112 protein-coding genes and 1 tRNA gene (2 of these 113 cut by a window edge) are annotated in these 111,694 nt (G+C 66.4%); 42 read left to right on the top strand and 71 right to left on the bottom strand.

Annotated elements, in window-relative coordinates:
- From GGQ89_RS01035 to GGQ89_RS01005, 7 genes are all read right to left on the bottom strand, one after another.
- On the bottom strand, positions 1-982 hold the 5' portion of the coding sequence (locus GGQ89_RS01035) for a methyl-accepting chemotaxis protein (protein WP_184103373.1). Its footprint begins 926 nt before the window's first position; the window shows 982 of its 1,908 coding nt (coding positions 1-982); the start codon lies at positions 980-982; its stop codon lies off the left edge, out of view.
- Positions 983-1,111: 129 nt separating this feature from the next.
- On the bottom strand, positions 1,112-2,914 hold the full coding sequence (locus tag GGQ89_RS01030; protein WP_184103370.1) for a methyl-accepting chemotaxis protein: 1,803 nt from the start codon (positions 2,912-2,914) through the stop codon (positions 1,112-1,114).
- 358 nt (positions 2,915-3,272) lie between these two features.
- The gene (locus GGQ89_RS01025; RefSeq protein ID WP_056431945.1) at positions 3,273-3,770 is read right to left on the bottom strand and encodes a chemotaxis protein CheW; all 498 of its coding nucleotides are present in this window, start codon (positions 3,768-3,770) and stop codon (positions 3,273-3,275) included.
- A 4-nt stretch (positions 3,771-3,774) separates the two neighbouring features.
- Positions 3,775-5,745, bottom strand: a complete 1,971-nt coding sequence (locus GGQ89_RS01020) for a chemotaxis protein CheA (protein WP_184103367.1) — start codon at positions 5,743-5,745, stop codon at positions 3,775-3,777.
- Positions 5,742-6,110 carry a response regulator gene (locus tag GGQ89_RS01015; protein WP_056431950.1) on the bottom strand — a complete coding sequence of 123 codons (369 nt, stop codon included), beginning with the start codon at positions 6,108-6,110 and terminating at the stop codon, positions 5,742-5,744. The genes GGQ89_RS01020 and GGQ89_RS01015 overlap by 4 nt, the downstream gene beginning before the upstream one ends.
- The gene (locus tag GGQ89_RS01010; protein WP_056431953.1) at positions 6,107-6,418 is read right to left on the bottom strand and encodes an STAS domain-containing protein; all 312 of its coding nucleotides are present in this window, start codon (positions 6,416-6,418) and stop codon (positions 6,107-6,109) included. Before GGQ89_RS01010 ends, GGQ89_RS01015 begins: the two co-directional genes overlap by 4 nt.
- A gap of 454 nt (positions 6,419-6,872) precedes the next feature.
- Positions 6,873-7,691, bottom strand: coding sequence for an arylamine N-acetyltransferase family protein (locus GGQ89_RS01005; RefSeq protein WP_184103363.1), 819 nt, complete (start codon positions 7,689-7,691; stop codon positions 6,873-6,875).
- Between the two features lie 68 nt (positions 7,692-7,759).
- Between GGQ89_RS01005 and GGQ89_RS01000 the strand changes: the two genes are divergently transcribed.
- Positions 7,760-8,695, top strand: a complete 936-nt coding sequence (locus GGQ89_RS01000) for an L-threonylcarbamoyladenylate synthase (protein ID WP_184103360.1) — start codon at positions 7,760-7,762, stop codon at positions 8,693-8,695.
- 259 nt (positions 8,696-8,954) lie between these two features.
- Here the strand turns inward: GGQ89_RS01000 and msrA are convergent, their stop codons facing one another.
- Entirely contained in the window at positions 8,955-9,494 is a 540-nt protein-coding gene (msrA, locus tag GGQ89_RS00995) for a peptide-methionine (S)-S-oxide reductase MsrA (RefSeq protein WP_056431961.1), read from the bottom strand.
- 79 nt (positions 9,495-9,573) lie between these two features.
- On the opposite strand from msrA, the gene galE reads away from it, so the two are divergent.
- Both galE and GGQ89_RS00985 read left to right on the top strand, forming a co-directional pair.
- A complete protein-coding gene (gene galE / locus GGQ89_RS00990) occupies positions 9,574-10,578 on the top strand; it encodes a UDP-glucose 4-epimerase GalE (protein WP_184103357.1) in 1,005 nt (334 codons plus the stop codon).
- A 4-nt stretch (positions 10,579-10,582) separates the two neighbouring features.
- Positions 10,583-11,422: an aldolase/citrate lyase family protein gene (locus GGQ89_RS00985; RefSeq protein ID WP_184103354.1), complete on the top strand. Its 840-nt coding sequence runs from the start codon at positions 10,583-10,585 to the stop codon at positions 11,420-11,422.
- On the opposite strand, the gene GGQ89_RS00980 is transcribed toward GGQ89_RS00985, so the two are convergent.
- From GGQ89_RS00980 to GGQ89_RS20315, 4 genes are all read right to left on the bottom strand, one after another.
- Positions 11,399-12,130, bottom strand: coding sequence for a phosphatase PAP2 family protein (locus GGQ89_RS00980; RefSeq protein WP_240456557.1), 732 nt, complete (start codon positions 12,128-12,130; stop codon positions 11,399-11,401). The genes GGQ89_RS00985 and GGQ89_RS00980 overlap by 24 nt on opposite strands.
- A gap of 449 nt (positions 12,131-12,579) precedes the next feature.
- Positions 12,580-13,659, bottom strand: coding sequence for a glycosyltransferase family 2 protein (locus GGQ89_RS00975; protein WP_184103351.1), 1,080 nt, complete (start codon positions 13,657-13,659; stop codon positions 12,580-12,582).
- Positions 13,656-15,419 carry a DegT/DnrJ/EryC1/StrS family aminotransferase gene (locus GGQ89_RS00970; protein ID WP_338112406.1) on the bottom strand — a complete coding sequence of 588 codons (1,764 nt, stop codon included), beginning with the start codon at positions 15,417-15,419 and terminating at the stop codon, positions 13,656-13,658. The genes GGQ89_RS00975 and GGQ89_RS00970 overlap by 4 nt, the downstream gene beginning before the upstream one ends.
- On the bottom strand, positions 15,388-16,149 hold the full coding sequence (locus GGQ89_RS20315; RefSeq protein ID WP_338112372.1) for a DegT/DnrJ/EryC1/StrS family aminotransferase: 762 nt from the start codon (positions 16,147-16,149) through the stop codon (positions 15,388-15,390). The genes GGQ89_RS00970 and GGQ89_RS20315 overlap by 32 nt, the downstream gene beginning before the upstream one ends.
- A 219-nt stretch (positions 16,150-16,368) precedes the next feature.
- On the opposite strand from GGQ89_RS20315, the gene GGQ89_RS00965 reads away from it, so the two are divergent.
- Positions 16,369-16,788, top strand: coding sequence for a DUF2721 domain-containing protein (locus GGQ89_RS00965; protein WP_237243510.1), 420 nt, complete (start codon positions 16,369-16,371; stop codon positions 16,786-16,788).
- Between the two features lie 17 nt (positions 16,789-16,805).
- Here GGQ89_RS00965 and GGQ89_RS00960 read toward each other — a convergent pair.
- Together GGQ89_RS00960 and folK are read right to left on the bottom strand one after the other, a co-directional pair.
- Positions 16,806-16,881, bottom strand: a tRNA-Lys gene (locus GGQ89_RS00960).
- 20 nt (positions 16,882-16,901) lie between these two features.
- Complete coding sequence (folK, locus tag GGQ89_RS00955) at positions 16,902-17,378, bottom strand: 2-amino-4-hydroxy-6-hydroxymethyldihydropteridine diphosphokinase (RefSeq protein WP_184103348.1); 477 nt, start codon at positions 17,376-17,378, stop codon at positions 16,902-16,904.
- A gap of 22 nt (positions 17,379-17,400) precedes the next feature.
- On the opposite strand from folK, the gene GGQ89_RS00950 reads away from it, so the two are divergent.
- On the top strand, positions 17,401-18,075 hold the full coding sequence (locus tag GGQ89_RS00950) for a uracil-DNA glycosylase (RefSeq protein ID WP_184103345.1): 675 nt from the start codon (positions 17,401-17,403) through the stop codon (positions 18,073-18,075).
- 131 nt (positions 18,076-18,206) lie between these two features.
- Here the strand turns inward: GGQ89_RS00950 and aguB are convergent, their stop codons facing one another.
- The 8 genes from aguB to GGQ89_RS00910 form a co-directional block, all read right to left on the bottom strand.
- Complete coding sequence (aguB, locus tag GGQ89_RS00945; protein ID WP_184103342.1) at positions 18,207-19,055, bottom strand: N-carbamoylputrescine amidase; 849 nt, start codon at positions 19,053-19,055, stop codon at positions 18,207-18,209.
- 62 nt (positions 19,056-19,117) lie between these two features.
- Positions 19,118-19,570, bottom strand: a complete 453-nt coding sequence (locus tag GGQ89_RS00940; RefSeq protein WP_076714733.1) for a hypothetical protein — start codon at positions 19,568-19,570, stop codon at positions 19,118-19,120.
- A gap of 110 nt (positions 19,571-19,680) precedes the next feature.
- Entirely contained in the window at positions 19,681-20,655 is a 975-nt protein-coding gene (locus GGQ89_RS00935; RefSeq protein ID WP_184103994.1) for an agmatine deiminase family protein, read from the bottom strand.
- 11 nt (positions 20,656-20,666) lie between these two features.
- Complete coding sequence (locus GGQ89_RS00930; protein ID WP_184103339.1) at positions 20,667-22,298, bottom strand: M28 family metallopeptidase; 1,632 nt, start codon at positions 22,296-22,298, stop codon at positions 20,667-20,669.
- Between the two features lie 12 nt (positions 22,299-22,310).
- Positions 22,311-23,171, bottom strand: a complete 861-nt coding sequence (locus GGQ89_RS00925) for a Brp/Blh family beta-carotene 15,15'-dioxygenase (RefSeq protein ID WP_184103336.1) — start codon at positions 23,169-23,171, stop codon at positions 22,311-22,313.
- Positions 23,171-23,857 carry a bacteriorhodopsin gene (locus tag GGQ89_RS00920; RefSeq protein WP_206362793.1) on the bottom strand — a complete coding sequence of 229 codons (687 nt, stop codon included), beginning with the start codon at positions 23,855-23,857 and terminating at the stop codon, positions 23,171-23,173. The genes GGQ89_RS00925 and GGQ89_RS00920 overlap by 1 nt, the downstream gene beginning before the upstream one ends.
- 166 nt (positions 23,858-24,023) lie before the next feature.
- Positions 24,024-24,638, bottom strand: a complete 615-nt coding sequence (rpsD, locus tag GGQ89_RS00915) for a 30S ribosomal protein S4 (protein ID WP_042490485.1) — start codon at positions 24,636-24,638, stop codon at positions 24,024-24,026.
- A gap of 160 nt (positions 24,639-24,798) precedes the next feature.
- Positions 24,799-25,023 (bottom strand): hypothetical protein, encoded by a 225-nt coding sequence (locus GGQ89_RS00910; protein ID WP_184103330.1) that lies wholly within the window; start codon positions 25,021-25,023, stop codon positions 24,799-24,801.
- Between the two features lie 104 nt (positions 25,024-25,127).
- On the opposite strand from GGQ89_RS00910, the gene GGQ89_RS00905 reads away from it, so the two are divergent.
- Positions 25,128-25,436 carry a chorismate mutase gene (locus GGQ89_RS00905; protein ID WP_184103328.1) on the top strand — a complete coding sequence of 103 codons (309 nt, stop codon included), beginning with the start codon at positions 25,128-25,130 and terminating at the stop codon, positions 25,434-25,436.
- 147 nt (positions 25,437-25,583) lie between these two features.
- Here the strand turns inward: GGQ89_RS00905 and GGQ89_RS00900 are convergent, their stop codons facing one another.
- The 6 genes from GGQ89_RS00900 to rpiB form a co-directional block, all read right to left on the bottom strand.
- A complete protein-coding gene (locus GGQ89_RS00900; RefSeq protein WP_184103326.1) occupies positions 25,584-26,315 on the bottom strand; it encodes an RNA methyltransferase in 732 nt (243 codons plus the stop codon).
- A gap of 3 nt (positions 26,316-26,318) precedes the next feature.
- Complete coding sequence (locus GGQ89_RS00895) at positions 26,319-26,639, bottom strand: GIY-YIG nuclease family protein (protein WP_184103324.1); 321 nt, start codon at positions 26,637-26,639, stop codon at positions 26,319-26,321.
- 174 nt (positions 26,640-26,813) lie between these two features.
- A complete protein-coding gene (gene nrdR / locus GGQ89_RS00890) occupies positions 26,814-27,281 on the bottom strand; it encodes a transcriptional regulator NrdR (protein ID WP_056432010.1) in 468 nt (155 codons plus the stop codon).
- Positions 27,282-27,473, bottom strand: coding sequence for a hypothetical protein (locus GGQ89_RS00885; RefSeq protein WP_056432013.1), 192 nt, complete (start codon positions 27,471-27,473; stop codon positions 27,282-27,284). It abuts the gene before it with no gap.
- A 12-nt stretch (positions 27,474-27,485) separates the two neighbouring features.
- Positions 27,486-28,784, bottom strand: coding sequence for a serine hydroxymethyltransferase (gene glyA / locus GGQ89_RS00880; RefSeq protein ID WP_076717846.1), 1,299 nt, complete (start codon positions 28,782-28,784; stop codon positions 27,486-27,488).
- 17 nt (positions 28,785-28,801) lie between these two features.
- On the bottom strand, positions 28,802-29,245 hold the full coding sequence (rpiB, locus tag GGQ89_RS00875; RefSeq protein ID WP_061780478.1) for a ribose 5-phosphate isomerase B: 444 nt from the start codon (positions 29,243-29,245) through the stop codon (positions 28,802-28,804).
- A 118-nt stretch (positions 29,246-29,363) separates the two neighbouring features.
- Between rpiB and GGQ89_RS00870 the strand changes: the two genes are divergently transcribed.
- Together GGQ89_RS00870 and GGQ89_RS00865 are read left to right on the top strand one after the other, a co-directional pair.
- Positions 29,364-29,819, top strand: coding sequence for a hypothetical protein (locus tag GGQ89_RS00870; RefSeq protein ID WP_206362781.1), 456 nt, complete (start codon positions 29,364-29,366; stop codon positions 29,817-29,819).
- Between the two features lie 44 nt (positions 29,820-29,863).
- Positions 29,864-30,412, top strand: a complete 549-nt coding sequence (locus tag GGQ89_RS00865; protein WP_184103321.1) for a Uma2 family endonuclease — start codon at positions 29,864-29,866, stop codon at positions 30,410-30,412.
- A gap of 80 nt (positions 30,413-30,492) precedes the next feature.
- Here the strand turns inward: GGQ89_RS00865 and hemA are convergent, their stop codons facing one another.
- The 5 genes from hemA to GGQ89_RS00840 all read right to left on the bottom strand — a co-directional run bounded on the left by hemA (position 30,493) and on the right by GGQ89_RS00840 (position 34,216).
- On the bottom strand, positions 30,493-31,734 hold the full coding sequence (gene hemA / locus GGQ89_RS00860) for a 5-aminolevulinate synthase (RefSeq protein ID WP_076714713.1): 1,242 nt from the start codon (positions 31,732-31,734) through the stop codon (positions 30,493-30,495).
- A gap of 150 nt (positions 31,735-31,884) precedes the next feature.
- A complete protein-coding gene (locus GGQ89_RS00855; protein WP_056432034.1) occupies positions 31,885-32,784 on the bottom strand; it encodes a pirin family protein in 900 nt (299 codons plus the stop codon).
- Positions 32,777-33,238: an NUDIX hydrolase gene (locus GGQ89_RS00850; RefSeq protein WP_184103319.1), complete on the bottom strand. Its 462-nt coding sequence runs from the start codon at positions 33,236-33,238 to the stop codon at positions 32,777-32,779. The genes GGQ89_RS00855 and GGQ89_RS00850 overlap by 8 nt, the downstream gene beginning before the upstream one ends.
- Positions 33,235-33,927, bottom strand: coding sequence for a glutathione S-transferase (locus GGQ89_RS00845; protein WP_184103317.1), 693 nt, complete (start codon positions 33,925-33,927; stop codon positions 33,235-33,237). Before GGQ89_RS00845 ends, GGQ89_RS00850 begins: the two co-directional genes overlap by 4 nt.
- A 4-nt stretch (positions 33,928-33,931) precedes the next feature.
- Positions 33,932-34,216: a BolA family protein gene (locus GGQ89_RS00840; RefSeq protein ID WP_184103315.1), complete on the bottom strand. Its 285-nt coding sequence runs from the start codon at positions 34,214-34,216 to the stop codon at positions 33,932-33,934.
- 136 nt (positions 34,217-34,352) lie between these two features.
- Here GGQ89_RS00840 and GGQ89_RS00835 point away from each other — a divergent pair, with 136 nt between their 5' ends.
- A complete protein-coding gene (locus tag GGQ89_RS00835; protein ID WP_338112405.1) occupies positions 34,353-34,886 on the top strand; it encodes a J domain-containing protein in 534 nt (177 codons plus the stop codon).
- 32 nt (positions 34,887-34,918) lie between these two features.
- Here the strand turns inward: GGQ89_RS00835 and GGQ89_RS00830 are convergent, their stop codons facing one another.
- Positions 34,919-35,683, bottom strand: coding sequence for a VOC family protein (locus GGQ89_RS00830; protein ID WP_184103311.1), 765 nt, complete (start codon positions 35,681-35,683; stop codon positions 34,919-34,921).
- A gap of 187 nt (positions 35,684-35,870) precedes the next feature.
- On the opposite strand from GGQ89_RS00830, the gene cobS reads away from it, so the two are divergent.
- The 4 genes from cobS (at position 35,871) to GGQ89_RS00810 (ending at position 40,192) form a co-directional block, all read left to right on the top strand.
- On the top strand, positions 35,871-36,875 hold the full coding sequence (gene cobS, locus GGQ89_RS00825) for a cobaltochelatase subunit CobS (RefSeq protein ID WP_056432053.1): 1,005 nt from the start codon (positions 35,871-35,873) through the stop codon (positions 36,873-36,875).
- 5 nt (positions 36,876-36,880) lie between these two features.
- Positions 36,881-38,704, top strand: coding sequence for a cobaltochelatase subunit CobT (gene cobT / locus GGQ89_RS00820; protein WP_184103309.1), 1,824 nt, complete (start codon positions 36,881-36,883; stop codon positions 38,702-38,704).
- Complete coding sequence (locus tag GGQ89_RS00815; RefSeq protein ID WP_056432059.1) at positions 38,701-38,946, top strand: ribbon-helix-helix domain-containing protein; 246 nt, start codon at positions 38,701-38,703, stop codon at positions 38,944-38,946. The genes cobT and GGQ89_RS00815 overlap by 4 nt, the downstream gene beginning before the upstream one ends.
- A 217-nt stretch (positions 38,947-39,163) precedes the next feature.
- Complete coding sequence (locus GGQ89_RS00810; protein WP_184103307.1) at positions 39,164-40,192, top strand: PepSY domain-containing protein; 1,029 nt, start codon at positions 39,164-39,166, stop codon at positions 40,190-40,192.
- On the opposite strand, the gene GGQ89_RS00805 is transcribed toward GGQ89_RS00810, so the two are convergent.
- Together GGQ89_RS00805 and GGQ89_RS00800 are read right to left on the bottom strand one after the other, a co-directional pair.
- Positions 40,173-40,529 carry a GntR family transcriptional regulator gene (locus tag GGQ89_RS00805; protein ID WP_042487130.1) on the bottom strand — a complete coding sequence of 119 codons (357 nt, stop codon included), beginning with the start codon at positions 40,527-40,529 and terminating at the stop codon, positions 40,173-40,175. The two genes, GGQ89_RS00810 and GGQ89_RS00805, sit on opposite strands and share 20 nt — an antisense overlap.
- A gap of 83 nt (positions 40,530-40,612) precedes the next feature.
- The gene (locus GGQ89_RS00800; RefSeq protein WP_184103305.1) at positions 40,613-41,203 is read right to left on the bottom strand and encodes a nitroreductase family protein; all 591 of its coding nucleotides are present in this window, start codon (positions 41,201-41,203) and stop codon (positions 40,613-40,615) included.
- A gap of 129 nt (positions 41,204-41,332) precedes the next feature.
- On the opposite strand from GGQ89_RS00800, the gene GGQ89_RS00795 reads away from it, so the two are divergent.
- On the top strand, positions 41,333-42,919 hold the full coding sequence (locus GGQ89_RS00795; RefSeq protein WP_184103303.1) for a peptide MFS transporter: 1,587 nt from the start codon (positions 41,333-41,335) through the stop codon (positions 42,917-42,919).
- A 387-nt stretch (positions 42,920-43,306) separates the two neighbouring features.
- On the opposite strand, the gene GGQ89_RS00790 is transcribed toward GGQ89_RS00795, so the two are convergent.
- Complete coding sequence (locus GGQ89_RS00790) at positions 43,307-44,299, bottom strand: aldo/keto reductase (RefSeq protein ID WP_184103301.1); 993 nt, start codon at positions 44,297-44,299, stop codon at positions 43,307-43,309.
- The gene (locus GGQ89_RS00785) at positions 44,296-45,540 is read right to left on the bottom strand and encodes a dicarboxylate/amino acid:cation symporter (protein WP_056432075.1); all 1,245 of its coding nucleotides are present in this window, start codon (positions 45,538-45,540) and stop codon (positions 44,296-44,298) included. The genes GGQ89_RS00790 and GGQ89_RS00785 overlap by 4 nt, the downstream gene beginning before the upstream one ends.
- Before the next feature lie 101 nt (positions 45,541-45,641).
- Here GGQ89_RS00785 and glmM point away from each other — a divergent pair, with 101 nt between their 5' ends.
- The 5 genes from glmM (at position 45,642) to GGQ89_RS00760 (ending at position 49,935) form a co-directional block, all read left to right on the top strand.
- Positions 45,642-46,982, top strand: coding sequence for a phosphoglucosamine mutase (gene glmM / locus GGQ89_RS00780; RefSeq protein ID WP_076714689.1), 1,341 nt, complete (start codon positions 45,642-45,644; stop codon positions 46,980-46,982).
- Positions 46,982-47,206, top strand: coding sequence for a DUF1272 domain-containing protein (locus GGQ89_RS00775; RefSeq protein WP_056432079.1), 225 nt, complete (start codon positions 46,982-46,984; stop codon positions 47,204-47,206). The genes glmM and GGQ89_RS00775 overlap by 1 nt, the downstream gene beginning before the upstream one ends.
- 57 nt (positions 47,207-47,263) lie before the next feature.
- Positions 47,264-47,950 (top strand): 2,3-diphosphoglycerate-dependent phosphoglycerate mutase, encoded by a 687-nt coding sequence (gene gpmA / locus GGQ89_RS00770; protein WP_056432082.1) that lies wholly within the window; start codon positions 47,264-47,266, stop codon positions 47,948-47,950.
- 469 nt (positions 47,951-48,419) lie between these two features.
- Positions 48,420-48,878 (top strand): 5-(carboxyamino)imidazole ribonucleotide mutase, encoded by a 459-nt coding sequence (gene purE / locus GGQ89_RS00765; RefSeq protein ID WP_236696923.1) that lies wholly within the window; start codon positions 48,420-48,422, stop codon positions 48,876-48,878.
- A gap of 4 nt (positions 48,879-48,882) precedes the next feature.
- The gene (locus GGQ89_RS00760; RefSeq protein ID WP_184103299.1) at positions 48,883-49,935 is read left to right on the top strand and encodes a 5-(carboxyamino)imidazole ribonucleotide synthase; all 1,053 of its coding nucleotides are present in this window, start codon (positions 48,883-48,885) and stop codon (positions 49,933-49,935) included.
- A 92-nt stretch (positions 49,936-50,027) separates the two neighbouring features.
- On the opposite strand, the gene GGQ89_RS00755 is transcribed toward GGQ89_RS00760, so the two are convergent.
- The 4 genes from GGQ89_RS00755 to GGQ89_RS00740 all read right to left on the bottom strand — a co-directional run bounded on the left by GGQ89_RS00755 (position 50,028) and on the right by GGQ89_RS00740 (position 56,100).
- Positions 50,028-50,843 (bottom strand): energy transducer TonB, encoded by an 816-nt coding sequence (locus GGQ89_RS00755; RefSeq protein ID WP_184103297.1) that lies wholly within the window; start codon positions 50,841-50,843, stop codon positions 50,028-50,030.
- A gap of 46 nt (positions 50,844-50,889) precedes the next feature.
- Positions 50,890-52,695, bottom strand: a complete 1,806-nt coding sequence (locus GGQ89_RS00750) for a DUF885 domain-containing protein (protein WP_184103295.1) — start codon at positions 52,693-52,695, stop codon at positions 50,890-50,892.
- Between the two features lie 240 nt (positions 52,696-52,935).
- Positions 52,936-53,235: a hypothetical protein gene (locus GGQ89_RS00745; RefSeq protein WP_076714681.1), complete on the bottom strand. Its 300-nt coding sequence runs from the start codon at positions 53,233-53,235 to the stop codon at positions 52,936-52,938.
- Positions 53,236-53,247: 12 nt separating this feature from the next.
- A complete protein-coding gene (locus tag GGQ89_RS00740; RefSeq protein WP_184103294.1) occupies positions 53,248-56,100 on the bottom strand; it encodes a M16 family metallopeptidase in 2,853 nt (950 codons plus the stop codon).
- Positions 56,101-56,312: 212 nt separating this feature from the next.
- Between GGQ89_RS00740 and clpB the strand changes: the two genes are divergently transcribed.
- Positions 56,313-58,892, top strand: coding sequence for an ATP-dependent chaperone ClpB (clpB, locus tag GGQ89_RS00735; protein WP_184103292.1), 2,580 nt, complete (start codon positions 56,313-56,315; stop codon positions 58,890-58,892).
- Positions 58,893-58,933: 41 nt separating this feature from the next.
- On the opposite strand, the gene GGQ89_RS00730 is transcribed toward clpB, so the two are convergent.
- The 4 genes from GGQ89_RS00730 to GGQ89_RS00715 form a co-directional block, all read right to left on the bottom strand.
- On the bottom strand, positions 58,934-59,668 hold the full coding sequence (locus GGQ89_RS00730; protein WP_184103290.1) for a 2OG-Fe(II) oxygenase: 735 nt from the start codon (positions 59,666-59,668) through the stop codon (positions 58,934-58,936).
- Positions 59,669-59,804: 136 nt separating this feature from the next.
- Positions 59,805-63,071, bottom strand: coding sequence for an outer membrane beta-barrel protein (locus GGQ89_RS00725; protein WP_184103288.1), 3,267 nt, complete (start codon positions 63,069-63,071; stop codon positions 59,805-59,807).
- A 419-nt stretch (positions 63,072-63,490) separates the two neighbouring features.
- The gene (locus GGQ89_RS00720) at positions 63,491-66,562 is read right to left on the bottom strand and encodes a TonB-dependent receptor domain-containing protein (protein WP_184103286.1); all 3,072 of its coding nucleotides are present in this window, start codon (positions 66,560-66,562) and stop codon (positions 63,491-63,493) included.
- 366 nt (positions 66,563-66,928) lie between these two features.
- Positions 66,929-69,799: a TonB-dependent receptor domain-containing protein gene (locus tag GGQ89_RS00715; protein WP_240456556.1), complete on the bottom strand. Its 2,871-nt coding sequence runs from the start codon at positions 69,797-69,799 to the stop codon at positions 66,929-66,931.
- Positions 69,800-70,124: 325 nt separating this feature from the next.
- Between GGQ89_RS00715 and GGQ89_RS00710 the strand changes: the two genes are divergently transcribed.
- On the top strand, positions 70,125-70,559 hold the full coding sequence (locus GGQ89_RS00710) for a hypothetical protein (protein ID WP_184103284.1): 435 nt from the start codon (positions 70,125-70,127) through the stop codon (positions 70,557-70,559).
- A 4-nt stretch (positions 70,560-70,563) separates the two neighbouring features.
- Here GGQ89_RS00710 and GGQ89_RS00705 read toward each other — a convergent pair whose 3' ends face one another.
- Genes GGQ89_RS00705 through xseA form a run of 3 tightly spaced genes read right to left on the bottom strand, consistent with a single transcriptional unit; the run spans position 70,564 to position 73,084 of the window.
- Positions 70,564-71,448, bottom strand: coding sequence for a M23 family metallopeptidase (locus GGQ89_RS00705; protein WP_184103282.1), 885 nt, complete (start codon positions 71,446-71,448; stop codon positions 70,564-70,566).
- Entirely contained in the window at positions 71,445-71,645 is a 201-nt protein-coding gene (locus GGQ89_RS00700) for a DUF2093 domain-containing protein (protein WP_056432488.1), read from the bottom strand. The genes GGQ89_RS00705 and GGQ89_RS00700 overlap by 4 nt, the downstream gene beginning before the upstream one ends.
- A gap of 17 nt (positions 71,646-71,662) precedes the next feature.
- Entirely contained in the window at positions 71,663-73,084 is a 1,422-nt protein-coding gene (xseA, locus tag GGQ89_RS00695) for an exodeoxyribonuclease VII large subunit (protein WP_184103280.1), read from the bottom strand.
- On the opposite strand from xseA, the gene purD reads away from it, so the two are divergent.
- From purD to GGQ89_RS00680, 3 genes are all read left to right on the top strand, one after another.
- On the top strand, positions 73,083-74,360 hold the full coding sequence (gene purD / locus GGQ89_RS00690; RefSeq protein WP_184103278.1) for a phosphoribosylamine--glycine ligase: 1,278 nt from the start codon (positions 73,083-73,085) through the stop codon (positions 74,358-74,360). The genes xseA and purD overlap by 2 nt on opposite strands.
- A 63-nt stretch (positions 74,361-74,423) precedes the next feature.
- Entirely contained in the window at positions 74,424-75,143 is a 720-nt protein-coding gene (locus tag GGQ89_RS00685) for a hypothetical protein (RefSeq protein ID WP_184103276.1), read from the top strand.
- A gap of 34 nt (positions 75,144-75,177) precedes the next feature.
- The gene (locus GGQ89_RS00680) at positions 75,178-75,735 is read left to right on the top strand and encodes a hydrolase (RefSeq protein ID WP_184103274.1); all 558 of its coding nucleotides are present in this window, start codon (positions 75,178-75,180) and stop codon (positions 75,733-75,735) included.
- Positions 75,736-76,102: 367 nt separating this feature from the next.
- Here the strand turns inward: GGQ89_RS00680 and GGQ89_RS00675 are convergent, their stop codons facing one another.
- On the bottom strand, positions 76,103-77,404 hold the full coding sequence (locus GGQ89_RS00675; protein ID WP_184103272.1) for a hemolysin family protein: 1,302 nt from the start codon (positions 77,402-77,404) through the stop codon (positions 76,103-76,105).
- A gap of 144 nt (positions 77,405-77,548) precedes the next feature.
- On the opposite strand from GGQ89_RS00675, the gene GGQ89_RS00670 reads away from it, so the two are divergent.
- Both GGQ89_RS00670 and GGQ89_RS00665 read left to right on the top strand, forming a co-directional pair.
- Positions 77,549-78,226 (top strand): YiaD family glycine zipper/OmpA-like lipoprotein, encoded by a 678-nt coding sequence (locus GGQ89_RS00670; protein ID WP_056432149.1) that lies wholly within the window; start codon positions 77,549-77,551, stop codon positions 78,224-78,226.
- Positions 78,227-78,377: 151 nt separating this feature from the next.
- A complete protein-coding gene (locus GGQ89_RS00665; RefSeq protein ID WP_184103270.1) occupies positions 78,378-78,584 on the top strand; it encodes a hypothetical protein in 207 nt (68 codons plus the stop codon).
- A 7-nt stretch (positions 78,585-78,591) separates the two neighbouring features.
- Here the strand turns inward: GGQ89_RS00665 and GGQ89_RS00660 are convergent, their stop codons facing one another.
- Together GGQ89_RS00660 and GGQ89_RS00655 are read right to left on the bottom strand one after the other, a co-directional pair.
- Positions 78,592-79,020, bottom strand: coding sequence for a nucleoside deaminase (locus GGQ89_RS00660; RefSeq protein WP_184103991.1), 429 nt, complete (start codon positions 79,018-79,020; stop codon positions 78,592-78,594).
- A gap of 62 nt (positions 79,021-79,082) precedes the next feature.
- On the bottom strand, positions 79,083-79,307 hold the full coding sequence (locus GGQ89_RS00655; protein ID WP_184103268.1) for a hypothetical protein: 225 nt from the start codon (positions 79,305-79,307) through the stop codon (positions 79,083-79,085).
- 184 nt (positions 79,308-79,491) lie between these two features.
- Here GGQ89_RS00655 and rpmB point away from each other — a divergent pair, with 184 nt between their 5' ends.
- Positions 79,492-79,800, top strand: a complete 309-nt coding sequence (gene rpmB, locus GGQ89_RS00650) for a 50S ribosomal protein L28 (RefSeq protein ID WP_056432158.1) — start codon at positions 79,492-79,494, stop codon at positions 79,798-79,800.
- A 182-nt stretch (positions 79,801-79,982) separates the two neighbouring features.
- Here rpmB and GGQ89_RS00645 read toward each other — a convergent pair whose 3' ends face one another.
- On the bottom strand, positions 79,983-80,993 hold the full coding sequence (locus GGQ89_RS00645; RefSeq protein WP_184103266.1) for an esterase-like activity of phytase family protein: 1,011 nt from the start codon (positions 80,991-80,993) through the stop codon (positions 79,983-79,985).
- A gap of 190 nt (positions 80,994-81,183) precedes the next feature.
- Between GGQ89_RS00645 and GGQ89_RS00640 the strand changes: the two genes are divergently transcribed.
- Entirely contained in the window at positions 81,184-81,522 is a 339-nt protein-coding gene (locus tag GGQ89_RS00640; protein ID WP_184103264.1) for a glycine zipper 2TM domain-containing protein, read from the top strand.
- Positions 81,523-81,678: 156 nt separating this feature from the next.
- Here GGQ89_RS00640 and phbB read toward each other — a convergent pair whose 3' ends face one another.
- From phbB to GGQ89_RS00625, 3 genes are all read right to left on the bottom strand, one after another.
- The gene (phbB, locus tag GGQ89_RS00635) at positions 81,679-82,401 is read right to left on the bottom strand and encodes an acetoacetyl-CoA reductase (RefSeq protein WP_184103262.1); all 723 of its coding nucleotides are present in this window, start codon (positions 82,399-82,401) and stop codon (positions 81,679-81,681) included.
- An 85-nt stretch (positions 82,402-82,486) separates the two neighbouring features.
- On the bottom strand, positions 82,487-83,500 hold the full coding sequence (gene hemH, locus GGQ89_RS00630; RefSeq protein WP_184103260.1) for a ferrochelatase: 1,014 nt from the start codon (positions 83,498-83,500) through the stop codon (positions 82,487-82,489).
- On the bottom strand, positions 83,500-85,713 hold the full coding sequence (locus GGQ89_RS00625) for a xanthine dehydrogenase family protein molybdopterin-binding subunit (RefSeq protein WP_184103258.1): 2,214 nt from the start codon (positions 85,711-85,713) through the stop codon (positions 83,500-83,502). The genes hemH and GGQ89_RS00625 overlap by 1 nt, the downstream gene beginning before the upstream one ends.
- Positions 85,714-86,135: 422 nt before the next feature.
- On the opposite strand from GGQ89_RS00625, the gene lgt reads away from it, so the two are divergent.
- The 5 genes from lgt (at position 86,136) to GGQ89_RS00600 (ending at position 90,818) form a co-directional block, all read left to right on the top strand.
- Complete coding sequence (gene lgt / locus GGQ89_RS00620) at positions 86,136-87,020, top strand: prolipoprotein diacylglyceryl transferase (protein WP_184103989.1); 885 nt, start codon at positions 86,136-86,138, stop codon at positions 87,018-87,020.
- 40 nt (positions 87,021-87,060) lie between these two features.
- Positions 87,061-88,143, top strand: coding sequence for a class I SAM-dependent methyltransferase (locus GGQ89_RS00615; protein ID WP_184103256.1), 1,083 nt, complete (start codon positions 87,061-87,063; stop codon positions 88,141-88,143).
- Positions 88,140-88,649 (top strand): GNAT family N-acetyltransferase, encoded by a 510-nt coding sequence (locus GGQ89_RS00610; RefSeq protein WP_184103254.1) that lies wholly within the window; start codon positions 88,140-88,142, stop codon positions 88,647-88,649. Before GGQ89_RS00615 ends, GGQ89_RS00610 begins: the two co-directional genes overlap by 4 nt.
- Positions 88,646-89,410: a peptidoglycan editing factor PgeF gene (gene pgeF / locus GGQ89_RS00605; protein WP_184103252.1), complete on the top strand. Its 765-nt coding sequence runs from the start codon at positions 88,646-88,648 to the stop codon at positions 89,408-89,410. Before GGQ89_RS00610 ends, pgeF begins: the two co-directional genes overlap by 4 nt.
- Positions 89,411-89,489: 79 nt before the next feature.
- Entirely contained in the window at positions 89,490-90,818 is a 1,329-nt protein-coding gene (locus GGQ89_RS00600) for a cystathionine gamma-synthase family protein (protein WP_184103250.1), read from the top strand.
- 4 nt (positions 90,819-90,822) lie between these two features.
- On the opposite strand, the gene GGQ89_RS00595 is transcribed toward GGQ89_RS00600, so the two are convergent.
- Both GGQ89_RS00595 and GGQ89_RS00590 read right to left on the bottom strand, forming a co-directional pair.
- Entirely contained in the window at positions 90,823-91,395 is a 573-nt protein-coding gene (locus GGQ89_RS00595; protein ID WP_184103248.1) for a TetR/AcrR family transcriptional regulator, read from the bottom strand.
- 2 nt (positions 91,396-91,397) lie between these two features.
- On the bottom strand, positions 91,398-91,859 hold the full coding sequence (locus GGQ89_RS00590; RefSeq protein ID WP_184103246.1) for a nuclear transport factor 2 family protein: 462 nt from the start codon (positions 91,857-91,859) through the stop codon (positions 91,398-91,400).
- A gap of 252 nt (positions 91,860-92,111) precedes the next feature.
- Here GGQ89_RS00590 and GGQ89_RS00585 point away from each other — a divergent pair, with 252 nt between their 5' ends.
- Both GGQ89_RS00585 and GGQ89_RS00580 read left to right on the top strand, forming a co-directional pair.
- Entirely contained in the window at positions 92,112-92,531 is a 420-nt protein-coding gene (locus tag GGQ89_RS00585; protein WP_184103987.1) for a globin family protein, read from the top strand.
- Positions 92,531-93,292, top strand: a complete 762-nt coding sequence (locus GGQ89_RS00580) for a methyl-accepting chemotaxis protein (protein WP_184103244.1) — start codon at positions 92,531-92,533, stop codon at positions 93,290-93,292. Before GGQ89_RS00585 ends, GGQ89_RS00580 begins: the two co-directional genes overlap by 1 nt.
- A 143-nt stretch (positions 93,293-93,435) precedes the next feature.
- On the opposite strand, the gene GGQ89_RS20200 is transcribed toward GGQ89_RS00580, so the two are convergent.
- A complete protein-coding gene (locus tag GGQ89_RS20200; RefSeq protein ID WP_184103242.1) occupies positions 93,436-94,281 on the bottom strand; it encodes a cold-shock protein in 846 nt (281 codons plus the stop codon).
- Between the two features lie 326 nt (positions 94,282-94,607).
- Between GGQ89_RS20200 and GGQ89_RS00570 the strand changes: the two genes are divergently transcribed.
- From GGQ89_RS00570 to GGQ89_RS00540, 7 genes are all read left to right on the top strand, one after another.
- Positions 94,608-95,228 carry a ribonuclease D gene (locus tag GGQ89_RS00570; protein WP_042487278.1) on the top strand — a complete coding sequence of 207 codons (621 nt, stop codon included), beginning with the start codon at positions 94,608-94,610 and terminating at the stop codon, positions 95,226-95,228.
- A gap of 38 nt (positions 95,229-95,266) precedes the next feature.
- Positions 95,267-95,893 (top strand): LPS export ABC transporter periplasmic protein LptC, encoded by a 627-nt coding sequence (gene lptC, locus GGQ89_RS00565; RefSeq protein WP_056432199.1) that lies wholly within the window; start codon positions 95,267-95,269, stop codon positions 95,891-95,893.
- An 18-nt stretch (positions 95,894-95,911) separates the two neighbouring features.
- Positions 95,912-96,454, top strand: a complete 543-nt coding sequence (locus tag GGQ89_RS00560; RefSeq protein ID WP_184103240.1) for an LptA/OstA family protein — start codon at positions 95,912-95,914, stop codon at positions 96,452-96,454.
- A 67-nt stretch (positions 96,455-96,521) separates the two neighbouring features.
- On the top strand, positions 96,522-97,304 hold the full coding sequence (gene lptB / locus GGQ89_RS00555) for an LPS export ABC transporter ATP-binding protein (RefSeq protein ID WP_380772688.1): 783 nt from the start codon (positions 96,522-96,524) through the stop codon (positions 97,302-97,304).
- A gap of 135 nt (positions 97,305-97,439) precedes the next feature.
- Complete coding sequence (gene rpoN / locus GGQ89_RS00550; protein WP_184103238.1) at positions 97,440-98,924, top strand: RNA polymerase factor sigma-54; 1,485 nt, start codon at positions 97,440-97,442, stop codon at positions 98,922-98,924.
- A 71-nt stretch (positions 98,925-98,995) separates the two neighbouring features.
- Positions 98,996-99,367 carry a hypothetical protein gene (locus GGQ89_RS00545; protein ID WP_184103236.1) on the top strand — a complete coding sequence of 124 codons (372 nt, stop codon included), beginning with the start codon at positions 98,996-98,998 and terminating at the stop codon, positions 99,365-99,367.
- Positions 99,368-100,115: 748 nt separating this feature from the next.
- Positions 100,116-100,607 (top strand): Ros/MucR family transcriptional regulator, encoded by a 492-nt coding sequence (locus tag GGQ89_RS00540; RefSeq protein ID WP_184103234.1) that lies wholly within the window; start codon positions 100,116-100,118, stop codon positions 100,605-100,607.
- 903 nt (positions 100,608-101,510) lie between these two features.
- Here the strand turns inward: GGQ89_RS00540 and GGQ89_RS00535 are convergent.
- From GGQ89_RS00535 to flgC, 12 genes are all read right to left on the bottom strand, one after another.
- Entirely contained in the window at positions 101,511-102,401 is an 891-nt protein-coding gene (locus GGQ89_RS00535; protein WP_056432215.1) for a flagellar motor protein MotB, read from the bottom strand.
- Positions 102,402-102,404: 3 nt separating this feature from the next.
- A complete protein-coding gene (motA, locus tag GGQ89_RS00530) occupies positions 102,405-103,268 on the bottom strand; it encodes a flagellar motor stator protein MotA (RefSeq protein ID WP_042487297.1) in 864 nt (287 codons plus the stop codon).
- Positions 103,269-103,369: 101 nt separating this feature from the next.
- Positions 103,370-104,263, bottom strand: coding sequence for a flagellin N-terminal helical domain-containing protein (locus GGQ89_RS00525; protein ID WP_056432218.1), 894 nt, complete (start codon positions 104,261-104,263; stop codon positions 103,370-103,372).
- Between the two features lie 5 nt (positions 104,264-104,268).
- Positions 104,269-105,612 (bottom strand): flagellar hook-associated protein FlgK, encoded by a 1,344-nt coding sequence (flgK, locus tag GGQ89_RS00520; protein WP_184103232.1) that lies wholly within the window; start codon positions 105,610-105,612, stop codon positions 104,269-104,271.
- A gap of 15 nt (positions 105,613-105,627) precedes the next feature.
- Complete coding sequence (locus GGQ89_RS00515; RefSeq protein WP_184103230.1) at positions 105,628-105,957, bottom strand: rod-binding protein; 330 nt, start codon at positions 105,955-105,957, stop codon at positions 105,628-105,630.
- Positions 105,954-107,051, bottom strand: coding sequence for a flagellar basal body P-ring protein FlgI (locus tag GGQ89_RS00510; RefSeq protein WP_056432224.1), 1,098 nt, complete (start codon positions 107,049-107,051; stop codon positions 105,954-105,956). The genes GGQ89_RS00515 and GGQ89_RS00510 overlap by 4 nt, the downstream gene beginning before the upstream one ends.
- 11 nt (positions 107,052-107,062) lie before the next feature.
- Entirely contained in the window at positions 107,063-107,731 is a 669-nt protein-coding gene (locus GGQ89_RS00505) for a flagellar basal body L-ring protein FlgH (protein ID WP_056432502.1), read from the bottom strand.
- A 74-nt stretch (positions 107,732-107,805) separates the two neighbouring features.
- On the bottom strand, positions 107,806-108,594 hold the full coding sequence (gene flgG, locus GGQ89_RS00500; protein ID WP_056432226.1) for a flagellar basal-body rod protein FlgG: 789 nt from the start codon (positions 108,592-108,594) through the stop codon (positions 107,806-107,808).
- A 13-nt stretch (positions 108,595-108,607) separates the two neighbouring features.
- Positions 108,608-109,363, bottom strand: coding sequence for a flagellar basal body rod protein FlgF (locus GGQ89_RS00495; RefSeq protein ID WP_056432229.1), 756 nt, complete (start codon positions 109,361-109,363; stop codon positions 108,608-108,610).
- Positions 109,364-109,393: 30 nt separating this feature from the next.
- Positions 109,394-110,686, bottom strand: a complete 1,293-nt coding sequence (locus GGQ89_RS00490) for a flagellar hook protein FlgE (RefSeq protein ID WP_056432232.1) — start codon at positions 110,684-110,686, stop codon at positions 109,394-109,396.
- Between the two features lie 29 nt (positions 110,687-110,715).
- Positions 110,716-111,411, bottom strand: coding sequence for a flagellar hook assembly protein FlgD (locus GGQ89_RS00485; RefSeq protein WP_184103228.1), 696 nt, complete (start codon positions 111,409-111,411; stop codon positions 110,716-110,718).
- A 2-nt stretch (positions 111,412-111,413) separates the two neighbouring features.
- Positions 111,414-111,694, bottom strand: partial view of a flagellar basal body rod protein FlgC gene (gene flgC, locus GGQ89_RS00480; protein ID WP_056432238.1) — the 3' portion only. 130 nt of this gene lie beyond the right edge of the window; 281 of the gene's 411 nt are visible here — the last part of the coding sequence; its start codon lies off the right edge, out of view; the stop codon is at positions 111,414-111,416.

Here is a 111,694-nt window from a genome sequence, read left to right as displayed (position 1 = left end):
GCGCCTGGCCCAGCTTGTCCTTGTCCGACAATGCCTGGGTCTGGACGTTCAGATTGCCGCCCGCAATCTCTTCGGCGATCTTCGCCATGCCCTCGAAGCTGGTGCGCAGCGCGTCCAGATTGGCGGACAGCTGATCGGTCAGGCCGCCGAAACGCTGGTTCATGCCGACGCCGGTATCGCCCTTCGACACGGCGGTCAGCACGGTCGAAATCTGGTCGAACGCGCCTTCGACCGCGCCGACACTGCCCTGCATCCGCCCGATCTCGTCGCGGCGCTCGGTCGCCAGCGGTTCGGCCAGACGCGCCAGCGCCTGGGTCAGCCGCGACATGGGCCGCGCGATCGTGCGGGTCATCAGCACCCCGATGCCGATCGCGGCCAGCACGCTGGCCGCCATGCCGATCCAGATGGCGAGCGTGATGGACGAGAAGGACTGATGCTGCGCCGCCTGCCGCTGCGCCAGCAGACCCTTTTCGGTCGCGATCAGCTCGCCCACCCGCTGGCGCAGCTGGTCCATCGCCTGCTTGCCCGCGCCACTGCTTTCCAGCGCGCGCCCGGCCTCGCGGGTTTCGGGATGCGCCATCAGGCGGATGGCCTTTTCGGCCACGTCATTATGCCAGCTTTCGGCGAGCCGCTTGATCTCGTCCAGTCGTCCTTGCTGCACCGGATTGTCGTTGGTCAGGTCTCGGACGTCGCCCCACGCATGGGCGAAATCGGTCCATCCCTTGTGATAGGGCGCCAGGAACTGTTCGTTCCCCGATACGAGATAACCGCGATAGCCGGTTTCCTGATTGACCATGCTGGAGACGATGCCGTCGGCGGTGGCGATGACCTGATAGGTATGTTCGTTGATTTCGGTCGTCGCCTTCACCTGTCCGGCATTGGACAGGATAACGCCGTCAACCCCCACCATGATCGCGATGATCGCGCCAAGGCAGAGGGTGAGCTTTTTCGACATCGACAGGTGATTGAAGGAACCCAGCATGTTCTTGTCCTAAAGGGTTGACCAGCGCGTCGTACGGTTCGCCTGCCTGGGGCCTACGAAGCGGCGGGATGTTCGCGAATATCCCGGCTGTCAGGGGGCGGAGCAGCGCCCGCCCCCGATCGTCTTGGCTCAGGCGGCACGCCCGAATTCGGCATCCTCGCCATCCGGGCCGCCATTGGTCAGGTCCAGCGCGAAGCCGCGCACCCGGGCCTGCTGATCGGCGACCGAGCCCGCGCGGGGCGCATTGCCCGACTTGCCGGACTTGGCCGCCGGACGGGCGAGCGGCTTGCGGACCGCCGCCTTGCCGCGGCTGCGATTGCCACCGGCTTCGACCCGGAAATAGGCGATGCTTTCCTGAAGCTCCTCGGCCTGGCTGGCGAGTTCTTCGGAGGTCGAGGAAATCTGCTCGGAGGCCGATGCGTTCTGCTGCGTCACCTTGTCGAGCTGCTGGATCGCTTCGTTGATCTGGACCGCACCGATATCCTGTTCGCGGCACGCCGCGCTGATCTCGGCGACCAGTTCGGCGGTGCGGCGGATGTCGGGCACCAGCTTGATGAGCATCTCGCCCGCCTGGGTCGCGGCACCGACGGTATCCGACGACATGCCGCTGATCTCTGCCGCCGCCGACTGGCTGCGCTCGGCGAGCTTGCGGACCTCGGCGGCAACCACCGCAAAGCCGCGACCATGTTCGCCTGCACGGGCCGCCTCGACCGCCGCGTTCAGCGCCAGCAGATCGGTCTGGCGCGCGATTTCCTGCACGATGCCGATCTTTTCGGCGATGGTGCGCATGGCGACCACGGCCTTCTGCACGGCCTGACCACTCACCTCGGCATCCTGCGAGGACTGGCGGGCGATCTTCTCGGTCTGGGTCGCATTGTCGGCATTCTGTTTGATGTTGGCGGCCATCTGCTCCATCGACGCAGAGGCTTCCTCGGCAGCGGCGGCCTGTTCGGTCGCGCCCTGGCTCACCTGTTCCGAAGACGACGACAGCTGCTGGCTGCCCGCCGCGACATTCTGCGCCGCCTGGGTCGCATCGCCCACGACACCGCGCAGACGCTCGACCATCGACACCAGGGCATGGCCCAGCACGTCCTTGTCCGACAGCGGCTGATGCTGGACGGTCAGGTCGCCGCCCGCGATCGTGTCGGCCAGCTGCGCACTCTCGCGCAGGTTGGCGGTCATGCGGTTGACCGTGTCGACCAGGTCCTTGATCTCGTCATTCGAGGTGACGGCCACGTCCTGCGACAGATCGCCGATCGCCACCGCGTCGATCGCCGCCGAAACCTTGTTCAGCCCCTGCGACACGAGACGCGAAATCCACAGCGCACCGCCGACTGCGACCAGCAGCGCCAGTGCCGCCGTGGCGAACAGGACATTGCGGGCATTGGCATATTGGGCGCTGGTATCGGCATCGGCCTGCTTCATCGCGTCCTTGGCGAGGCCGACGATCTGGTCGATCTGGCCGCTGATCTGGCCCGCGACTTCGCGCGACTTGGTGACCGAAATCCGTCCGGCTTCGGCATTGCCGTTGGCCAGCGCCAAGGTGCGGATCTGATCGTTGATCGGCACATACTGGTCAAACAGCGACTGGACCTGCATCCAACGCGGCTTGCCCTCCGTCGTGGAGATGGCCAGACCGGCGGCGATCAGCTCGCGCGTTTCGTTGCGCGACTTCAGGACCTCGGCATCGAACTTCCGGGTCAGCGCATTATCATCCGTCAGTGCCATGTTCTTTTCGAACCGCAGCACCCGGTTCATCCGCTCGTTGACGCTGAGCGCGATTTCCAGTCGCTTCGACGGACCGGAGATGACGTCGGTGATCGCGGTGTTCAGCGCGCTCATCTTCATCACGCCGACGCCGACGACCGCCAGCAGAAGGCAGACGATCAGCGCGAATGTCGCGCCCAGCTTCATTTTTATCGTGGCTCGCATGATCAGGATCCTCCCCGAAAATATCGATGGTGGTGTGAAACGCCGACACGCTGTCGGACGCCCGATGAATGGTCGTACAGGCCGGACAAGGGTCCGGCGGGAATGTCAGGAATACTGCCCAATACGCGGGCGTCGGCGGCGATCTCGCCATTCGGCATCGTGCCGGGGCGGTCCCGCGAAATGCGACACGGTCGCTCCCGGGGCGGGAATTTCCCCGCCGGGGGGCTGCACCGGGATGGCCATGATAAATAACCCGACCCGGTGCAGTGCGGTCCGATCCGTTTTGCAGAGGCGTCGATACGAAATGCTATCGCATGCTCATGGCCTGAAAGGCGTCCGACGCTCTCTGTGTTAGGGGTCAGTGGATGGTGGTCTCGGCGTCGCTGGTGAGGCGGGCGAACAGCGCCGTCAGGTCCGGCAACACCACGAGGTCGCCCTCGCGCCGCACCAGGCAGCGGACATGGTCGCGTGGCCAGCGCATGCCGATGACCGGCGCCTCCTCGGCATCCCCCGCGTGCAGCACCGTGACCTCGTTCACCCGGTCGGCGGTCAGGCCGATCAGAAAGGGGTCGCCGTTCACGTCCAGCTCGATCACGATGATCCGGCTGTCGGCGGTGTTGGCATGCGCCTCCATCCCGAACGAGCCGCGCAGATCGGCCAGCGGCACGATGCGGCCGCGAAAGTTGATCACCGAGGCGGCGAGCGGATCGGCGCCCGGCACCATCGTCACCGGCATCATGTCCAGGATTTCGCGGACGATGCCCGCCTCCAGCGCGAAGGTCTCGCCGCCCAGGCCGAAGGTCAGGACCTCCAGGCCGTTCTCGGGCGTCCAATTGGGTACTTTGTGATAGGGCATGGGCTTATCCAGCGGCCAGACGCCGCTCCTCCCTGGGCTGGCTCATCGCGATGAGCTGGGCGATGTCGAGGATCAGGGCGACCGAACCGTCGCCCAGGATGGTCGCGCCCGCAAAGGCCGCGACGTTGCGGTGCAGGGGCGACATGGCCTTGATGACCGTCTGGTGGTTGCCGACGATCTGGTCGACGACCAGTCCGACGCGCTCCGCCCCCGTGCCGACCACCACGATCTTCTGATAGGTGTCGGGCTTGGTCCCGGTCTCGAACAGGTCGCGCAACCGCAGGAAGGGCACCAGGCGTTCGCGCAGCGTGATGATGCTGCGCCCGCGCGAGCGCAAATCCTCCTCCAGCGACAGCTCCAGGCATTCCTCGACCGCCGCGAGCGGGATGACATAGCGTCCCTCGCCCACGCGGACGAGCAGCCCCTCGATGATCGCCAGCGTGAGCGGGATGCGCAGCGTGATGGTCGAGCCCTGGCCGGACACGCTCTTCACGTCGATCGAGCCGCGCAGGCTTTCGATCGTGCGCTTGACCACATCCATGCCGACGCCCCGGCCCGACAGGTTCGTGACCTGCGCCGCGGTCGAGAAGCCGGGGTGGAAGATCAGGCCCAGCAGTTCGTCCTCGCTGACCACCTGGCCCGGCTGGATCAGGCCATTGGCCTCCGCCTTGGCGCGGACGCGCTCGACATCGATGCCGCGCCAGTCATCGGTGATGGTGATCAGGACTTCGCCGCCCGCCTGATGCGCGCTCAGCCGGATGACGCCGTTGGCCGACTTGCCCGCCGCGATACGGTCCTCGGCCTTTTCGAGGCCATGGTCGCAGCTGTTGCGGATGATGTGGACCAGCGGATCGAACAGGCGCTCGATGACGGTCTTGTCGACCTCGGTCGTCTCGCCTTCGGTCACCAGCTCGATCGCCTTGCCGGTTTCGTTGGCCAGATCGTGGATCAGGCGGCGGAAACGGCCGAACAGCGTCGACACCGGCACCATGCGAAGGATCATCATCGTGTCGCGCATCTCGCCCGCCAGACGCTCGATCTCTTCGGAGACCGACCGCAGGCTGAGGTCGTGGCCATGCCCGGCCAGCTGCGACAGACGGCTCTGTGCGATCACGAGTTCGCCGACCCGGTCCATCAGCTCGTCGAGACGCTCGGCGGGCACGCGGACATGCTCGCCCTGCGCCCGGTTGGCCGAGGCAGCGCGCGGCGTGATGTCGTTGGCCGCCACCGGCGCATCGACGACGACCGGCGCCTGTTCGGGGGCCGCCGCCACGTCCGCTTCCCCGGCCTCTTCGACCGCCAGCGGGGCGATGGTGATGTCCATATCGTCCATGACGAACAGAAACACGTCCTCGATCGCCTCGCGCGAAATGTCGCCGATCAGCGTGCAGTCCCAGCCGACAAAGCAATGACCGGGGTTGAGATCGTCCAGCGCCGGTAGCTTGTCGAAGGTCGCGACGATGGTCGCCTCACCCAGCTCGCGCAGTTCGTCGAGCAGCGCCAGCGGGCTCGTGCCATTGGCCATCGCGTCGGGCGGCAGGCGGAAGGACAGGATCCAGCCCTGCTTGCGCGGGGCAGGCGCGGCCACGGGGGCCGAGATACCGGCGGCCGCGTCGACTGCCGTCGCCAGCCGGTCCAGGATCGCCTGACCATGGGCGGCGGGCGCGTCGCCATCGACCAGCGCGCGCATATGGTCCGCCGCCGACAGGATCACCGACACCAGGTCCGGCGTCGCACGGACATCGCCCTTGCGCACGCGGTCGAACGCGCTCTCGCAGTGATGGGTAAAGGCGGCCAGCGCATCGAAGCCGAACATCGCGCCCGAGCCCTTCAGCGTGTGAAGGCCACGGAACACGGCGTTGACGAGGTTCATGTCGTCCAGCCGGTGCCCCAGGTCGAGCAGGCCCTGTTCGACCTGCTCCAGAAGCTCGCCCGCCTCGATCCGAAAGGCGGCTGTCGGATCTTCGCCGCTCATCGCGCAAGGACCTTCTGGGCGACGCGGATCAGCTGTTCGGGCTGGAAGGGCTTCACCAGCCAGCCGGTCGCGCCCGCTGCCTTGGCCTGCGCCTTCATCGAGTCATCGGACTCGGTGGTCAGGAAGATGATCGGCACGCCCGCCTGGGCGGGCTGCTGGCGCAGCGCGCGGATCATCTCCAGACCGTCCATATTGGGCATGTTCAGGTCGGTAACGATCAGGTCGAACCGGGTCCCGGTCGCCTTGGCCAGGCCCTCGGCGCCATCGGCGGCTTCCGTCACCGTATAGCCCGCGCCGGTCAGGGCGATGCGGATCGCCATACGCAGGCTCGCGCTGTCGTCGACGGTCAGGATGGAAGCGGTCATTGGGCGGTATCTCCGTGAAGCCAGAATTGGGTGTCGTCGACCGAGGCGGGCAGGAAGGCCGCGCGGGTCAACAGGGCGTGAAGCGTCGCGTCGGCAGGCGCCGACAGCGCGAAATCGCACCCCGCCGCCGCCGCATGGACACGCGCCGCCTGGACGAGTTGGATGACGCTAAGGTCCGGTGAGGCGGCGCCGGACAGGTCCAGCCGGACGGTCGCGTCAGGGGCGATCGCGTTCTTCAAATCTTCGGCCAAAGCGCCGATGGTCGGCAGGCACACATCCTCGCTTGCCATCACCATGGTGATCGACATGATCTTTCCTTCAGGTCAAAGGTTCGGACACGCAGGATCGCCCTGCGGCCCCATCAATATTTCACGAAATACGCATCAACGCCGACTGGGCCGTGTACATCACGGCCTGCGAGTGGAATCGCTCGGCTGAACCCCCTCAGTCCCAGCCGGGGCTCATCGCACCCGATCATCTCTTATGTCCCCCAAGTTCATTCGGGGGTGTATCGCGCAATGGTAAAATCCGACTTAAATATACAAGACATATGACGGAAATGGGGAATGGCTGCACCATGGCCCGTTTGCCACGAGCAATGCCTTGCATATTAGCGGAATCACGAGGGCAGCCGTCATCTGGCCGTCACCTGAGCGGGCGGTACATGGGCACCACCCGCCAGCCGACAACTAACATGGATCAAGCAATAATCTGTCTAACCCGATCCGGATGCCGGATCATGACGGCCCAAGAACGAATCAGTTATTCGCTGAACAGCGTACCCGCGTCTTCGCTGCTCAGGTCGATGCCGAACATCAGGCTCAACCGCATCCGATAGACCCGCGGGTCGGTGATCGTCGCGGCGGTTTCATCCTCCCCCACGCGACGGCGATAATGCCGGTCGGTCAGGGCCGCGAAGCCGCGCGGCAGAACGATGCTGACGATCGTCGCCTGACGGAAACGGCTCTCCGGCGCGGTCGAGGTCCAGTGATTGGCCAGCGCCAGGTCGGCGTCCCACACATGGTCGGTGGTGAAGCTGTACTGGGGCTGCCACCCCTCGCCCGTCGCGCGGCCATCGGTCAGGCCGGGATGACCGTTGCGCAGCACCATCCAGCCATGCTGCGGATCGCGGTCCAGCCGGAACAGCGCGCCGTCGGGCGCGGTCGCCTCGGCCCCTTCGACCAACGGCATGGACGGCAGATAGCTGCCCCCGAAGCCCGCATCGGCGATCCAGTCCTGCCCCTCGATATGGACGAGGCTAAGCGTGTGGGTCGTCGGCGGCACGTCGGTCGCCGCCAGCCAGACCCGCGCGAGCAGCGGCCGCGCATGGAAGCCATGCGCCGCCAGTGCGTCGAGGAACAGGCGGTTCTGCTCGAAGCAATAGCCGCCGCGCTTGGCCGTCACCAGCTTGGCAAAGACTCCGGCGCTGTCGATGGCGATGGCGCGACCCAGCCGGACATCGATATTCTCGAACGGGATCGCCTGGCGATGCGCCCATTGCAGCCGCCCCAGCCCTTCGGCGTCGACGGTCACGCGCGAGGGCAGAGCGATACGGGCGAGATAGGAATCGAGATCGAACATGCGTGCGTCCTTTAAGGGGCCCGGCCCCTTCTGTCACCGCACGCCAGGGGATATAGGCGGGGGCGATCATGACCTTTCCCCTCGAAGACCCGACCCTGCCCTTCGGCCCCGATGCGATCCGCGCCGCCTCGGCGGTGATCCTGGATGGCGGCATCGTCGCCGTGCCGACCGAGACGGTGTATGGCCTCGCCGCCGACGCAACGGCGGCCGAGGCGGTGGCGCGGATCTATGCGGCGAAGGGGCGGCCCTCGTTCAACCCGTTGATCGTCCATGTCCTCGATCTGGCGGCGGCGCTGGCGCTGGCGGACTTCGACGACGATGCGCTGGCGCTGGCCCGCGCCTTCTGGCCGGGACCGCTGACGCTGGTGCGGCCCGTAAAGGCTGGGGCGGGCATCGCCTCGCTGGTGACGGCGGGGCTGGATACGATCGCGATCCGCGTGCCGCGCCACCGCGCGATGCAGGCCCTGCTGGCCGAGACCGGCCGCCCGCTCGCCGCCCCCTCCGCCAATGCCAGCGGCGGGATCAGCCCGACCCGCGCCGCCCATGTCCGCGCCAGCCTGGGACCAGGGGTGCCGATCCTCGATGACGGCGCGACCGAGGCGGGGCTGGAATCGACCATCGTCACGGGCCGCACCATCCTGCGTCCGGGCCCGGTCACGGCGGCGATGCTGGCGGCGGTGCTGGGCGATGTGGAGCAGGGCCCGGAGGCTCCCGCCATCGTCACCGCGCCGGGCCAGCTTGCCAGCCATTATGCGCCGCGCAAGCCCCTGCGTCTGAATGTCACCGAGGAGGCGGAGGACGAGTGGCTGATCGGTTTCGGAGCTGTGCGCGGGCAGGACAGCCTGTCGGAACGCGGCGATCCGGTCGAGGCGGCGGCGCGCCTGTTCGATGCGCTCCACCGCGCCGATGCCAGCGATCGTGCGAGGTTGGCGGTGGCGCCGATCCCGGCGGACGGCATCGGCGAGGCCATCAACGACCGGTTGCGGCGGGCGGCGACGCGTTAGGGTTTGGGCCGAGTTCGCGGCGTGCACTTCGACTTCGCTCGGTGCGAGCGGACTTGGGGGATAGCCCCCACCCCCGTTCAGCCTGAGCGAAGTCGAAGGCCAAGGGATGCTCGATGCCACAAGGGCATTTTTGGGCGAAGGTCCGTGCATGGCCTTCGACTACGCTCAGCCTGAACGGATGTTGGGATTAATCCAAGGCCTCCGTTCAGGCTGAACGGAGGCAGGGGCAGAGCGAGTAGTGCCAGCCCCGCCCCATCCCTTACGCCGTCACCGCCTTCGACCGCGCGGCGAAGCTCTTGCGCAGCTTTTGCAGCTTGGGCGGGATCACCGCCATGCAATAGGGGTTCGACCGGCCCGAGGTTTCCCAATAATCCTGATGGTAATCCTCCGCCGGATACCACTGCGCCATCGGCTCGATCGTGGTCACGACCGGCTTGTCCAGCCCGGCCTGGGCTCGCTCGACAGCGGCCTTCATCGCGGCCTCCTGCGTCTCGTCCGCCGGGAACATCGCCGAGCGATATTGTGTGCCGACGTCATTGCCCTGGCGATTGAGCTGCGTCGGGTCATGGGTCGCGAAATAAATGTCGAGCAGATCGCCCAGCGCCAGCTGCTCCGGATCGAAGCCGATGCGGATCGCCTCGGCATGGCCGGTGTCGCCGCCGCACACCTGCTTGTAGGTCGGGTTGGGCACGGTGCCCCCGATATAGCCGCTTTCGACCGATTCGACCCCGATCACGTCCTTGAACACCGCCTCGGTGCACCAGAAACAGCCCCCGGCCAGCGTTACATATTCGGTCACTCGGAATCTCCTTGTCGTCTTGTATGCTTAGATAGGAAGCGGCTAGGCCACGGCAATCCAGCGACTTGGGGCAAAAGTGATGGCGACGATCGACGGTAAGGTGATGGTGACGGGCGGCGCCGGTTATATCGGCAGCCATGCCGTGCTGGCGCTCCTGGATGCGGGCTATGAGGTCGTCGTGCTCGACAATCTCGTCACCGGCTTCGACTGGGCGGTCGATCCGCGCGCATCGCTGGTCGTGGCCAATGTCGCCGACGACGACGCGGTGCGTGCCGCGATCCGTGAGCACCGGGTCCGCGCGATCATGCACTTTGCGGGCTCGATCATCGTACCCGAGTCGGTCACTGACCCGCTCAAATATTATCGCAACAACACCGCCGCCAGCCGCTCGCTGATGGAAAGCGCGGTGGCAGAGGGCGTCGCCCACTTCATCTTCTCGTCGACCGCCGCCACCTATGGCACGCCCGAGCGGGTGCCGATCAAGGAAAGCGATCCCAAGGCGCCGATCAACCCGTACGGCATGTCCAAGCTGATGACCGAGATCATGCTGAAGGACGTCGCCGCCGCGCATCCGATCAACTATTGCACGCTGCGTTACTTCAACGTCGCGGGCGCCGATCCGCAGGGCCGTTCGGGCCAGTCGACGGTCGGCGCGACGCACCTGATCAAGATCGCGGTCGAGGCGGCGATCGGCAAGCGCGACGCCGTCAGCGTCTATGGCACCGACTTCGCCACCCGCGACGGCACCGGCGTGCGCGACTATATCCACGTCTCCGACCTCGCCGCCGCGCATGTCGCCGCGCTGGAACTGCTGGTCGAGCAGCCGGGCGAGAGCCACACGCTGAACTGCGGCTATGGCCGTGGCTTCTCGGTGCTGGAGGTGCTCGACGCGGTCGACCGCGTGACCAACCTGACGATCGAGCGCCGCATGGAAGGCCGCCGCGCGGGCGACCCGGCCGAGCTGGTCGCCGACAATGGCGCGATCCTGGCCACCCTGTCCTGGCAGCCCGAGCGGGACGATCTGGAAGGCATCGTTCGCGACGCGCTGGCCTGGGAGCGCAAGCTGGCCGAAATGGGCCGCTGATCCGGTGCGGCTGCGCTCGCTCCTCTTCGTGCCGGGCGACCGGCCCGAGCGGATGGCCAAGGCGCTGGGGATGGGCGCGGATGCGCTGATCCTGGACCTGGAGGATGCGGTCGCCCCCGATGCCAAGCCGCGCGCACGCGAAGAAGTGGCGCGGTTCCTGGACCAGCCGCGTCAGCCCGGCGTGCAGTTGTTCGCCCGCATCAACCCGATCGATGGCCCGCTGGCGGCCGACGATCTGGCCGCGATCCTGCCCGCCCGGCCCGATGGCATCGTCCTGCCCAAGGCCGAGGGGCTGGTCAGCCTGCACGCGCTGGCGGCACGCGGGGTGGCGCATATCCCGATCCTGCCGATCGCGACCGAGACGCCGATGGCGCTGTTCCGGCTGCACGAATATGCCGGATCGCCGCTGCCGCTCGCCGGGCTGACCTGGGGCGCGGAGGATCTGCCCGCTGCGATCGGTGCCGTCACCTCGCGCGAGGCGGATGGCGGCTATACCGCTCCCTATCAGCTCGCCCGGTCGCTGACCCTGTTCGGGGCCCATGCGGCGGGCGTGGCGGCGATCGAGACGGTCTATCCCGATTTCGCCGATCTGGACGGGCTGGCCGCCTATGCCGCGCGCGGACGGCGCGACGGCTTTACCGGCATGATGGCCATCCATCCCAGGCAGGTGCCGGTCATCAACGCCGCCTTCACCCCCTCTCCCGAAGAGCGGGCGCGCGCGCAGACGATCGTCGATCTGTTTGCGGCGAATCCGGGGGCCGGTGTGCTCCAGCTGAACGGCAAGATGCTCGACGCACCGCACCTGAAGGCGGCGCAGGCGTTACTGGCGCTCGGCCACCCATGACCGGCGGGCGGCCGCCGTCGCCCACCACCAGCCCAGTGCCCAGATCGTGCCGAAGCTCCAGCCAGCCGCCACGTCGGACGGCCAGTGCACGCCCAGATAGACACGGCTGACCCCGATCGCCCCGACCAGCAGCACCGCGATCCCCACAATGGCATGGCGCACCCGGCGATGATCGGTCAGCTGCGTCGCGAGGGCCGCCAGCGTCAGATAGACCATCGCGCTGCCCGCCGCATGGCCGCTGGGGAAACTGGCATTGTGGACATCGACCCAGTGCGGCACCAGATCGGGCCGTGGGCGCGCGACCATCAGCTTCACCCAGGTCACGACCGCACCGCCGCTGATCCCCGAAAGCGCCGTCATCAGCGCCAGCAACCACCAGCCGCGCGCCAGCAGCAGGACCGCCGCGCCCACCACCATCAGGACCAGCACCGGCACGCTGCCCAGCGCGGTGAAATCCACCGCCGCCGCGCGCAGCCCCGGCGACGACGCATGGGTCCGCAACCCGGTCAGGATCGCCCGATCCCAGTCGAAGGGCCAGTGATCGACCGCCAGTCCGAAGAGCAGTAACAGCGCGAGCGCCACCGCCCCCGCCGCAACCCCGCGCAATGCCATCGGCATGGCCGACAGGCGCGGCGGGGCGGCAAGCGGCGAATCATGCGATTCGTCATGCGACGAATCGCCGCCCGAAAAACGGGTCTGATCGATCATGGGAATGGCCTCGTCATGCCCGGCCTTTGTGGCGAATGCTCTTCAAGGGCAAGCGAATCAGGCTTTCAGACCGGGGCTGGACGAGCTTTTCGTCATGGCCAAGCCATTGAATGGCCGACAGCTCTTTCAGAAACGGCCCGATCGATCAGCGTCATTCGAAAAACGGGTTTGTCTGTTAACCAGTTCTGTTTCATAAATGAGGCACGCCGACGACCACGATTGGCGGGAGAGGACTGCACCACCATGGAAGAGCACATGATTTCGCCGATCGATCGCCTGATGATCCTGACCATCGGTGCGGTATCGAGCTGGCTGGCCGTCGGCGGCGTCGCCCTCGGCGCGTCCAAGCTGATCGAGCACCTTTTCTAAGACAGGTCGGCGCAATCCCCGGCGCTTTCTGCGGCTGGGGATTGCCATAGGACACGGCGCAGGGCTCGGGCTTGATCGGATCAGTCCCGGTCATGGGCGTGCCCTTTCCGATATAGGTGCCGCGCCATACCGATAGCGCGCCATCGCAGCAGATCGTCGACACCGGCATAGCCCAGCCCCAGATGCGGCGGCCGCGACGCCAGCACATCCCCCAGCGTGACCTGGCCGCCCCGCAGTGCCGCCCGCGCCACTTGCCGCCAGCGTCGCGCGGTTTCCCAGCGGATCAGCGTCAGACTCTGCGCATCGGGCGCGAACCGCTCAACGAACGCGCTCTGGAGTTGCGCAATGGTCTGCCCCAGGCGGCGCAGGGTCGCACCATCGGGGACCGGCACCCCCCCCATATTATGCTGGACCAGCAGCCGCGCGACCTCGTCCGCATCGTCGCCAAGCAGCGGCGCATGCGCCTCGGCCAGCACCCGCGTCGCGCTGGCGCGCATCATCGTCGTGAACCGTTTCGACGCACCGCCTTCGTGCTGGCGATAGATCAGCAGCGGCTCATCGAGTCGCGCGATGCGCCCGAATGCGCCGATGCGGTGATACAGGTCGAAATCCTCGGCATAGAGGATTTCGGGCCGGGTGAAGGGATCGAGCCGCCGCGCGACATCGGCGCGGACCATCACCGTCGACCATGCCAGCGGATTTTCGATCCAGCTCAGCCAGGCGATCAGTTCGGGCGTGGTGTGCGGCGCATAGTCCATGGGCAGCACGCGCCGCCCGACCAGCTGCTCGGTCTGGGTGCCGACCAGCACGATATCGGAATGCGCCTCCAGAAAGGCGACCTGCCGCGCCAGCCGTTCCGGGCGGCACAGATCGTCCTGGTCCAACCCCGCCAGATAGCGCCCCCGCGCCTCGGCAAATCCCCGGTTGCGCGTTGTCACCGGGCCGCCATTGACCGCATTCTCGATCAGGCGAACGCGGGGATCGGGCCAGTTCCGCACCAGTTCGCGGGTGTCGTCCGACGAACAGTCGTCGATGACCAACGCCTCCCAGGCGGTCAGCGTCTGCTCGCCCAGGCTCGCCAGCGTTTCGCCGATCAGCGCCGCGCCGTTATAGGCGGGGATGACGACGCTGACGACAGGATCGGCGACCGGATCGCTCATGCCGCCGCGCTGCTCCGTGCCGCCGCATCCTGCCTGAGCAGCTGGTGGACGATCATCTGGCCGACATCATTCTGCCAGAGCCACAAGCCATTGGCCTGCCCCCGGAAACTCTTCTCCCCGCCCAGCGCACCCCAAGGCACGAAACCGGCGGAAAGGCCGATGCCGAAGACGCCGGGCACCGGTCGATCCTGATCGTCGAGGACGCGGCAATGCCGGTCGACCATCGGCCGCCCCGCGCGGTGCGCCAGCGCGATCGGCTGTCCGTTGACGTCGAACAGCGGCAGCGCGCGCGGACGATAGCCGAGCGCCCCGACCACCAGATCGGCCTCGCCGATGATCCGACGCGCCTCGGCATCGTCCTCTCCCGCGATCCGGTGGAGGCGCAGGCGTGGGTCGGACGTCCGTCCGCCCAGGCCCAGCATCCGCATCACCAGCTCGCGCGACTCCAGCCGAAGCCCGGCAAGGCGCAGCACGAACCCGCTGACCGGGCAGATATCGTCGGCGGTGAAGTCAGTGAAGCCTTCCGCCGCCGCCGCTTCGACCGATGGGAAGAAGGGCTTGGGCGGGGTGCGCACCATCAGCGTGATCGCGCCCGCGCCCCAGGGCAGGCCATGGCATTTGAGCAGCTGCACCGCCGAGGCCAGCGCGCTGGTCGAGGCCCCGACGATCACCACGCGCGGCGCGCGCCGGTCGGCCAGCCGTGCCGCCACCGCCTCCACCCCACCACGCCGCAACAGCAGGTCGGAGCGCATCAGCCGGTCACCCGCCAGTTCACCCAGGCTGGCACCCGCAACCCTCTTGTCCGCGACATGCGCATCGCTCTGGTAGCCGCCGGTCGCCACGACCAGATGGCGCGACGTCAGGATGCGCTGCCCTTCGCGACCGACAATGGTGGTCCGCCAGAGCCCGTCCGCCGTGGCTTGGGCGCTCAGCGCCTCGGTATCGGTGCGGATTTCACCACCATGCGCCGTCACGATCCCGCGCAGCCGCTGCGCGGTCGCCGCCAGCAACGGCGCGGTCTCGGCCAGCGGCGCGCCCAGCGCCCCGCAATGCCGCGCCATCATCTGCCCGGCCGGATGCGTCTCCAGCGCGGCGAGTTCGGGATAGGGATTGCCGCGCACCGCCGACAGGAAGGTTTCCGCCGTCGTGTCCGAACGGATCGCATAGCCGCCCAGCGCGCCCGGCCCGATATGGGGCGACCGCTCGACCAGCACGAGGCCGTCCCCGGCCAGCCGCTCCAGCAATCCCTTCTTGCTCGCGGCGGTCAGCACGGCGGTGCCCGCCGGTCCGCCGCCGATCATCACGCAGCCCAGCACGGCGTCGCCGCGCGCCTGCCCTGCCCCAGCTGACCCGGCATCGGCAGCAACACGCGCGATCGCGCGCATCAGCCGCCCGGCCACGATCGTCGCATCGCCGGGCCGCATCGCATCGGTGATCGGCAGGCTGAGCATCCGCGCCGAAACGTCGTCCGCCACCGGCGTCGCCTCGACCAGCGCGGTGTCGCGGAACAGCGTCTGCTCACCCAGATGCGGACTGAAATACTGCCCCGTCCCGACCCCGTCCGCCGCCAGGGCTTCGGCGATGGCGGTCCGGCGCGAGGCCAGTTCGGGGGGAAGCAGCACCGGCATGAACTGCGTCGCCTGCCGCTTGGCCGTCCCATGCTGGCAGGTCAGCCCGGTCAGCGCCGCGCGATATTCGCGGTCCAGCGCGGCGCGGGCGTCGCAGATCCTATCGAGTTCGGCCAGCTTGCTCCGTGCCATCAGGCCCAGTATCTCGGGCATCTTGGCATTGATGCCCGGCAGGGTCGCGTTGCGCCCGCTCTCGAAACCGAAATTCACCATCGCGCAACTGGTCGATCCGGTCGGCATCGCCGCTATAGACCAGCCCGCCCTCGCCGACCGAAAAGGTCTTGGTCGCATGCATCGAATAGACCAGCGCGAAGGGCGCCCCCGTGCCGAAGCCCCGCCCCGCTTCGTCCAGCGTCCCCAGCGAGGCCGCTGCATCGATGACGACCCCGACCTCGTACCGCCGCGCCAGCCAGGCATAGCGATCCAGGTCGATGACCGTGCCGAAGGTCGCATAGGGCACGACGACACCGATCCGGCCGCCATGCTGAGCCAGCATCCGCTCTTCCTCGGCCGCGTCGGCGGTCCAGTCCTGCGGGTCGATATCGACGATCAGGGGGGTCAGCCCGGCCCAGATCGCCGCCTGTGCCGTCGCGGCAAAGGTCATGGCGGGCATCATGGCGAGCGTGCCGGGCCGGGGATGCAGCCCCGCCGCCTGCCGAATGGCGATCATCAGGCCCAGCGTCGCATTGCCGACCGCCAGCGCCGCACCGCGCCCGTCGAACAGCCGTGCGACCATCTCGGCCTCCAGCGCGCGGACCTCGGGGCCGTTATTGCTGAACTGGCCGGACGCCTCGATCCGCTTCAGGCCCTCCATCTGTTCGGACAGCCGGGGCGGTCGCGGCGCGATGAGCGGAAATTCCATCTGCCTTTCCCCCTGAAAACGCCCCGTCTTTTCCATATCCGTCCTAAAAAGCTCTTAGCACAAGATGATTGGGATCACACGATCGTCCCCGCCATCCCATTTCGGGAGAGACGTCCCGCCGCTTTATACTGGCCCCGGCCAGCGGCGGTCCTTCGGCGATGCTTATCCCGGGAACATTGGCGCCATTTGTTCGATCGTTGATCTTCCGAGAAGCGAGCCATGATGACAGAACCCCTGAACGCCGCTGCCCGCGTCATCCAATTGGCTCTGACGCCCATCTTCCTGCTGACCGCCGTGGGATCGCTGCTGAACGTCTTTGCGACTCGGCTGGGGCGGATCAGCGACCGTATCCAGGGGTTGAAGCGGGATGGCCGGACGAACGGTTATGAGATGCGCCGCCTGCGCCTGCGCTCGAAGATCCTCGACATCGCCGTAACCCTGACCGCGGCGGCGGGCGCGATGACCTGCTGCGCGGCGATCACCCTGTTCCTGGGGACGCTGCGCGACTCGCGTCATGCGGGGGTGCTGTTCTTCTTTTTCGGCGGCGGACTGATCTGCGCGGTGGCAGGGCTGGCATGTTTCGTCGGGGAAATCACGATCGCGGGCCGCGCGCTTCGCGACGATCATGGCGAAGGCTGATCGGTATATCATCCCCGTGGTGGGTCCGCCGGGACTCGAACCCGGGACCTCTCGATTAAAAGTCGCTTGCTCTACCAACTGAGCTACGGACCCTCCATCGGGGTGGAAGCGACCTAGGGGCGCGGACGCCTGCGGTCAACACCATGTCGCATATGGCGCACAAACCGTCCGTCACGCGGGTCGCGCCAGTCCGCCGCGATCGCCGCCAGCGGATGCAGCACGAAGTCCCGCGTCGCATAGGCCAGGTGCGGCACGATCAGACTGGGCGAGCGCCACCGCCCCCCCGACCATAATATGATGTCCAGGTCGATCACCCGCGCCCCCCAGCGTTGCCCCCGCCGCCGCCCGAAATCGCGCTCGACGGCCTTCAGCACGCGAAGCATCGCGGGCGGGTCCAGCGGGCTTTCGACCAGCGCGGCGGCATTGGCGAAGGCGCGGATCGACGGGCCGATGGGCGCGGTGGTCAGGATCGGCGACACCGCATAGACGCCGGGCAGGGCCGCCAGCGCCGCACGGATTTCCTCGCGCGGGCCGCCATGCCGCCCCGGACGGTTGGAACCCAGTGCGATGGCATAGCTTGTCGTCGTCATGCCCTGCGACTACCCGAGCGCGATGCCTGACGCATCCTTTCCTGTCATCCCGGCGCCCCTGGCCCCGATCCAGCCGCCGCGCGACTGCCCGCTCTGTCCCCGCCTGGTCGAGGTCCGCGAGACCGTCGCCGCCGAATATCCCAATTGGTGGAACGCCCCCGTGCCGCCGTTCGGCGATGGCGAGGCCTGGCTGGCGGTCGTCGGCCTCGCCCCCGGCAAGCATGGCGCGCACCGCACCGGCCGCCCCTTCACCGGCGATGGCGCGGGGCCGCTGCTCTATGGCACGCTGGCCAAATTCGGTCTGGCCGAGGGCGAGTTCGCCGCCAAGGTCGATGACGGCCTGACGCTGAAGGGCGCGGTGATCCTGAATGCGGTCAAATGCCTGCCGCCCGAGAACAAGCCGACGCCGGACGAGATCCGTACGTGCCGCACCTTTCTCGAACAGGAGCTGGCCGCGCTGCCCCGGCTGTCGGTGGTCATCGCATTGGGCGAGATCGCGCACCGCTCGGTCATCAAGTCACTGGGCGGTCGCCTGCCCAAGGCGCGATTCGCGCATCTGGCCGAACATCGCCTGCCCGGCGGCGGGCCGGTGATTCTCGATAGCTATCACTGCTCGCGCTACAACCAGAATACCGGGAAACTGACGTCCGAGATGTTCGAGGCCGTATTCGCGCGGGCAATGGAATTGCGGGGCTAAACCATTCCTCCCCTTGCAGGGGAAGTGGCAGGGCGAAGCCCTGACGAAGGGGTATCACCCTATCGAGAGCGGGACACCCCTCCACCATGCTGCGCATGGTCCCCCTCCCCTTACAGGGGAGGAATTTAAGCTCAGATATCCTGGACCAATCGCCCGTACAGTTCCGGCCGCCGGTCGCGGAAGAAGCCGAAGGCGGCGCGGTGGCGCTTCACCCGGTCGATGTCGAGCGTGGCGGCGATCACGCCTTCTTCCTCGCGGTCCAGTTCGGCCAGGATGTCGCCGCGCTCGTCGCAGATGAAGCTTGTGCCGTAGAAGGTCTGGCCATGTTCGCAACCGACGCGGTTGGCGGCGACGATCGGCACGACGTTGGACACGGCATGGCCGACCATCGCACGGCGCCACAATCGAGCGGTGTCGAGGCTGTCGTCATGCGGCTCGCTGCCGATCGCGGTCGGATAGAACAGGATCTCCGCGCCCATCAGCATCATCGCGCGCGCCGTCTCGGGATACCATTGGTCCCAGCAGATGCCGACGCCCAGCTTGGTCGCGGGGCCGTCCCACACCTTGAACCCGGTATTGCCGGGACGGAAATAGAATTTCTCCTCATAGCCCGGACCGTCCGGGATATGGCTCTTGCGATAGACGCCCGCCACCTTGCCGTCCGGGTTGACCATCGCCAGCGAGTTATAGTGATGCGGCCCGTCCGCCTCGAAGAAGCTGGTCGGGATATGGACCTTCAGCTCGGCGGCCAGTTCCTGCATCGCGCGCACCGCCTGATGCTCGGCGGTCGGCTTGGCGTTCGTGAACAGCCCCTCGTCCTCGACGCGGCAGAAATACTCGCCCTCGAACAGCTCGGGCGGCAGGATCACCTGCGCGCCCCGGGATGCCGCCTCGCGGACGAGGCGCGACACCTCGGCGATGTTGCGGTCGATATCGGCGGTAAAGGCCAGTTGCAGCGCAGCGACGGTGATCTGGGTCATGGCCCTGCCCTTTAATGGCTCCGCACGCGGGCGTCACCCCGCTTCCGCATCCTCCAGCCGCGTCACGCCGTCATGCGGGATGCCGGGGCGGGATCGAACAGGATGTAGCGCAGGACCACCGGATAGAAGCTCTTCATCTTCAGGTCGCACAACGCCATCAACCGCTGGTTGAGCGCCCGCGTCACGCCGACATATTCGTTCCACCGTTCCTCGATGGCGCGCCCGGTCCAGGTACCGATATGTTTGGAATAGGTCAGGCGCAGTTCGCGCGTTTCGACCACGATCGCCTCGCATCCGGGGATGGTGGCCATCAGCCGCCGTTCACGCAGCGGGGTCAGGAGCAGTTCATCCTCGGTCTTCAGATGCTTGGTGATGACCTGCGCGATCCGCGTGCGGGCCGGGCCCAGCATCGGCGCGGCCTCGGCATAGCGCATGTCGAACAGGGCCATGAGATCGCCGACGGCGCGCGCAATGTCCTCGTGTTGCGCACGGAGCAGATTGATGGTGACTTGCAAGACGTGGGGCTCCGATCCCGGACGGGTAATCGCAGCTTCATACACGCGCGCGGTTTATGGCCGGTAAAGGGCCCGCCCCCCCCTGTCGAGGCGCGGGCCCGAAGTTCGGATCAGCCGATCGTCGGAATCTGCTGCGAGATGCAGTGGAAGCTGCCGCCGCCGGTCAGGATCGCATCGGCGCGCAGGCCCACGACCTGGCGGTCGGGGAAGATTGCCTGGATCGCGGCGACCCCGGCCTCGTCATTCTCGCTGCCATAGAGCGGCACCACGACCGAGGCATTGCCGATATAGAAGTTCATATAGCTGGCGGGTACGACCTCGTCGTCGCGCAGCACGCGGCCCGGCGACGGGATGCCGACGACCTCCAGACCGGCGGCCTGCGCGTCGCGCTTGGCGGCGGCATAGACCTGCCAGTTGGGGTCGTTCTCGGCGGCTTCGGGAATGGCGACGCGGTTGGGACCGACGAAGCGCGCCAGATTGTCGACATGGCCATCGGTATGGTCGTTGAGCAGGCCGTTGCCCAGCCAGACGATCCGGGTCAGCCCCAGGTCGTTGGCGAGCCGGTCGGCGATCTCGCCCTCCCGCAGGTCGGGATTGCGGTTGGGGTTGAGCAGGCACTGGCGCGTCGTCACGACCAGCCCGGTGCCGTCCCCGTCGATCGCGCCGCCCTCCAGCACCCATTCGCAGCGGGTGGCGGAAAGCCCGCGATCCTCGGCCAGCCGTGCACCGACCGTGTCGTCGCCGGGCAGGTCGTACTTGCCGCCCCAGCCGTTGAACCGGAACAGCCGGGCCGAACCGTCGCCGGTGATGATCGGGCCGGTATCGCGCAGCCAGATATCGCCAAAGGGCTGGACGACCACGTCCGCCATGTCGCCCGCCATCGCGCGCGCGGCCTCGGCCGCCTCGCCATCGGCGGCGACCAGAATCACCCGCTCGCCCCGGCCATCGGCATGGACGGCGCGGGCAAAGGCCAGCACCTCCTCGCGCGCAGGGTCGAGATCCTCTTCCCACAGCTCCGGATGGCTGGGAAAGCCGATCCATACGGCGTCATGCGGGGCCCATTCGGGCGGCGGAGGCGTGGTCACGGTTGGCGTGGTCACTGGACGTTCTTCCTGCTTTGATCGCGAATGCCGCGAAATTCGGCGGTGGGATACCAGTTGGGCCACAGGCCCGGCCGGTCGGCGAGCGTCCTGCCCAATTGATAATAGACCGTCAAATCCTCGACCGCGCCCGACCAATCCCAGCGGGGATCATATTCGTCGGCGGGCTTGTGATAGCGGTTGGCGACATAGTCCTCGGACGCCGCCTTGCCCGCGGCGACGCCGCCCATCACCTTGTCCTGCCCCGAGCCACCGTCGAGCATCGGCACGCCCAGCTTGGCGAACGAGAAATGGTCGGAGCGGTAATAGCTGCCACGCTCGGGATTGGCCTCCTCGCCGATATAGCGCCCTTGGGCGCCGACCAGCGACTTGGCGAGGTCCTCGATCTCGGACTTGCCCTTGCCGACCAGCACGAAGTCCTTCGACCGCCCGGTGACGTTCAGCCCGTCCATGTTCACCCCGCCCACGGTACGGGCGAGCGGGAAGACGGGATGCTGCGCATAATAGCCCGAGCCGAGCAGCCCGCTTTCCTCCGCCGTCACCGCCAGGAATGCGATGGACCGCTTGGCCGGTCCCGCCTTGGCTTGCGCCTCGGCCAAAGCGACCAGCCCCGCCACGCCGGTCGCATTGTCGAGCGCGCCGTTGCAGATATCGTCGCCGTCCACCGCGTCGCAGCGTCCCAGATGGTCCCAATGCGCCGAATAGAGGACGTAATCACCAGGTTCCGTCGTGCCCGGCAGGACGCCGATCACGTTCTTCGACGCCTGACGCCGGATCGTGTTGGCAAAGCCGCCCGACAGGGTCAGGCCCAGCGGCACCGCCTTGAACCCCTTTTGCTGCGCCGCTTTGGTCAGCGTGGCGAGGTCCTTGCCCGCCGCCTTCAGGATGCGCTGCGCCACCGGTTGCTGCAGCCAGCCGATGACCTGGCTCTGGTCCTGATGGTCGCCCGCCTCGTCCAATTCCAGCTGCGGCCCGGTCCAGGAGGATTGCACCACCGCCCAGGGATAGGCGGCGGGTTCGGTCTGGTGGACGATCAGCGCGGCGGCGGCGCCGTGCTTGGCGGCATTCTCGAACTTGTAGGGCCAGCGACCATACCAGGTCATCGTGCGCCCCTCGAACGGCCCTTCGCGGCCCATGGTCTGCCAGTCGGCATCGTTGATCAGGATGACCACCGTCTTGCCGCGCACATCGACCCCGGCATAATCGTCCCAGCCCTTTTCGGGCGCGGTGATGCCGTATCCGACGAAGACCAGCTCGCTGTCCTTCACGTCGATGCGCGGGGCCACGCGATAGGTGCCGACGACCATGTCGGTGCGATAGGCGAGCGGAATGGTCGCACCCTTGCCCTTGACGGTGAAGGGCTGGACGTCGGTGGCGGTGATCTCGACCATCGGCACGTCCTGGGTCCAGCTGCCCTTGTTGCCGGGCTTCAGACCCGCCTTTTGAAAGCGGTCGATAATGTACGCGACCGTCTTGTCCTCGGCCGGCGTGGTCGGTGCGCGGCCTTCATATTCGTCGGAGGACAGGGTCTGCGTGACCGTCTTCAGCGTGTCGACCGAGATGGCGGGCTTGTCCTGCGCCATCGCGGTGCCGGAGAGGAGGAGGGACAGGATAAGCAGGCGGCGCATGATGATTTCCCCTTATGTTTGGGGATGTTGTGCCCGGCCGCTGATCGCGGGGCAAGAGTATGCGACGGGACGGCCTGCCCGCCCCTCGAACCAGGGTGTCACAAGCAGATGGGGCATCGCCAAGGCCGCGATACCGGCAAACAGGGCGCGGACGCCGGTCCCCTCCCGATAGACAAAAAATGCTCCCACCGCCGCCGCGATGAGAAGGGCCGCGAGGAGGATGGGAGCGACCGCCCGGAAATAGGCGCGATGGCTGACGCAACCGATCTCTTGCCGCCGCTGATCGGTCTGCGGAAGGGCGTGCAGAACCAGAAAGCCGATCGAAAAACCGATCAGCGGCGGCAGGACCAACAAGGCGCCGGTGCCGATCAACAGGCGCCCGTCGCGGCGCCGTATCGCCATGATCAGGACCAGCGCCGTCGCAACGGCTCCGGCAGCGATCAGCAGGAAAAGCACGGTCGTCGAAATGCCATGGCCTGCCGCGAAGGCGAGAATGTCGCCATAACCCTCGCGATGCAGGATCGCCGGCGTCGCCACCAGCGAGATGCCCCGCGCCGCCCGCTCCGGCAGACCGCCATGGGGCGCATCCTCCACCCCGAAATGAATGGCCGAGGCCGCCAGGAACAGGGGTAACGCGATCTGAGGGTATCCCGTCCACCACGCTAGGCAGATCAGGGACACGGAGACATATAGGAACAGGAACAGGGGGCGGCGGCCCGGCGCGACGATCGCCAGATCGCTGGCGCCATGCGCCATGCCGAGGACACCGATGGCCAGGATCGCAAAGCCCAGCTGGATGGGCAAGGAACCGGCGGAGGCGGCCAGTGCCGCCCCCGCCAACATGGTCCAGCCGATCACCGGGGCGCGCGTCATCAGGCGCGATGGTCGTGCAGCGCCGTCTTCAGATTGGCGGCCGCATAGAAGGCGTAGACGACCTTCGCCAGCACATCCATGATCAGGATCGCCCAGACCGACGTCGGATCGCTGATGATCTTCAGTCCTTCCGGCCCGACCAGGAAGACGATCGGGTACAGGAACCAGATCACGGTCAGGAACACGACGTTTTTCCGATAGGCCGTGCCCAGGGCTTCGCCTCGTTCGGCCGCCATGGCGCGCAGCGGAACCCACAGCAGATACAGCACGCCGACAAAGGCTGCGCACGACCAGAGATACCATACCCATTTCAGCACGGGCACGAGCGCCAGCGACGAGATCAGGCCAGTGACGATCATGAGGACGTCGAGGACGATGATCGCGGTCAGATAGCCGCCGACCTCCCCCGTTTTGCCCCGCTCGTGAAAGGCCAGCAGCACCAGGCTGGCAAGCAGGATCGGCGTCGTGACGGACCAATCGGCGTAACGGGCCAGATAGGTCACCGATCCGTCGATGTTGATCAGCGTGCCGATGCCGAAGGCCATGGCAAGATAGGCCGTCGCCGCGATAAATGGCACGGCGGCATGGAGCAATGTGTGATGCAGCGACGGCGACGTCTTGCTGCCTTTTGCGTAAATGGCCAGCGAGGCCAGGGACATGATCGTGAAGCCGATCAGGAACGCCATCCAATCCATCTGCAACCCTCCGGTTAAGGGGCGACAGTGGGCCGACCCATGACCTGAACAGCGCATCGGGTTTGTCGATCCGGCATGACGCAAATGTTAGAATGGAAAACAAAAAGGGCGGCCCCATCGGGACCGCCCTTTCCAAAACTTCGGTAAGACCCGAAACTTAGCGCGAATAGAATTCGACGACCAGGTTCGGTTCCATCTTCACCGGATAAGGCACCTCGTCCAGGGTCGGGATGCGGGTCAGCGCGACCTTGGTGTTGCCGTCGGCGGTGACATAGTCCGGCACTTCACGCTCGGCGAGCTGCTGTGCTTCCATGACCAGCGCCATTTCGGTCGCCTTCGAACCCAGCGAGATCTCGTCACCGACGAAGCAGCGACGCGACGCGATGTTGCACTTCACGCCGTTGACGCGGATGTGGCCGTGGCTGACCAGCTGGCGCGCAGCGAAGATCGTCGGCGCGAATTTGGCGCGGTACACGATCATGTCCAGACGCTGCTCGAGCAGGCCGATCAGGTTCTGCGAGGTATCGCCCTTCATGCGGGCGGCTTCCTGGTAGCAGGCCTTGAACTGCTTCTCGGTCACGTCGCCATAATAGCCCTTCAGCTTCTGCTTGGCGCGCAGCTGCAGACCGAAGTCCGACATCTTGCCCTTGCGACGCTGACCGTGCTGGCCGGGGCCGTATTCACGCTTGTTGACGGGGCTCTTGGGGCGACCCCAAATGTTCTCGCCCATACGGCGATCGAGCTTGTACTTTGCGCTTTGACGCTTCGACATGTGTAATCCTTGGCAATTACGAACGACGTTGGTCCCGGTATCGCACCATGCAAGCCTTTATGGGGACAAGCGCAGGCCCACCGCTTCACCGGGATGCGGGGGCAATTGCGAAGCGGCGCGCCTAGACGACGGGCGCGCCGGAGTCAAGCGAAGCGGGCGATCAGCGTCCGCTGGCGGTGTTCAGCCGCCCGGTGGCGTTTTCCACGTCGTTGCGCGCATTGGCCGCGATCTCGTCCCATTCCGCCTGGGTCTTGCAGATCCGCTTGGCCGACAGGCGCGAGCCGGTGGTTTCCTGGACCCGGCAGATCTTCTTTTCCTTCACCGGCGCGGGCGCGGGTTCGGCCTGTTGCCCGGTCAGGGCCAGCAGCAGCAACGTGGTCAGCATCGTCCTATCTCCCAATTGGAACGCGCCGCCATGCTATCCCGCGCACGGTCCGATCGGCAAGCCGGACTGGACAGCGGGAACGCCACCCGGCAGAGCCTTGGCCCATGACCCAGATTCTCGCCGGACCCGATTGCACCACCATGGCGGAGGTCCGCGCGGGCGTGGACCAGCTCGACCGCGAACTGGTCGCCCTGCTCGCGCGCCGCTTCGCCTATATGGACGCCGCCGCCCGGATCAAACCGACCCGCGACCGCGTGCGCGACGAGGACCGCAAGACCCAGGTCATCGACCAGGCCCGCGACGAAGCCCGCCGCCTGGGCGTCCCCGAAGCGGTCGTCGCCGACATCTGGGAAATGCTGGTCGAAGGCTCGATCGCCTATGAACTGGCGGCGTTCGACCGGACACGGGGGTAAGCGGGCCCCGTCTCTGCCCCTGCGCCCCCATCTCGGTTCAGCCTGAGCGAAGTCGAAGGCCACGCCCCGAGGCCCGCCACAGGGGCCGTTTGGCGGAGGCCATCCCATAGGCTTAGACTTCGCTCAGCCTGAACGGGGGTGGACGAATTACCGCTGGCGCGGCCGTGCCAGGGTCGACAACACGCCGCGCAGCGTCCGCACCTCCTGGCTCGACCAGCCGGGCTTGGTCAGCAGGGTGCGCAGCGTGCGCTTGCTCGCCGGGGTGCGGTCTGGCGGGAAGAAGAACCCCGCATTCTCCAGCATATCCTCCAGCTGGCCGATCATCCCGTCCAGCTCGCCCTGCGGCGCGACCTCGGGCAGTTCGACCTCGGGCGGCTGGGCCAGTTCGATACCCTTGGACCATTCATAGGCGATCAGGATCACCGCCTGTGCCAGGTTCAGGCTGCCGAATTCCGGGTTGATCGGCACCGTCACGATCTTGCGCGCGATGGCGACGTCGTCGGTTTCCAGCCCCGACCGTTCCGGCCCGAACAGGAAGGCCGCGCGGCCCACCGTATCGGCATGGATTTCGCGGGCCGCCTCTTCCGGGGTGACGACCGGCTTGGTCACGCCGCGCTTGCGCACCGTCGTCGCATAGACCTGCGCACAATCGGCGACCGCGTCGGATACGCTCTCATAGACCTTGGCCTGTTCCAGCACGATGTCCGCGCCCGACGCCGCCGGGCCCGCTTGCGGATTGGGCCAGCCGTCGCGCGGGGTGACGAGGCGCATCTCGACCAGCCCGAAATTCAGCATGGCACGCGCGGCCTTGCCGATATTCTCGCCGAGCTGCGGGCGGACCAGGACGATGACGGGGGGCTGGGATTGGGGCTTGGACAAAATTCAATCTTCCGTTCGCCCTGAGCGAAGTCGAAGGGCACGTTCCGCGCGCGGTATCGCGGCTTCTTTCAGGCGCGTCCAGTCCGATGCGATTAGCGCGGCCTTCTTGGTGCGAGACCAGCCCTTGATCTGGCGTTCGGTGGTCAGGGCTTCGTGGCGGGAGGGGAAGTCCTGCGACCAAGCCAGTTCCACGGGGCGGCGGGTTAGCGTGTAGCCGGGGAGTTCGCCTGACTGATGCTGGGCGATACGGTGTTCGAGATTGTCGGTGTGGCCGGTGTAGAAGCTGCCGTCGGAGCAAAGCAGGATGTAGCAGTAGAAGGCCATCTCATCAGGCTATCGCTTTTGCGGTTTGCGGCAAGGGAGTCCCTTGGGCTTCGACTTCGCTCAGCCTGAACGGGGGTGGGGGATGAGCGGCGGTCAATACGATGCTGGATAAAAACAGCCGTTCAGGCTGAGCGAAGTCGAAGCCCACGCCCCGCCCTCACCACGCGCCTAAACTCACTCCCCCCGAGGCGCCACCTCTTCCACCGTCCCGGCAAAAGCCTCGAAATCCTTCGCCTCACCGAACTCGCGATAGACGCTGGCGAAGCGGATATACGCCACCGAATCCAGGCCCTTGAGCCCCTCCATCACCATCTCTCCGATCCGCTTGGACGACACCTCGCCCTCACCGCTCGTCTCGAGCTGGCGCTGGATGCCGGACACCAGCTTCTCCACCCGCACCGGATCGATGGGTCGCTTGCGCGTCGCAATGGCGATGGATCGTACCAGCTTCTCGCGGTCGAAGGGTTCGCGTCGGTCCTCGCTCTTCAGCACGAACAACTCGCGCAGCTGGATGCGTTCGAACGTCGTGAAGCGCGCGCCGCAGCCTTCGCATTGGCGGCGGCGGCGGATGGCCGCCCCGTCTTCGGTGGGGCGGCTGTCCTTTACCTGACTGTCTTCATGGCCACAAAAGGGGCAGCGCATTCAGATCTTCTTCTTGGCCTTGAGATAGGCATAGCCCGCACCCGCCGCCGCGCCGAAGATCGGGCCGACGAACGGCACCGGGATCGCGACGACCGCACCGAGCGCGCCCCATTTCGCCATGCTCTTGCCGAGGCCGGGGGTCGACTTGATGTCGTTCTGCACCTCGGAAAACTTCTGGTCGAACTTGGCCATGCGATTACGTCCTTATCCCTGGTAGATCGGAAAGCGTGCGCAAAGCTCACGCACACGGGCACGAACGTTTGCCTCGACCTCCGGGTCCCCATGTTCGCCCTTGGCCTTCAGACCGTCGAGCACATCGGCAACCATATGGCCGATCTGTTCGAACTCGGCCGGACCGAAGCCGCGCGTGGTTCCGGCGGGCGAGCCGACGCGGATGCCGCTGGTCTTCATCGGCGGCAGCGGATCGTTGGGGATGCCGTTCTTGTTGCAGGTGATGCCCGCCCGCTCCAGCGCCTCGTCGGCGTCGCGGCCGGTGATGCCCAGCGGGGTCAGGTCGACCAACGCCAGATGCGTGTCGGTGCCGCCCGCGACCAGGTTCGCCCCGCGCGCCTTCAGCGTCGCCGCCAGCGTGCGGGCGTTTTCCACGACCGCCGCGATATAGGTCTTGAACTCGGGCTGGAGCGCCTCGCCGAACGCGACCGCCTTGGCGGCGATGACGTGCATCAGCGGGCCACCCTGCAGGCCGGGGAAGACCGCCGAGTTGATCTTCTTTGCGATCGCCTCGTCATTGGTCATGATCATGCCGCCGCGCGGACCGCGCAGCGTCTTGTGCGTGGTGGTGGTCACGACATGCGCATGGCCGAACGGGGTCGGGTGCAGCCCGCCCGCGACGATGCCCGCGAAGTGCGCCATGTCGACCATGAAATAGGCGCCGACCTCGTCCGCAATGGCGCGGAACTTGGCGAAGTCGATGACGCGCGGATAGGCCGAGCCGCCCGCGATGATGATCTTGGGCTGGCACTCGCGCGCGATCCGGGCGACCTCGTCATAGTCGATCAGGTGCGTCTCGGGATCGACGCCGTACTGGACGGCGTTGAACCACTTGCCCGACAGCGCGGCCTTGGCGCCGTGCGTCAGATGGCCACCGGCGTCGAGCGACAGGCCCATGATCGTGTCGCCGGGCTTGGCCAGCGCCAGCATCACCGCGCCGTTCGCCTGTGCGCCCGAGTGCGGCTGGACGTTGACGAAGTTGCAGCCGAAAATCTGCTTAGCGCGGTCGATCGCCAGCTGCTCGACCTCATCTGACGGCGCGCAGCCCTGATAATAGCGCTTGCCCGGATAACCCTCGGCATATTTGTTGGTAAAGACGGACCCTTGCGCTTCCATCACCGCCTTGGAGACGATGTTCTCGGAGGCGATCAGCTCGATCTGGGTCTGCTCGCGTTCCAGCTCGTGCGCAACACCGGCGAAGACGGCGGGGTCGGCATCGGCGAGGGTGCGGGTGAAGAAACCGGCGGGCTGGACGTCGTTAAGCGTGCTCATGAGGGTATCCTTGGCGTTCAATTCTGGGCGGGCGCGGTGGACAGCATGTCGACACGGCGCTGATGACGTCCGCCCTCGAACGGGGTGGACAGGAAAGCTGCGAGGCAGGCCTTGGCCATTTCCTCGCCGATGACGCGCGCGCCCATGGCGATAGCGTTGGCGTCGTTATGCTGACGGGCGAGCGCGGCCGACAGCGGCTCGGACACCAGCGCGCAGCGGCAGGCGGGGTTGCGGTTGGCCGCGATCGAGATACCGATGCCCGATCCGCACAGCGCGACGCCACGCTCGGCGCGACCATCGGCCAGCGCTTCGCCGACCGCGCGGCCGAAATCGGGATAATCGACACTGGCATTGCCGTCGGTGCCCAGGTCCAGCACCTCATGCCCCTGTTCGCGCAGCCAGTCCGCCAGCACGGTCTTCAACGAGACGGCGGCATGATCGGATGCGATCGCGATGCGCATGGGACGGGCGCTCCTGATGGGGTCGAATGGAATGCCCGCGCCTTTACGCGCGCAACGGGCCCATGGCTACCCCTTCGCGCAACGGAACGTGCGCCACCGTTGGGGGGTTCTGCGCGCGATGAAGCGCATCCTGATCCTCGCCGCCCTCTCTGCCCTGACCGCCTGCTCACGCGAGACGCCGGAGGAGGTCAGGAACACCGCGGCTCCCACCGCCACCGCCAACGCCACCAGCGCCGCCGCGACGGCGGGCCCGGCCGGAGACGGGTCGACCTTCACTGGCCTGCCGAAGAAAAAGGGCCCCGATTATGTCGGCCGTTATGTCGGGGTGGAGGGCATGTACCTCAACATCAAGCACGCAGCGACGCCGGGCCGTTATCGCATGGAGATGCAGTGGGACCTCGACAACAAGGGCGAGTTCCGGGGCGAACAGGTCGGCGACACGATCGTGTTCGAGCGCGGCGGCGTCCGCGAGACGCTGCGCCCGACCAATGGCGATGCGACGGGATTGAAGTATCTGGCGGGCAAGACCGAGTGCCTGACCGTCAAGACCGGCGAGGGCTATTGCAAGAGGTGAAGCGCGGCTAGGCTCGCGCCGCCCGCCATGATAGGATTGCATCCGTGAACCAGCTGGCCCGCCTCTCCTCGGACACCCGCGCGCGCTTCACGGCGCCCGAATTTCTGCACATGGTCGAAAGCGGTGCCTTCGAGGGCATGAAGGTCGAGCTGATCGACGGGGAGCTGGAGCGGATGAACCCGCCAATGAATGGTCACTCCGCGGCTCAGGCCAATGTCGTATTCTATCTGGCCCAAAAACTGGGACTTGCCGTCGTGCGGGCAGAGACCGGTCTGGTCCTGAACGATTCGACCGTCGTCGCCTGCGACGCCGCACTGCTGCGCCAGCCGTTGGTCGAGAACCGCTTCCTGACGCCGTATGACGTGCAGCTGGTCATCGAGATCGCACAGACCACGCAAAGCCGCGATATGGGGCTCAAGCGGATGCTTTACGCCCAGGCGGGCATCCCGACCTATTGGGTGATCGACGGAGTGCGGCGCGTCGTCCATGTCTATGCCGATCCGGTCGAGGGCGACTATTGCAGCGTCCACACGGTGCGGTTCGGCGAGGCACTGGCGGTCCCGGGCAGCGACGCCGCAATCACGCTCGATTAAAATTTGACCTTGGAAATGGTGACCACCCCGGCGAAGGCCGGGGTGAAGTTCCCATACGATAGATGGCGAAGGGCAGCCCCTTACGCCGCCATCTTCAATTCGAGCCGCTCCCAGATTTCGACCAGCGCCGACACCAGTTCCGCCATCATCGCCTCGTCATGCGCGGGGCCGGGGGTGAAGCGCAGCCGCTCCGTACCGCGGGGCACGGTCGGGTAATTGATCGGCTGGACGTACACGCCATATTCGGCGAGCAGGATGTCGCTGATCTTCTTGGCCTTGACGGGATCGCCGACCATCACCGGCACGATATGCGTCTCGCCCAGCATGACGGGCAGGTTCGCTTCGGACATCATCGCCTTCAGCTTCGCGGCGGCGGCCTGCTGCCCCTCGCGCTCGACCGAGCTCTGCTTCAAGTGACGCACGCTCGCCAACACGCCCGCGACCAGCACCGGCGACAACGAAGTCGTGAAGATGAATCCCGGCGCATAGGAACGGATCACGTCGACGATCATCCGGTCGGCCGCGATATAGCCGCCCATCACGCCGAACGCCTTGCCCAGCGTGCCCTCGATCACGGTCAGCCGGTGGGCGACGCCGTCGCGCTCCGAAATGCCGCCGCCGCGCGCGCCGTACATGCCGACCGCATGCACCTCGTCGAGATAGGTCAGCGCGTTATACTTGTCCGCCAGATCGCAGATCGCCGCGATCGGTGCGACATCGCCCTCCATCGAATAGACGCTCTCGAACGCGATCAGCTTGGGCACCGCCGGATCGGCCGCCGCCAGCAGTTCCTCCAGATGCACCAGATCATTGTGGCGGAAGACCTGCTTCTCGCAGCCCGAATTGCGGATTCCCGCGATCATCGAGGCGTGGTTCAGTTCGTCGGAAAAGATCACGCAGCCCGGCAGGATCTTGGCCAAGGTCGCCAGCGTCGCTTCGTTGGAGACATAGCCGCTGGTGAACAGCAAAGCCGCTTCCTTGCCGTGCAGGTCGGCGAGTTCGCCTTCCAGATCGACATGATAATGCGTGTTGCCGCCAATGTTGCGCGTGCCGCCCGAACCGGCGCCGACGTCGTGCAGCGCTTCCTCCATCGCGGCGATGACCTTCGGGTGCTGCCCCATCGCCAGATAGTCGTTGGAGCACCAGACCGTGATCGGCTTGGGCCCGTTATGCCCGGCAAAACACCGCGCGTTGGGAAACATGCCCTTGTTGCGTAGGATGTCGATGAAGACGCGGTAACGTCCCTCGGCGTGCAGGCGGTCGATCGCCTGGGTGAAGACGCGGGAATAATCCACGCGCACGTCCGTGCCTTCGATGCTCATGGGAGGGGAATGTAGGCGCAAGCCGCACATGAATCGAGTCGGGAACTGCGCTCACTGTGATCGATCATGGTGGACATATTGTCCCAAAGACCGATCGGTTCCCGATATGCGCAGTTTGGAGCTTCCGCCCTGCCGGGTGAAGCGTTCGAATCACGGATAACTGACGGTCTTCGGAATCTCCGGGATTTCGATGCGCTCGGCATCGTCGCCCGGCACGGTCGGAAACTCCCGCGCGCGCCAGGCCCGCTTCGCCTCCTCGATCCGCTCGCGGCGCGAGGACACGAAATTCCACCAGACATGGCGCGGCGTCGTGAACGCATCGCCGCCGCACAGCATCACCCGCCCACCCGATTCGGACCGCAAGGTCGCGGCGATCCCCGGCTTCAGGATGTAGAGACGCTGCGGTTCCAGCGGCATCCCCTCCAGGCTGGCCTCGCCCAGCGCGCAGTACACGGCGCGCTCCTCCGCCGAGGGGTCTATGGGAATGCTGCCGCCCGGTTCCAGCGCGATGTCGGCATAGATGGTACCCGCATAGGTCGTCGTCGGTGCCCGTTGTCCCCACAGCTCGCCCATGATGACCCGCGCGGTGGCACCCTGCCCCTGGATTTCGGGCAGCGCCTCGGCCGGGACATGCTCGAAACAGGGATCGATCTCCTCCTGCGCTTCGGGCAGCGCAAGCCAGGTCTGGATGCCCGACAGCACCGGGCCCTGCGGCCGCATCTCGCCCGGCGAGCGTTCGGAATGGACGATGCCATGGCCTGCGGTCATCAGATTGACCGCACCCGGCTCGATCACCAGATCGCTGCCCAGCGAATCGCGGTGGCCGATCGCGCCGTCGAACAGATAGGTGACGGTCGCCAGGTTGATATGCGGATGCGGCCGCACGTCGATGCCGGAGCCGGGTTGCAACTGCGCCGGGCCCATCTGGTCGAAGAAGATGAAGGGGCCGACCATCGTCCGCTCCTTGTTGGGCAGCGTCCGGTGGACCTTGAACCCGCCCAGATCGTGGCTGGAGGGTTGCAGGGTGCGCAGCAGGAAATCGTCAAACATGGCTTTGCTCCGTGGGGGCCGGCTCCGTGGCGTCGAGCAGCGCGATCAGGTCGGTCGGGAAATAGGGTTCGGTATGGGCGGCCAGCTCTTCACGGCTGAACCAGCGCCAGCTCTGCATGACCCGCTGCTCCAGCGCGGTGTGACCCGCCCCCGTCACCTCATGCGCGTCGATGTCGACGCGGAAATAGCGTTCGTCGGCCTCGACCTCGACACCCTCGATGGTCAGGAACTCGACCTGCCGCCGTGCGACCTGAGGCCCGCAATCGCGGTCGAGGCCGGTTTCCTCCAGCAACTCGCGGCGCGCGGCCTGTTCATAGTTTTCCCCCGGATCGACCGCGCCGCCCGGCGTGCACCAGAAGGGCGGGCGATCGCCGGGAGTGAAGCGGAACATCAGGGTCCGGCCCGCCCCATCCACCAACAGGATGCGCGCGGCGGGACGGGGTATGCGGGTCATTCGGCGTCAAGCTCCAGATAATGGCGGAAAATTCCATCCTCATTGAACGCCTGTCGCCGGTCGCTGTCCAGATAGGCGGCAATGCCGGGCACGGCCTTTACACGGTCGTACAGGGCGATGAGCGCGGGATAGTCGCCCTCGACCGACGCCATGCGCCTGGGGAACATGTAGCGCAGACCCGCGATCAACTGGAACAGCGAGGTATCGACCGGCGACCAGCGCCCGCCCGCCATCCACTCGCCGTCACCCAGCGCATCCTCGAAATAGCCAAGAAATTTGGGGAGGCGTTCCTGGCGGAACTGCGCGGCGGCGCGGGCGGCTTCGGGCTTCTGTTCGTGATAATAGGCGCCGGTCGCGACCGGATGATGCACATTATGCACCTCGGCCACCATGTCGCTGATCGTCAGTTGCAGCTGGTTCAGCCAGACGCGGTCGCTCACCGGTGCCAGATCGTGCCGCTCGGTCAGCCAGTGGAGGATATTGGCGACCTGCGCGATCGCCCGTCCCCCGGTGCGCAAATATGGCGGAGCGAAGGGCAAGCGGCTCCCCTTGCGCATGTCGGCGAGCAGCGCCTCGGCCCCCTCCTCCACGCCCCGGTCGCGATAGGGCAGACCTGCGGCCTCCAGCACCAGCCGGACGAACTCGCCGCGTCCCGGCAGGCCGGGCCAGTACCACAGGTCATAGGGCATGGGATTATTCTCCGGGCGCCTTCGCGCTGATCGCCAGCGCATGGATACGCTCCGACAACAGATCGGCGAGCGCGTGGTTCACCATGCGCTGGCGGGCGACGCGCGACTGGCCTGCGAAAGCGGGCGCGACGACGATGACGCGGAAATGGCTCTCGCCGGTGCCGTCATCGCCCAGATGGCCGCGATGCATCGCGCTTTCGTTGATGACTTCCAGATGGGCAGGCGACAGCGCCTGGGTCAGGCGGGCGGTGATCTGGTCTGTGATTGGGGCGGTGGTGATATCGGTCATGGCCCCTATATAGACGGTTTTTCAGGACAAGCGGATAGCCGTGGCGCGTCGGTCGAGCAGCGATACCCCCAAGGACAAACCCCCAAGGGAAAAAACGGGCGCACGGTTTCACGGCCGCGTCGAGAATAGCGACCGTGTGTGCGACCATGCGGGCTGCACCGAAGCGGGCGAGTTCCGTGCGCCGCCGGCCGAGGGCACGCGCAGCGGCGACGGGCCGGGCCAGTTCCGCTGGTTCTGCCTGGAACATGTCCGCGCCTTCAACAGCCGCTACAATTTCTTCGACGGCATGAGCGCGGACGAGATCCACCGCGCCCAGCGCCCCTATGCGGGCTGGGAGCGCGAGACCCGTGCCTTTGCGCAGAACGGCACCGATCCGGGACCGCGCTGGGCCGATTTCTCCGATCCACTGGACGCCATCGCCGCGCGCTATCGCCGCGAGGCCGCGCCCGAGCGATCGGACGGCAAGCCCCTGTCGGGGCAGGATCGTGAAAGCCTGAAGGTGCTGGGGCTGGAGGCGAATGCCGATCGTGGGGCGCTCCGGCGGCGATATAGCGAGCTGGTGCGGCGCTATCATCCCGACCGCAATGGCGGGGATCGTGCCCATGAGGCGCGGCTGCAAAAGGTGATCGCGGCCTATCAGCAACTCCGCCAGGCGCCCGCATTCGCGTGACCCCTAATTCCTCCCCTGCAAGGGGAGGATCATTACTTCCGCGGCCCGACCAGTCCGAATCGCGCGCCCTGCGGGTCGCGGGCGGACAGCGAATAGTCCCCGCCCGGAATCTCCATCGGTCCGAACTCGATCGTACCGCCCCGCTCGACCACCCGCGCCGCCGCCGCATCGATATCGTCCACCGCGACATAGAAATGCCAGCCCGGCTCACCCCCCGGCGGGCAGCCCATCAGCGCGCCCAGCACGACAGGTCCATCGGCCAGGAAGCGATACTCCCCCAGCTCGCCCATCGGCATCCCGCCCTGATGGCTCCAGCCGAAATGCCGTCCGAAAAAGGCCAGCGCCCGCTCGGGGTCGCTCGCGATCCGCTCGTTCCAGACGACATGGCCGGTCGCCGGGCCGGTGCCATGCTCGACAAAGGAACGCGACGGCTGCGCCGCTTCCGGCGCCATGATGTAGAAGGGTGCGCCCAGGGTATCGGTGACCAGCGCCATGCGCCCCACCCCGTCCATCGTCCAGGCGGGCATCAGCACCTGCCCGCCATCCTCGATGATGGCCCCCAGCGATTCGTCAACATCGACCACCGGCAGATATCCGAACCAGACCGGACCGCCCGGCGAACCATCGGGCCGCTGCATCAGCCCGCCGATCGCCTCGCCTTCGGGCGTCGCGAAGATGCGATAATCGATTCCGGCAATACCGCTGTCGCCGATCTGCCAGCCGACGACATGGGTATAGAAATCCTGCGCCGCCGCGATGTCGTCGGTCAGCAATTCGTACCAGATGAAATTCGCCATGATCGCCCCGCCCTTTTACCCGACAGATCAAATGCTTGCCCCGTGACGCGACTCGCACGCCAAGAGCCCGAGGATGACCCCGAAGCCATCGCCCCGCAATCGCCGGAAGACCCGTTTCGTGCGATCACCGCCATTGAGTAGGGAGCCGCGCTTGGCTTAAGGCGTTGAGCGACGAGACGAGGGCCTGATGACCAACATCCCGAATACGCTTCCCGACAGCCGCGATACGACGATTCTCGATGCACCCGACAAGATGGTGTCGGTGCGCGACCTGTTCGGCATCGACACCGACATGGAGGTTCCGGCCTTTTCGGTGTCGGACGAGCGCGTCCCCGATCTCGATCCCGCCTATGTGTTCGATCCCGACACCACGCTGGCGATCCTGGCGGGTTTCGCGCACAACCGCCGCGTGATGGTCCAGGGCTATCACGGCACCGGCAAATCGAGCCATATCGAACAGGTCGCCGCCCGCCTCAACTGGCCGTGCATCCGCATCAACCTAGACGCGCATATCAGCCGTATCGACCTGATCGGCCGTGACGCCATCGTCCTGAAGGACGGGCAGCAGGTGACCGAATTCCGCGAGGGCCTGCTCCCCTGGGCGCTCCAGACGCCGACCGCGCTCGTCTTCGACGAATATGATGCGGGCCGCCCCGACGTGATGTTCGTGATTCAGCGCGTGCTGGAGACGGAGGGCAAGCTGACCCTGCTCGACCAGAACCGCGTGATCCGCCCGAACAAGTGGTTCCGCCTGTTCGCCACCGCCAACACGGTGGGTCTGGGCGACACCAGCGGCCTGTATCACGGCACGCAGCAGATCAACCAGGGCCAGATGGACCGCTGGAACATCGTGGTCACGCTCAACTATCTGCCCGCCGTCACCGAGGCGCAGATCGTGCTCGCCAAGTCGGGCGAATATGACAAGCCCGACGGCAAGCAGCTGGTCGAGAACATGGTCCGCGTCGCCGACATGACCCGCAAGGGCTTCGTCAACGGCGACATCTCGACCGTGATGAGCCCGCGCACGGTCATCACCTGGGCGCAGAACACGCTGATCTTCGGCGATCCGGGCTTTGCCTTCCGCCTGTCCTTCCTCAACAAGTGCGACGAGAATGAGCGCGCGCTGGTGGCGGAATATTATCAGCGCGTCTTCGGCAAGGACCTGCCCGAAAGCGTCGTCGGCCGGGCCTGATCCCCTTGGGCAACGAAACCCCTCTCGACCGGTTCAAGGCGGTCCTCGGCGGCACGGCGCGCACCATCGCGCAGGAGCCGGAGGTCGAGCTCGCCTTCACCGCCGATGCGCCGACCTCCTCGGGCAAGCATATCCGCGTGCCCATGCCCGGCCGCGCCCTGCCCGCCGAACAGGTGGCCGAGGCGCGCGGATTCGCCGATGCCTTCGCGTTGCGGCTGAAGCTGCACGACACCGCGCTCCACGCCAGGGCCGCCCCGGTCGAGGCGGTGGCGCGCGCGGTCTATGACGCGGTCGAGACGGCGCGGATCGAGGCGCTGGGCGCGCGGGGCTATGCGGGGATCGGCGACAATCTCGCCCATGCGCTGGACGTACGGTTGCGCTCCGACCCGCTGACCCGTGCGCGCAACCGCGACGAGGTGCCCTTGTCGACCGCGCTGGGGCTCATCCTGCGGGAACGGATGACCGGACGGCCTTCGCCTGCCGAAACCGCACCCGCCCTGGCGCTGGTCCGCGACTGGCTGGAGGGGGCGACCAACCTCGACGCGCTGGCGGGCGCGATGGACGACCAGAAGGCGTTCCAGTCGCTGACCGCCAAGATGCTCGCCGATCTCGAACTCGCCGAACCGCCTGCCGAACCCGATCAGGCCGATGAAGGCGGCGACGATCAGGAAGGCGAGGACGAACAGCAGCAGGACGAGAGCGAAGAGGATAACGACGAACAGGGCCAGGGCGAAGGCGAGGTCGAGGCCCGCGCCGAGAAGCGCGACTCGGACAGCGAGGACGGCGAATCGCAGGAGCAGAGCCAGGACTCGCTCGACGATCTCGACGGCGAACCCGGCGAGGATGGCGACGAAGGCAGCCAGCCGACCCGCCCCAACCGCCCGCTCAACGATCTGGCGTCGCAATTCGACTACAAGCCCTGGACCACCCAATATGACGAGGTGATCGCGGCGGGCGAGCTGTGCGACGCCGACGAACTGGCGCGGCTTCGCGGCTATCTCGACCAGCAGCTGGCGCATCTGCAATCGGCGGTGTCCAAGCTCGCCAACCGACTGCAACGCCGGTTGATGGCGCAACAGTCGCGGTCCTGGGATTTCGACCAGGAAGAGGGCATTCTCGACGCCGCGCGGCTCGCCCGCGTCGTGGTCAATCCCGGCCAGTCGCTGTCCTACAAGATCGAGCGCGACACCGATTTCCGCGATACGGTCGTCACCCTCCTGATCGACAATTCGGGGTCGATGCGTGGGCGGCCGATCGGCATCGCCGCCATCTCCGCCGACATCCTCGCGCGCACGCTGGAGCGGTGCGGGGTGAAGACCGAGATTCTCGGCTTCACCACCCGTGCGTGGAAGGGCGGGCAGAGCCGCGAGACCTGGCTGGCGGCCGGTCGCCCGCCGCAGCCGGGACGGCTGAACGACATCCGCCACATCGTCTACAAACAGGCCGACGAGCCGTGGCGGCGCGCGCGCAACAATCTCGGCCTGATGATGCGCGAAGGGCTGCTCAAGGAGAATATCGACGGCGAAGCGCTGATGTGGGCGCATAGCCGCTTGATCGCGCGGCCCGAGGAGCGGCGCATCCTGATGGTCATCTCCGACGGTGCGCCGGTCGACGACTCCACCCTGTCGGTCAATTCGGGCAGCTATCTGGAACGCCATCTGCGCCAGGTGATCGGCTGGATCGAAAGCAAGAGCCCGGTCGAGCTGATCGCGATCGGCATCGGCCATGACGTGACCCGCTATTATGCGCGCGCGGTGACGATCATGGATGCCGAGCAGCTGGGCGGCACGATCATCGAGCAGCTGGCCAGCCTGTTCGACACCGAATGAGCCGGATCGCGGCCCCGGCGGAAGGATTCGTCGGTCCGGTCAAACGCTCGATCACCATCGCCGGGCACCAGACCTCGATCAGTCTGGAGCCGGTCTTCTGGACCGCGCTCGAAGAGGCGGCGCTGGCGCACGCCCTGCCGCTGTCGGCTCTGGTCGCGGAGATCGATGCGCTGCGGATCGTGGTGGAAGACCCGCCGAATTTGGCCAGTGCGATCCGGTCCTGGTTGTTCCTGCGGCGGTGATTCCTTTCTTAAGGCAGCTACGCCTTCCCCACCTCCGTTCAGCCTGAGCGAAGTCGAAGGCCAAGGGATGGCCTTTGTGATTGAGGCGAGGGCGGGGGCATGGGCTTCGACTTCGCTCAGCCTGAACGGGGGGTGGGGAATGAGGCCGCTATAGAACGCCCCCGATTGACGCCGCCCTTCGCCTCCGGCAGGGCGCGCCGTCTGTTTCGGGGTTTGTGTGGCCGGAATTTCCCTTCGCGATACGGCATTGCAGGTCCATCGCTGGCTGGGGCTGGGGATCGGGCTGATCGCGATCGTCCTGGCGATCTCCGGCGCGATCCTGGCGGCCTCGCCGATGCTGGAGCGGATCGCCAACCCCGCCCGCTTCCGGATCAGCGGCGAACAGCGGCAGGCCGCCTCCCTCTATAGCGACGCCGCGCATCGCCGCCTGCGCCCCGGTGAGCGGATCGCGGCGCTGTCGCTGGAACAGGGTTCGTCGCCCGTCATCGTCACGCTCAAACGAACTGGCAACCGGACCGACGACCGGGCGCAGCGGCTGCTGTTTCTCGACCCGCCGACCGGACAGGTGCTGGCGAGCGGCTGGAAGGATGGCGGCGTCATCGGTGCCGCACGGCGGGTGCATGACGGGCTGTTCCTGTCGGGCCGGGGCCGATGGATCGTCGGTCTGGGCGGTATCGGGCTGGTGCTCGCCAGCCTGACCGGGCTTTGGGCGCAGGCGACCCGCGAGCGACCGAAAACATCCGCCAAGCGTCCCCGCCACGAATCGCGGTGGACGATCATGCACCGTCGCGTCGGGCTGTGGTCGGCGATCCCGGTATTGGCGCTGACCGCAACCGGGCTGGCAATCGTCCCGGCACCCAGCATGACCACCACCCCCGCCGCGCCGCCCGTTACCCGTGCGGCCCTACCCGTCGACCGTGTCGTTGCCAGCGCGAAGGGATGGACGCACGGCACGCTGCGCACGATCGACTGGCCGACCGAGCGTTCGCCCGACTGGATCCTGCATTTCGAGGGTGGCGAACCGAGCGTCGTCAAGGTCGCCGACGATAGCGCCAAGGCCCTGGCCGCGCCCGCTTATGCCGGGCCGGTCATGCTGTCCTGGGTCCGCCGATGGCATGGCGGACAGGGGATGCCATGGATCTGGTGGCCGCTCGCCGCGCTGACGGGGTTGCTTGCGGCCTGGGTCGGGGCGACCGGGTTGATCGCCTGGGGTCGCCGCCCGAAGGTCAGACGCGCTCGGCGTTGAGCAGATCGGCGGGGTCGAGGCCCAGCAGTTCGATATGGTCGCGGATGCGCGGCCATTGCACCGACAGGAAGCTCTGCCGCTCCGCGCTTCGCAACCGGTCGGCCGCGCCCGGCATCACGAACATGCCGACCCCGCGCCGCACCTCGACATAGCCGTCGTCCTGAAAGCTCTGATAGGCCTTGGCGACGGTCAGCGGGTTCGCACCCTGTTCGGCGGCCAGTGCCCGCACCGAGGGAAGCTGGTCCCCCGTGCGATAGGTGCCGTTGAGAATGCCCGCCGCGATCGTCCCGCGCAGGCGGATGTAAACCGGGCTGTCGTCACCGCTAAGAGCTGTCATGCCGAGTTAATACAGCATGCGCAACGCGATGTCGAGCCGCTATCGCGATAACGTTTGCAAGACCGCCGTGCGGGACGCTCGCTTCATCCCGCCCAGGTCGAGACGATCCGGCCCATGTCGGGGCGCGGCCGCTCGTCGAGCGGACGGCTGGGCGTGCCGATGAAGACGAAGCCGACGATCCGCTCGGGCGCGGCGCCGAACGCATCGCGCACCGCATCCGAAAAGGCGGGCCAGCCGGTCAGCCAGCCCCCGGCATAGCCCATGGCATGGACGGCATGAAGCAGGTTCATGCACGCCGCGCCCGCCGACAATTCCTGTTCCCACAGCGGGATATGGCTGTCGGTGCGGGGCGACGACAGGACGACGACCAGATCGGGGGCCTGGTGCGCGAACTGCTCCAGTGCGGCGATCTCGGTCGCGCCCGCCTGCGGCCGTTCGGCGCGATAGGCGGTGGTGATGACCTCGGCCAGCCTCGCGCGCGCTTGCCCAGGCACGATCACGAAGCGCCACGGGGCCAGCTTGCCATGATCGGGCGTGCGCGCCGCGATGCTCAGGATCTGCGCCAGTTCGTCCGGACGGGGGCCGGGGGCGATCAGGTCGCGCGGCTTACCCGAACGGCGGGTCGTCAGCAGCAAAAGCGGGGTCGAGCGGTCGTTGAATGCCATGTCGGTCATGGCTTCGATCCTTACGTCGTCGCGCATGATATTTACAGTCGCGGCTTTGGCGTTAGGTTACCGAACCATTACGCCCCCGCGTGCGCCCCTGGTCGCACCGGGGGCGATCCCGATGGAGTGAACGCCAGTATGGCGAGTGCGTATGAAGCCGCCGCGCGCGGCAAGACGGTTCTGGGGCATCCCCGAGGCTTGTTCCTATTGTTCTTCACCGAGATGTGGGAGCGTTTTTCCTATTACGGAATGCGCGCCATCCTGGTCTTCTACCTGACCAAGCATTTCCTGTTCACCGACGAACCGGCGTTCGGCATCTACGCCGCCTATACCTCGCTGGTCTATGTGACGCCGGTGATCGGCGGCTATCTGGCCGACCGCTATCTGGGGGCCAGACGCGCGGTGCTGGCGGGCGGGCTGTTCATCGCCTTTGGCCATATATTGATCGCGGTCATGGAGGGGCCGCAAGGTGCGACGGGGGCCTATCTGGAGGGCTTCTACCTCGCCCTCGCCTCGATCGTGATCGGTACCGGTTTCCTTAAGGCCAATATCTCGGTGCTGGTGGGACAGCTCTATGCGCGCGACGACATGCGCCGCGACCCTGCCTTCTCGATCTTCTACATGGGCATCAATGCGGGCGGCGCACTGGGCCCGATCGTGTGCGGCGTGCTGGGCGAGACGGTAGGCTGGTCCTATGGCTTCGGCGCGGCGGGCGTGGGCATGCTGCTCGGCCTGATCGCCTTCATCACCCTGAAGCGCGAACTGCACGGCGCGGGCGAAGCGCCCTCACTGCCCGTATTGCGGGCGCCCGTCGTGGCGGGCCTGTCGCGCGAATGGCTGATCTATCTGGGTTCGATCGTCGCCACGCTGGCGGTATGGCAGCTGATCCAGCATCAGGATGCGGTTGGCACGCTGCTGGTCGTATTCGCGGCCGCCACGGTGCTCTTCATCCTGTGGCGCGCGGTGTTCCAGCTGCCCAAGGTCGATCGCGACCGCATCTTCGCCGCGCTGTTCCTGATCGCGCTGTGCCCGCTCTTCTGGGCGTTGTTCGAGCAGGCCGGGTCGTCGCTGAACCTCTATACCGATCGCTCGGTCGACCGGACGCTGCTGGGCTGGACCATTCCCGCCTCGGCCTTCCAGTCGGTCAACTCGATCTTCATCATCCTGCTGGCCCCCCTGTTCGCCGCGCTGTGGACGATCCTGGGCAAGCGCGGGTGGGAACCCAGCGCGCCGTTCAAGTTCGGTATCGGTCTGGTCGGTGTGGGCGCAGGCTTCATGGTGCTGGTGGCGGGTGCGGCGGCCTATGCGGGGGCCCCGACGCCGGTGATCTTCGTCATCCTGGTCTATCTGATCCATACGATGGCCGAGCTGTGCTTCTCGCCCGTCGGTCTGGCGGCGATGACGCGGCTGTCGCTGCCCAGCATGACGGGCCTCATGATGGGCACCTGGTTCCTGGCGACGGCGGCGGGCAACTTCATCGCAGGGCTCATCGCCCAGGCGACCGGCGGCGAGGGCGCGGGGCCGGAAAAGGTGCTCGACGTCTATACCCGGATCGGCTGGTTCTCGATCGGCATCGGCGTGGTCGTGCTGGTCGTATCGCCCTTCATCGCCAAGCTGATGCACCTCGACCTGCTGAAGGCCGAAGCCGCGCTGGCCGGGGACAAGGAATTGGCCGAACCGGCGGCGGCGGGCATCGATACGCGGCTGGAGCAGAAGCCGCATTGATGGGCCAGGGCGGTTGGGCCACGTGCCTGACCGCCCATCCCCACCTCCGTTCAGGCTGAGCGAAGTGGAAGCCCACGCCCAACCCTATCCGCGTGACTTTGCACGGATGGGATTCGATCTCGCGGAGACGCGAAGGCGCGGAGGCGCAGAGAGGTTCGGATGCGCTTCGGCGCACTTGCGCAGTTCGGCGTTCCGCTTTGCCGCACCGTTGTTATGTCAGGCCAGCCTAGCGGCTGGATACGCTCCCTCCGCGCCTCCGCGTCTCCGCGCGAAACACCCTGTCTCCGTTCGCACTGAGCGAAGTCGAAGTGCACGGGATGCCACTCGCGGGAAATCCGTTGCGTGAGCTTCGACTTCGCTCAGCCTGAACGGGGATTGGGGACGCGCTTACAGCCGCGTCATCGCCATTGCGCGCTCGCCATAACGCGGCCCCGCCGTCCCACCACGCGGCGAGGCTTCGTCCAGCTTCGCCAAGTCCTCCGCCGTCAGAGTCACTTCCGCCGCCTTCATCGAATCCTCCAGCGTCGCGCGTCGCTTGGAGCCGGGGATCGGCACGATATCGTCGCCCTGCGCCAGCAGCCATGCCAGCGCCACCTGCGCCGCACTGGCGTCATGCACGGCAGCGATCTGCTTCACCACCTCGACGACCTGAAGGTTGCGATCGAAATTCTCCTCCGAATAACGGGGATCGCCCAGGCGATAATCCCCCTCGGGCAGGTCCTCGCGCCGGGTAATCTGCCCGGTCAGGAACCCGCGCCCCAGCGGGCTGTACGGCACGAAGCCGATGCCCAGTTCGCGTACCACGGGCAGGATGTCCGCTTCGACATCGCGCTCCCACAGCGAATATTCCGACTGGACCGCCGCGATCGGGTGGACAGCAGCGGCGCGGCGGATCGTCTCGGCGCTCGCCTCCGACAGGCCCAGGCGCCGCACCTTGCCCTGCTCGACCAGGCGGCCCATGGCGCCGACCGTCTCCTCGATCGGGACATTGGGGTCGACGCGGTGCTGGTAGAACAGGTCGATCGTCTCGACGCCCAACCGCTTGAGCGACCCCTCGCACGCCCGCTGGACGTTTGCGGGGGTCGAGTCCACGCCGGTCATGCCGTTCTCGTCATAGCGAAAGCCGAATTTGGTCGCGATCACCACCGCATCGCGCTTGCCGCGAATGGCCCGGCCGACCAGTTCCTCATTGACCAGCGGGCCATAGATTTCGGCGGTGTCGAACAGGGTCACGCCCAGTTCGATCGCGCGGTGGATGGTGGCGATGCTCTCCGCCTCGTTCGCCTCGCCATACATGTTCCGGCCGACACCGGCCATCGGCATGCAGCCGAGGCCGAGCGCGGAAACCTCGAAATCGGGGCCGAGCGTGCGATACTTCATGAGACGTCCTCGTCGATGGTGCGGCTGCCCCGGGAAACGGTCGCGGTGGCGGCAAGGTCCATGCTGACATTGCCCAGTGTCCGGAAGATGTCGGGAATCGTCTCCACCGCGATCAGCAGCCCCAAGGGCGCGGCGGGCACCCCCAGCGCGACGCACACCGGCGCGATCGAGGCGAAGAAGGTGATTTGCGACGGCAGGCTGGCCGAGCCCAGCGAGCACAGGATCGCGACCACCACGGCGGCCGCGACCGAGGCCATGCCGGGCACGATGCCGAACCAGTCGGCGATATAGAGCGCCACCGCGACGTTCATCGCGGGCTGCGTCCCCCGGAACATCGCCACCGCCATCGGCAGGACAAGGCCTGCGGTCGCTGGCGCGATGCGTAGCGTCTTCGTCCCCTCGATCATCGCGGGCAGGCTGGCGAGCGAGCTCTGGGTCGAGATGGCGACCGCCTGGGCCGGGGCCAGCGCGCGGGCGAAGCGCGACAGCGGCACCCGCGCCGCCAGCAGCGCCACGCCGTACGCCATCAGCATCACGATGACGCCGATACTGGCGATGATCGTGATGTAATGTGCCAGCGCCCCGAACGCCCCGCCCCCCGCCGTCGCGCCCACGACGAAAGCCAGCGCGAAGACGCCCAGAGGTGCCAGCCACAACACCCATCCGATCAGGACCAGCATCGCGTCGCGGATCGCCGTGAAGAATTGCAGCAGCATCGCCCGCCCCTCCCCCTCGATCCGCGTGATCGCAAAGGCGAAGGCCAGGGTAAACAGGATCAGCGACAAGAGCGCATTGTTCGTGGCGGCGGCAAAGATGTTGGTCGGCACGATGCCGGTGACGAACTCGGCGATCGGCGGCGGCGGCGCGACCGGTTCGGCATGGCCCAGCGCCGCCTTCAGCGCGGCGGCCGCCTCGCGCGGGATGGGCAACAGGTGCAGCAGGGCGGGCGTGACCAGCGCCGCCATCGTCGCGGTGAGTGTGACGAGCACCAGAAAGGTCATGATCGCCCGCCCCGCGATCCGCCCCGCCTGTGCCGCCTGCGCGGTCGAGGCGACGCCGGTGATCAACAGCGTGACGACCAGCGGGATGACCGTCATCTGCAACCCGTTCAGCCACAAGGTGCCGACCGGCCGCGCGACGAACACCGCGCCCGCCGCCATCGAGGGGGCGAGCGTCGCCGCCCCGACGCCGATCAGCAGACCGGCGGCAAGGCAAAGAAGGATCAGGGTCGCGCGCGACATGGATGGTTCTCGCCTATTTGGAGCTTTGGCCAAGGTCGCGCTAAAGGATGCGCGCAACCCGATTGTTCCACATCCTCTTAATCCGGCAGGGACTTGGCCGCATGGCAAGAAAATATTTCGGCACTGATGGCATTCGCGGCGCGACCAATGGCGCGGTCATGACGGCCGAGATGGCGATGAAGGCCGGCATGGCCGCCGGTGCCTATTTCCAGCGCGGCGACCACCGCCACCGCGTCGTCATCGGCAAGGACACCCGCCTGTCGGGCTATATGCTCGAATCGGCGCTGGTCGCAGGCTTTACCAGCGTCGGCATGGACGTCGTCATGCTCGGGCCGCTGCCCACGCCCGCGGTCGCGATGCTGACCCATTCGATGCGCGCCGATATCGGCGTGATGATCTCAGCCAGCCATAACCCTTTCGCCGACAACGGCATCAAGCTGTTCGGCCCCGACGGTTACAAGCTGTCCGACGAGGCGGAGGAGTCGATCGAGGACCTGATCGAGCAGAATGTGCCGCTGGTGCCCTCGGGCAAGATCGGCCGCGCGCGCCGGGTCGACGACGCCGCCGGGCGCTATATCCACTTCGCCAAGTCCACCTTCCCGCAGGCGCTGCGCCTGGACGGCCTGCGTGTCGTGATCGACTGCGCCAATGGCGCCGCCTACAAGGTCGCGCCCGCCGCGCTGTGGGAACTGGGCGCGGACGTGGTCGCGATCGGCGTGACCCCCAACGGGACCAACATCAATGACGGCGTCGGCTCGACCGCGCCGCAGACGCTGGCCGAAACGGTGGTGGCCAGCGGGGCGGATATCGGCATCGCGCTGGACGGCGACGCCGACCGGCTGATCATCGTCGACGAGACCGGCGCGGTGGTCGATGGCGACCAGCTGATGGCGATGATCGCGACCAGCTATGCCCGCGAAGGGCGACTGGCGGGCGGCGGCCTGGTCGCGACCGTCATGTCCAACCTGGGTCTGGAGCGGCATCTGGCCGCACAGGGTCTGGGCCTGATCCGCACCAAGGTCGGCGACCGCCATGTGCTGGAGGCGATGCGCACGCGCGGCTATAATGTCGGCGGCGAGCAGTCGGGGCATATCATCCTGTCCGACTATGCCCGCACCGGCGACGGTCTGGTCGCCGCGCTCCAGGTGCTGGCCGAACTCAAGCGCGCGGGCGCGCCCGCCAGCGAGGTGCTGCACCGCTTCGATCCGCTGCCGCAGTTGCTCAAGAATGTCCGCTTCGCGGGCGGCAAGCCGCTGGAGCATGAAAAGGTCCAGGGCGTCATCGCCGCCGCCGAGGCCGAGCTGGCTGGGCGCGGTCGCCTCGTCATCCGCCCGTCGGGCACCGAGCCCGTCATCCGCGTGATGGCCGAGGGCGAGGACAAGCGTCAGGTTGAGACCCTTGTCGACCGCATCTGCGACGTGGTGCGCGAGGTGGCCGCCTGATGCTGGAGATGCGTCCCGATTGCGAGCGTTGCGGCGCGGACCTGCCCCCGAGCCAGGGCGGCGCGTTCATCTGCTCGCTCGAATCCACCTATTGCGCCGAATGCGCCGACGAGCTGGACGAGACCTGCCCCGATTGCGGCGGCGAATTGCTCGACCGACCGACCCGCATGGGCCGCGTACTGAAGGCCAATCCCGCTTCGACGCAACCCCGCTTTCGCGGCTAACCTCGACCCCGCGTGCCCGCGGCTCTATGCGGGCAGTATCACATATAAGGAGTTTCCATGCCCCAGCTCGTCCTGATCCGCCACGGCCAGTCCGCCTGGAACCTGGAGAACCGCTTCACCGGATGGTGGGACGTCGACGTGACGGCGCAGGGTGCCGCCGAGGCGCGCGCGGCGGGCGCGATGATGGCGGAGAAGGGCTTGGACTTCGACCTGACCTTCACCAGCCTTCAGACCCGCGCGATCAAGACGCTGAACCTGGCGCTGGAAACCATGGGTCGCCTCTGGCTCCCGACCGAGAAGCATTGGCGGCTGAACGAGCGCCATTATGGCGGGCTGACCGGCCTGGACAAGGCCGAGACGGCGGCCAAGCATGGCGACGAGCAGGTGAAGATCTGGCGCCGCAGCTTCGACGTGCCCCCGCCCCCGGCCGAGGCGGGCGGCGAGTTCGATGTGTCGAACGATATCCGCTACAAGGGCATCGACGTGCCGCAGACCGAAAGCTTGAAGGACACGATCGCCCGCGTCCTGCCCTATTGGGAAGAGCGCATCGCGCCAGCGCTGCGCGACGGCAACCGGGTGCTGATCTCGGCGCACGGCAATTCGCTGCGCGCGCTGGTCAAGCATCTGTCGAACATCCCGGACGACGAGATCACCGGCCTGGAAATCCCGACCGCCCAGCCGATCGTCTATGAACTGGCCGACGACCTGACCCCGACCGACCGCTATTATCTGTCCGAACGCTAAGCGATCGGGAGACGCGGGGGATCTGACGTGCGATCGCCCCGCGTCCCAAGCACTTTGCGCCATTGCGGCTTCGCGTGAACCATTTGCTTCTCACGCGAAGCCGCAAAGACACGAAGATCTTATTCGCGCGGAGACGCGGAGGCGCGGAGATTTGGTCTGCGGCGCAAGCCTGTCGCCCCAATGGCAGCGCATTGTCGTCTTCCGTTCAAGAGGGTGGGCCACGCGGCCGCCCATACCGGCACCTCCGCGTCTCCGCGTCTCCGCGCGAACCCAACTCTACCCTACGCTCAGGCTGAGCGAAGTCGGAGTCCACGCCGCCACGCCTGCACCAAAATGCGCGAGAGAGTATACGGAAACGCATAGCAATGGTTGCCCCCCTCGCCGCGTGCCGCTAGTCAGCCCGCTTCCCCGGCGACGGGGCCAAAGGGGCTAGAGCGGAACAGCGGATATGATTTCGGTCGGGATCATCATGGGGTCCACGTCGGACTGGGAAACCATGCGGCACGCCGCCGAGACTCTGGAGGCGCTGGGCGTCGACCACGAGACCCGCGTCGTCTCCGCGCACCGCACGCCGCAGCGCCTGTACGATTACGCCACCGGCGCCGCCGATCGCGGGATCAAGGTCATCATCGCGGGCGCGGGCGGTGCCGCGCATTTGCCCGGCATGGCCGCGTCGATGACGCATCTGCCGGTGCTGGGTGTGCCGGTCGAGTCCAAGGCGTTGAAGGGCATGGATAGCCTGCTCTCGATCGTCCAGATGCCCGGCGGCATTCCCGTCGGCACGCTGGCCATCGGCAAGGCGGGCGCGATCAATGCGGGCCTGCTCGCCGCCTCGATCCTGTCGCTGTCCGACGAGGGCCTCGCCGAGCGCCTGAAGGCGTGGCGCCAGCGCCAGACCGACAGCGTCGCCAACGATCCGCAAGGGTAAGCCAATGAAGCCGGGTTCGACGATCGGGATATTGGGCGGCGGCCAGCTGGGCCGGATGCTGGCGGTGGCCGCCGCACAGCTCGGCTATCGCACCCATGTGCTGGCCCCCGATGAGGAAAGCGTCGCGGCGCAGACCGCGTCCTCGCTGACCCGCGCCGATTATCACAACAAGGTGGTGCTGGCCGATTTCGTCGCCGCCTGCGACGTCGTGACCTACGAATTCGAGAATGTCGACGTGACGCCGGTCGAATGGCTGGCCGAACGGCTGCCCGTCCACCCCGCTCCGGCCGCGCTCCGTGTCGCGCAGGACCGGATCGCCGAAAAGAGCTTCGTCGAGAAGGTCGGCGGGCGCCCTGCCCCCTGGGCCGAAGTGAACTGCGCCGCCGACCTGACCGCCGCGCTGGAGCGGATCGGCTGCCCCGCCATCCTGAAGACCACGCGCTTCGGCTATGACGGCAAGGGCCAGGTGTTGATCCGCGACATCAGCGAAGCACCTGCCGCGTTCGAGGTGATCGGCGGCCCCGCCGTGCTGGAAGGATTCATCCACTTCAGCCACGAATTCTCGATCCTGATCGCACGTGGGCTGGACGGCAGGACGGTCCGCTACGACCCGCCGCACAATGTCCACCGCGACGCGATCCTGCGCACCTCGAGCCTGCCCGCTCCGGCCGAGATCGCGGCGCAGGCCGAGGAAGCGACCGCGCTTGCCATCCGCATCGCCGAGGAACTGGGCTATGTCGGTGTGCTGGCCTGCGAGTTCTTCGCGACCGAGAACGGCCCCGTCTTCAACGAGATGGCCCCGCGCGTCCACAATTCGGGCCATTGGACGATCGAGGGCGCCGAAACCTCGCAGTTCGAGAACCATATCCGCGCGATCTGCGGCCTGCCGCTGGGTGATACGTCGCTGACCGGCGCGCAAGTGCAGATGGAAAACCTGATCGGCGACGATGCGTGGGAGTCCGCGCTGACCGAGAAGGGTACGCATCTGCACCTTTACGGCAAGGGCGAATCACGGCCTGGTCGCAAAATGGGGCATATCACGCGAGTGCTGCGCTAGGTTGTGATCACATCGCATCGAACCAACACATGCCCCTCCCCTGAAGGGGAGGCGTGAATTCATCGCTTGTCATCTTGCTGTGAGCCCGGTCGCTAGGGTCGTTTTTTGACATCGAAGGTCACGGGCACCAGCACCTGGGCCTGATAGACTTCATCGCCCTTCATCACCGGGCGGATGCGGAATTTCCGGTAGAGTCCCAGCGCCGCCGGACCGAAACCGCTTCCTCTTGGCCGTTCGGCGGCGATCGAACAGCTTTTGGGTTGGCCGGGCGTCGGGACGAAGCAGAGCAGGACCGCCACGCCGCTTACGCCGCCGTTTCTCGCCCTTTCGGGAAAGGCCTCGTCGATCAGCTCCTGGGGCGGTTTTTCGATCCACTCGGCCAGCGCGAAGCGAAGCCTCCCCTCCCCCGGTCCATCGCCATCACCGCGTCCGTTGCCGGTTCCCTGCCCTTCGCCGCCGGTGCCGTGTCCACTGGCAATACCGACGCCCCGGCCGTCCGACGCCGCCGTCCCGGCGCGCAGCGGCAGGTCGGTGCTGAACTCCGCAGCGGGGGCGGGCCGATCGACCCGATCGAACCGCGCCGGGGCGGCAGCGGCCGGTGCCGCCTGCTCGGCCATCGGCGCCCTTGTCGGACGTGGTGATCCGCCCCCGGCGGTGGGGCGAAGGACCGCGCTCTCCCGCTTGACCGGTTGGGCGGAGACCGGCGGCGGCGTGACGGGAACGGGCGGCGGGTCCGGCGGGCGCGGCAGGTCGAACAGGATCAGCGCGGGGCGTTCGGTCGGACTCGTCGAGGGCCGTGGCGCCCCCCAGAGCAACAGCGCCAAGAACGCGACGTGAACCATTGCCGTGGCGATGACGGCCGTCCGCCGCCGCCCGCCATCCGGCCCGATCGAAGCCCTGACCTGCATCGCGATATTCTCCCGCTCAGGAGGATCACCGCGATGCTGATTGCGGTCAAGCCTTGGCCCATTCCTCCCCGACACGGCGCAACACGTCGAGCGGTACGCGGCCATGGCGCAGCACGGCGGTGTGGAACGCCTTCAGGTCGAAGCGGTCGCCCTTTTGCGTCTTGGCGGAATCGCGAATGTCGACGAACACCGAATGGCCGAGCTTATAGCTCGCCGCCTGACCGGGATTGACGCAGTAACGCTCGACCTCGCGGGTGGCGAAGCCCTCCGCCTCGCCCTCGGCCTCGACGAAATGGCGGATCGCCTGTTCGCGGGTCCAGCGCAGATGGTGCAGGCCGGTATCGACGACGCAGCGATTGGCGCGGAACAGCAGGAACTTCAGATATCCCAGCTGCCCCAGCGGATCGTCATCATACATGCCGATCTCGTCCGCCAGCTGCTCGGCATAGAGGGCCCAGCCCTCGCCATAGCCCGAAAAGCCGTTGATCTTGCGGATCAGCGGCAGGCGCGTGTTCGACAGCGCAAGGCCGCTCTCCATCTGATGGCCCGGCAGCCCCTCGTGATAGACGGTCGTCGCCAGGCAGAATTTGGGCCAGTCGGCGCTGTCCTTCAGGTTGAAATAGACGAGCCCGGGGCGCGAGCCGTCGATCGCGGGAGCCTGCGCAAAGGCCGCCGCCGCGCCCGCCTCGGTCTGCGGCGGCACGCGGCGCACCTCGAAACCATAGGGCGGGATGCGCTCGAACACCTGGGGCAGGCGGGTGCGGATCGCGTCCAGCCGCGCGTTGCAATAGGCGATGGCCGCGCGCTTGCCCTCATCGGTATTGGGATAGAGCTGGTCGGCATTCTTGTAGAGCGCGGCCATGCGCTGCCCGACACTGCCCTTGGTATAGCCCTGTTTCCGGAGCAGCGCATCGAGCCGCGCCGACAGCATCGCTGCCTGGTCGCGGCCGAAGCGGTGCACCTCGTCGGGCGAGAAGCTGGTCGTCGTATTGGCCTTCAGCGCCACGGGATAATAGGCCGCGCCTTCACGCAGTTTCCAGACGCCCGCGTCATGCGTGGCCTTCGCCCGGAGTGCCTTGGCATAGGCGATCTGGCGGTCGAGCGCGGGCAGTATTTCGGCGTCGTAGATCGTCCCGGCCTGTGCGGCGTAACGATCGCCCAGCCCCTTTTCGGCCGTGCGACGCGCGAGCGACTGGACGACCAGCGCCTGGTCGGCGGGCTGGCGCGTCTTGCCCATCTGTTCGAGCGCGAGGTCCAGGATGAAGTCGGGCGGCACCACGCCTTGCCCCGCATCATGGCGCATTCGGTCGGTCTGCGCGTCGATCTGCCGGGCAAAGGCGCGCATCCGCATCAGATAGGCGTCGGCATCGCCCGTGCTGGCGATCTTGTGCTTGGTGTCGAGGAAATCGGGGACCGACTGGTATGCGCCCGACAGCTGCGACACGACATAGGGGCTGGGGCCGTAGGAGCTGCCGCCGAAATCGAACGCCTGCACGGCCTGGGCCGAACGGCGGGTATAGAGGATCGATTCCAGGTCGATCCGCTCCTCGGGCGACAGGGCGGCGGGATCTATCGCCTGCAACCGGGTCAGATCGGCCTGCGTCGCGGCCTTCGCCGCCGCGATTCCGGCGGGCGACTGGTCGGAAAGTCGGCTGCGCAGATCGGCATTCGCGCCGGTGTCGAGGCCGAGATTGGTCGCGGCTTCGGGGCTGCGGCGGAGCTGTTCCTGGACCAGCGTGTCGAACAGGGCGGTGAGTTTGGTCGAGGGGGTATCTTGCGCAACGATGGCCTCGCTTTGCGCAGCGACGGCCATGGCGGCGGTTCCGCCTAGGAAATGGCGACGGTCGATCATGCTGGTCCCTCGTGTGTCTTTGAGGGCAGCGTAACGGGATTTGACGGGAATTGAACCAGTTATGTCGCGAAGGTTTTCGCGTGGGCTTCGACTTCGCTCAGCCTGAACGGCTGTTGGGGTATGGGGCTTGATACCAAATTCCGTTCAGCCTGAGCGAAGTCGAAGCCCACGCCCCACCCCCAATGGAAAGGGCGGCCCGTCCTCCGACGCACCGCCCTTCCCCAATTCAGCCCGCGGAAATTACCCCGCGCGCGTGCCGGACAGCGGGAAGCTGCCGAACGCGCCCGCACCGACCGAGCCGGTCAGCGTGTCGCCATCGGCGGTCGCTTCGCAGTCCAGCGTCATCGGCATCGGCGAGGAGATCGACATCTTCCACGTGATCGTATTGCCCGACACGTCGCCCTCGATCTCCATCGCGCCCATCTGGCCGCCGCCGGAACCGGTGAAGCGATCGCCCTCGGTCGTGACCGTCAGCGTCATTTCCTGGTCGCCCAGCGGCGACTTGACGATGCAATCCCAGGTTCCGTCGATATCCGCCATTCTCACTCTCCCTTATTGTGCCGCCGGGGCGGTCGCGACGATCGCCGACGGTTCGACCACCTCGACGGGCAGGCCGAGCGTATCGAGCTGCGGCTTGACCGTCTTGGCATCGCCGACCACCACCCAGACGAAGCTCTTGGGGTTCAACGCCGTCTGGATCGACTTGTTCAGCGCCGGCAAGGTCATCGCCTGATAACGCTGGGTGATCGTCGCATAGTAATTGTCCGGGCGACGGTACAGGTCGTTGGCCTGCATCGCCGACAGGACCGCGCCCGAGGTTTCGAAATTACCCGACAGCGAACGGATCGCGCCGGTGATCGCGCGGTCATATTCGACCCGGTCCATCGGCTTGGTGGTCAGGAACTCGGCCACGTCGGTGCGCAGCGCGTCGATCGACGGGCCGGTCTTGTCCGCCTGCACCGGTGCCGACATGATATAGGGCGCTGCGAATTCCGAGGTCTGGAACCCGCCCCGCACGCCATAGGACCAGTGCTTGTTCTCCCGGATATCGGTGTTGATGCGGCTGAGGAAGCTGCCGCCCAACGCGTCGTTCGCCGTGTTCTGGAGCAGCAGGTCGTCCACCCCCTTCAGCGCGGTCGGCGCGCCCGCCATGATCATCGACTGCGGGCTGTCGGGCCGGTTTACCAGCACGATCTTCGGCGCGGAGGGCTGGCCCGCGGTGAAGCTCTTCACGCCCGCCGTACCGGTGCCCTTCCAATCGCCGAACACCCGGTCGAGCGCGGCCTTCACCTCGGCCAGCGGACGGTCCGAGGTGACGAAGATCTTCGCCTTGTCGGGACGCAGCCACGCCTGCTGGAACGCGATCAGCTGCTCGCGGGTCATCGCCGCGACCGCCGCCGGATCGCCCGCCCCTTGCGCCTTGGCATAGGGGCTGGTCGGTCCATAGACGAGCGGCGGCAGGACGCGGCCCGCCAGCCCCTGCGGGCTGGTCAGCTCCTGCTTGATGCCCGCCAGCGTCTGCGCCTTTACCCGCGCCAGTTCGGGATCGGGGAAGGCCGGGTTGCGCAGGATATCGGCATAAAGGTCGAGCGCGGGGGCCAGGTTGATGCTCGGCACGTCCAGGCCGACGACGGTGCGGTCGTTCGTCGCGCTCGACCCGATCGAGGCGCCCAGCCGTTCCTGCTCCTCGGCGATGGCGATGGTGTTGCGATGGGTCGTGCCCTCGTCGAGCATCGCCTGCACCATACGCTGCGTGCCCAGCTTGCCGGGCACGTCGGCGGCGATACCGGCATCGAACGAGGTTGCGATCTGCGTGACCGGCACGGCGGTGCGCTGGGCGTAGATCAGCTCGATGCCATTGGCCAGGCGGCTGCGCTGGACGGCGGGGAAGCTCAGCGGCTTGACCTGCCCCACATCGGGCAGCGGCCCACGCGTGCCCTGGGGCGCCTGTTCCGGGGCGGCGGGCACATCGGCACGCGGCGGCACCTTGGCTTCCTCATAGGCGTCCCGCGCGCCCGGCACGACGGTCAGCGTATAGGCCGGGCGCGACAGCCACTTGTCGGCCGCCGCCTTAACGGTCGCGGGCGTCTGCGCGGCGATCCCCTCGAGCTGCTTCTTATATTTGCCGGGATCGTTCGAGTAGAGCGTGCCCTCGGCCAGCGCGACCGCCTTGCCGCCGAAGCCGCCGACCGACTCCAGCCCCTGGACGCGGCCCGACACGAAACGGGTCACGGCGCGCTGCACCTCATCGGCGGTCGGGCCGTTCTTCAGGAAGTCGGCGAGGATCTCATCCATCCGCTTGTTGACCAGCGCCGGATCGACGCCGGGACGGACGATCGCCATCATGTTGAACATGCCGACCTGCGAGAAGGGACGGTCGCCCGCCGACACCTGCACCGCCAGCTTTTCCTGCTTGACCAGGATATTGTCGAGCCGCGACGAGGCGAGCCCGCCCAGGATCGAACCGGCCACGACCAGCGAGGCGGTTTCGGGATCGTTCAGCCCCGGCACCGCCCAGTTGCGGCTGATCATGACGGCGGCGACGCGGTCCTTCATCTCCTCGTTGACGGGCGCGGGCAGCGTCGGGACGGTGACGGTCGGCAGCACGCTCTTCGGACCCGGCTGGATCGCACCGAAATATTTCTCGACCAACGGCTTGGCGGTGGCGACATCGATGTCGCCCGCCAGCACCAGCACGGCGTTGTTCGGGCCATAATGGCTACGGAACCAGTCCTTCACCGTCTCCAGCGAGGCCTGGTCGAGATCGGCCATCGAGCCGATGGTCGAATGGGCATAAGGATGCCCCTCGGGGAACAGGCCGCTCAGGATCTTGTACTGGGTCAGGCCGTAAGGCTGGTTGTCGCCCTGGCGCTTTTCGTTCTGGACGACACCGCGCTGCTCGTCGAGCACCCCTTGCGTCACCGCGCCGAGCAGATAGCCCATGCGGTCCGATTCCAAGAATAGCGCCCGGTCGAGCGCGGCGGTCGGCACCGTCTCGAAATAATTGGTCCGGTCGAAATAGGTGGTGCCGTTGTAATCGGTGGCGCCCACCGACTTGAGCGGCGCGAAGAAATCGCCCGGTGCGTTTTCCGAGCCGTTGAACATCAGATGCTCGAACAGATGCGCAAAACCCGTCTTGCCCTTGGGCTCATGCTTCGACCCGACATCGTACCACACGCTGACCGCGACCACGGGCGCCTTGCGGTCGGTATGGACGACGACGCGCAGGCCGTTCTTCAGCGTGAAGGTCTGATAGGGGATGTCGACCGCCTTCACGAGCGCCGAGACGGGCGCGGGCTTGGCGGCGGCCACGGTCTTCGGCGCGGCCTGGGCCAGAACGGCCTGCCCCGGCACGACGAACGCAAGGGCGGCGGCGCCGGTCAGCGCCACGGACTTGATACGCATCTTTTTGAGTCTCCCCACTCAGGTGTATGGCCCGAGCATAGCGCCCGCGCGGCGGACCGCAATGCGGCGTGACGCACGGATTTCAGCAGGAAAGTCTTTCGACCCTTTCGTTATCGAAACGGCCATCCCATGTTGCGGACAGGAAATTCCGCCCACCCCTTGTGTTGCCAAAATACAACACCATCTGACCTGGAAAGCGACAGGAAGACCAGATGAACCTCGAAAAATTCACCGACCGCGCGAAAGGCTTTCTGCAAGCCGCGCAGACCGTGGCGATCCGCAACAGCCATCAGCGTATCGCCCCCGAACACCTGCTCAAGGCGCTGATCGAGGACGATCAGGGCATGGCGTCCGGCCTGATCCAGGCGGCGGGCGGCGATGCCAAGCGCGTCGAGCGCGAGACCGATGCGGCGCTCAGCCGTATTCCGGCCGTCTCCGGCTCGGGTGCACAGAGCTCGCCCGGCCTCGACAATGACCTGGTCCGCGTGCTCGACCAGGCCGAACAGGTTGCGCAGAAGGCGGGCGACAGCTTCGTCACCGTCGAGCGGTTGCTGCTGGCGCTGGCGCTCGCCTCCACCACGGCCGCAGGCAAGGCGCTGGCGGCGGGCGGGGTAAATCCACAAGCCCTGAACGGCGCGATCGAACAGTTGCGCCAAGGCCGCACCGCCGACACGGCGGGCGCGGAGGACCGCTATGATGCGCTCAAGAAGTTCGCCCGCGACCTCACGCAAGTGGCGCGCGACGGCAAGCTCGATCCCGTCATCGGCCGCGACGAGGAAATCCGCCGCACGATTCAGATCCTCGCGCGCCGGACCAAGAACAACCCCGCGCTGATCGGTGAACCCGGCGTCGGTAAGACCGCCATCGCCGAAGGGCTGGCGCTGCGTATCGCCAATGGCGACGTGCCCGACACGCTGAAGGACCGCAAGCTGATGGCGCTCGACATGGGCGCACTGATCGCCGGCGCCAAATATCGCGGCGAGTTCGAGGAGCGGCTGAAGGGCGTGCTCGACGAGGTGAAGGCCGCTGAGGGCGACATCATCCTGTTCATCGACGAGATGCACACGCTGATCGGGGCTGGGAAAGGCGACGGGGCGATGGACGCCTCCAACCTCTTGAAGCCCGCCCTGGCGCGCGGTGAGCTTCACTGCGTCGGCGCGACGACGCTCGACGAATATCGCAAATATGTCGAGAAGGACCCCGCACTCCAGCGGCGGTTCCAGCCGGTCTTCGTCGGTGAGCCCACGGTCGAGGACACCATCTCGATCCTGCGCGGGCTGAAGGAGAAATACGAACTCCATCACGGCGTGCGCATCACCGACGGCGCGCTGGTGGCGGCGGCGACGCTGTCGAACCGCTACATCACCGACCGCTTCCTGCCCGACAAGGCGATCGACCTGATGGACGAGGCCGCCAGCCGCATCCGCATGGAGGTGGAGTCCAAGCCCGAGGAGATCGAGACGCTCGACCGCCGCATCCTGCGCCTGAAGATCGAGCGCGAGGGCCTGCGCCGCGAGAGCGACGCTGCCAGCATCGACCGGCTCGGCCATCTGGAGGAGGAACTCGCCAATCTGGAGGAACAGTCTCACACGCTGACCCAGCGCTGGCAGGCCGAGAAGGACAAGATCGCGGGCGAGGCGAAGCTGAAGGAACAGCTCGACCAGGCGCGCATCGAACTCGACCAGGCCCAGCGCAGCGGTGACCTCGCGAAAGCGGGCGAGCTCTCTTATGGCCGCATCCCGCAGCTGGAGAAGCAGCTGGCCGAGGCGCAGTCCGCGACCGAGGGCGCGATGCTGCGCGAGGAAGTCACCGCCGACGATATCGCGGGCGTGGTCAGCCGCTGGACCGGCGTGCCGGTCGACCGGATGCTCCAGGGCGAGCGCGAGAAGCTGCTCCGCATGGAGGAGGTGATCGGCAAGCGCGTGATTGGCCAGGAGGATGCGGTCCGCGCCGTTTCCACCGCCGTCCGCCGCGCGCGCGCCGGGCTACAGGATCCGAACCGGCCGCTGGGCTCGTTCCTGTTCCTCGGGCCGACGGGCGTCGGCAAGACCGAGCTGACCAAGGCGCTCGCCGAATTCCTGTTCGACGACCCTTCCGCCATGGTGCGCATCGACATGAGCGAGTTCATGGAGAAGCACAGCGTCGCCCGGCTGATCGGCGCCCCTCCCGGCTATGTCGGCTATGAGGAAGGCGGCGTGCTGACCGAGGCGGTGCGCAGGCGGCCCTATCAGGTCGTGCTGTTCGACGAGGTGGAGAAGGCGCATGGCGACGTGTTCAACGTGCTGCTCCAGGTGCTGGACGATGGCCGCCTGACCGATGGCCAGGGGCGGACGGTCGACTTCTCGAACACGCTGATCATCCTGACCTCGAACCTGGGCAGCCAGTATCTGGCGGCGGTCGAGGACGGACAGAGCGTCGAGAGCGTCGAGCCGCAGGTGATGGAAATCGTGCGCGGCCATTTCCGCCCCGAATTCCTCAACCGGCTGGACGAGATCATCCTGTTCCACCGGCTGGGCCAGAGCCATATGGGCCCGATCGTCGACATCCAGGTCGGCCGCGTCGCCAAGCTGCTGGCGGATCGCAAGATCGGCCTGCACCTGACCGATGCCGCGCGCGAATGGCTGGGCCGGGTGGGTTACGACCCGGTCTATGGCGCACGCCCCCTGCGCCGCGCGGTCCAACGCCACCTCCAGGACCCGCTGGCCGAGGAAATCCTGCGCGGCAACGTCAAGGACGGCGCGACCGTGACGGTCGACGAGGGCGACGGGAAACTGGCGCTGTCGGTTGCCTAAGTCCGCGCGAGGCCGGGAAACCATCCCGGCCTCGCGCCCCCTCAGACCGGAACCGGCCCGCGCCGCAACCAGCCGGTGATCGCATAACGGCGATAAGGCGCGGCGCGAGTTACTTCCGACACGCTATGCGGTTGCGGCACCGCGAAAATGTTGAGCGTGTTGAACTGCGGCACCCAGGCTTCGGCCGCGTCGCCCTGCACGCCGTGAAACAGCAAGAGCCCGCCCCATTCGCACCGCCATGCCGGCGTCATCCCCAGCACATAGGCCGCCACCCTGTTCTTGCCCGCCACACCGTCGTCATGGCCGGTCAGGAAATCTCCAGGAGCATAGGCCGTCGCCTGCGCATCGGCCATGGCGACTGCATCATCGCCTACTATCTTGCGCAACATATCGAGCGTCGCCTCCTGCGACATCCAGTGGGCAAAGGCCGCCAAGGGATCGTCGCTCGCAATCCGCGCGGCCACACCATCGGGCGTACGAATGGTCTCGTAACGATATTGGAAGCCGTGGCGCGCGCCTGCATAGACGGCATCGTCCAACGCCTGCCGTTGCTCCGGGCTCATGCCCTGGCGCGTCGTGCGATCCAGTTCGAACAGGCGATCGCCACTGTTCACCACCTGACGCCAGTCGCCACGCTGGCGCAGATGCTCATGCCACCAGACCGCGCATTCCTCGGTCAGGATGGCCGGAATCCGCACCCGCCCGTCCCGCGCAAAGTTCCGCGCCAGGCGATCGGTGTCCAGGGACGGATTGAGTTGAAGCGGCGGTCGATTCATGTTGCGACTGTTCAACCATCCGCCAGCCGCCAGCAACCGTAAACACGCGACACCGATCGCGTGCTGCGGCCAAAGAAAAGGGGGCGGCCCGTCAAGGACCGCCCCCGAGCAGGGTTCGCCGAAGCAAACCCTGGGGTTAGAAGTTCACGCCGAACTGGATACGCGCCGAACGGCCGTCATTGTACGAAGTCGGCAGCGAATAGACAGGCTGCGGTGCCCCCGCCGAGGTCGTGCCCGTTTCCTGCACACGCAGCACAGGCCTCGAGTTAAAGACGTTGAACACCGACAGTCGGACAAAGCCGTTGAAGGCGTCGGTCGGCACTGCGATCGTCGCATCCAGATTGAGCAGCGCGAGCCAGTCCGACTTCAGCTGCGACCCACGGTTCACGACCTGCAACGTGCTGGGTCGGACACCACCCACCCTATTGAACGGATCGTTGATAACGGTGAAGCCGCTGGGATTACGAACGACCGAACCGTTGGCGACGTTACAATAGGCACCACTGGTCGTGTAGTAGAGGCCGGTGATACCGCCCGGCGCCGTCGCGTCAAAATCGGCGCTCGCTGGCGGACGACCGTAGCAGCCGAACTTGCGCGGCGCACTGACCGAGCCGTTGAAGCTGAGCGTCAGCCAGTCCGCGAACTTGTAAGAGCCCCATGCCTTGAAATTGTGGCGGCGATCGTTGGGCAGATACCCGAAAGTGCCGTTGACCAGCACCGGAAGGTCGAAGGCCGTCGTCAGACCGGCGTCGGACTGCGCATTGTCCGACCGGACGCCGCCTTCGATGTTCCCGTAGTTCTTCGAGTAGGTGTAGTTCGCGTTCAGCGACCACTTGCCGTCCCATTCACGTTCGAACGTGAAGTTGACGCCGCGATAGGTGCGCTGTGCCTGCGGATATTGCAGCGAAGCCGCCGACAAGGTCACGGTCCGCGGGTTTGCTTCGCCCGGCAGCGGATCGCTCAGCGTAACCGCCACGTCGCGGCCCGGATTGATCAGCGCGAACTGATGGACGCCGTTCCAGATCGAACGGCAATCCGCCGCCGCCTTACCCTGCGAGATGCAATAGGGGACGATCGCCTGATCGAGCGCCGCATCTTCCAGCGAGTTGTTCAGCTTCGTCTGGATGAAGTTGAAGCCCACCTTGATCCGGTTACCAAGCCGACGTTCCACACCAAAGACGATCTCGTCGACCGACTGCGGCTTCAGATTCGATGCCACCACGGATGCCGTGCTCGGCACGGTCCCGTCGTTGCGCAGGCTGCATGCCGTGCCAGCGGGCGAATTGTTCGGACAGGCGGTAAAGCCAGCGCCGGTCGTGATTGGCGCGCCCAGGATCGGCGTGTTGTCGGCCATCAGCCCGGCGAACTGGTAATAGGCGTCGTAATCGAGTTCGCCGCCCGCCAGTCGGACATTGGTGTTCACCGCAACGGGGATGAAGTAGCGGCTGTACGACCCGAAGAACTTGGTGCGACCATCACCGAGCGGATCGACACTCGCCCCCAGGCGCGGCGCCCACTGGTTCTTGGCGAGGAAGAAGGTCTGCCCGTCGCCATTCTTGTTCTCGAACCGGTCGTTACGGATGCCAAGGTTCAGGTTCAGGCGATCGTTGAGCAGATGCCAATCATCCTGAACGTAGAAGGCTGTGTTGCGGGTCGAGAACTGACCACCCGTACGGAACACACGCCCCTTGATGTAGCTCGTGCCGCCCGGCAGTCCAATGACCGGATCGATCGTCGTTGCCGCGCCCGAAGCCGTCAACAGCGTGTACTGCGCGCCACCATTGGCGACGCTGATCGAATTTTCGTCCAGATCTTCGCGGTCGTAACCGCCGCGAATGTGGTGCGATCCCAGAAGTTCGAACCGGATATCGGCATCCGCGCGATAGAAGGTACGCTTGTCGAAATTGAGCGATGCGTTGCTCAGCGTGTTGCCGATACCGCTATTGGCCCCGTTCCGCTGGTCGGTCACCGACGGCAGGTTGGGCAGACTGGACTCGGTGGTATCCCGGTTCTTGTTCACACCATAGGCAGCCGACAGGGTCAGCCACTGCGTGAAGCTGCCCGTGTAGCGGAAGACGTAGTTTTCGCCGCCCGACTGGTAGATATTGGTGGCAATATAACCACCCGGATTGTTGGTGTTCAGATTATAGCGCAGGCCGCTCGCCAGCGTGTAGCGGCTGGTGCCATAGACATTCTCGATCCGACGACCGGTGGTATTCCAATAGGTCGCCTCGAGCCGCTGGCCGTCGACGATGACGGCGTCGATCTTGCCACCCCAGAACGGGCTGGTGTTGCGATTCTGGCTATAGGAGGTGCCGACGATCTGCTGGTTGAAGGTATTCAGATCAGCGAAATTGGCACACAGCGCCGGGTTGCTGGCGCAACCATTGGCACCCGTGCCGGTGGCCGATGCGACTCCAGTATAACCCTGGCCGTAGCGAATATCGCGAGCGTTGTAGAGACCGTAGAAGAACAGATGATCCTTGATGATCGGGCCAGAGAGCTGCGCGATGAACTCGTGGCGATCCGAATAGTACGAGTCGTTGTCCGCCGCATAGGTATTGCGCGTCTTCGACAGGAGGCTGTTCGGCTGCCAGTTGAACAGCACGCCGCCATGCCACTCGTTCGAGCCGGATTTGGTGGTGCTGTTGATCATGCCGCCGGTGAAGCGACCGAACTCTGCCGGGATACCGCCGATCTTGGTCTGGACCGTCTGATAGAATTCGAACGGGACACCCGCCGCACCGAGCCCGTTGCGGAACTGCGTGACGTTCAGGCCATTGATATAATACACATTTTCCGAGATCGACGCCCCGTTGATCGACGGGAGTGCGGCGAAACGATTGTCGCCACCGACAGCGCCCGGCGCCAGCAGGACGACCGACGTCAGATCGCGGCTCACCGGAACGCGGGTCGCCAGGTCCGCCACGTCGACGGTCTGGCCGATGGTGTTGCTGCTGAAATCGACGACCTGCACGCGGCCTGCGGTCACGACGATGTCGCCGCCGGTCTCGGCGTTCACCGGCTGAAGATTGAACTGGTTCGCAGCACGGCCCTGAATCAGGCGCACGGCCGGATCGGTGAAGCTGTCGAAGCCGTCCGCGCTGATCGTGAAGCTATAGGTACCCTGCGGCAGCGCCGTAATCACATAGGAACCATCAGGCTGCGTCGTCGCGCTGCGGCTGAAGCCCTGTGCCGCCGACGTCACCGTTACCGTCGCACCGCCGATGGCCTTGCCATCCGTGCCGATGACGCGGCCGGTTGCGTTTACCTGCGTATAGTCCTGCGCAGCGGCCGGAGCGGCCGCCACCATGGTACCAACGCCCGCACCGATGATCGCCAACGCCTGAAGCGCGGCGCCGTGGCGCAGCACAGCCTTCGAGAAAAACCCTTTTTCCGTCACGTTCTATTCCCCCTCAAGAACGCCGTGATCGGCGCATCTCAATTCGCCTCGTGAAGAAGCGATGACCAACATATGTCAGGAAAATGACGTCAGGCTGCAAAGGATTTTTGATATATTATTCTTTTTAGGCGCTAGACCTTGCGAAAATGCAACAGTTTAAGATTCGCTGCCGAACGATTGCTACAATTACGGTCATACTTCTCCAAAACATGCTCTAAATTTGGGCTGATCCGTCATGGCGACCTAATTCAATACCACACTCAGGGTATTAGGACAGCAAGGCAGTATATATGATTTTGCTGACATAGTGATACAATACACATATCAACATTTTGCCATTTACCGCGCCCAAAGAAAAAGGGGCGACTCCCGTAGGAACCGCCCCTTGCAAGGGGGATCCGCCGAAGCGAACCCTGGGGTTAGAAGTTGAACTTGGCGCCGGCGCGGAACTGGCGGCCGAAGATGCCGTCGCCGCCCTGCACCGCATTGTACAGATACGCGCCGTAGGTGACCGGATCGACCGGGGGCAGGCGGTTGAAGACGTTCAGGACGTTCACATAGAATGTGAACTTGTCGTTGACCTTGAACGACGCGTTCGCGTCCGCGGTGATGTAGCTCTTCACGCGGCAGCCGAAATAGGCCGGGGCCTGGCCGCAATCCTTGTACGCGTCGCCCTGGTCCATGGCCGACAGGTCATAGCCCGAGGTGTAGTTGACCGTCCCCGTCAGTGCGAAGTCGCCGAAGTCGAAGGTGTTGACCCAGTTGCCCTTCCACTCGAACGTGCCCGAACCGGCCGTCAGGTTGAAGTTGCCCAGCGTGTCGACATAGGTCTGGCGCTTGCCGTCCACCGTCGTGCTCAGCTCCAGGATCAGGCTGGCGTTCAGGTTGGTGTTCCAGCGGAACGAGCCGAAATCGTAAAAGCCGTTCATGCCGAAATCGATGCCTTCGGACTTGATCGTCTGGGCATTGATAAGCTGCGAACGGACGAAGGCGATCTTCGGCGTGGCGTTCGGGTTGTTCACGTCGACCGCATCGGGGATGACCGTGAAGCCGCCGGGGATCGCGGTGCCCGCATAATAGGCGGCGATCGCAGGCGACAGGTCGGGCGTGGTGATCGCCCCGGTCTTGCGGATGTTATAGTAATCCACGGTCAGCGACAGGCCGCGCACCGGATCGACCTTGATACCGGCGGTGAAGCTGCGCGACTTTTCAGGCGCCAGATCCTGCGATGCCAGCGTCGTCTGGCCGATCGAGTAGTTGGAGATATAGCCCGAGCAGTTGGTCGGCGTCTTCTGCGAACAGATCTGACCCGCGCCCGGGTTGATGCTGTACTGGCTCAGGAAGGCGTCGGGGATGCTGCTCAGCGACTGGGTCACATAACCCGTGGTGGGCAGCGCGTTCGCCTCGCCGAAGGACGGGATGCGGAAGCCGCGCGAATAGGTGCCGCGCAGCGTCACCTGGCGGATCGGCTTGAAGATCGCACCGAACTTTGGCGAGAAGGCGCTCTGACCGCTCGAATAATGGTCATAGCGACCCGAGGCGTTCAGCGTCAGCTGATCGACGACCGGCGCGTTGACCTCATAGAAAGCCGACGAGACGGTGCGGTTGCCCTTGGTGCCGAATGCATTCAGGCGGAAATAGCGCTGGGTCGGGCCGTTTTCGTCCGAATTGGCGCTGGGGGCGTCGATCGCTTCGTAGAAGATCGAGCCGCCGACCGCCACGCGCAGGTCGCCGCCCGGCAGGGTCATGATCGCCTTGCCCAGCGTGAACTGCGCCTGGAGCAGGTCCGAGCTGTCGTTGGTGATGTTGGTCGGCGTCAGATAGTTCAGCGTCGCCTGGCTGTTCTGGCCCGGGTTGATGAAATTGTAGCTGCCGTCCTTGATCACATCGAGCAGGTGCTGGATGTAGACATAGCCGTTCTGCTCGAGGCGCAGATCGGTGTGCATCGCGGTCGCATCGAAGCGATAGTCGACGTCGTTCAGGATCGTGCCGTTGATCCCGAAGGCGGCGCGATAGACGCGGCTGCGGGTGTTGGTCGATTCGAAGCTGTTCGGCAGCTGGCCGACCAGACGCGCCACCTGCCCTGCGGCGGCGAACGGATTGTTCGGGTTCAGCGTCCCGTTGGTCACGTTGCACGCGCCGACCGTCGTGCGCGGGCAGACATAGACCGGCAGCGCCAGGATCGCCGAGTTGGGATCGATCGCCGATGTCGGGTTCTGCGACGTCGAATATTGCGGGAAGAGGATACCGGCGGGGGCATTGGCGCGGATCACCGTCGGGGTGCCGGTATAGCTGGTCGTCGCCTGCTGGAAATTGACCTGCAGATAGGCTTCGGACGTGTCACCGATCTTGGCGGTGAAGCGCGCCGAACCGCCGACACGCTCGATGTCCGGGGTGATGTTGCCGTACAGGCGCTGGGTGTCGACCTGACAGACCGTACCCGGTGCGGTGGCGTTGGCAGGCAGCGCCAGCTCGGCCGCGGTCGGGTTGTACGGATTGCCGGTGAGGCAGCCCGCCGCCGGGTTCAGCAGCTGATAGCGGCCGAGCGCGGTGGTGTTGGTCGCATCCGCCGGGCGGACATAGAAGTTCGGCGTGTTGATCGCGAAGCCGTTGGTGAACTGGTTGTTCGCGTCCAGGCCGTTGGCGATGTTGTTCGGACCGCAAACCAGCGAGCCGGTGCGGTTGGAGCAGATGCCGCGCTCGTCGCTGGTGTTGTAGGGCGCGGGCAACTGGCTCGCGCGGACGCCTTCCGAGCGATAATAGAAGCCGCTGACATAGGCGTTATAGCCCTGCTCATCGAGATCGCCGGTGCCTGCGGTCAGCGAGACGCGCTGGTTGGCGTTATAGCCGCGCTGCGAGATACCCGCCTCGGCGCGTCCCATCACGCCCTTCACCGAACGCTTGGTGATGATGTTGACCACACCCGCGATCGCGTCCGCGCCATAGCTCGACGAGGCGCCGTCGCGCAGCACTTCGACGCGGTCCACGATGTCGTCTGGAATGGTGTTCAGATCGACGAAGTTGCGCGTGCCGTCGTCCGACAGCGGGTAATAGGCGGCGCGCAGGCCGTCGAACAGCACCAGCGTCGAATTGGTCGACAGACCGCGCAGCGACACCGACGAGGCACCACTCGCAAAGGCGCCATTGGCGGTAAACGAGTTGGTCAGCGCCGGGCCGTTGTTCGATGCCAGCGCCTGGATGCCCGCCTGCACCGTGTTGATGCCGCGCACGTCGAGATTCTCGGCGGTGATCGTCGAGACCGGCGACACGCCGGTATCGGCACCGCGAATGATCGAGCCGGTAACGACGATATCGCCGCCGGTGCCCGCGTCCGCCTGTTCGGCGCCCTGCGCCACCTGGGCATTGGCTTCGGCATTCTGATTGGCGGCCGGCACGCTCTGCGCCAACGCGGGCGCGCCCAACAGCATCGACAGCGGCGCAACGGTGGCCAACAGGCCCAGCTTGCGCGGCCCCATCCACGAATAGGTCATGGTCTATACCCTTTTTCCCGTCCGGCGTCCGATTTCGGCTCGCCGGCTTACCTGACTCCATGAAACGGAATTTCCGTTCCGTAACTGAATGTTGCTTGATTGGTACGGAGCAATGCCATTGTAAAGATGGGAGAAATGCAACGGGCGACCGAGCGTTACGCCATGACGGATGGGACATACACTCTTACGCAAGGTCATGATATCGATTGTAGGTGAAGGTCGCGGTCACATCTTTGATACATTTTGCGACAATATTTTTGACGTAATATGCTCTCTAGCCATTCACGAGCGGAATAACCCAGGCACAAAAAAAGGGCGGCGGACCCGTAGATCCACCGCCCTCCCTTCGCGGGTTAGAACGAAGGATTAGAAGTTGAAGCGCACCGCCACGAAGAAGTCGCGGCCCAGCACGTCATAGACGCCGGGATAGGTGTTCGACTGTTCCTGGTTCGAACCCAGCACCTTGGGCTTCTTGTCGAACAAGTTGTTGATACCAAACGACCAGTTCATGTTGTTGTTGACGTCGAACGCGAAGCTCAGGTCGAACACGTCATAGGCGGGGATACGCTCGACGAAATAGGTCGTCGAGGGATCGTCGTCCCGCACGCCCGACAGGTGGCGCCAGCGCGTGCTTATCGTGGTCGGACCGTCGAGCAGCGACAGACGCGAGGTCCACTTCCACTTCGGCGTCGGCGTGCCGCAGATCAGACCGAACTTACCTGCGCAGCGGTTGATCTCGTTCGGCAAGTCCTGAACCGGCGTCAGGTTATTGCGCATGGTGTAGGTGCCCTGCACCATCGCGCTCAACCGGGTCTCGCCACCGCCGAACAGCGAGAAGCCGAGGCGGGTGTTATAGTCGGCAGCGAAGTCTACACCCTCGGCCTGCAGACGACCGACATTGGCGTTCAGGATCTGCGGCGCGATCGTGCCGTCGAACTGGCCCAGCGCGTTGCGGGTGCCTTGGAAGGCTTGGCAATAGACGCTGTTGACGTTCTGGATGACGTTATAGCACAGATTCAGCGCGTTCGAGACGCTGCCGCCCAGCTGCGAGATCGTGTTATCGACCTTGATGTTGAAATAATCGACGCGGATCGAGAGACCCGGCACGAAGCTGGGGGTCAGGACGACACCAGCGGTGATGCTGTCCGACGTTTCCTGCTGCAGGGCGGGGTTGCCGCCGACGGTGGCTTGAATCTGCGTGTTCAGCTGAACGTTGCTGTTGCCTACGGACGCGGCGGGCACGCCCGTCGCGATGCAGAGGTTGCGCAGCGTCGCGTTGTTGGCGGCAGACGCCTGGGCGCAGGGGTCCGGCGCCTGATAGAAGCCGGTCGCCTGACCACCGAACAACTCACCGACGTTCGGCGCGCGCACCGCACGCTGATACTGACCGCGGAACATGATGTCCCGCGCCGGTGCCCAGGTCACGTCGCCCGCATAGGTCCAGACGCCGCCGACGGCCGCCAGCGAATAGTCCGAATAACGGCCTGCGCCGTGCAGTTCGAGGCGATGGAAGAACGGCTTGTCCGCAATCAGCGGCACGCGGATTTCGCCGAAGATTTCCTTGACGTTATAGCTGCCCGCGGTCGCGTCACCGGCGTTGAAGCCAATCACGTCACCCGACGACAGGGCGGTGTCGGGAATGAACTCCGACGCCATCTTGCGATATTCGCCGCCGAGCGCGAACCCGACATCTTCGCCGCCCAGGCCCAGGTTGAACAGCGAACCGGAGACCGAGGCGTTGGCCACCTGCAGCACCGACGTATCGCCGTTCTGTGCCAAAATGGTGATCTGGTCGAGCATCGCCGGGGTCAACGTGTTCGGACCGAACACGTTGATTGCGCTGGCCGTGCCGTTCAGGCCAGCCTGGAATGCCGAACGCGAGATGTTGCCGCGCTGCACGTTGGCGTTGCGGGTCCGCGCGTACGAGTAATAGGCGTCGTAGTTCAGCCAATCGGTGATGTCACCGCGAACGCCCGCGAGCAGACGGAACGCGTTACGCTCGTCGAGTGAATTGCGGCGACCCGCTTCGTTGATACGACGCTGAATCGCCAGCGGCACGATGCCGTCGCCGACCGTATTGCCGGTCGCGGCGATCGCATCCAGCTGACGCAGCGAAGCGATGTTAGCCGCCGACAGGAACGGCGAAACGGCGTTGATGTTGACGTTGAACGTGCCGGTGACAGGGGTCGGCGCCAGCTCGTTGGCGACGCGGTTGTTGACGAACGTGCCCTCGATATAGGCGGTGTGTCCGTCCTTGAACTCGTAATCGGCATAGCCGCCGACCAGATAGCGCTCCTGCGGCACCATCAGATAGTTGTCGACCGCAAAGTTGTAGAGATCGGTCGACTGACGCTGACGGCTGACACCCGGTGCGGTGAAATAGGCACCCGGCGAGCAGAAGACGTTGCCGGCCGGGCAGTTCGCCGCCGAATAGGTCGAAGTGACGCGGCCGAACGGCGTGGTCGACGAACCCGCCGGGATCAGCCCGGTCGCGGTGGCATTCTCACCCAAGGCTTCCCGCGAGAAGTCGCGTGCGCCCTGATAGATCGATGCGCGGTTATAATATTCGCCGTAAACGGTCGCATGGCCGCGATCGCCCAGATTGCCGCCGATTGCGAGATAGCCTTCGTAACGACGACCATCGCCACGCTCGGTGATGCCATACTGGCCGCCTGCGAGCACACCGTTCAGGTTGTTCCGCAGACGGAAGTTGACGACACCCGCGACTGCGTCCGAACCGTACACGGCCGATGCACCGCCGGTCACGACGTCGACGCCTTCCAGCAGGAAGGACGGGATGGTGTTCAGGTCGACGACCTGCGACGTGTCGAACGAAACCCAGCGACGACCATTAACCAGCACCAGCGTACGCTGCGAGCCCAGACCGCGCAGGTTCAGCGTCGAAACGCCGCCGCCCGGATTGTTCGAGAAGGCGGTCGAACCTGGAATCACCTGCGGCAGAGTGTTGATGACCGACTCGACGTTCACCGAGCCCGACAGCTGGAACTCTTCCTGGCCGACGACTGCGACCGGCGCGGCCGTCTGCAGGGTGCGGCTGGCAATGCGCGAACCGGTGACGACGACTTCGCCGCCTTCGGGTTGCTGCGTCGTGGGCGAGGTGGTGACGTCGGCGTTACCGCCTGTGGCTGGCGCGGTCTGCGCCTGGGCTGCGGTGCCGATCGTGAAGGCACCCAGCATGAACGTCGTTGCGAGCAAGCGCGAACGCATTCCCTTCATATTCTAACCCCTTTTTTTGTTCATCCGTCTTCGCGGATCGGCGATGTTCACGCGGGAGACGCGCGCCATCGACTGAGTTAAGGTTTATGCAATAGTTCTGACATCAGGCAACAATCTAACACGCACAAACAGCAAAAATGGCGTGGCTTTTCGCAATCTAGTGACAAAACTGACACAGGACGTGTCGGGCGGCAGGAAGGGCAAAAGGCGTAAAATGAAGGCAATGAAACCCACAAAGTCCATATTTGTCATAGTCTTAGGATGGACGGCTCTGGGCACAGCCCCGGCCGCCGCGCAGGACGCGGCGGACACCGGACAATCCGCGTTGCTGATCGACCAGATCACTGCCTGTCGCACGGTCGGCGATGCGGAGCGCCGCCTGGCCTGTTTCGACCAGGCGGCGACGGCGCTGGCCAAGGCTCGAATCGACCGACAGATGGTCGTGCTCGACCGCGGCGAGGTCCGCCAGAAGCGGCAGTCGCTGTTCGGCCTGCGCCTGCCGGAGATTCAGCTATTCGGTCGCGACGAGGCCAAGGAACCCGAAATTCGGGAAGTCCGCTCCAAGGTGGTCCGGCTGGCCCGTTATGGTCGCGACCAATGGACCGTCTGGTTGGAACAGGGCGGTGTGTGGCGCACCACCGAAAAAGCCCGGTTCGATCCCGAGGTCGGTCAGTCGGTGCGCATCTTCAAGGCCGCGATGGGCAGCTTCCGGGCATCGTTCGATAATAATCTGGCGGTGCGGATCGAACGGGTCGAATAACCCGTCACGGCATCGGCCCCGTCACCAGCAACGGGTCGAGCTTGCGGCCGCGCCATTGCAGGCTCCAGTGGAGATGCGGGCCGGTCGCGCGACCCGTGGCACCGACCGCGCCGATCGGCTGGCCCTGGCGGACATGATCGCCGACGCGGACATCGATCCGCGACAGGTGCAGGAAGGCGCTGTTCAGCCCCTGGCCGTGGTCGAGCATCAGCAGATGCCCCTCCAGCGTGAAGGGCTGCTGTGCGGCCAGGATCACGACGCTGTCGGCGGGCGCGCGGACGATGGTGCCGGTGGGAACCGCGACGTCGGTGCCGGAGTGATAGCTGCCCGGCTCGCCGCGATAGACGCGCTGCGCCCCGAACAGGCCCGAGATGCGGCCCGTCACCGGCCATGTCAGCGTCTGACGCCAGCCCTCCGCATCGGTCGCCAGCGCGCGGGCGGCCCGAATCTGGGCGAGTTCGGGGGGACGCAGCCGCTGAAACTCGGGATCGGGGACGGGATATTTGGGCAGCGTGTTCAGCCGCTCGATCCGCCAGTCGCGCGGCGCAATGGTCAGCGGCTGCCGCACCTGTCGTCCGTCGGCCAGGGTAGCAAGCAGCTCGGCGGACGGCCCAGCGTCGCGGTCGAACCCGGCCAGGAAGGCGCCGTCCGGGGCCAGCGGAACGGCCTGTCCGTCCAGCGCCACCGATACCGCGCCGGTCGGCGCCTGCCCCCGGATCAGGCCGCCCTGGCTCAGCTGCCCGGTCCAGCGGAACGGGGTCACGGGCGGGGCAACGGCGGGCGGCGCCGGGCGCGGCGTCGATGCGGTGGGCGGCGCCACCATCGGCTCACCCGGCGCGACGCATCCGGTCAGCGCCAACACCAGCGTCCCGACGCCCCACGCCCTCATTGCGGCGCGAGGACCTTGGCGGTCGCTTCCGCATCGGCATAGGCTTCCTGCCGCGCCGCGCTCCAATATTTCAGGTCTTCGAGCGGAATGCGCCGCCCCGTCACCGCGCAGACGACATGATCGCCCGGCGACAGGACACGAAAGCCATTGGCCATATAGTGAAGCCGCGCGGGGCGATCGGTGTTCGACATCAGCATGTTGGTCTCTTTCGCGGTCAAAGGAGCGTCGGCTGATCCGGCTTGTCCTGTTTGGGCTGCTGCTCCCGCCTGGGCTTGTCATAGGTTTTGGCGGCGGGCCGCTCAAGCCCGGCCGCCTCCACCGCCACGTCCACCGTGCCGTCGCGGAACCGCAGGGTCAGCGTGTCCGCCGCCCGCGCCGCCTCCGCCGAGGACAGGGTCTCGCCGCCCGGCCGTGCAGTGATGCGGGCATAGCCACGCTCCAGGATACGGTCGGGGTTGAGCGACTGGACCAGCCGCCAGGTCGCGGCCAACCGGTCGCGCCCGCGCTCGACCTGGCGCTCCAGGATCGCCGGGCGCAGCGCCGCGCCTGCCCGGTCCAGCCCGCCGCGCGCCAGCGTCACCCGCCGCTCCAGCCCGCGATCCAGCCGCGCCCCCGCCTCGTCCGCCCGCTGGCGCTGCGGCCCCAGCAATTGGTCGCGCTTGGGCAGCAGCCGTGCCATCGCGTCGAGCCGCTCGCGGCCGCGCTCGACATAGCGGCGTGCGCAGCGCTCGGTACGCTGGCGATGGCTGGCGACCGTCAGGCGCAGGTCGGCGAGCACCGGCACCGCGATCTCCGCCGCCGCCGTCGGGGTCGGAGATCGCAAATCGGCGGCATAGTCGCACAGGGTCGTGTCGGTCTCATGCCCGACGGCCGAGATGATCGGGATCGAGCAGTCCGCCACAGCGCGGACAACGACTTCCTCGTTGAACGACCAGAGATCCTCGATCGAGCCGCCGCCGCGCGCGACGATCACCAGATCGGGTCGCGGCACCGGGCCGCCGGGCGCGATCGCGTCGAAGCCTCGGATGGCGGCGGCGACCTCCTTGGCCGAGCCTTCGCCCTGCACCTTGACCGGCCAGACGATGACATGGGTCGGGCAGCGATCCTCCAGCCGGTGGAGGATGTCGCGGATCACCGCGCCGGTCGGCGAGGTGACGACGCCGATCACCGGCGGCATGAAGGGAAGCGCGCGTTTCCGCTCGCGGGCGAACAGCCCCTCGCCCGCCAGTTTCGCCTTCAGCTTCTCGAACAACGCCATCAGCGCGCCCGCACCGGCCAATTCCATCCGCTCGACGACGATCTGGTATTTGGATCGGCCGGGGAAGGTGGTCAGGCGGCCGGTGGCGATCACCTCGATCCCGTCCTGCGGCTGAAAGGGCAACGTGTTCGCCGCGCCCTTCCACATCACCGCGTCGATGACCGCATTCTCGTCCTTCAGGCTCATATAGACATGGCCCGAGGTGGCGCGCTTGTACCCGGAAATCTCGCCGCGCAGGCGGACATGACCGAATTCGCCCTCCACCATCCGCTTCAGCTTCAGGCTGAGTTCGCCGACCGATAGCGCGAGCGCGTTGTCGCCGGCGATCTCCTCGGCTACCAGCCTCGAACTTTCGTCATAGGGATAAGGATCGGGCATGAACGTCCTGCTGCTGGGATCGGGTGGCCGCGAACACGCGCTGGCGTGGAAGCTGGCACAGTCGAACGGGTTAGATACGCTCTACGCCGCGCCCGGCAACCCCGGTATCGCCGCGCACGCGACCTGCGTCGCGCTGAACGCGACCGATCACACCGCCGTGGTCACCTTCGTCAAGGAGCATGACGTGGGCCTGGTCGTGGTCGGCCCCGAGGCGCCACTGGTCGATGGCCTGGCCGATTCGCTGCGCGCCGAGGGCATCCCGGTGTTCGGGCCGAGCAAGGCTGCCGCGCAGCTGGAGGGGTCGAAGGGCTTCACCAAGGACCTGTGCCGCCGCGCCGACATCCCGACCGCCGGTTATGTCCGCGTCAATACGCTGGCGGAGGCGCAAGCCGCGCTTGCCGGCACCTTCGGTCTGCCGGTCGTCATCAAGGCCGATGGCCTGGCGGCGGGCAAGGGCGTGACCGTCGCCTTCACCAAGGCCGAGGCCGAGGGCGCGATCACCGACCTGTTCTCGGTCCCCGGCGCCGAGGTGGTGATCGAGGAATTCCTGGAGGGCGAAGAGGCGAGCCTGTTCGTCCTGACCGATGGCGAAGCGCTCCTGCCCTTCGGATCGGCACAGGATCACAAGCGTGTCGGCGATGGCGATACCGGCCCGAACACCGGCGGCATGGGCGCCTATAGCCCCGCGCGCGTCCTGACACCCGAGCTGGAGAGCCAAGCGATCGACCGGATCGTCCGTCCGACCGTCGATACGCTTCGCGCCGAGGGGACGCCGTTTTCGGGCGTGCTCTATGCCGGTCTGATGCTGACCGAGCAGGGGCCGAAGCTGATCGAGTATAATGCCCGCTTCGGCGATCCCGAATGCCAGGTGCTGATGCTGCGTTTCCAGGGCGATCTGCTGGCGGTGATGCTGGCGGTGGCCGAGGGGCGGCTGGCCGAGCTGCCTGCGCCTGCTTTCTCGGAGGACCCGGCGCTGACCGTCGTCATGGCGGCCGCGGGCTATCCCGGCACGCCCAAGGCGGGTGGCAGCATCGACGCGATCGACGCCGCCGAGGCGACCGGCGCGGTGGTGTTCCAGGCGGGCACCCGGATGGACGGCGAACAGCTGGTCGCCAGCGGTGGCCGCGTGCTGGCCGTGACCGCCAGCGCCGCGACGGTGGGCGAGGCCCAGGCCGCCGCATACCGCGCGGTCGATGCGATCCGCTTCCCCGATGGCTTCTGCCGCCGCGACATCGGCTGGCGCGAGGTTGCGCGCGAAGCGGGAACCGAGGCTTGATCCCAGTGATTGGGGTTCGCGACGCGGGCCCCGGGGCCAATGGGTGGACAATAGGGTAACGCCATGAACGACACGACAGCAGCACCGGCGACAAGCCTCATCCCCGATGGCGTGGCGGCCATCACGACCATCCATTTCGTCCTGCTCGCCATCGTCGCGCTGGCGGCGATCGCGATGATCGTGGTCGGGATGCGCCTGAAGCACCGCCGCAAAAAGGCCGCGCGCCGGGTGGAGGAAAATGCGCAGGAAGCCGGGCTGTCGGTGCGCCAGCCCGACCACAAGCCGATCAGCGAAGCCTCGCTGACCGAGCCCAAGGCGAGCCCGACGCCCGTGCCCGCGCCTGTACCGGTGCCCGCCCCGGCCCCGACGCCAGCGCCAGTCGCGCCCCCGGTCATGCCGACGCCCAGCGCGCCCGAAGAGCCGATGATCGCGGACGAGCCGCTGAACGACGAGCCGGTCGCCGCCGCCGCGCCGATGACCGCCAGCCCGGCCGCCGAAGCCGCGCCCGCTCCTGCTGATCCTCCTGCCGAACCGGCACGCCCGGAGGATCAGCCGATCACACTGCTCAAGGGCCTAGGGCCCAAGCTGACCCAGAAGCTGGCCGAACATGGCATAACCACGGTCGGCGACATGGCTGCGCTCAGCGAGGCACAAGCGCAGGCGCTCGATGCGCAGTTGGGGGCCTTTTCGGGCCGCATGGCGCGCGACCGCTGGCTGGAACAGGCGCGACTGCTGGCGGCGGGCGACCGTGCGGGGTTCGAGGCGGTGTTCGGGCGGCTCTGACGGAACGCCCCGCCGCCCGGCCGGTTGAGGCGCGATGACCACGTTCGATCCCGGCACCACCGCCCTTATCCTCATCGACCTGCAACAGGGCATCGTACCACATGCGGGCGGTCCGCGATCCGGCGACGAGGTGGTGGCGACCGCCAAGACGCTCGCCGCCCGCTTCCGCAAGGCGGGCGCGCCGGTCGTGCTGGTCCATGTCGGCTTCACGCCCGAGACGCTGCCCAGCCTCAACGCCGACCGCCCCAGCCTGCCGCCAGAGGGCACGCCGCCCGCCTTCAGCGAACTGCTCCCCAACCTGCGCCAGCCCGGCGACATCGTGGTGCTGAAGCATCATTGGGGGGCCTTCACCGGCACCGACCTGGACCTGCAATTGCGGCGGCGTGGGGTACGCACGGTGGTGATTGCGGGCATCTCGACGAACATGGGCGTCGAATCGACCGCCCGCTCGGCCTGGGAACTGTCCTACGACGTGGTTATCGCCGAGGACGCCTGCGCCTCGCGCTCGGCCGAACTCCATGCCTTTGCCATCGAGCACATCTTCCCGCTGTTCTCGCGGGTCGTGGCGTCGGGGGATATTGAACTGGCGTGACAGGCGCGAGCAAAGGCCGGGAATGATGGAAATCGACCAATGCGCCGTTAGACCGTGATGACATTGCGTTGAACCAAGCTGAGCCCCTCCCCTGAAGGGGAGGGGTGAGTCCATCTTACCTCATCACGGTCTAAAATAGCATCAGGACTTTTACGGTCCGGCCCGTTGAGCGTCAGCTGCCTTTCCGCTTTCCAACCGATCGCCAGTCCCGAACTGCTATTTGGACGAACTTGACCGGGATAAAAATCGCGATCGCGATGACCAGAACGGCTATCATCCCCAAGACGATGACGAACCACGGGTCTTCATTTCCCATCGGACACCACCACCAGCCTATCGAATGTCCGCTATCGGAGCGTGCCGTTCCTCAAGCCTCGCTGACCAGCAGCTTGTCGATCCGCCGCCCGTCCAGGTCCACCACCTCAAAGCGCCAGCCCTGTTCGACGAAGCTCTCGCCCTCCCCCGGCAGGTGGCGGAACACGGCCAGCGCCAGCCCGGCGACGGTCGCATAGTCGCGGTCGTCGGGTAGATCGATGCCGAGCCGGTCGGCCAAAGCGTCCGCCGCCATGGTGCCCGCGACCAGCAGCGAACCGTCGTCGCGCTCGACTACCGAGGGCGCCTCGCCCGGATCGGCGTCGGAGGCGAATTCGCCTGCGATCGCGGCCAGCAGGTCGGACGGGGTCACGATCCCCTCGAAATGGCCATACTCGTCATGGATGAGCGCCATCGGTACCTCGGCCTGGCGCAGCGCCAGCAGCACGTCCATCGCGTCGATCCGGTCGATCACGACGGGCGCCTTGCGCATCAGGTGCTTGAGGTTGAGCGGCTCGCCCCGGAACAGCGCCATGGCGATGTCGCGCGCCTGCACCACGCCGACCACCGCGTCGATCGAGCCCTCCCCCACCGGCAGGCGGGTGCGCGGGCTTTCGAGCAGCTTGGCGCGGATCGCCGCGTCGTCCAGCGTACAGTCCAGCCAGTCGATCTCGGTGCGCGGCGTCATCACCTCGCGCACCGGCCGGTCCGCGAGCCGCACCACGCCCGAGATGATCGAGCGCTCATGCTCCTCGATCACGCCGGACTTGGACGCCTCGGCCACGATCAGGTGAAGCTCCTCGGCCGTCACCTGATCCTCATTGTCGCGGTTCAGGCCCAGCAGCTTGAAGATCACCCCGCTGGTCGAATCGAGCACCCAGACGATCGGCGCGGTGCCCACCGCCAGCCAGCGCATCGGCACCGCGACGAAGGCGGCGATCGGCTCGGGCTTGCGCAGGGCGAATTGCTTCGGCACCAGTTCGCCCAGGATCAGCGAGGCATAGGTGGTCAGGCCGATGACCAGCGCGAAGCCCAGGGTCGCGGCGGTCGAAGGCGACACGCCGAGTGCCTCCAGCCGGGCGGCGGTCGGCGTGCCCAGGCTGGCGCCCGAATAGGCGCCCGCGATGATGCCGGTCAGGGTGATGCCGATCTGGACGGTCGACAGGAACTTGCCCGGATCGGCGGCGAGCGTCAGCGCGGCCTGCGCCCCTTTACGTCCGCTGCGCGCCATCGCCTCCAGGCGGGCACGGCGAGACGATACAATCGCCAGCTCGCTCATCGCGAATGCGCCATTCAACGCGACGAGCGCGAGAATGATGAGGACGTCGATCCACGGAAAGGGGGGCAGCGTTGCCATCGTTATGGGGTGCTCATAGCGGGCCGGACAGGGCTTCGACAACTCCTGTCGTCATGTTCCGTTCAGTTCACCTGCGGAACAAGGCGGTCCGACGCGGCGTTCCGGGGGTCGAGACGCCGTCCGAAACTAACAAGGATCATGTTTATGCGACTGCCCGCCAAATTTCTGACCGCCGCCGCGCTGTCCGCCCTCGTCGCCACCTCGGCCTGCACCACTGACCCGGAGACGGGGCAGCAGCGCCTGTCCAAGGCCGCGATCGGCGGCATCGGCGGTGCGGTCGGTGGCTATCTGCTCGGCGATCTGGTCGGCGGTCGTCGCGACCGTACCGAGAAGATTCTGGGTGCTGGCATCGGCGGCCTCGCGGGGGCTGGCATCGGCGCCTATATGGACAAGCAGGAGCGCGACCTGCGCGCGCGCACCGCGGGCACCGATGTGCAGGTGGTCCGCCAGGGCGACGACCTGCTGCTGAACCTGCCCTCGGGCATCACCTTCGCCTATAATTCGTCGCAGGTGCAGCCGCAGTTCCGCCAGACGCTGGACCAGGTCGCCGACATCCTGTCGCAGTATAAGCAGACCTATATCGACGTGTACGGCCACACCGATTCGACCGGCAGCGCGGAATACAACCAGCGCCTGTCGGAGCAGCGTGCGACGTCGGTCGCCGACTATCTGGCGTCGCGCGGCGTGCAGCCCGCCCGCATCGGCACGCGCGGTTTCGGCAAGTCGCAGCCTATCGCGTCGAACGACACCGAGGAAGGCCGCGCCGCCAACCGCCGTGTCGAGATCAAGATCGTGCCGATCCGCGAGGGCGATCTGCGCTGATCCGATCGCCATCGGCTTGAGGAAAGGGGCCCGGGCGAGAAATCGCCCGGGCCCCTTTCTACTTCATCGGGCCGTCATGCTTCCGTCATGGCGGACACACTCTACTGGCCCGTGTTGGATCACTCTTTCCGTAAAAGGGCAGACGAGCCGCATGCCGCAAGGACCGGACAAGAATTCTTCTGCCAACACGCGGACTGGCGCGCTGCTGACCGGGATACTGGTCTTTGCCGCGCTCCTGATCCTAGATGCATGGGAGATTGCGCCCCACTCCGCGCTCCGTGCGGGCATCGTCGGCGGAATGAGCGCCATTGTCGCGATGCTGCTGATTCGCCTCTTCCATAATCGCAAGGGCCCCTGAGGCTGCCCTATCGTCGCACCGCAAAGAAGTTGCGGAGCAGGTCAGCGGCCTCCCCCTCACCGATCCCGGCGTACACCTCTGGCCGGTGATGGCAGGTCGGTTGGCCGAAGAAGCGTGGGCCATGCTCTACCGCGCCGCCCTTGGGGTCGCTTGCGGCGTAATAGAGCCGGGCGATTCGGGCATGGGCGATGGCGCCCGCACACATGGCGCAGGGCTCCAGCGTGACCCACAGTTCGCAATCTTCCAGCCGGTCCCGCCCCAGCGCCAGCGCCGCCGCGCGAATCGCCTGGATTTCGGCATGGGCGGTGGGGTCGTGGAGGCGGCGGGGCGCGTTGGCGCCGGTCGCGATGATCGTACCGCCCTGCACCACCACCGCACCTACCGGCACCTCGCCCGCCAGCCCCGCCTGGATAGCGGCATCGAGCGCGGCGCGCATCGGGGCGGGGAGCGGAAACATCGTCCCTCCCTGCCCCGCGCCCGTCATCCGGGCAAGGGCGCTTACTGGACGTTGGTCTGGGTCGCGTCGGCGGGCTTTTCGACGCTCACCGTCGGCACCTCGACCGTCTTCTGAGTCGTGCCGACCGACACCTTGGGCCCTTCGGCGCGGAAGCTGGGCGCCTGGACGACCGCCGGGCGGGTCTGGTCGATGCTGATCCAGCCCATCGCCATGGCTCCGGCGGCCAGCAGGAGGACGATGCCCAACAGGACGAGAAAAGCGCGCATGATCCTGGCTCCCAAAGGTTCGTTGCCGTAACAACGCAGCCGACGAAGCGCAGTTGCACCGGCGATCGGCATGGCTGATCGTCGCGAATTGCAGGGGCGATTGCGGGGAATCGGTTGACGCCACCCCCCGGACGGGGTATCGGCGCGGCCTTTCCGGGCACTGCCTGAAACCAGGATAACGATCATGTCGCGCATTTGCGAGCTGACCGGCAAGGGCCGGCAGGTGGGTAACAACGTTTCCCACGCCAACAACAAGACCAAGCGTACGTTCCTGCCGAACCTGCAGAACGTCACGCTGATTTCGGACTCGCTCGAGAAGAGCGTCCGTCTTCGCGTTTCGACCCACGGCCTGCGCTCGGTCGAGCACAATGGCGGCCTGGACAACTGGCTGGTCAAGACCTCGGACGATCAGCTTTCGCTGCGCGTGCGTCGCCTGAAGCGCGACGTCGTCAAGAAGCTGGCCGCCGCCAAGACCGAAGCCGCCGCCGCTTAATCAGCGACGCGTCGGTTGACGGGTTGAAGCCCGCCGCTCCCCGGAGCGGCGGGTTTTCGTCGTTGTGGATTTGAGGTTATCCCTTGGCCTTCGACGTCGCTCAGGCTGAACGGAGCGAGGGATTAGGCCCCGCCTAACAACCTCCGTTCAGCCTGAGCGAAGTCGAAGGCCACGCTGAAGCGCTAGCGAATCGCCTCGCGCTCCAGCCGGAACTTCAACAGATAGTTGCGCTGCAGGAACAGCTGATTGTCGTCCGACACCAGCCACAGGATCGTCGCCCCCGCTTCCTGCGTCACCGCCACCCCTTCGAAATTATCGTGGATCAGCGGCGAATCGAGTTCCGCGAGCAACTGCCCCTGCGCCACCCGCCCCGGCGCGATCTGTGGGGCGGGGACCAGCATAATGCGATTCGAGAAGCGGAAGGGCAGCCGGAAGCGCCGCTCGACGACCACCAGCGATCCGTCGGGCAGCGCGGCCGCATCGGCGACGTCATGGTGCGGCGACGCACGATAGGCGAAGCGCCGGGCATGGCCCTTTAGCGGATCGCCCGGGAAGATCAGCGCCTGACGGCTGTTGCGCCGCGATTCGTCGCTGCCGCGCCAGGCCTTGCGGCGCACCCGGCCTTCTTCGGAAATGGTGACGAATCGGCCATCGGGCATCCGTGCCAGCGATTCGGCACCGCCATTGGGCGGCCAGTCCTTCATGTCGCGTGGCGCGACACGCCCCTCGGCGCGGGCGAAATCCGGCGTATAACGCCAGATCTGGTTATAACCCTCGAACCCCACCCAGAATTGGCCCGTCTTCGGATCGACCGCCAGCGACTCGCTGTCGCGATCTTCCTTCTGCCATCCCGTGCCGGGCCCGGCGGGCAGGTTGGAAAAGCGCAGATCGTGCGGCTGCCAGTCCGCCCCCATACGAAAGCGGATGATGTTGCCGCCGTCGCTCAACAGCAGGAACTGGTCCCCCGTCACGGTCAGTGAAGAATAGCCACCGAAAGCAGGCAGGCGACTCGTCAGCGCGATACCGCCCAGATAGGTCAGCGCCCCGACCCGCCGCCGCGACGGATCGCGAGGGTCCAGCTCGACCCGGTGCACATCCATCTGCGGCTTGCCCGCGAACAGCGCCAGCCGCTGCTCGCCCGTCCATCCCGGCACCAGGGCCAATATCAGCAGGCAGGAGAGCAGAATGCGCATGGTGCCTCATACGCATTGCAGCGCAGCACGACACCCCTTTCGCTGCCCTACTGCTGCCCCGACCGGACGCGTCGCTGCCTGAACGGCGGATAACGGGGACATTCAGGAAGCGCTCAACGCGAAGCGGCCAGAAGCAGTGCAACGACGACGGACGGGACCGTCGATCGACACGAGTTTCGGGAGTGAGACCATGATGAAGACCCTGACCCTGGCGGCGACCGTAATGGCGATGATCGGTGGCGCCGTGCTGCCCGCGACCGCCGCGGATGCGCACCGCTATCGCCGGGCCCATCATTCGGATCGCTATGATCGCGGCTATAACGACGGCGCGCGCGCCGAGTATCAGGCGAGCAAGTGCCGCCGCTCGGGCACGACCGGCACCATCGTCGGTGCGGTGGCGGGCGGCCTGCTAGGCCGGACCATCGACACCGATGGCGACCGCACGCTGGGCACGCTGATCGGCGGTGGTGCCGGTGCGCTGGCGGGCCGCGCGATCGAGCGGTCGGGCCGTCCGGGTTATTGCCGCTAAACAGTTAGGGCGGGCGGAGCCTGTATCTGCCCCACCCGCCCCAGTTTTCTCGCGTAGCGTATCGAGGACGGAACGCCGATCTCCCTACCGGAGGTCGGCGTTTTTGCCTTCAAACGCATTCCTCCCCTGCGAGGGGAGGAATGCAGGCGAACACTATCAATACATATGCTGACCGCCGTTGATCGACAGGGTCGAGCCGGTGACGAAGCCCGCCTCGTCCGAGCAGAGAAAGGCGACGCCGCGCGCGATCTCATGCGCCTGGCCCAGGCGGCCGACCGGGATCTTGGCGACGATCTTCTCCAGCACGTCGGCGGGAACCGCGGCGACCATGTCGGTGTCGATATAGCCCGGCGCGATCGCGTTCACGGTCACGCCGACGCGCGCGCCTTCCTGTGCCAGCGCCTTGGTAAAGCCATGGATGCCCGACTTGGCGGCGGCATAGTTGACCTGGCCATATTGACCCGCCTGGCCGTTGATGGAGCCGATGTTGACGATGCGGCCCCATTTGCGCTCGCGCATGCCGGGGAACACCGCCTTGGCCATGTTGAAGCAACCGCCCAGATTGGTGTCCATGACCTCTTTCCACATCTGGTAGGTCATCTTCAGCAGCGTGCCGTCGCGGGTGATGCCCGCATTGTTGACGACGATATCGACCGGGCCGAGTTCCTCGGCGACCTGGGCGACACCCGCCTGCACGGCGTCATAATCGGCGACGTCCCATTTATACGCCTTGATCCCGGTGCGCTCCAAGAACTCGCGCGCACGCTCGTCATTGCCCGCATAATTGGCGGCGACGGTCACGCCCGCCTCCTTCAGGGCCAGGCTGATCGCCTCGCCGATACCGCGCGTACCACCCGTCACAATCGCGACCCGTGCCATTCAACCTCTCCCAAATTTCGATTGTGGCTTAAAAGGGGCATGCGCCCTCTGCAATGGCGAACACCGGGTGCAACGTAATATTACGCTACGGCAACCAGCCCTGAAGCTCGCGTTCGATCAATCCGCGCAGCATCGCGATACCGACATCACTGTCGTTAAGGCATGGGAGATAGGCGAAATGGGTTCCGCCCGCGCCCTCGAAACTTTCGCGCCCGCGAATCGCCAGTTCTTCCAGCGTCTCGATACAGTCCGCCGAAAAGCCCGGCGCCAGGATCGCGACCTTGCGGATGCCGCGTCCCGGCAGCGCTTCGAGTACCGTATCGGTCGCGGGCTCCAGCCATTTGGCGCGGCCGAATCGCGACTGGAACGCGACCAGCAGTTCGCGGCCGTTCAGCGTGTCCTTCATCGCTTCGGCCAGCAGCCGCGCAGTTTTGCGGCAATGGCAGTGATAGGGATCGCCCAGTTCCAGCGTCCGTTGCGGCATTCCGTGGAAGCTGGCGACCACCGCCTCCGGCTCGAAATCCAGCGCGGCGAACTGCGCCTCCAATTGGGTCTTGAGCGCATCGATATAGAGCGCCTCGTCATAATAAGGCGGCAGGGTGCGGATCGCGGGTTGCCAGCGCAGCGTCGCCAGATGCGCGAAGGCCCGGTCATTGGCGGTGGCGGTCGTCGCCGCGCAATATTGCGGATAGAGCGGCGCGAGCAGGATACGCTCGCACCCCGCCGCCTTCATCGCCTTCACCTGGTCGACGATGGCGGGACGGCCATAGCGCATCGCCCAGTCGACCATGACGCCCGGCCCAAACGCGTCCTTCAGCGCCACCGCCTGCGCCCGCGTGATCGCGGCCAGCGGCGAGCCGTCGTCCCGCCACACCAGCGAATAGGCATGGGCGGACTTTTTCGGCCGGGTATTCAGGATGATGCCGCGCAGGATCGGCTGCCACAGCAGCGCCGGGATCTCGATGACCCGGCGATCCGACAGGAACTCGCGCAGATAGCGCTTCACCGACTTCGGATCGGGCGCATCGGGGGTTCCCAGATTCATCAACAGCACGCCGATCTTCGGGCGCGGGACGGGGGGATGGTCGGGCGGCAGCATCAGGCGGACAACTCCATCGGCAGGCTTCGTATCCGTGGGAAGCCGGGCAGGGTGGCGAGCGCATTGGCGATGGCGGGCGCGACCGGCGGCACGGCCAGCTCGCTCACCCCGCCGGGCGCTTCGTCGGAGGAAAGCAGTTCGACCGTGATGTCGGGCGTATCGGCCAGGCGCGGCAGGTTCAGCGCGCCCAGCTGCGACGGCACGGCCCATCCCCGCTCGAACCCAACCGCGCCGCCGCGCAAGGCAGCCAGACCGAAGATCAGCCCGCCCTCGACCTGCTGGCGTACGATATCGGGGTTCACCACCCGGCCGCAGTCGATGGCGGCGACCAGCCGGTCGACCACCGGGCGGCCATTCTCGTCCCGGTGCGTCTCGGCCATCACCGCGACATAGCTGCCACGAAAGCCATGCGCGGCGACGCCCTGTCCGCTGCCCGGCCCGCCACCTTCCCAGCCGCCCAGCGAGGCGGCGGTCGACAGGCACCGCGCCAGCCGGGGCTCCTGCCCCAGCATCGCGATCCGCCACGCCAGTGGATCGGCCCCCGCCGCCCGGGCGCATTCGTCGATGAAGGACTCGGCGACGAAGCAGTTGGCGACATGCGCGCCGCCGCGCACATGACCGGTTGGGATGGGCAGCGATGCGTCGTGATGATGCACCGCCAGCGCCGGGATCGCATAGGGCGGCACCGCGCCACCCATCGCATAGGCATCGCCCCGCCCCTGCCCGCGCATCCCCCAGCGGACCAGCCCGGCGGGCATCACCCGCTCCGCCAGCGCCCGCCCGGTCGAGGGCGTAGCGATCCGGCCGCGCCAGCCGACCAGCTTGCCCCGCTCCAGCCGCGCGGTCATCCGGGCGATGGCAGGCGCGCGCCATGCGTCGCGGCGCAGATCCTCGGTGCGCGACCATTGGACGTTGACCGGCCGCTTCAGCTTCGCCGCGATCATCGCCGCCTGCGCCACCGCATCCTGCTCCAGCCCCTGGCCGAAGCCGCCGCCGATCGGCATGGCATGGACGATCACCCGATCCTCCGGAATGGCCGCCGCCCGCGCCGCGACCTTGCGCGCCGCCTCGGGGGCCTGGGTCGGCGCCCACAGCTCCAGCCCGCCATCCGGCCACGCCGCCACTGCCGCGCGCGGCTCGATCGCGGCATGGACGCCGGTGCCGATCCGGTAGCGCGCCTCGATCAGCCCCGGTCCCTCCAGCGCCGCCGCGACATCGCCGCGCGTCAGGACGCTATGGCCTTCTTCCTTGAGCGCGGCCTCCAGTCCTTGGGTAATGGCCTGCGAGGTCGGCACCGCCCCGTCGCTGACCGCACGCGGCGCCGCCGCATCGAGGCCCTTTTGCGCGATCCACCAGCTGCTGGCGGCGACCGCGACCCAATCCTCGCCCTCGATCACCTCGACGACGCCGGGCACCTTCATTGCCGCCGCCCGGTCGATACGGATCGCACGCGTTCGGCCCAACGGCGCATGGCGAAGCGCGACATGGACCATGTCGGGCAGGCGGATGTCGGCGGTGAAATTGGCCGAGCCATCGAGTTTGGCGGGCGAATCGAGCCGGGGCACGTCCTTGCCCGCCAGCTTGCCCGCGCCGCCGCTGCCCAGCGGCAGGGGATGGGGTACCGTCTCGCCCGCCGCCGCCTCGGCCAGTTCGGCCAAGCGCAGCCGCTGGTCGCCATGGACGATGAAGCCGTCCCTGGCCTCGCACTCGCTCCAGTCGACGCCCCAGCGGCGGGCGGCGGCCTGCGTCATCAGCGCACGCGCGGTCGCGGCGGCGGCGCGCGCGGGCCCCTCGAACATGCGCAGCGAGCTGGACCCGGCGGTCAGCATCGCCCGGTCGCGCCGCAGCCACTCGTCGCGCATCCCCTCCGGCAGGCGGCCGAACGCACCCTCGAACAGCGAATCGACGCCGACCGGATTGGCGTAGAGCGGGCCGGGCGGCGCAGGCTCGACCGCGACGGTGCGCCAGTCCGCGCCCAGCTCGTCGGCGACCACCTGCGCCAACGTGGTCGCGATCCCCTGGCCATGCTCGGCCTGCGGCACCGCGACGGTGACGATCCCGTCGCGCCCGATCTTCAACCACGCCCCGAACGCCTGCTCGCCCGGTTCGGTCGTCAGGCTCGGCGGATAGGCGCGCGGCCACAGGCCCCAGGCGACGACCAAACCGGCCCCCACACCTCCGCCGACCAAGATGTTGCGCCTGCTCAACTCCATCGCGGCCGAGCCTTAGCGGACAAGGGCGCGCAGGCAAGCGGGGGGTTTCGTTGTCTCAAAGCGAGGGTGTCGATTGTTCACGCGAAGACGCAAAGACGCGAAGGTCTTTTTGCGCGCAGAGGCGCAGAGGACGCAGAGGGGGACCAGCGGCATGGGCATCCCGCCGTCTCGATCGGCAGACCGCGTCGCTCATGAAGATGGAATGGCCTTGCGGCCGGGCCAGACACCTCTGCGTCCTCCGCGCCTCTGCGCGAACCATTCTTCTTCGTGTCTTCGCGGCTTCGCGTGATTCCAGGTCAGGTCAGGTCAGGCCACGCCCCACCCCGCACCCCATACAGGACGGCACCGAACCCATGTCTTGGTGTTGTCCCACGACCGCTCTATGAAGCGGACCAGAAAGGGAAACGCATTTGATCCTCTCCATGCTTGCCGCCACTGGGCTCGCGGCCGCCAGCGGCCATATCCGGTTCGAGGATCTGGGGTTGCACCCGGATGTGTTCTCGATCGGCTTCTTCACGCTGCGCTGGTACAGCCTGGCCTATATCACCGGCATCCTGTTCGGCTGGTGGTATCTGGGCAAGATGCTCGACCGACCCGGCGCGCCGATGTCGCGGGCGCATGCCGACGATCTGGTCTTCTATGCCACGCTGGGCATCATCCTGGGCGGGCGGATCGGTTATGTGATCTTCTACGCGCCCGAGATGTTCCTCCACCCGCTGCATATCGTGCGGCTGTGGGACGGCGGCATGAGCTTCCATGGCGGCGCGGCGGGCACGGGGATCGGCGTCATTCTGTTCGCGCGCAAGCACAAGCTCAGCTGGCTGCGCATCCTGGACTATCTGGTCTGCGCCGCGCCGGTCGGACTGTTCTTAGGCCGCCTCGCCAATTTCGTGAACGGCGAACTGTGGGGCAAGCCGTCGGACGCCCCCTGGGCGATCATCTTCCCGCGCACCGTGCCCTTCGGCCTGCCAGACCCTGCCCGCCATCCCAGCCAGCTTTACGAGGCCGGGCTGGAGGGTCTGGTCCTGTTCGCCGTGATGAGCTTTGCCTTCTGGCGCACCAAGGCACGTTACGATCCGGGCAAGCTGTCGGGCCTGTTCCTGCTCGGCTATGGCATTGCACGCTTCATCGTCGAATTCTTCCGCGAACCCGACCAGCAACTACGCGCCTTTGCCCAGATGACCGGGCTGCACATGGGCCAGTGGCTCTGCGTGCCGATGATCCTGGGCGGTCTGTACCTGATGAACACCGCCAAGGCGCGCCGCGTCCGGGTCGAGCCGATCGCGGGACCCGACAGCGTTTCCTGATCCCCTTGCGGCGAAGGAATGGGATCGGCAGAGCGGGTTCATGACGAACCCGCTGATCCCCCCCGCCGATCACAAGCCGGAGCCCGAGGACGCGCTGCCCGAACGGCTCGCGCGCGCCATTGCGCTGGCCGGGCCGATCCCGGTGGCGCAGTTCATGGCCGCGGCCAATGCGCATTATTACGGCACGCGCGATCCGCTCGGCGCGGGCGGCGACTTCACCACCAGCCCCGAGATCAGCCAGATGTTCGGCGAACTGGTCGGCCTGTGGTGCGCCGACCTGTGGGACCGGACGGGGCGGCCGGAGGCATATTGGGTCGAGCTGGGGCCGGGGCGCGGAACCCTTGCCGCCGATGCCCGGCGCGCCATGGCCAAGGCGGGCTTCACGCCCGGCATCCATTTCGTCGAGACCAGCGCCACGCTGCGCACCGCGCAGGGTGAGCGCGTGGCCGATGCGCAGTGGCACGACTCGGTCGAGACGCTGCCGACCGACCGACCGCTGATCGTCGTCGCCAACGAGTTTTTCGACGCGCTGCCCATCCGCCAGCTCGTCCGTCGCGGCGAGGGCTGGCACGAGCGGCTGGTCGCGGCGCAGGACCTGCTCTTTCTGCCGATCGCGGGCCCCCCGGTGCCGGGCGAGATCATCCCCGAGCCGCTGCGTGAGGCCGAGGCCGGATCGGTGATCGAGGTTTCCCCTGCCAGCGTCGCGGTGATGCGCACGCTATCGGCGCGGATCGCCGCGCAGGGCGGCGCCGCCCTGATCGTCGACTATGGTTATGAAGGCCCCGCCATCGCCGACACGCTGCAGGCGGTGCGCGGCCATGCCTATGCCAACCCCTTCGACCGGCCGGGCGAGCAGGATCTGAGCGCGCATGTCGACTTCACGACACTGGCCGCCGCTGCGCAAGGGAGCGGTTTGGCCGCCTTCGGTCCGGTGACGCAGCGCGACCTGCTGGGCGCACTCGGCATCGACCAGCGGACCGCCAGCCTCGCCCGCGCGCATCCCGACCGGGCCGACGCGCTGCTCGCAGATCGCAACCGGCTGATGCAGGACATGGGCACGCTGTTCCGCGCGCTGGCAGTCACCCGGCCCGACTGGCCGGTGCCTGCGGGCTATGGCGAATGATCGCCTATCGGGACGCCATGCCCGGCGATGGCGAGGCGCTGGCCGCGATGGCGCGCGCCGCCTTCACCGACACCTTCGGCCATCTCTATCCACCCGCCGACCTGAACGCCTTTCTGGATGAAGCCTTCGGCCCCGAAGGGCTGCCTGCCCAAATCGGCCATGCCGACTTCACCATCCGGCTCGCAACCGAGGATGATGCGATCATCGGCTTCGCCAAGATCGGACCCGTGGGTTTTCCCGGCGAATGGCCCGAGGATGCGGTCGAACTCTATCAGCTCTATGTCGCCTCCAGCCATCTGGGCGCGGGCGTCGGCCCCGTCCTGATGGACTGGGCCATCGCCACCGCGCGGGCACGCGGGGCGGGCGAGTTGATCCTGTCGGTCTATGTCGACAATCACCGGGCCAAGGCCTTTTACGCCCGCTACGGCTTTGTCGATGTCGGGCGCTACGACTTCCCCGTCGGCGGGACGATCGACGAGGACCGGATCATGAGGCTGTCGCTATGACCATCGAAACCCTTCGCACGCCCCTGTTGGAGCCTATCGCGCACGGCTTTCTCGGGCGGCGCGGCGGCGTGTCGGCAGGGATCCATGGCGGGTTGAATGTCGGGCTGGGTTCGGAGGACGATGCCGATGCGGTCGCCGAGAATCGCCGCCGCGCGCGCGATGCGGTGCTGCCCGGTTCGCGGCTGATCACCTGCTACCAGATTCACTCGGCAGAGGCGGTGACGCTGCTGTCTCCGCCCGAGGACGATGTCCGCCCACATGGCGATGCGCTGGTGACGGACCGACCGGGCCTGCTGCTCGGCATTCTGACCGCCGATTGCGCGCCGGTGCTGTTCGCCGATCCGCAAGCGGGCGTCATCGGCGCGGCCCATGCCGGGTGGAAGGGTGCACTGGGCGGGATCACCGATGCGACCTTGCTCGCGATGGAGGCGCTGGGTGCCCGGCGTGAGCGGATCGCCGCCGCCATCGGCCCGTGCATCGCCCGCGCCAGCTATGAAGTCGACGCCGCCTTCCTACGCCGCTTCGCCGAGGCCGAACCCGAGAATGAGCGCTTCTTCGCCGACGGCACCCGCGCGGATCACTATCAGTTCGACCTGGAAGCCTATGTCGTCCACCGCCTGGCCGCCGCAGGTGTTGCGCGCGTCGCGGCGCTGGGTGAGGACACCTATGCGCAGGAGGACCGCTTCTTCAGCTTCCGCCGCGCGACGCACCGCAACGAACCCTCTTACGGTCGCCAGATTTCGCTGATCGGCCTCGCCTGAGCCTCGCCAAAGCCATTCGCCGCGTTATCCTGGGGACATGGCCGCCGACAGAGCGGCATCCGTTCCCGAGGAGACCGACATGCCGACCGAATCCGATCTGACCGGCGTCCCGCCGCAAGACCCGAACACGGCCGCCAAGAGCGATGTGACTAGCATCGGCGACCGCAAGCTGAAGCCCTCCACGCTGATGATGGGTCATGGCTTCGACCCGGTGCTGTCCGAAGGCTCGCTGAAGCCGCCGATCTTCCTGACCTCGACCTTCGTCTTCCCCAATGCGGCGGCGGGCAAGCGGCATTTCGAGGGGGTGACCGGCAAGCGTCCCGGCGGCGCCGACGGCCTGGTCTATTCGCGCTTCAACGGACCCAACCAGGAAATCTTGGAGGACCGCCTAGCCATCTGGGACGAGGCGGAGGACGCGCTGACCTTCTCCAGCGGCATGGCGGCGATCGCCACCCTGTTCCTGTCGATGGTTCAGCCGGGCGACGTGATCGTCCATTCCGGCCCGCTCTATGCCGCGACCGAAACGCTGATCGGGCGCATCCTGGGCCGGTTCGGCGTCCAGTGGCTCGACTTCCCCGCGGGCGCGACGCGCGAGGAGATCGACGCGGTGCTGACCAAGGCGGCGGGCATGGGCCGCGTGCCGATGATCTATCTCGAAAGCCCCGCCAACCCGACCAACGCGCTGGTCGATATCGAGGCGGTGGCGGCCGCACGCGATGCGGTCTTTGCCGATCACGCCGAGAGGCCGCCGATCGCGATCGACAACACGTTCCTCGGCCCGCTGTGGCAGCGTCCGCTCAAGCACGGGGCCGATCTGGTCGTCTATTCGCTCACCAAATATGCGGGCGGCCATTCGGATCTGGTCACGGGCGGCGTGCTGGGGTCGAAGGCGCACATCGCCACCATCCGTTCGATGCGCAACACCATCGGCACCATCTGCGACCCCAATACCGCCTGGATGCTCCTGCGTTCGCTGGAGACGCTGGAGCTGCGCATGAGCCGCGCGGGCGAGAATGCGGCCAAGGTCTGCGCCTATCTACGCGATCATCCCAAGGTGGAGCGGGTCGGCTATCTCGGCTTTCTGGAAAGCACGCCGGGGATGGATCGGCAGGCGGACATTTACCGCCGCCACTGCACCGGCGGCGGATCGACCTTCTCGCTGTATCTGAAGGGCGGCGAGGCGGAATCCTTCCGCTTCCTCGACGCGCTCCGCATCGCCAAGCTGGCGGTCAGCCTCGGCGGGACCGAGACGCTGGCCAGCCACCCCGCCGCCATGACGCACCTCTCGGTGCCCGACGAGCGCAAGGCGGCGCTGGGCATCACCGACAATCTGGTGCGCATCTCGATCGGGGTCGAGGATGCCGATGACCTGATCGCCGATTGCGAACAGGCGCTCGCTGCGATCTGATCGTTCAGGCGGCGGCGAGCGCGGTGTAGAGCCGCGCCGTCAGCCGCCCCAGCGTCGCGCGGAAAAGCGAAGTATCGTTCAGCGCGCGGGACAGCACGACCGCGCCCTGGATGCCGCTGACCACATCCTGCGCCAGCGTGGCGGCATGATCCTCCGCCACGCCGCCGCGCGCCAAGAGCGTCTGGAGCGCGGCGATCCAGCGCCGGAAATAGCCCGCGATCGAATCGGCAAAGGGATCACGCGTCGCGCCCAGTCCCCAGGCCCCGATCAGACAGGCCCGCTGCCCCGAGCGGAAATAGCGGTCGACCTCGACCATCATCGCATCGATCCCGGCGCGCGGATCGTCGGCCTGCTCCAGCGGCGTGAAGATCGCGGCATCGAACCAGCCTGCGACATCGGCCAGCACGGCGGCGGCCATCTCCTGCTTCCCGCCGGGAAAGAAGTGGTAGAGGCTCCCCCGCCCCAGCCCGGTCGCGGTGCCGATCAGCGACAGGCTGGCACCCGCATAGCCATATTCGCGAAACACCTCGGCCAACCCCGGCAGTGCGTCGGCGCGCTCGGCGATCATCCGCGCCATTGTTAGAGGCCTAATTCGCTCAAGCCGGGATGATCCGCCGGGCGGGTGCCGAGCGGCCAGTGGAACAACCGTGCCTCCTCGCTGATCGCCAGATCGTTGATCGACGCGATCCGCCGCCGCATCCGGCCGTCCTCGGCAAAGTCCCAATTCTCATTGCCATAGGATCGGAACCACTGCCCCTGCGCGTCATGCCATTCATAGGCGAAGCGCACCGCGATCCGGCTGTCCTGATGCGCCCAGATTTCCTTGATGAGCCGATAGTCCTGCTCGCGTTCCCATTTGTCCCGGAGGAAGGCGACGATCGCGTCGTGCCCCGCCAGGAACCGATCGCGATTCCGCCAGGGGCAGTCGGGCGTATAGGCCAGCGCGACCCGTTCGGGATCACGGCTGTTCCAGGCATCTTCGGCCGCGCGCACCTTTTGCATGGCGGTTTCGGTGGTGAATGGTGGCAGGGGCTGGCGCATATTCACGTCCCTTCTCGACCAGAAAGATCAGTCTTTATCGATTGGTACAATTGGAAAATGGCCGAGGCAAGCGCCATGGTTATTGGGATGCCAGCAAATAATTGAGCTGGGACGTCGCGCAGGTCCATCGACACTCCACGATCCATAGCCTTGAGTTCGCAGTGAAAAAACCACCGGACCCAATTCTGGTACCATAGTGGTTACACAAGGATCTTAAGGGTTCGTTTCCACTCCGGCGCTTAGTGTAAAATGATGCTCACGGCTCATCAGATCGACCTTGTCCAGGACAGCTTCGCTGCGGTCCTTCCCCTGACGGACCAGGCGGCTGCCGAATTCTATCGCCGACTTTTCGCGCTGGCGCCCGACACCCGTCCCCTGTTCGGGAACGACATGGAGGCGCAGGGACGCAAGCTGTTCCTGACATTGGCAACGGTCGTCGATGCGCTCGACCGGCTCGACACGGTCGTTCCGGTGGCGCGCGAATTGGCGATTCGGCATGTCGGCTATGGGGCCAAGCCCCATCATTATGAGGCGGTCGGATCGGCGCTGATCGAAACGCTGCGTGTCGGGCTGGGCGGCGGTTTCGACCGCGATACCAAGGCTGCGTGGGGCGCGGCCTATGCCATTCTGTCCGAGACGATGTTGGCGGCTGCGCGCCAGACACCGCACTGATGGCGCAACAGGCGTCGCCCGTCGCGCCGAGCCTGGATGCGCACCTGAGTGATATCGCGGACCGCCTGATCGATATTGCGGGCTGCGTCGCGTCGGAAGCGGAAGCCGCGACCGCCAGCGTCCGGGGCATGGGCGATCAGGCCGAGCGTGTGGCGTCACTCGCCGCAAGTCTGGAGGCCGCGGCAGGCGTCATGGCTGGCGCCGTCAAGCAACAGGCCGAAGCCCTGGCACTGGCGCGCGAGTCGCTCTCTGCCAACAAGCCGATCGTGGATACGCTGGACCAGTCGATCGGTCGTGTCGCCTCGATCAGCGCCGCCATCGCCACCATCGCACAGGAAAGCCGAATCCTCAGCCTGAATGCCCGAATCGAAGCCGCTCGGGCCGAATCGGGGGCCAGCGCCTTTACCGTGGTCGCGACGGAAATGTCGGTATTGGCGACCCGGACCAAGACGGCCACCGACGATATCGGGGCCAGCGCGCTGGCCATTGCGCATGATATCGGCGCGGCAGGAGACATGGTGGCGGCCTATGAGATGCTGGTCAGCGAGCAGGACGAACTGCTGACCCGTTCGCTCGATCACGCCGCCGCGCAAAGCGATGCGGCACAGGAACTGGCAACGATCACCGCCGAGGCGGTCGGGACCATGGATCAGGCGGCCTCTGCGATCGGACGGGTCGGTGCCCATGCCGTGGCCGTCAAGGTTCTGGCCCGTCAGCTTTCTCGCCTGAGCCGTCGCGGCGATCACAAGGCCGACGGATAACCCCTCATCCATTTGAGCAACGAACAGCCGCTCTCATTACCGCGCCGTTCTTCCTATCCCAGATAACGAAAAGGCCCGGCGTCGCATCGCTGCAACGCCGGGCCTCAACGCCCGAAAAGGGAGGCTTATTCAGCCGAGGGGGATCAGCCCTCGTTCTGCAGGTTGACCGCTGCGTACTTGCCGCGACGATCGACCTCGATCTCGAACTGCAGGCGATCGCCTTCGTTCAGCGAGCCCATGCCGGCGCGCTCGACGGCCGAGATGTGCACGAACGCGTCAGGCTGTCCGTCGTCGCGCTGAATGAAGCCGAAGCCCTTCATCGCGTTGAAGAACTTGACCGTACCGGTCGCCTTCTCACCGGTCAGCTGACGCTGCGGAGCGCCGCCGAAACCACCGGCCGCACCGCCGCGGGGACCGCGATCACGGTCGCCGCCGAAACCGCCTTCGCGCGGCTCGCGGGGGGCACGATCCTGGACCGGCATCGGCTCGCCTTCGATCTTCAGTTCGGTGGCCGAGATGCGGCCGCCGCGATCGACGAGGGTGAAGCCGAGCGGCTGGCCTTCGGCCAGGCCGGTCAGGCCCGCCTGCTCGACGGCCGAGATGTGAACGAACACGTCTTCGCCGCCGTCATCGCGCACGACGAAGCCGAAGCCCTTCTGCGCGTTGAAGAACTTGACGACGCCCGTGCCTTCGCCAACGACCTGGGGGGGCATACCGCCACCGCCGCCACGACCGCCGCCGAAGCCGCCACCGCCGCCGCCACGGAAACCGCCGCCGCCGCCGCCGAAGCCACCGCGATCACCGCCGCCGAAGCCACCACGATCGCCACCGCCGCCGAAGCGGTCGCCGCCACCGAAACCGCCACCGCCGAAGCGGTCACCGCCACCGAAGCCGCCGCCAAAGCCGCCTTCATCGCCGCCGCCGAAATTGTCCCGCTTGTCGCGGCCACGCGAGCCGCGATTGCCCCGGCTACCTCTATCGAAACTCATAAGCCCTGTTCGTCTTCCCGGTTCGCCCGCAAATCCTGTCCTCAAGAACCGTGCGCCGGACGAAGAGCGCGGATCTTTTGGCGCCAAACCTTTTGCGCCTAGTGGGGATGCATAACGCAGAAGGACAGCCATCGCGAACGAAATCGTGCGAACCAGTCTCGCTTTGGCGCGAACGAGGCAGATTACGTCGGAATTGTGGCCGAAACTCCACAACATCTTTTTGCGAATCAGCGAATCACCGGCCCGCCCAGCGACTCTTGGTCGCGACCGCCTTTTCTGGCCGATCGCGGTTGAGGCTTGGCCCCGCCGCCGCTAGGGCAGGCACCATGACCGTTCATCTGCACGAAGAAGACATTCCCGCCGATCTGTTCGCCCCCGGCGCCTCGATCGCCGTCGATACCGAGACGATGGGCCTGATCACGCCGCGCGACCGGCTGTGCGTCGTCCAACTGTCGGACGGCGGCCCCGACGAGCATCTCGTCCGCTTCGCGCCCGACAGCGACTATGCCGCGCCGAACCTCCGCGCGCTGCTCGCCGATCCGGCGCGGCTGAAGCTCTATCATTTCGGGCGGTTCGATATCGCCGCGATCCGCCATTATCTGGGCGTCGTAGCCGCGCCCGTCTATTGCACCAAGATCGCCTCGCGGCTGATCCGCACCTACACCGACCGCCACGGCCTGAAGGAGCTGGTCCGCGAACTGCTCGGGGTCGAGCTGTCCAAGGCGCAGCAATCGTCGGACTGGGGCGCGCCCGAGCTGTCCGACGCCCAGCGCGAATATGCCGCGTCGGACGTGCGGTACCTGCACCGCATGAAGGTGGAGCTCGACAAGAGACTGGAGCGCGAAGGCCGGATGGAACTGGCCCAGGCCTGTTTCGATTTCCTGCCTGCGCGGGCCGAGCTGGATCTGGCGGGCTGGCCCGAGGTCGATATCTTCGCCCACGCCTGAACCATTGACGCCTGATCCGGGCACGATAGGGAGCCGTCATGTCCGAGATCGCCGACCGCGTCCGTACCCAGCGCCAGCATTGGGCCGCACCGGGCAGCCGTCACGACCGTTTCGTGACGCTGGCGCGCTGGATGCTGCCCAGCGCGATCGGCGTGCTGACGGCGTTCCTGGTGATGGCGCCGATCTATTCGTCCAGCGAAGTGTCCTTCGTCCTCGACAAGAAGAAGGTCGAGGTCGCGCGCGAGCGGATGAAGATCCAGGCGGCGGAGTATCGCGGCGTCGACGATAAGGGGCAGCCTTTCTCGCTCGACGCGGGCTCGGCGATCCAGCGCAGCTCGGCCGAGCCGGTGGTGCAGCTCAACAAGCTGTCCGCCGCCATCCGCCTGTCGGACGGGCCCGCCACGGTCAGCGCCAATTCGGGCCGCTATGACATGCGCACCGAACAGGTGCAGCTGGACGGGCCGCTCGATTTCAAATCGGCGGGCGGATATGATCTGCGCACGCATGACGCGACCATCGACCTGCAACAGCGGACTTTGGTGTCGGGCGGCGCCGTGACCGGCCAAGTGCCGCAGGGCAATTTCAGCGCGAACAAGATGCGGGCGGACCTGGAAAATCGTTCCGTCCGGCTGGAAGGCAACGCCCGCTTGCGCATCGTCCCGTAAAGCCCGAAATAGCCGCTCATGTACAAGCTCTTCGCCGCTGCGGCTCCGGCCCTTCTCGTCCTGGCAGTGTCCGCGGCCGCGCAGGTCAAGCACAACAGCCGCGCGCCCGTCGATTTTGGTGCCGACGTCATCGAGTTGCAGGACAAGCAGAACCGCGCCGTCCTGTCGGGCAACGTCTCGCTGCGCCAGGCGGAGATGACGCTGACGGCGGCGCGGATGACGGTGTTCTACACCGGCCAGGTGCTGGGCGGAAAGCCGCAGGTGTCGCGCTTCGACGCTTCGGGCGGCGTGGTCGTCAAGCGGCCGGACCAGACGGCGCGCAGCAATTATGCGATCTATGACCTCAACCGGCGGGTCATCACCATGCTGGGCAATGTCACGCTGACCCAGGGCGGCAATACCGTGAATGGCGGGCGGCTGACGCTGAACCTCGACACCGGCCGCGCGGTGATCGACGGGTCGTCGGTATCGGGCGGCGCGTCGTCGGGCAATGGCGGCACCGTATCGCGCGCGCCGTCGGGCCGGGTCACGGGCACCTTCTCGGTCCCCGATCGCAACTGAGGCGTGACGCGGGTGCCATGCCCGCGCTAACGTTCGATCAGCTAAGGAAAGAAACGGGCCGATGGACATGGAAACCCCGATTCGCGAGGCAAGTCATCGCAACGCCCCCGTGTCGGAGCCGCCGGTCGCCAACGGCCTGCAGGTCGTGTCGATCGCCAAGAGTTATGACAAGCGCGTCGTCCTGACCGACGTGTCGGTGTCGGTCGGGCGTGGCGAGGTGATCGGCCTGCTCGGCCCCAATGGCGCGGGCAAGACGACCTGCTTCTATTCGGTCATGGGTCTGGTGAAGCCCGATTCGGGCCGCATCATGCTGGACGGCGAGGATATCACCGGGCTGCCCATGTATCGCCGCGCCATTCTGGGCCTGGGCTATCTGCCGCAGGAAACCTCGATCTTCCGGGGTCTCTCGATCGAGAAGAACATCCTGACCGTGCTCGAACTGGCCGAGCCCGACCCGGCCGAGCGCGCGCGCAAGCTCGACAAGCTGCTCGAGGAATTCGGCCTCACCCGCCTGCGCGCCGCGCCCGCCATGGCGCTGTCGGGTGGCGAGCGCCGCCGTGCCGAGATCGCCCGCGCGCTGGCCGCCGATCCGTCGATCATGCTGCTCGACGAGCCGTTCGCGGGGATCGACCCCATCTCGATCGCCGACATCCGCGATCTGGTGAAGGATTTGAAGCGGCGCGACATCGGCGTGCTGATCACCGACCATAATGTCCGCGAGACGCTGGACATCGTCGACCGCGCCTACATCATCTATGACGGGCGCGTGCTGTTCAGCGGATCGCCGGAGGAACTGGTCGCCGACGCCAATGTCCGCCGCCTGTATCTGGGCGAGGGCTTTTCGCTCTGATCGCATGAGGACCGGCATTCCCTCTATTCCTCCCCTTGCAGGGGAGGTGGCAGGGCGAAGCCCTGACGGAGGGGTGTCCCGCCATCGAGAGGGCGATACATCCTTCGGATGGTCCCCAGCGGCAGGAATGGCCATATGAGCCTCGCCCCGCGTCTCGACATCCGCCAGTCGCAATCGCTGGTGATGACGCCGCAGCTTCAGCAGGCGATCAAGCTGCTGACGCTGTCGAATCTGGAGGTCGAGGCGTTCATCGCCGAGGAGGTGGAGAAGAATCCCCTGCTCGACGCTGGCGCGGTGCGCGAAGTGGCGACACCCGAACGCCCCGAGCGCGAGGCGCCCGCCGGAGCCGACGAACTGGTCGCCGGGACGGCGCCCTCCGAAGACCGGGGCCTCGACCTGGATTACGCGACCGAGAGCCATCAGCAGGACAGCGTCGCCGATGGCGGCACCGGGCCGGACGGCGGCCTGTCGCTGAACGGCACGAGCGGCAGCGGCGGCCTGGGTGGCGAGGACGGGCCGGACTGGGACTCGCTGCCCGACGATGCGCCCAATCTGGCCGAGCATCTGGAGGCGCAGATTGCGCTGATCCTGTCCGGCACCGACCTGACCATCGCTGCGCATATCATCGACCAGCTGGACGAGGCGGGTTATCTGACCGTGCCGCTGGAGGAGATCGCCGGGCGGCTGGGCATCCCCCTCCCCCGCGTCGAGTCGGTGTTGAAGGTGGTTCAGGGGCTGGACCCGACCGGTGTCGGGGCGCGCGATCTGGCCGAATGCCTGGCGTTACAGGCCAAGGAGGTCGACCGCTACGACCCGTGCATGGCCAAGCTGATCGCCAATCTCGACCTGCTGGCGCGCGGCGAACTGGTTCGGCTGAAGCGGATTTGCGGCGTCGACGACGAGGACATGGCGGACATGATCCGCGAGCTGCGCGGCTATGATCCGAAGCCGGGCTGCCGTTACGGCGGCGAGCCGTGCCAGGCGGTGGTGCCCGACCTGTTCGTCACCCGGACCAAGAATGGCTGGGGCATCGAGCTGAACACCGCCACCCTGCCCCGCGTGCTGGTCAACCGCCGCTATTATCAGGAACTGCGCCACGGCCCGCAGGACAAGGGGTCCAAGGCGTGGCTGGCCGATTGCCTGGCCAGCGCCAACTGGCTGATGAAGGCGCTCGACCAGCGGCAGCGGACGATCATCCGCGTCGCGACCGAGATCGTGAAGCAACAAGAGGCGTTCTTCCTCCACGGCGTCGCGCATCTGAAGCCGCTGACGCTCGCCCGCGTCGCCGAGGCGATCGGGATGCATGAATCGACCGTCAGCCGCGTGACCAGCAACAAATATCTCAGCTGCGCGCGCGGGCTGTTCGAGCTGAAATTCTTCTTCACCAGCGGTATCGCGGCGGCGGATGGCGGCGACGCCGTATCGGCGGAGGCGGTGAAGAGTGCGATCAAGACGCTGATCGCGAACGAGGGTGCCAAGATCCTGTCGGACGACACGCTGGTCGAGCTGCTCCAGGCCAAGGGTTTCGACATCGCCCGGCGCACGGTCGCCAAATATCGCGAGTCACTGGGCATCGGCAGTTCGGTCCAGCGTCGCCGCGCCCGCGCTTTGGCGGGGTGACATCGCCCGCCGCTTGAACACCGCGCCAAGTGTATTACATCGAGAATACACAAGATTGTGAGGCCAGGCCGATGGGCAAGAAGAAGCACAAGAAAAAGCAGAAAAAGGCCAAGCTGGACGAACAGCCGGGCACGTCCTCCGGCCCCTCGCCCCTGCACCGGATCGGTCAGGCGCTGCTCGATCAGGCGCGGAGCCCGGCCGGGCGGCAATTGCTCGCCACCGGGCTGATCGTCGCGGCCTCGGCCCTCGCGCGCGAGACGACGAAGCGGCCGAGCGACGGCGCGGCACCCTCGCCCGAGCCGACCCAGCCCGAGACACCCGAGCCGTCGCAGGAAGGCGGAACCACGAAGTCGGGCATGTCCGAGGTCGTCGCCTTTGCCGGCATGGCGCTATCGGCGCTGGACCAGTTCATCCACCGCTCTCCGTCCGACACGAAGGGGTAAAAGCGGCTCTTCAGGCGGGACGAGTGCTCAGACTCTCCCGTCCCCCCTGGGCGACATGGTCATCAGGTTCGGCCCTTGGCCTTCGACTTCGCTCAGGCTGAATGGGGTTGTGTATCCAGAACCATTCTTCGATCCGCCTGAGCGAAGTCGAAGGCCACGCCCATCCCCAGATCGAAACACCGTCAAAGGTGGAAGGTAAATCGGGGGGAGCGACCCAGTCGCTCAACCCCCGGCACCGACGCGCGATGCCGGTTTTCCCGGCGGCTTCCACTCCTGCTTATAACTATCGTTGAAGCGCGACGATGGGACAGCCTAGGCCGATGTACGGCGGAAGCAAGACAAAAAAAGGGCCGGTCGTGAGACCAGCCCGTGAAAGTTTTTTAGGAGAGGATGCCTGAAAGGCCCGCTCTCTATGCCGAGGCCGGACGATTTACACAAATGCAACCTCATCAATTTTGGTTGCAGATTTTGCACTCGTTCCGCCAGCGTAATCGATACCGGGATTTGCGAGCCTCTGCCGTGCAATATGCTTTGATCGAAATCAGGATGTTGCCGCTATTTATATCCTGCTCCCCGGATTTCACCTGTCCGATCTTTGGACGATTTTGGCCACTGATCGATGCCATTCGTGAACATCACTCAAATATAAAATCCGTCATAAACCATCTAAATTCGGTCCGATGCTGCACAGAACGGTTGACCTTCTGCGATTGACGGTTAGGTCACATGAAAACAACAGGAGCGTATCATGGCCGACGACCCTATCGATGTGAATGCCGTAGAACTGGCAACTGAGCTGACCATTGCGTGGTTGGGCAATCCCAATACCCGCACCTCCTCGGAAGAGGTTCCGGCGTTCCTCCACAAGATGCACGAGACCGTGTCTTCGCTTCTGGGCAGCGCGCCACAGGCGATCGATGTCGAAGCGCCGACCGAATATGTTCCGGCCGTGTCGGTTCGCAAGTCGCTGGCGTCGAAGGATCACATCGTCTCGATGATCGACGGCAAGCCGTACAAGACGCTGCGTCGTCATCTGGCCACCCATGGTCTGACGCCGGAAGAATATCGTGAGCGTTACGGCCTGAAGCCGGACTATCCGATGGTCGCCGAGAGCTATTCGGAAAGCCGTCGCGCAATGGCCAAGAAGATCGGCCTGGGCCGCAAGCCCGGTCCGCGCAACGCTGCGGCCGCCCCCGCCCCGCGCAAGTCGCGCAAGAGCGAGGCCGCCGACGCCGAGTAATCGCGTCGCGATCGATGGATGAAGAACCCGCCCGGCTGCCCATGCTTTTCTCCCAAAGCATGGATGGTCGGGCGGGTTTCCTTTGGGGCACGGCACTCATCTTGGCGGATACGCATTGCAATTGAAGCGGCACCGTCCACCAGCGATGATGGGACGTGATTGATCTTCGGCGTGGGCCGGTCGTTGCCGAACTACCCTGCCTCCCCACCGGGGGTCGACCGCCATGTCGGCGCGGCCATCACGCTCGACCCCCTGTTTACCCAGCATGTCGCCGATCTGTGAGGCGCGGCACATGGCGCGGACGGGTCATGGGCCTATCTGAAATATGGGCCATTCCCGACCCGGCATGACCTTGCAACCCATGTCGCGCGCATCAGTAGCTTGGAACAGCAGCCTTTTTTGCCGTCATTCCCAAGACCAACCGACAATCAGATACCCTTCTCTTTCCCCTTGCCCCTCATAGAGGGGAGAGGGTTGCGCAGACTTGGCCTTTGCGAAAGCAAAGGCTTAGTCGGAGCTGGGTGAGGGGTGGGCGCTCGCTTGCGAGCGCGCGAGCCAAAGGCTCGCTCAACCCCTCACCCAAGCTACGCTAGCCAGCACGCTGGCAAGCTGGCAAGCTGGCAAGCTGGCAAGCTGGCAAGCTGGCAAGCTGGCAAGCTGGCAAGCTGCGCTAACCCTCTCCCCTATCAAGGGGAGAGGGGAAAAAGACGGGATAAATGTCGATTGCCCCTCCGGCCGGAAGCGGAACCTCGTTCTGCGATATGCCCTTGCGATCGCCTATCACCGGGGCGTCGGGCTTTGTTATGCGCTGAACGACGCATCCCGATGCGCCGTCAATCGGTTCGGCATTACTTATGAGAGGATGTGGCGGCGCTACGGCATCGTCAAGCCCGCCCCCACCCCCTATTGGCCGAACACACCCTTGCGATAGAGCAGCGTGATCGCCACGCGGCGGTTGCGCGGGTCGGAGGGATTGCCCGCAATCATCGGTTCGCGGTCGGCCACGCCCTCGATCCGCTCGAACCGCGATTCGGGCAGGCCCCCGGCGGCCAGGCGACGGCGGGTCGACTCGGCGCGGCTGGACGAGAGCAGCCAGTTGTTCATCGCGCGCGGATCGCCATAAGGCACGCTGTCGGTATGGCCGCGGATCATGATCGTGTTGGGCACGTCGGCGACCGTCTTGGCGATGGTGCCGATCAGGTCGGACGCCGCCGGGGTCAGGTTCGTCGTGCCGGTCGCGAACATCGAATAATCGGCATTGTCGACCAGATCGATGCGCAGGCCGTCATCGGTCGGGATGAAGCGCACCTGCTGCGCCAGCTTCTTGAGCTGGGGCGTGACCTCCATCTTCTTCAGGAGTTCACGCTTGATCGCGTCGAAGGTCTTCTGATCCTGCGCCTTGGCGTTGGGATTGCGCAGCGAACCCTTGTCGCCGGTCCCGGCCTTGTCGCCGCCACCCTCCGACGCCTTGGGCACGATCAGCTGGATACGCCCGGTGATCCCGCTCTGCTGCCGCCCTGCGCCCGGCCCGCCGTTCAGCACCCCGCCGCCGATGCCTGTCGACTTGGTGTCGATCAGCGTCGGCGCAAAATAGTCGGCGATGCCCTTGCGCTGCTTCTCGGTGGTCGCGCCCAGCAGCCAGAGCAGCAGGAAGAACGCCATCATCGCCGTCACGAAGTCGGCATAGGCCACCTTCCACGCGCCGCCATGATGCCCGCCATGACCATCGGCGATGATCTTCTTGACGATGACGATCTTGGGCGGCTCGTTCTTGCCATGCGGTGCGCGGGCCATGGCTTACTTGCCCCGCAGGCCGTCGAACACCTCGGCGAAGCCGGGCTGGTCCTTGTGCTTGATACCCGAGCGCGCCGCCTCGATGACCAGCGGCTGGGGATGGCCGTGGAGCGAGGCGATGATGATCTGCTTGACCACGTGATAGATGGCGGCGTCGGCGTCGATCACCTGCTTCAGGCGTCCCGCGAACGGGTTGACGATGCCATAGGCCAGCAGCACGCCCATGAAGGTGCCGACCAGCGCCGAGCCGATCATGCCGCCCAGCACGCTCGGCGGCTTGTCGATCGAGCCCATGGTCTTCACGATGCCGAGCACGGCCGCGACGATGCCGAGCGCGGGCAGCGAGTCGGCCAGGCTCTGAAGCGTGCCCTGCGGCCCCTCGACCTCGTGGTGATGGGTCTTGATCGCGTTGTCCATGACCTCTTCGACCGCATGCACGTCGAGCGTGCCCGACGACACGACGACCAGGCGCAGCGTGTCGGCGATCAGGTTCACAAGGGTGTGGTCGGCGACCAGCCGGGGATATTCGGCGAAGACCGAGGAGGACTTGGGGTCCTCGACATGCGGTTCCAGCGCGATCGGGCCCTCGGTGCGCAGCATCTTCATCAACTTCGAGACAAGGAAGATGACGTCGAGATAGTCCTGCTTCTTGTATTTCGGGCCCTTGAAGATCTTGCCCATCGCCCCGCCCAGCGCCTTCAGCTCGGCACCGCTGTTGCCGATGACGAGCGCACCGACGGCCGCGCCGCCGATGATGAGCATTTCGTGCGGGATCGCCTCGAACACGGGGCCGAGCTTGCCGCCGGTGATGGCGAAACCGCCAAACACCATGCCGAGCAGGATGACTAGGCCGATGGCAGGAAACATGGTGAACCGATTCTCCCGAAGACCGGCCGCGGTGCCCGTCAGATCACCGGCCTAGCCTGGTAAGGTCAAAATACAGTTACCGGGCCGATGCCCGGCCGCGATCATTTCAGATAGTCGAACAGCGACAGGCTGCTCAGCTTGGTGAAGCTGGCCTGGGTCGCCTGAAGCACGGTCATCGTCTGTTGCAGCTTCGTAATGGTCTCGACCGGATCGACATCCTCGATGCTGGAACGCAGCTGCGCCCTGTCGGTGCTGGCGGCCTGTTGCAGCCCCTGCTGCAGCTCGACCCGCGCCTCGCGCGCGCCGACCGAGGCCTGCACGGTCGCGACATTGTCGTTGGCCGCCTTCAGCTTGTCCATCGCGTCCTTGACCGTCGCGCTGGCATCGCCGCCCGACTTCAACGCGGTGACGAGGGTGTTGAGGACGTTCAGCGTATCGTCGTTCGCACCCGCCTGGAACACGCGGTCGGCACCGACCGAGACGTCGACGCTCTGGCCGTCGGCGATCGGGATATCGGACACATTGGCCTGCGAATAGGTGTAGCGGCCATTGACCATCGTCACCGCGTCGGTGCCCGCCGCCGCACCGAACAGCGGCAGGCCGCGCGCATCCTTGGCATTGGCAAGGCCGAGCAGCGCGTCGCGGATCGAGGCGATCTGGTCGCCCACGCTCGACCGATTGGCGGCGTTCAGGGTGCCGTTCGCCGCCTGGGTCGTCAGCTCCAGCGCCTTCTGCACCTGTTTGCCGATCTGGCCCAGCGTCGTGTCCGCCTGTTGCAGCAACGAGCCCGCCAGCGTCAGATTGGTCTTGTAGACCGCATCGTCGGCATCGCGGCGGTCAAATTCGGCGACCTGGGCGGCGGCGGCGGCGTCGTCCGACGGGTTGGTCAACTTCTTGCCGGTCGAAATCTGGACCTGCAACGCATTCGCCTTGCCGGTCAGTTCGGTCATCCGCCGCGAGGCGGTGTCGTAGAAGAAGCTGGTGGAAATCTGCATGACCGTTACCGCAGCTCGAGAATGGATTGGAAGGTTTCGCGCGCCGCCTGAATCACTCGGCTGGTTGCGGAATAGGCCTGCTGAAAGCGCATCAGCGTCACCGCTTCCGAATCGAGCGTGACGCCCGAAGCCGCCGACAGCGAGGCCTTGGCCCCGTCGCGGATCGCGGACTGCGCATCGGCGACGGTCTGGCGCTGCTTCAGCGTGGTCGCGTTGTCGGTGACGATCTGGGTCAGCTTGTTCTCGAAGCCCGCCGATCCGCGCACGGTTTCCAGCGCGGCCAGATTGTCGGCATTGCGCGAGCCCTGATTGCCCTTTGCCGCCGCGATCTTCGATCCATCGGTCATCAACAGGCTCATCTGCGCGGTGCCTGCCGTCAGGCCGAACATCGCCGTGCCGGTTGCGCCGTTCAGGTCCTGGCCGCCGGCCTGAAGGCCGTTGACCGTCTCGACGAAGCTCTTGGCAAGCTGGTTAAAGGCGCCGCGCGCCACGTTGATCCGCTCGGCCCCGTCCAGCATCCCGGCTATCGCGCCGCCAGTCGGCACGAAGTCGCTGATCTGCCCGTTCAAGGCGACCTGGAAGGATACGCTGCCATCGGCGCCGCGCTGATAGGTGACGGCCCCGGTGGAGTCGGTCGCCGCCAGGATCGGCCCGGCCCGATCGCCGAGTCGCACCGTCGCGCGGCCGAGTTCGTCGGTCGTGCTGGTGATGTCGGACAATGCGCTCATCTGGGTCAGGATCTGGTCGCGCTGGTCAGCCAGCTGCGCCGCCGCCGCCGTGCCCGGCTGCGTCCGGCCCAGCCCGTCATTGACGCGGACCAGCGAGGTGGCGAGCGAGGACAGGTCACGCGCCGCCTGCCGTGCCTGACCGTCGAAATCGGCGTTGATCTGGTCGAAGGCCGAGTCGGTCGCGGTAAACGCCGTCGCGGTCGAACGCGCGGTTTCCAGCATCGTGGCGCGCAGCGCAGCCGAGGTCGGCTCGGCCGACAGGGTGCGCGCGGCGGTGAAGAAGGCGGTCAGGCGCGTCTGGACCTGATCGCCGGTCAACGCGCCCTCGATCCGGTTCAGCCAGGTCACGCCCGTCGTGGTGCGCGACAGGTCGGCGGTGGCCGAGCGAACCGCGGCGCTGGCATAGACGTCGGTGGCGCGCGCAATGCCCAGCACCACGACGCCCGAGCCCGCGGAGACCTTGTTCGCCGCCAGGCCAGCGGCGGGCGAAATCTCCTGCATCGTGACCGACCGGCGCGAATAGCCGTCCGTTCCGACATTGGCGATATTCTCACCAACGGCGGTCAGCGCGGTCTGATATGCGCGGACGCCCGAAGCGCCGATAGAGAGCAGGTCGCTCATGGTTACTGCGGTACGTTATGTCTGGTTAACGACAGGTTGAGATTTCGCCAGAAAGGCGGTGACGGCCTTGCCGATGCCCAGCGGGGCCTGGGTGGCCATCGTTTGGGCAACCTGTTGATCCTGCATGTCCCGGAACGTGTCCAGCGCCTTGGAATCAAACATGGTTTCACTCAGCTTGGTCTGGCGCATCGCCTTCAGCATCATGCCGGTGAAGATCGCCTCGAACTGGGTGCCCGCCTTGTCCAGATTGGCGCCGTTCGACAGGCGGCGGGTGTCGGTGGACACCGTACCCGCGATCGCGGAGGCCGCGGTCGCGGGCGAAGTGGGTGAAATGCTCTGGGTCACAGGACGATCAACTCCGCCTTGAGCGCGCCGGCTTCCTTCAGCGCTTCGAGAATGGCGACCAGGTCGGACGGGGCCGCGCCGATCGCGTTCACCGCCTTGACGACATCGGCCAGCTTGGGACCGGGGGCCAGGACGAACATCGGGCGACGCTCTTCCTCGACCGAGACGCCGGACTTCTGCGTCACCGCCGTCTGGCCGCCGCTGAGCGGGCCGGGCTGGCTGACGCGCTGATTCTCGTCGATCTTCACGGTCAGCTTGCCGTGCGTGACCGCCGCCGGGCCGACCCGGACCGCCGAGTTGATGACGACGGTGCCGGTGCGGGCATTGACGATGACCTTGGCAGGCGGCTCGGCCGAGGTGACGTTCAGATTCTCGATCTCGGACATCAGCGTGGCGCGGACATCGGCGCCCATCGGCGCGCGGACCGCGACCGACACGGCGTCCATCGCCTGCGCGGTGCCCATGCCCAGACGCGAATTGATCGCCTGCGCGACATTCTGCGCGGTGGTGAAGTCGGCGCGCGCCAGGTTGAAGGTCAGGCTGGGCGCGGTGTCGAAGCCGGTGGCGACCGCCCGCTCGACCGTCGCCCCTTCGGGGATGCGACCGACCGAGGGAATGTTGACCACGATCTTCGACCCGTCCGCGCCTTCGGCACCCAGACCGCCGACTGCAAGGTTCCCTTGCGCCATCGCATAGATCTGGCCGTCCGCACCCTGAAGCGGCGTGAGGATCAGGCTGCCGCCGCGAAGCGACTTGGCCTTGCCCATCGAGGCGACGGTGATGTCCAGCTTCTGACCCGGCTTGGCGAAGGGCGGCAGTTCGGCCGTCACCATCACCACCGCGGCGTTCTTCATGCCCGGATTGGCGGTCGGCGGCAGTTGCAGCCCGAAGCGCGAGACCACCGCCTTCAGCGACTGGACGGTATATTCCAGATTGTCGTCACCCGTGCCCGGCAGACCGACGACGATGCCGTATCCGGTCAGCTGGTTGGTACGGATGCCCTGGAACCCGCCCAGATCCTTGATCCGATCGGCCGAGGCCGGACCTGCGATCGCGAAGGTGGCGAAGAGCGCGAGAAAGAAGCGGAGGATCATATGCTATGGCCTCAGAACGGGCTGACGGCTTGGAAGAAGCGGCTCAGCCAGCCCTGGCGGCTGGCGCGGGCGACGTCGCCCTTGCCGGTATAGGCGATCTGCGCATCGGCGACGCGGGTCGACTCGACGCGGTTGTCGATGCCGACATCGGCCATGCGGACCAGCCCCTTGATCTGGATGAACTCGTCCCCGCGGTTCAGCGTCACGCGCTTCTGCCCCTGGACCAGCATCGTGCCGTTGGGAAACACCTGCGCCACGGTCACGGTAATCTCACCCGACAGCGAGTTGGACTGGTCGGCCGCGCCCGATCCGTTGAAGTTGCGGCTGCCGCTCATGCCGATATCGGTCGACTTGAGCAGCTTGCCCAGCGGGCCGGTGGTCGGCGGGGCCAGGCCCAGATCGCCCTTGGAGCCGAGCTTGGAATTGGCGGACTTGGTCGCCGCCGTCCGCTCGACCAGCACGATGGTCAGGGGATCGCCGACCTTGCGCGCGCGCCACCCTTCGTACAGCGCGGCATAGCCGTCCGACACCTGGAAGATACCGCCATTGGGCTGGGCGGGCTGCGCGACCGGCTGCATCGGCATCGGGGCCGGACGCACCGTCGAGAAATCCTCGGCGGGCTTCTTGCGACCGAACAGGCTGGCATGGGCGGGCGCGGGGATCAGCGCGACGGCGACCATGGTGCCCGCCGCCGCCGACAGCGCCAGCTCGGTCCAATAGTCGAAGCGCAGGGTGGGGAAGCGCAGGGTCATGGTCACAGATTCTGGTTCGCGTACTGAAGCATCTCGTCGGTCGACTTGATCATCTTCGAGTTGACCTCATAGGCGCGCTGGGTCTCGATCATGTCGACCAGTTCCTCGACGACGTTGACGTTCGAGCCTTCGAGCATGCCCTGACGGATCTGGCCGCGCCCTTCGAGCCCGGCGACGCCCATGTTCGCCGCGCCCGAGGCGGGGGTCTCGGTCAGGTAATTGTCGCCCTTGGACTGAAGCCCGGCCGAGTTGGGGAAGCTGGCGATCTGGATCTGGCCGATCTCGGCCGCCGCGGTCTGGCCCGGCAGGGTCGCCGAGACGGTGCCGTCGGTGCCGATCGTGATCTGGGTCGTGCCCTCGGGGACGGTGATGCCCGGCATCACCTGATAACCCTCGGCGGTGACCAGCTGCCCCTCGGCCGAGCGCGAGAAATTGCCCGCGCGGGTATAGCCGAGCGTGCCGCCCGGCATCTGCACCTGGAAAAAGCCGTCACCGTCCAGCGCCAGGTCGAGGCTGTTGTTGGTGGTCTGCATCGACCCTTGCGTGTTGATGCGCGCGGTCCCCTGGATCCGCACGCCGGTGCCCAGGTTCAGGCCGGTCGCATATTTGCTCTCGGTCGAGCTGGCCGCGCCGGGCGCGGTGATCGTCTGATAGGCCAGCGTCTCGAACGCGGCGCGATCGCGCTTGAACCCGGTCGTGTTGACGTTGGCCAGGTTGTTCGAAATGACCCGCATACGCATATCCTGGGCATCGAGCCCGGTGCGTGCGACGTGCAAAGCGGCGGAAGACATGTCTCTTTAATCCTCAGCTCGGCAGACGCATCAGCGATGCGCTGTTTTCATCCAACGACTTGGCCTCTTTCATGAGGTTGGCCTGCACCTCGTAGCTGCGCTGGTTCTCGATCATGTCGACCAGCGTCTGGGTCATGTTGACGTTCGACCCTTCCAGCGCGCCCGACTGGACGGTGGCGTCCATGTCCTGCGGCATCGCCCCGCCGCCCTTGACGCGCAGCAGATTGTCGAGACCCTTCACCGTCTGCGTGCCGCGCGTGTCGGCCAGCTTGATGCGGTCGATCACCTGGGGCTGGGTATCCGGCCCGGCGCCCAGCGGCACGATCGACAGCGTACCGTCGGGGGCGACGGCCATCGAATTGTACGGCGGCACCGTGATCGGGCCGTTCTGGCCGATCACCGGATAACCGTCGCCGGTCTGCAGCACGCCCGAGGCCGTGACCTCCAGGTCGCCGCGACGGGTATAGGCTTCGGTCCCGTCCGGGGCCTGCACCGCCAGCCACGCGCTGGACGTCGCGATCGCCACGTCCAGCGCGTTGCCGGTATGCTGGATCGTGCCCGGCTGACGGTCGGCGTCGGTCACTTCCTCGGCGGTGGGCATCCGCGCCTCGAACGCCGCGCCGCCGCCCTTCAGGTCGATGCGGTCGAACACGACGCGGTCGGCGCGGAACCCGATCGTCGAGGCATTGGCCATGTTGTTGGCGATCGCGGTCTGCGCCGCCATATGCGCCCGCATGCCCGTCGATGCCGTATAGACCAGCTTGTCCATCGCGGTTCCCCGTTAGCCCCCGGCGTTCGCTTAGCTGCGGATGTTGAAGATGGTCTGCGAGATCTGGCTCGACGTATCGAGCGCCTTCGCATTCGCCTGGAAATCGCGCTGCGCGGCGATCAGGTTGACCAACTCCTCGGTGATGTCGACGTTCGACCCCTCGATGGTGCTCGACCGGATCGCGCCGTACGCGCCCTGGTTGGCGGTGCCGAACTTGGCCGCGCCGGACTTGCCGGTCGCCTCCCAATAGCTGTTCCCCTCCTGGCGCAGGCCCGGCATGTTGACGAAGGTCGCCACCGCGACCTTGCCCAGCGCTGCGGTCTCGCCGTTCGAGAAGGAGGCGGTGACCAGGCCGTCGTCGCCGACCGACACACCCGACAACAGGCCCACCGCCTTGCCGTCCTGGGTACGCGAGGCGACCGAGAAGATCGAACCCGACTGCGACGAGCCGGTATAGTCGATCGACAGCGGCTGCGAGATGATCGAGGTGCGCGGGGTGAAATTGTCGAACTTGGTCGCCCCGGTCGGCGCCTTCAGGCTGCCGCCCGAATCGAACGTCATCTTGATCGGATCCTTCGACCCGCCATTGGTCGTCATCTGCTGATCGCCGACGAAGCTGTAGACCAGCCAGTTGCTGCTGCCGTCCGCAGGCTGGATCGCATTGCCATTGGCATCGACCGGCAGCGGCGCGCGGACATAGTAATTGGTCAGCGTCATGGCATTGCCGGTCGTATCGTAGATCTTGGTCTGGGTCGTGTTGTTGTACGTGCCCATGTTGGTGCGATCGAACGCGGCGGTCGGTGCGACGGCGGTGCTCGACAGGTTGATGGCCATCGACACCTTCTTGGTGGCGACCGGCGTGCCGCTGGTCGCCGGCAGCTGGAGGCTGGTCAGGCCGTCGCTGCCGAACGAGGTGACGTTGCCGTCCTTGTCGACCGGGAACACCTGGACGCGGTTGCCCTGCGTGTCGGTGACGTAATTGTTCGTGTCGACCTGGAACGATCCGTTGCGCGTATATTGGAGCGTACCCGTGGTGCCGCCGGCCTGCACCGTGAAGAAGCCGTCGCCCGAGATGGCGAGGTCCAACGCGTTCGACGTGCTGGTGTAGTTGCCTTCCTTGAACTCCTGACGGTTGGCCTTGACCACCGTGCCCGAGCCGACCTGCTTGAACGGGTCGGTCGAGAAATTGGCCGCCATCACGTCGGCGAATTCGGCGCGGCTCTTCTTGAAGCCGTTGGTGCCGACGTTCGCGAGGTTGTGCGAGATGACCGACATGTCGGTCTGCGAGGCCTGAAGGCCGCTGAGCGAGGTGTAGAAGGACATGGGCTATCTTCCTGGTGCGTAAAGGGGGATCAGCCGACGGCGCGGACGGCGGAAAGCTGGACCTGGCCCAGACCGGCGACGGTCAGGACCGGCGAGCCGTTGGAGGGCAGCGAGACGGACTGGACGGGCGCCCAGACCAGCGAGCGGCTGGTAACGGCGGCGCTGCCGTTGTTGGCGGACACCGAAATGGTGAAGGGGCCCGATCCGGCGGTCTTGCCGTCGTCGGTCTTGCCGTCCCAATCATAGCTGGCCGTGCCCGCCTTCTGCGCGCCCAGCGACAGCGACTTGAGGACCCCGCCACTGGCATCGGCGATGGTCACCGTCACGTTCGACGCCGCGGCGTCCAGTTCGACCTGGCCCGCCAGCCCGCCGCTGGTGCGGCCATAGGCGGTCGTGCCCTGGGTCAGCACGGTCTTGCCGACATAGTTTATTGCGGCTGCGGGCGTGGTCCCGGTCAGCTTGTTCGCGAGCGATGTCAGCGTGGTGTTCATCTCGGAGATGCCGGCCACGCTGGAGAATTGCGCCATCTGGGCGACCATCTGGGTATTGTCCATCGGCGCGAACGGATCCTGATTCTTGAGCTGCGCGGTCAGCAGCTTCAGGAAATCGGTCTGGCCGAGCGTCGTCTTCTTGGCCGAGGCCGCGGCCGTGGCGCCGCTGGTCGCGCTTCCGGCGCGCGCAATGCCCAGGCTGTCGAGCGTCGAGTCCATCACATCGGATGCCATGATCAGCGTCCCAGCTTGAGGGTATCGAGGATCAGCGACTTGGCCGTCTGCATCACTTCGACATTGTTCTGATAGGTGCGCGAGGTCTCCATCATGTCGACCAGCTCGCGGGTTTCATCGACCGCCGCCTCGAAGACGTTGCCGTCCTTGTCGGCCAGCGGGTTGTTGGGGTCGTGGCGCTTGGTGGGGTCTTCGCCCGCCGTCACGATCTTCTCGACATCGACGGTGGACAGGCCGGTCGCGGCGTCGAAGCTGGTGCGGAACACCGGCTTCATCGTCTTGT

Origin of the sequence: Sphingomonas yabuuchiae (assembly GCF_014199595.1) — a bacterium.
GTDB classification, from domain to species: Bacteria; Pseudomonadota; Alphaproteobacteria; order Sphingomonadales; family Sphingomonadaceae; genus Sphingomonas; species Sphingomonas yabuuchiae.
This window is presented reverse-complemented; position numbering and strand designations above follow the sequence as displayed.

Coding starts and splice junctions, on each gene's coding strand:
- GGQ89_RS01030 (WP_184103370.1), bottom strand. CDS start 2,914: ATGCGAGCCACGATAAAAATGAAGCTGGGCGCGACATTCGCGCTGATC.
- GGQ89_RS01025 (WP_056431945.1), bottom strand. CDS start 3,770: ATGCCCTATCACAAAGTACCCAATTGGACGCCCGAGAACGGCCTGGAG.
- GGQ89_RS01020 (WP_184103367.1), bottom strand. CDS start 5,745: ATGAGCGGCGAAGATCCGACAGCCGCCTTTCGGATCGAGGCGGGCGAG.
- GGQ89_RS01015 (WP_056431950.1), bottom strand. CDS start 6,110: ATGACCGCTTCCATCCTGACCGTCGACGACAGCGCGAGCCTGCGTATG.
- GGQ89_RS01010 (WP_056431953.1), bottom strand. CDS start 6,418: ATGTCGATCACCATGGTGATGGCAAGCGAGGATGTGTGCCTGCCGACC.
- GGQ89_RS01005 (WP_184103363.1), bottom strand. CDS start 7,691: ATGTTCGATCTCGATTCCTATCTCGCCCGTATCGCTCTGCCCTCGCGC.
- GGQ89_RS01000 (WP_184103360.1), top strand. CDS start 7,760: ATGACCTTTCCCCTCGAAGACCCGACCCTGCCCTTCGGCCCCGATGCG.
- galE (WP_184103357.1), top strand. CDS start 9,574: ATGGCGACGATCGACGGTAAGGTGATGGTGACGGGCGGCGCCGGTTAT.
- GGQ89_RS00980 (WP_240456557.1), bottom strand. CDS start 12,130: ATGATCGATCAGACCCGTTTTTCGGGCGGCGATTCGTCGCATGACGAA.
- GGQ89_RS00975 (WP_184103351.1), bottom strand. CDS start 13,659: ATGAGCGATCCGGTCGCCGATCCTGTCGTCAGCGTCGTCATCCCCGCC.
- GGQ89_RS00970 (WP_338112406.1), bottom strand. CDS start 15,419: ATGGCACGGAGCAAGCTGGCCGAACTCGATAGGATCTGCGACGCCCGC.
- GGQ89_RS20315 (WP_338112372.1), bottom strand. CDS start 16,149: ATGGAATTTCCGCTCATCGCGCCGCGACCGCCCCGGCTGTCCGAACAG.
- GGQ89_RS00965 (WP_237243510.1), top strand. CDS start 16,369: ATGATGACAGAACCCCTGAACGCCGCTGCCCGCGTCATCCAATTGGCT.
- folK (WP_184103348.1), bottom strand. CDS start 17,378: ATGACGACGACAAGCTATGCCATCGCACTGGGTTCCAACCGTCCGGGG.
- GGQ89_RS00950 (WP_184103345.1), top strand. CDS start 17,401: ATGCCTGACGCATCCTTTCCTGTCATCCCGGCGCCCCTGGCCCCGATC.
- aguB (WP_184103342.1), bottom strand. CDS start 19,055: ATGACCCAGATCACCGTCGCTGCGCTGCAACTGGCCTTTACCGCCGAT.
- GGQ89_RS00930 (WP_184103339.1), bottom strand. CDS start 22,298: ATGCGCCGCCTGCTTATCCTGTCCCTCCTCCTCTCCGGCACCGCGATG.
- GGQ89_RS00925 (WP_184103336.1), bottom strand. CDS start 23,171: ATGACGCGCGCCCCGGTGATCGGCTGGACCATGTTGGCGGGGGCGGCA.
- GGQ89_RS00920 (WP_206362793.1), bottom strand. CDS start 23,857: ATGGCGTTCCTGATCGGCTTCACGATCATGTCCCTGGCCTCGCTGGCC.
- rpsD (WP_042490485.1), bottom strand. CDS start 24,638: ATGTCGAAGCGTCAAAGCGCAAAGTACAAGCTCGATCGCCGTATGGGC.
- GGQ89_RS00910 (WP_184103330.1), bottom strand. CDS start 25,023: ATGCTGACCACGTTGCTGCTGCTGGCCCTGACCGGGCAACAGGCCGAA.
- GGQ89_RS00905 (WP_184103328.1), top strand. CDS start 25,128: ATGACCCAGATTCTCGCCGGACCCGATTGCACCACCATGGCGGAGGTC.
- GGQ89_RS00895 (WP_184103324.1), bottom strand. CDS start 26,639: ATGGCCTTCTACTGCTACATCCTGCTTTGCTCCGACGGCAGCTTCTAC.
- nrdR (WP_056432010.1), bottom strand. CDS start 27,281: ATGCGCTGCCCCTTTTGTGGCCATGAAGACAGTCAGGTAAAGGACAGC.
- GGQ89_RS00885 (WP_056432013.1), bottom strand. CDS start 27,473: ATGGCCAAGTTCGACCAGAAGTTTTCCGAGGTGCAGAACGACATCAAG.
- glyA (WP_076717846.1), bottom strand. CDS start 28,784: ATGAGCACGCTTAACGACGTCCAGCCCGCCGGTTTCTTCACCCGCACC.
- rpiB (WP_061780478.1), bottom strand. CDS start 29,245: ATGCGCATCGCGATCGCATCCGATCATGCCGCCGTCTCGTTGAAGACC.
- GGQ89_RS00870 (WP_206362781.1), top strand. CDS start 29,364: ATGAAGCGCATCCTGATCCTCGCCGCCCTCTCTGCCCTGACCGCCTGC.
- hemA (WP_076714713.1), bottom strand. CDS start 31,734: ATGAGCATCGAAGGCACGGACGTGCGCGTGGATTATTCCCGCGTCTTC.
- GGQ89_RS00855 (WP_056432034.1), bottom strand. CDS start 32,784: ATGTTTGACGATTTCCTGCTGCGCACCCTGCAACCCTCCAGCCACGAT.
- GGQ89_RS00850 (WP_184103319.1), bottom strand. CDS start 33,238: ATGACCCGCATACCCCGTCCCGCCGCGCGCATCCTGTTGGTGGATGGG.
- GGQ89_RS00845 (WP_184103317.1), bottom strand. CDS start 33,927: ATGCCCTATGACCTGTGGTACTGGCCCGGCCTGCCGGGACGCGGCGAG.
- GGQ89_RS00840 (WP_184103315.1), bottom strand. CDS start 34,216: ATGACCGATATCACCACCGCCCCAATCACAGACCAGATCACCGCCCGC.
- GGQ89_RS00830 (WP_184103311.1), bottom strand. CDS start 35,683: ATGGCGAATTTCATCTGGTACGAATTGCTGACCGACGACATCGCGGCG.
- cobS (WP_056432053.1), top strand. CDS start 35,871: ATGACCAACATCCCGAATACGCTTCCCGACAGCCGCGATACGACGATT.
- GGQ89_RS00815 (WP_056432059.1), top strand. CDS start 38,701: ATGAGCCGGATCGCGGCCCCGGCGGAAGGATTCGTCGGTCCGGTCAAA.
- GGQ89_RS00805 (WP_042487130.1), bottom strand. CDS start 40,529: ATGACAGCTCTTAGCGGTGACGACAGCCCGGTTTACATCCGCCTGCGC.
- GGQ89_RS00800 (WP_184103305.1), bottom strand. CDS start 41,203: ATGACCGACATGGCATTCAACGACCGCTCGACCCCGCTTTTGCTGCTG.
- GGQ89_RS00795 (WP_184103303.1), top strand. CDS start 41,333: ATGGCGAGTGCGTATGAAGCCGCCGCGCGCGGCAAGACGGTTCTGGGG.
- GGQ89_RS00790 (WP_184103301.1), bottom strand. CDS start 44,299: ATGAAGTATCGCACGCTCGGCCCCGATTTCGAGGTTTCCGCGCTCGGC.
- GGQ89_RS00785 (WP_056432075.1), bottom strand. CDS start 45,540: ATGTCGCGCGCGACCCTGATCCTTCTTTGCCTTGCCGCCGGTCTGCTG.
- glmM (WP_076714689.1), top strand. CDS start 45,642: ATGGCAAGAAAATATTTCGGCACTGATGGCATTCGCGGCGCGACCAAT.
- GGQ89_RS00775 (WP_056432079.1), top strand. CDS start 46,982: ATGCTGGAGATGCGTCCCGATTGCGAGCGTTGCGGCGCGGACCTGCCC.
- gpmA (WP_056432082.1), top strand. CDS start 47,264: ATGCCCCAGCTCGTCCTGATCCGCCACGGCCAGTCCGCCTGGAACCTG.
- purE (WP_236696923.1), top strand. CDS start 48,420: ATGGGGTCCACGTCGGACTGGGAAACCATGCGGCACGCCGCCGAGACT.
- GGQ89_RS00760 (WP_184103299.1), top strand. CDS start 48,883: ATGAAGCCGGGTTCGACGATCGGGATATTGGGCGGCGGCCAGCTGGGC.
- GGQ89_RS00755 (WP_184103297.1), bottom strand. CDS start 50,843: ATGCAGGTCAGGGCTTCGATCGGGCCGGATGGCGGGCGGCGGCGGACG.
- GGQ89_RS00750 (WP_184103295.1), bottom strand. CDS start 52,695: ATGATCGACCGTCGCCATTTCCTAGGCGGAACCGCCGCCATGGCCGTC.
- GGQ89_RS00745 (WP_076714681.1), bottom strand. CDS start 53,235: ATGGCGGATATCGACGGAACCTGGGATTGCATCGTCAAGTCGCCGCTG.
- GGQ89_RS00740 (WP_184103294.1), bottom strand. CDS start 56,100: ATGCGTATCAAGTCCGTGGCGCTGACCGGCGCCGCCGCCCTTGCGTTC.
- clpB (WP_184103292.1), top strand. CDS start 56,313: ATGAACCTCGAAAAATTCACCGACCGCGCGAAAGGCTTTCTGCAAGCC.
- GGQ89_RS00730 (WP_184103290.1), bottom strand. CDS start 59,668: ATGAATCGACCGCCGCTTCAACTCAATCCGTCCCTGGACACCGATCGC.
- GGQ89_RS00720 (WP_184103286.1), bottom strand. CDS start 66,562: ATGACCTATTCGTGGATGGGGCCGCGCAAGCTGGGCCTGTTGGCCACC.
- GGQ89_RS00715 (WP_240456556.1), bottom strand. CDS start 69,799: ATGAAGGGAATGCGTTCGCGCTTGCTCGCAACGACGTTCATGCTGGGT.
- GGQ89_RS00705 (WP_184103282.1), bottom strand. CDS start 71,448: ATGAGGGCGTGGGGCGTCGGGACGCTGGTGTTGGCGCTGACCGGATGC.
- GGQ89_RS00700 (WP_056432488.1), bottom strand. CDS start 71,645: ATGCTGATGTCGAACACCGATCGCCCCGCGCGGCTTCACTATATGGCC.
- purD (WP_184103278.1), top strand. CDS start 73,083: ATGAACGTCCTGCTGCTGGGATCGGGTGGCCGCGAACACGCGCTGGCG.
- xseA (WP_184103280.1), bottom strand. CDS start 73,084: ATGCCCGATCCTTATCCCTATGACGAAAGTTCGAGGCTGGTAGCCGAG.
- GGQ89_RS00685 (WP_184103276.1), top strand. CDS start 74,424: ATGAACGACACGACAGCAGCACCGGCGACAAGCCTCATCCCCGATGGC.
- GGQ89_RS00680 (WP_184103274.1), top strand. CDS start 75,178: ATGACCACGTTCGATCCCGGCACCACCGCCCTTATCCTCATCGACCTG.
- GGQ89_RS00675 (WP_184103272.1), bottom strand. CDS start 77,404: ATGGCAACGCTGCCCCCCTTTCCGTGGATCGACGTCCTCATCATTCTC.
- GGQ89_RS00670 (WP_056432149.1), top strand. CDS start 77,549: ATGCGACTGCCCGCCAAATTTCTGACCGCCGCCGCGCTGTCCGCCCTC.
- GGQ89_RS00665 (WP_184103270.1), top strand. CDS start 78,378: ATGCCGCAAGGACCGGACAAGAATTCTTCTGCCAACACGCGGACTGGC.
- GGQ89_RS00660 (WP_184103991.1), bottom strand. CDS start 79,020: ATGCGCGCCGCGCTCGATGCCGCTATCCAGGCGGGGCTGGCGGGCGAG.
- GGQ89_RS00655 (WP_184103268.1), bottom strand. CDS start 79,307: ATGCGCGCTTTTCTCGTCCTGTTGGGCATCGTCCTCCTGCTGGCCGCC.
- rpmB (WP_056432158.1), top strand. CDS start 79,492: ATGTCGCGCATTTGCGAGCTGACCGGCAAGGGCCGGCAGGTGGGTAAC.
- GGQ89_RS00645 (WP_184103266.1), bottom strand. CDS start 80,993: ATGCGCATTCTGCTCTCCTGCCTGCTGATATTGGCCCTGGTGCCGGGA.
- GGQ89_RS00640 (WP_184103264.1), top strand. CDS start 81,184: ATGATGAAGACCCTGACCCTGGCGGCGACCGTAATGGCGATGATCGGT.
- phbB (WP_184103262.1), bottom strand. CDS start 82,401: ATGGCACGGGTCGCGATTGTGACGGGTGGTACGCGCGGTATCGGCGAG.
- hemH (WP_184103260.1), bottom strand. CDS start 83,500: ATGCTGCCGCCCGACCATCCCCCCGTCCCGCGCCCGAAGATCGGCGTG.
- GGQ89_RS00625 (WP_184103258.1), bottom strand. CDS start 85,713: ATGGAGTTGAGCAGGCGCAACATCTTGGTCGGCGGAGGTGTGGGGGCC.
- lgt (WP_184103989.1), top strand. CDS start 86,136: ATGCTTGCCGCCACTGGGCTCGCGGCCGCCAGCGGCCATATCCGGTTC.
- GGQ89_RS00615 (WP_184103256.1), top strand. CDS start 87,061: ATGACGAACCCGCTGATCCCCCCCGCCGATCACAAGCCGGAGCCCGAG.
- GGQ89_RS00610 (WP_184103254.1), top strand. CDS start 88,140: ATGATCGCCTATCGGGACGCCATGCCCGGCGATGGCGAGGCGCTGGCC.
- pgeF (WP_184103252.1), top strand. CDS start 88,646: ATGACCATCGAAACCCTTCGCACGCCCCTGTTGGAGCCTATCGCGCAC.
- GGQ89_RS00600 (WP_184103250.1), top strand. CDS start 89,490: ATGCCGACCGAATCCGATCTGACCGGCGTCCCGCCGCAAGACCCGAAC.
- GGQ89_RS00595 (WP_184103248.1), bottom strand. CDS start 91,395: ATGGCGCGGATGATCGCCGAGCGCGCCGACGCACTGCCGGGGTTGGCC.
- GGQ89_RS00590 (WP_184103246.1), bottom strand. CDS start 91,859: ATGCGCCAGCCCCTGCCACCATTCACCACCGAAACCGCCATGCAAAAG.
- GGQ89_RS00585 (WP_184103987.1), top strand. CDS start 92,112: ATGCTCACGGCTCATCAGATCGACCTTGTCCAGGACAGCTTCGCTGCG.
- GGQ89_RS00580 (WP_184103244.1), top strand. CDS start 92,531: ATGGCGCAACAGGCGTCGCCCGTCGCGCCGAGCCTGGATGCGCACCTG.
- GGQ89_RS20200 (WP_184103242.1), bottom strand. CDS start 94,281: ATGAGTTTCGATAGAGGTAGCCGGGGCAATCGCGGCTCGCGTGGCCGC.
- GGQ89_RS00570 (WP_042487278.1), top strand. CDS start 94,608: ATGACCGTTCATCTGCACGAAGAAGACATTCCCGCCGATCTGTTCGCC.
- lptC (WP_056432199.1), top strand. CDS start 95,267: ATGTCCGAGATCGCCGACCGCGTCCGTACCCAGCGCCAGCATTGGGCC.
- GGQ89_RS00560 (WP_184103240.1), top strand. CDS start 95,912: ATGTACAAGCTCTTCGCCGCTGCGGCTCCGGCCCTTCTCGTCCTGGCA.
- lptB (WP_380772688.1), top strand. CDS start 96,522: ATGGAAACCCCGATTCGCGAGGCAAGTCATCGCAACGCCCCCGTGTCG.
- rpoN (WP_184103238.1), top strand. CDS start 97,440: ATGAGCCTCGCCCCGCGTCTCGACATCCGCCAGTCGCAATCGCTGGTG.
- GGQ89_RS00545 (WP_184103236.1), top strand. CDS start 98,996: ATGGGCAAGAAGAAGCACAAGAAAAAGCAGAAAAAGGCCAAGCTGGAC.
- GGQ89_RS00540 (WP_184103234.1), top strand. CDS start 100,116: ATGGCCGACGACCCTATCGATGTGAATGCCGTAGAACTGGCAACTGAG.
- GGQ89_RS00535 (WP_056432215.1), bottom strand. CDS start 102,401: ATGGCCCGCGCACCGCATGGCAAGAACGAGCCGCCCAAGATCGTCATC.
- motA (WP_042487297.1), bottom strand. CDS start 103,268: ATGTTTCCTGCCATCGGCCTAGTCATCCTGCTCGGCATGGTGTTTGGC.
- GGQ89_RS00525 (WP_056432218.1), bottom strand. CDS start 104,263: ATGCAGATTTCCACCAGCTTCTTCTACGACACCGCCTCGCGGCGGATG.
- flgK (WP_184103232.1), bottom strand. CDS start 105,612: ATGAGCGACCTGCTCTCTATCGGCGCTTCGGGCGTCCGCGCATATCAG.
- GGQ89_RS00510 (WP_056432224.1), bottom strand. CDS start 107,051: ATGATCCTCCGCTTCTTTCTCGCGCTCTTCGCCACCTTCGCGATCGCA.
- GGQ89_RS00505 (WP_056432502.1), bottom strand. CDS start 107,731: ATGGTCGCCGTCGCGCTGATCCCCGCGCCCGCCCATGCCAGCCTGTTC.
- flgG (WP_056432226.1), bottom strand. CDS start 108,594: ATGTCTTCCGCCGCTTTGCACGTCGCACGCACCGGGCTCGATGCCCAG.
- GGQ89_RS00495 (WP_056432229.1), bottom strand. CDS start 109,363: ATGGACAAGCTGGTCTATACGGCATCGACGGGCATGCGGGCGCATATG.
- GGQ89_RS00490 (WP_056432232.1), bottom strand. CDS start 110,686: ATGTCCTTCTACACCTCGCTCAGCGGCCTTCAGGCCTCGCAGACCGAC.
- GGQ89_RS00485 (WP_184103228.1), bottom strand. CDS start 111,411: ATGGCATCCGATGTGATGGACTCGACGCTCGACAGCCTGGGCATTGCG.